Origin of the sequence: Mesobacillus jeotgali (assembly GCF_031759225.1) — a bacterium.
GTDB classification, from domain to species: domain Bacteria; phylum Bacillota; class Bacilli; order Bacillales; family Cytobacillaceae; genus Mesobacillus; species Mesobacillus jeotgali_B.
The window spans coordinates 3,756,116-3,871,458 of the sequence record NZ_CP134494.1 but is presented as its reverse complement, the minus strand read 5'-3'; the positions used below and the strand labels follow the sequence as shown (position 1 = coordinate 3,871,458).

115 protein-coding genes and 6 riboswitches (2 of these 121 running past the window's edge) are annotated in these 115,343 nt (G+C 43.8%); of the genes, 84 read left to right on the top strand and 31 right to left on the bottom strand.

Going from position 1 to position 115,343, the window contains the following annotated elements:
• A protein-coding gene (locus RH061_RS19480) for a LysR family transcriptional regulator (RefSeq protein ID WP_311072465.1) crosses the window boundary here: on the top strand, positions 1–758 show its 3' portion. Its footprint begins 145 nt before the window's first position; 758 of the gene's 903 nt are visible here — the last part of the coding sequence; its start codon lies off the left edge, out of view; the stop codon is at positions 756–758.
• Positions 759–826: 68 nt separating this feature from the next.
• Here the strand turns inward: RH061_RS19480 and RH061_RS19475 are convergent, their stop codons facing one another.
• From RH061_RS19475 to RH061_RS19450, 6 genes are all read right to left on the bottom strand, one after another.
• A complete protein-coding gene (locus RH061_RS19475; RefSeq protein ID WP_311072464.1) occupies positions 827–2,413 on the bottom strand; it encodes a YVTN family beta-propeller repeat protein in 1,587 nt (528 codons plus the stop codon).
• 28 nt (positions 2,414–2,441) lie between these two features.
• Positions 2,442–3,053 (bottom strand): 4Fe-4S binding protein, encoded by a 612-nt coding sequence (locus tag RH061_RS19470; RefSeq protein WP_311072463.1) that lies wholly within the window; start codon positions 3,051–3,053, stop codon positions 2,442–2,444.
• 14 nt (positions 3,054–3,067) lie between these two features.
• Positions 3,068–3,463 carry a c-type cytochrome gene (locus tag RH061_RS19465; RefSeq protein ID WP_311072462.1) on the bottom strand — a complete coding sequence of 132 codons (396 nt, stop codon included), beginning with the start codon at positions 3,461–3,463 and terminating at the stop codon, positions 3,068–3,070.
• Positions 3,464–3,548: 85 nt separating this feature from the next.
• Positions 3,549–4,091 (bottom strand): cbb3-type cytochrome c oxidase subunit II, encoded by a 543-nt coding sequence (locus tag RH061_RS19460; RefSeq protein ID WP_311072461.1) that lies wholly within the window; start codon positions 4,089–4,091, stop codon positions 3,549–3,551.
• Positions 4,092–4,106: 15 nt separating this feature from the next.
• Positions 4,107–5,480: a cbb3-type cytochrome c oxidase subunit I gene (locus RH061_RS19455; RefSeq protein WP_311072460.1), complete on the bottom strand. Its 1,374-nt coding sequence runs from the start codon at positions 5,478–5,480 to the stop codon at positions 4,107–4,109.
• A 221-nt stretch (positions 5,481–5,701) separates the two neighbouring features.
• Positions 5,702–5,824, bottom strand: a complete 123-nt coding sequence (locus RH061_RS19450; protein ID WP_311072459.1) for a hypothetical protein — start codon at positions 5,822–5,824, stop codon at positions 5,702–5,704.
• 145 nt (positions 5,825–5,969) lie between these two features.
• On the opposite strand from RH061_RS19450, the gene RH061_RS19445 reads away from it, so the two are divergent.
• The 8 genes from RH061_RS19445 to RH061_RS19410 all read left to right on the top strand — a co-directional run bounded on the left by RH061_RS19445 (position 5,970) and on the right by RH061_RS19410 (position 13,933).
• Positions 5,970–6,104, top strand: a complete 135-nt coding sequence (locus RH061_RS19445; RefSeq protein WP_023626701.1) for a hypothetical protein — start codon at positions 5,970–5,972, stop codon at positions 6,102–6,104.
• Between the two features lie 466 nt (positions 6,105–6,570).
• The gene (locus RH061_RS19440; RefSeq protein ID WP_167833954.1) at positions 6,571–7,050 is read left to right on the top strand and encodes a DsrE/DsrF/DrsH-like family protein; all 480 of its coding nucleotides are present in this window, start codon (positions 6,571–6,573) and stop codon (positions 7,048–7,050) included.
• 27 nt (positions 7,051–7,077) lie between these two features.
• Positions 7,078–7,656 carry a sulfurtransferase TusA family protein gene (locus RH061_RS19435; RefSeq protein WP_311072458.1) on the top strand — a complete coding sequence of 193 codons (579 nt, stop codon included), beginning with the start codon at positions 7,078–7,080 and terminating at the stop codon, positions 7,654–7,656.
• 43 nt (positions 7,657–7,699) lie between these two features.
• The gene (locus tag RH061_RS19430; protein ID WP_311076472.1) at positions 7,700–8,821 is read left to right on the top strand and encodes an MBL fold metallo-hydrolase; all 1,122 of its coding nucleotides are present in this window, start codon (positions 7,700–7,702) and stop codon (positions 8,819–8,821) included.
• Positions 8,822–8,886: 65 nt separating this feature from the next.
• Complete coding sequence (locus tag RH061_RS19425; protein WP_023626705.1) at positions 8,887–9,114, top strand: sulfurtransferase TusA family protein; 228 nt, start codon at positions 8,887–8,889, stop codon at positions 9,112–9,114.
• A gap of 107 nt (positions 9,115–9,221) precedes the next feature.
• A complete protein-coding gene (locus RH061_RS19420) occupies positions 9,222–9,998 on the top strand; it encodes a sulfite exporter TauE/SafE family protein (RefSeq protein WP_311072457.1) in 777 nt (258 codons plus the stop codon).
• Positions 9,999–10,820: 822 nt separating this feature from the next.
• Positions 10,821–12,647, top strand: coding sequence for a M6 family metalloprotease domain-containing protein (locus tag RH061_RS19415; protein ID WP_311072456.1), 1,827 nt, complete (start codon positions 10,821–10,823; stop codon positions 12,645–12,647).
• Positions 12,648–12,752: 105 nt separating this feature from the next.
• A protein-coding gene (locus tag RH061_RS19410) for an IS3 family transposase (RefSeq protein ID WP_311070725.1) occupies positions 12,753–13,933 on the top strand; the annotation gives its coding sequence in 2 pieces (ribosomal slippage) (positions 12,753–13,041 and positions 13,041–13,933; 1,182 coding nt in all).
• Between the two features lie 50 nt (positions 13,934–13,983).
• On the opposite strand, the gene RH061_RS19405 is transcribed toward RH061_RS19410, so the two are convergent.
• Positions 13,984–14,880 carry a diacylglycerol/lipid kinase family protein gene (locus RH061_RS19405; RefSeq protein WP_311072455.1) on the bottom strand — a complete coding sequence of 299 codons (897 nt, stop codon included), beginning with the start codon at positions 14,878–14,880 and terminating at the stop codon, positions 13,984–13,986.
• 305 nt (positions 14,881–15,185) lie between these two features.
• Positions 15,186–15,327, top strand: a riboswitch (cyclic di-AMP (ydaO/yuaA leader).
• Positions 15,328–15,498: 171 nt separating this feature from the next.
• On the opposite strand from RH061_RS19405, the gene RH061_RS19400 reads away from it, so the two are divergent.
• The 12 genes from RH061_RS19400 (at position 15,499) to RH061_RS19345 (ending at position 28,274) form a co-directional block, all read left to right on the top strand.
• Entirely contained in the window at positions 15,499–16,839 is a 1,341-nt protein-coding gene (locus RH061_RS19400) for a TrkH family potassium uptake protein (RefSeq protein WP_311072454.1), read from the top strand.
• 12 nt (positions 16,840–16,851) lie between these two features.
• Positions 16,852–17,508 carry a potassium channel family protein gene (locus RH061_RS19395; protein WP_311072453.1) on the top strand — a complete coding sequence of 219 codons (657 nt, stop codon included), beginning with the start codon at positions 16,852–16,854 and terminating at the stop codon, positions 17,506–17,508.
• 592 nt (positions 17,509–18,100) lie between these two features.
• Positions 18,101–19,360 (top strand): group II intron reverse transcriptase/maturase, encoded by a 1,260-nt coding sequence (ltrA, locus tag RH061_RS19390; RefSeq protein ID WP_311070432.1) that lies wholly within the window; start codon positions 18,101–18,103, stop codon positions 19,358–19,360.
• A 440-nt stretch (positions 19,361–19,800) separates the two neighbouring features.
• Positions 19,801–20,781: a BMP family lipoprotein gene (locus tag RH061_RS19385; RefSeq protein ID WP_311072452.1), complete on the top strand. Its 981-nt coding sequence runs from the start codon at positions 19,801–19,803 to the stop codon at positions 20,779–20,781.
• A gap of 24 nt (positions 20,782–20,805) precedes the next feature.
• Entirely contained in the window at positions 20,806–22,461 is a 1,656-nt protein-coding gene (locus RH061_RS19380; RefSeq protein ID WP_311072451.1) for a methyl-accepting chemotaxis protein, read from the top strand.
• A gap of 44 nt (positions 22,462–22,505) precedes the next feature.
• Positions 22,506–22,676, top strand: a complete 171-nt coding sequence (locus RH061_RS19375) for a hypothetical protein (protein ID WP_311072450.1) — start codon at positions 22,506–22,508, stop codon at positions 22,674–22,676.
• Positions 22,677–22,874: 198 nt separating this feature from the next.
• Positions 22,875–23,450, top strand: a complete 576-nt coding sequence (locus RH061_RS19370) for a chromate transporter (RefSeq protein WP_311072449.1) — start codon at positions 22,875–22,877, stop codon at positions 23,448–23,450.
• Positions 23,447–23,977, top strand: coding sequence for a chromate transporter (locus RH061_RS19365; protein WP_311072448.1), 531 nt, complete (start codon positions 23,447–23,449; stop codon positions 23,975–23,977). The genes RH061_RS19370 and RH061_RS19365 overlap by 4 nt, the downstream gene beginning before the upstream one ends.
• Before the next feature lie 139 nt (positions 23,978–24,116).
• Positions 24,117–24,221: riboswitch (SAM riboswitch) on the top strand.
• Positions 24,222–24,295: 74 nt separating this feature from the next.
• On the top strand, positions 24,296–25,309 hold the full coding sequence (locus RH061_RS19360) for a methionine ABC transporter ATP-binding protein (protein ID WP_311072447.1): 1,014 nt from the start codon (positions 24,296–24,298) through the stop codon (positions 25,307–25,309).
• A complete protein-coding gene (locus tag RH061_RS19355; RefSeq protein ID WP_167833992.1) occupies positions 25,299–25,964 on the top strand; it encodes a methionine ABC transporter permease in 666 nt (221 codons plus the stop codon). Before RH061_RS19360 ends, RH061_RS19355 begins: the two co-directional genes overlap by 11 nt.
• A gap of 21 nt (positions 25,965–25,985) precedes the next feature.
• A complete protein-coding gene (locus tag RH061_RS19350; RefSeq protein ID WP_311072446.1) occupies positions 25,986–26,816 on the top strand; it encodes a MetQ/NlpA family ABC transporter substrate-binding protein in 831 nt (276 codons plus the stop codon).
• A 198-nt stretch (positions 26,817–27,014) separates the two neighbouring features.
• Entirely contained in the window at positions 27,015–28,274 is a 1,260-nt protein-coding gene (locus RH061_RS19345) for a DUF445 domain-containing protein (protein WP_311072445.1), read from the top strand.
• 152 nt (positions 28,275–28,426) lie between these two features.
• On the opposite strand, the gene RH061_RS19340 is transcribed toward RH061_RS19345, so the two are convergent.
• Together RH061_RS19340 and RH061_RS19335 are read right to left on the bottom strand one after the other, a co-directional pair.
• Positions 28,427–28,930, bottom strand: coding sequence for a DoxX family membrane protein (locus tag RH061_RS19340; protein ID WP_311072444.1), 504 nt, complete (start codon positions 28,928–28,930; stop codon positions 28,427–28,429).
• A 212-nt stretch (positions 28,931–29,142) separates the two neighbouring features.
• Complete coding sequence (locus tag RH061_RS19335) at positions 29,143–29,658, bottom strand: DoxX family membrane protein (protein WP_311072443.1); 516 nt, start codon at positions 29,656–29,658, stop codon at positions 29,143–29,145.
• Between the two features lie 201 nt (positions 29,659–29,859).
• On the opposite strand from RH061_RS19335, the gene RH061_RS19330 reads away from it, so the two are divergent.
• The 5 genes from RH061_RS19330 to RH061_RS19310 all read left to right on the top strand — a co-directional run bounded on the left by RH061_RS19330 (position 29,860) and on the right by RH061_RS19310 (position 36,239).
• Complete coding sequence (locus RH061_RS19330; protein ID WP_311072442.1) at positions 29,860–31,047, top strand: MFS transporter; 1,188 nt, start codon at positions 29,860–29,862, stop codon at positions 31,045–31,047.
• Between the two features lie 194 nt (positions 31,048–31,241).
• The gene (locus RH061_RS19325) at positions 31,242–32,627 is read left to right on the top strand and encodes an MBL fold metallo-hydrolase (RefSeq protein ID WP_311072441.1); all 1,386 of its coding nucleotides are present in this window, start codon (positions 31,242–31,244) and stop codon (positions 32,625–32,627) included.
• 428 nt (positions 32,628–33,055) lie between these two features.
• Entirely contained in the window at positions 33,056–33,754 is a 699-nt protein-coding gene (locus RH061_RS19320; RefSeq protein WP_311072440.1) for a winged helix-turn-helix domain-containing protein, read from the top strand.
• The gene (locus tag RH061_RS19315) at positions 33,744–35,150 is read left to right on the top strand and encodes a sensor histidine kinase (protein ID WP_311076469.1); all 1,407 of its coding nucleotides are present in this window, start codon (positions 33,744–33,746) and stop codon (positions 35,148–35,150) included. The genes RH061_RS19320 and RH061_RS19315 overlap by 11 nt, the downstream gene beginning before the upstream one ends.
• A 105-nt stretch (positions 35,151–35,255) precedes the next feature.
• Positions 35,256–36,239 (top strand): Gfo/Idh/MocA family protein, encoded by a 984-nt coding sequence (locus tag RH061_RS19310; protein ID WP_311072439.1) that lies wholly within the window; start codon positions 35,256–35,258, stop codon positions 36,237–36,239.
• A 61-nt stretch (positions 36,240–36,300) separates the two neighbouring features.
• Here RH061_RS19310 and RH061_RS19305 read toward each other — a convergent pair whose 3' ends face one another.
• Complete coding sequence (locus tag RH061_RS19305) at positions 36,301–37,356, bottom strand: lactonase family protein (protein WP_311072438.1); 1,056 nt, start codon at positions 37,354–37,356, stop codon at positions 36,301–36,303.
• Between the two features lie 274 nt (positions 37,357–37,630).
• On the opposite strand from RH061_RS19305, the gene nadE reads away from it, so the two are divergent.
• The gene (gene nadE / locus RH061_RS19300; protein ID WP_311072437.1) at positions 37,631–38,452 is read left to right on the top strand and encodes an NAD(+) synthase; all 822 of its coding nucleotides are present in this window, start codon (positions 37,631–37,633) and stop codon (positions 38,450–38,452) included.
• Positions 38,453–38,504: 52 nt separating this feature from the next.
• Here nadE and RH061_RS19295 read toward each other — a convergent pair whose 3' ends face one another.
• A complete protein-coding gene (locus RH061_RS19295; RefSeq protein ID WP_311072436.1) occupies positions 38,505–38,849 on the bottom strand; it encodes a hypothetical protein in 345 nt (114 codons plus the stop codon).
• Positions 38,850–39,060: 211 nt separating this feature from the next.
• A riboswitch (cyclic di-GMP riboswitch) is annotated at positions 39,061–39,145 on the top strand.
• Positions 39,146–39,411: 266 nt separating this feature from the next.
• Here RH061_RS19295 and RH061_RS19290 point away from each other — a divergent pair.
• The gene (locus RH061_RS19290; RefSeq protein ID WP_311072435.1) at positions 39,412–39,636 is read left to right on the top strand and encodes a hypothetical protein; all 225 of its coding nucleotides are present in this window, start codon (positions 39,412–39,414) and stop codon (positions 39,634–39,636) included.
• Between the two features lie 152 nt (positions 39,637–39,788).
• A complete protein-coding gene (locus tag RH061_RS19285) occupies positions 39,789–40,124 on the top strand; it encodes a nucleoside triphosphate pyrophosphohydrolase (RefSeq protein ID WP_311072434.1) in 336 nt (111 codons plus the stop codon).
• 42 nt (positions 40,125–40,166) lie between these two features.
• Here RH061_RS19285 and RH061_RS19280 read toward each other — a convergent pair whose 3' ends face one another.
• The gene (locus RH061_RS19280) at positions 40,167–40,682 is read right to left on the bottom strand and encodes a DoxX family protein (protein WP_311072433.1); all 516 of its coding nucleotides are present in this window, start codon (positions 40,680–40,682) and stop codon (positions 40,167–40,169) included.
• Positions 40,683–40,936: 254 nt separating this feature from the next.
• Between RH061_RS19280 and RH061_RS19275 the strand changes: the two genes are divergently transcribed.
• The 6 genes from RH061_RS19275 (at position 40,937) to RH061_RS19250 (ending at position 48,182) form a co-directional block, all read left to right on the top strand.
• Entirely contained in the window at positions 40,937–41,386 is a 450-nt protein-coding gene (locus RH061_RS19275; RefSeq protein ID WP_311072432.1) for a DinB family protein, read from the top strand.
• A 93-nt stretch (positions 41,387–41,479) separates the two neighbouring features.
• Positions 41,480–41,698, top strand: a complete 219-nt coding sequence (locus RH061_RS19270; RefSeq protein ID WP_311072431.1) for a hypothetical protein — start codon at positions 41,480–41,482, stop codon at positions 41,696–41,698.
• Between the two features lie 614 nt (positions 41,699–42,312).
• Complete coding sequence (locus RH061_RS19265) at positions 42,313–42,708, top strand: HIT family protein (protein WP_311072430.1); 396 nt, start codon at positions 42,313–42,315, stop codon at positions 42,706–42,708.
• A gap of 232 nt (positions 42,709–42,940) precedes the next feature.
• Positions 42,941–44,635, top strand: coding sequence for a serine hydrolase domain-containing protein (locus RH061_RS19260; protein WP_311072429.1), 1,695 nt, complete (start codon positions 42,941–42,943; stop codon positions 44,633–44,635).
• Positions 44,636–44,687: 52 nt separating this feature from the next.
• Positions 44,688–46,811, top strand: coding sequence for a glycoside hydrolase family 3 protein (locus RH061_RS19255; RefSeq protein WP_396654823.1), 2,124 nt, complete (start codon positions 44,688–44,690; stop codon positions 46,809–46,811).
• 108 nt (positions 46,812–46,919) lie between these two features.
• Positions 46,920–48,182, top strand: coding sequence for an exo-beta-N-acetylmuramidase NamZ family protein (locus RH061_RS19250; protein ID WP_311072428.1), 1,263 nt, complete (start codon positions 46,920–46,922; stop codon positions 48,180–48,182).
• A 38-nt stretch (positions 48,183–48,220) separates the two neighbouring features.
• On the opposite strand, the gene RH061_RS19245 is transcribed toward RH061_RS19250, so the two are convergent.
• A complete protein-coding gene (locus tag RH061_RS19245) occupies positions 48,221–48,433 on the bottom strand; it encodes a methionine aminopeptidase (protein ID WP_311072427.1) in 213 nt (70 codons plus the stop codon).
• 208 nt (positions 48,434–48,641) lie between these two features.
• On the opposite strand from RH061_RS19245, the gene RH061_RS19240 reads away from it, so the two are divergent.
• Positions 48,642–49,082 carry a Dps family protein gene (locus tag RH061_RS19240; protein ID WP_311076464.1) on the top strand — a complete coding sequence of 147 codons (441 nt, stop codon included), beginning with the start codon at positions 48,642–48,644 and terminating at the stop codon, positions 49,080–49,082.
• Positions 49,083–49,211: 129 nt separating this feature from the next.
• Here the strand turns inward: RH061_RS19240 and RH061_RS19235 are convergent, their stop codons facing one another.
• The gene (locus tag RH061_RS19235; RefSeq protein ID WP_226643668.1) at positions 49,212–49,520 is read right to left on the bottom strand and encodes a winged helix-turn-helix transcriptional regulator; all 309 of its coding nucleotides are present in this window, start codon (positions 49,518–49,520) and stop codon (positions 49,212–49,214) included.
• A gap of 211 nt (positions 49,521–49,731) precedes the next feature.
• Between RH061_RS19235 and RH061_RS19230 the strand changes: the two genes are divergently transcribed.
• Both RH061_RS19230 and RH061_RS19225 read left to right on the top strand, forming a co-directional pair.
• Positions 49,732–50,592: a VOC family protein gene (locus tag RH061_RS19230; protein WP_311072426.1), complete on the top strand. Its 861-nt coding sequence runs from the start codon at positions 49,732–49,734 to the stop codon at positions 50,590–50,592.
• Between the two features lie 236 nt (positions 50,593–50,828).
• Positions 50,829–51,464, top strand: coding sequence for an FMN-dependent NADH-azoreductase (locus RH061_RS19225; protein ID WP_311072425.1), 636 nt, complete (start codon positions 50,829–50,831; stop codon positions 51,462–51,464).
• A 51-nt stretch (positions 51,465–51,515) separates the two neighbouring features.
• Here RH061_RS19225 and RH061_RS19220 read toward each other — a convergent pair whose 3' ends face one another.
• From RH061_RS19220 to katA, 3 genes are all read right to left on the bottom strand, one after another.
• Positions 51,516–52,631: a DUF4179 domain-containing protein gene (locus RH061_RS19220; protein WP_311072424.1), complete on the bottom strand. Its 1,116-nt coding sequence runs from the start codon at positions 52,629–52,631 to the stop codon at positions 51,516–51,518.
• A gap of 12 nt (positions 52,632–52,643) precedes the next feature.
• The gene (locus RH061_RS19215) at positions 52,644–53,153 is read right to left on the bottom strand and encodes an RNA polymerase sigma factor (protein WP_311072423.1); all 510 of its coding nucleotides are present in this window, start codon (positions 53,151–53,153) and stop codon (positions 52,644–52,646) included.
• Positions 53,154–53,653: 500 nt separating this feature from the next.
• Positions 53,654–55,114: a catalase KatA gene (gene katA / locus RH061_RS19210; RefSeq protein ID WP_311076462.1), complete on the bottom strand. Its 1,461-nt coding sequence runs from the start codon at positions 55,112–55,114 to the stop codon at positions 53,654–53,656.
• 423 nt (positions 55,115–55,537) lie between these two features.
• Between katA and RH061_RS19205 the strand changes: the two genes are divergently transcribed.
• Together RH061_RS19205 and RH061_RS19200 are read left to right on the top strand one after the other, a co-directional pair.
• Complete coding sequence (locus RH061_RS19205) at positions 55,538–56,125, top strand: cell wall hydrolase (protein ID WP_311076461.1); 588 nt, start codon at positions 55,538–55,540, stop codon at positions 56,123–56,125.
• Between the two features lie 198 nt (positions 56,126–56,323).
• Positions 56,324–57,262, top strand: coding sequence for a nuclease-related domain-containing protein (locus tag RH061_RS19200; protein ID WP_311072422.1), 939 nt, complete (start codon positions 56,324–56,326; stop codon positions 57,260–57,262).
• Between the two features lie 536 nt (positions 57,263–57,798).
• Here the strand turns inward: RH061_RS19200 and dacB are convergent.
• Positions 57,799–59,277: a D-alanyl-D-alanine carboxypeptidase/D-alanyl-D-alanine endopeptidase gene (gene dacB / locus RH061_RS19195; RefSeq protein ID WP_311072421.1), complete on the bottom strand. Its 1,479-nt coding sequence runs from the start codon at positions 59,275–59,277 to the stop codon at positions 57,799–57,801.
• A 114-nt stretch (positions 59,278–59,391) separates the two neighbouring features.
• Between dacB and RH061_RS19190 the strand changes: the two genes are divergently transcribed.
• The 10 genes from RH061_RS19190 to RH061_RS19145 all read left to right on the top strand — a co-directional run bounded on the left by RH061_RS19190 (position 59,392) and on the right by RH061_RS19145 (position 68,808).
• Positions 59,392–59,586: a hypothetical protein gene (locus tag RH061_RS19190; RefSeq protein WP_311072420.1), complete on the top strand. Its 195-nt coding sequence runs from the start codon at positions 59,392–59,394 to the stop codon at positions 59,584–59,586.
• 117 nt (positions 59,587–59,703) lie between these two features.
• Positions 59,704–60,045, top strand: a complete 342-nt coding sequence (locus RH061_RS19185) for a metal-sensitive transcriptional regulator (protein WP_311072419.1) — start codon at positions 59,704–59,706, stop codon at positions 60,043–60,045.
• A gap of 56 nt (positions 60,046–60,101) precedes the next feature.
• Positions 60,102–60,246: riboswitch (FMN riboswitch) on the top strand.
• A gap of 143 nt (positions 60,247–60,389) precedes the next feature.
• Positions 60,390–61,472 carry a bifunctional diaminohydroxyphosphoribosylaminopyrimidine deaminase/5-amino-6-(5-phosphoribosylamino)uracil reductase RibD gene (gene ribD, locus RH061_RS19180; protein ID WP_311072418.1) on the top strand — a complete coding sequence of 361 codons (1,083 nt, stop codon included), beginning with the start codon at positions 60,390–60,392 and terminating at the stop codon, positions 61,470–61,472.
• Positions 61,473–61,484: 12 nt separating this feature from the next.
• The gene (gene ribE, locus RH061_RS19175; RefSeq protein WP_311072417.1) at positions 61,485–62,141 is read left to right on the top strand and encodes a riboflavin synthase; all 657 of its coding nucleotides are present in this window, start codon (positions 61,485–61,487) and stop codon (positions 62,139–62,141) included.
• Between the two features lie 11 nt (positions 62,142–62,152).
• On the top strand, positions 62,153–63,346 hold the full coding sequence (locus tag RH061_RS19170; protein ID WP_311072416.1) for a bifunctional 3,4-dihydroxy-2-butanone-4-phosphate synthase/GTP cyclohydrolase II: 1,194 nt from the start codon (positions 62,153–62,155) through the stop codon (positions 63,344–63,346).
• A gap of 21 nt (positions 63,347–63,367) precedes the next feature.
• The gene (ribH, locus tag RH061_RS19165; RefSeq protein ID WP_311072415.1) at positions 63,368–63,838 is read left to right on the top strand and encodes a 6,7-dimethyl-8-ribityllumazine synthase; all 471 of its coding nucleotides are present in this window, start codon (positions 63,368–63,370) and stop codon (positions 63,836–63,838) included.
• 206 nt (positions 63,839–64,044) lie between these two features.
• Positions 64,045–65,247, top strand: a complete 1,203-nt coding sequence (locus tag RH061_RS19160; RefSeq protein ID WP_311072414.1) for a S1C family serine protease — start codon at positions 64,045–64,047, stop codon at positions 65,245–65,247.
• 24 nt (positions 65,248–65,271) lie between these two features.
• Positions 65,272–66,138: a peptidylprolyl isomerase gene (locus tag RH061_RS19155; protein ID WP_396654821.1), complete on the top strand. Its 867-nt coding sequence runs from the start codon at positions 65,272–65,274 to the stop codon at positions 66,136–66,138.
• A 359-nt stretch (positions 66,139–66,497) separates the two neighbouring features.
• Positions 66,498–67,307 (top strand): zinc transporter ZupT, encoded by an 810-nt coding sequence (zupT, locus tag RH061_RS19150; RefSeq protein WP_311072412.1) that lies wholly within the window; start codon positions 66,498–66,500, stop codon positions 67,305–67,307.
• Positions 67,308–67,566: 259 nt separating this feature from the next.
• The gene (locus tag RH061_RS19145) at positions 67,567–68,808 is read left to right on the top strand and encodes a S8 family peptidase (RefSeq protein ID WP_311072411.1); all 1,242 of its coding nucleotides are present in this window, start codon (positions 67,567–67,569) and stop codon (positions 68,806–68,808) included.
• Between the two features lie 504 nt (positions 68,809–69,312).
• Here the strand turns inward: RH061_RS19145 and RH061_RS19140 are convergent.
• Positions 69,313–70,440, bottom strand: a complete 1,128-nt coding sequence (locus RH061_RS19140; protein WP_311076459.1) for a CAP domain-containing protein — start codon at positions 70,438–70,440, stop codon at positions 69,313–69,315.
• A gap of 150 nt (positions 70,441–70,590) precedes the next feature.
• Between RH061_RS19140 and RH061_RS19135 the strand changes: the two genes are divergently transcribed.
• The 10 genes from RH061_RS19135 to RH061_RS19090 all read left to right on the top strand — a co-directional run bounded on the left by RH061_RS19135 (position 70,591) and on the right by RH061_RS19090 (position 81,258).
• Positions 70,591–71,586 carry a hypothetical protein gene (locus tag RH061_RS19135; protein ID WP_311072410.1) on the top strand — a complete coding sequence of 332 codons (996 nt, stop codon included), beginning with the start codon at positions 70,591–70,593 and terminating at the stop codon, positions 71,584–71,586.
• 127 nt (positions 71,587–71,713) lie between these two features.
• Positions 71,714–73,000, top strand: coding sequence for a kynureninase (kynU, locus tag RH061_RS19130; RefSeq protein WP_311076457.1), 1,287 nt, complete (start codon positions 71,714–71,716; stop codon positions 72,998–73,000).
• Positions 73,001–73,014: 14 nt separating this feature from the next.
• Positions 73,015–73,848, top strand: a complete 834-nt coding sequence (gene kynA / locus RH061_RS19125) for a tryptophan 2,3-dioxygenase (protein WP_311072409.1) — start codon at positions 73,015–73,017, stop codon at positions 73,846–73,848.
• Between the two features lie 19 nt (positions 73,849–73,867).
• The gene (gene kynB, locus RH061_RS19120) at positions 73,868–74,494 is read left to right on the top strand and encodes an arylformamidase (protein ID WP_311072408.1); all 627 of its coding nucleotides are present in this window, start codon (positions 73,868–73,870) and stop codon (positions 74,492–74,494) included.
• Between the two features lie 138 nt (positions 74,495–74,632).
• Entirely contained in the window at positions 74,633–75,262 is a 630-nt protein-coding gene (locus RH061_RS19115; protein ID WP_311072407.1) for a TetR/AcrR family transcriptional regulator, read from the top strand.
• Between the two features lie 40 nt (positions 75,263–75,302).
• Positions 75,303–76,187 (top strand): ABC transporter ATP-binding protein, encoded by an 885-nt coding sequence (locus RH061_RS19110; RefSeq protein WP_311072406.1) that lies wholly within the window; start codon positions 75,303–75,305, stop codon positions 76,185–76,187.
• A 3-nt stretch (positions 76,188–76,190) separates the two neighbouring features.
• On the top strand, positions 76,191–76,988 hold the full coding sequence (locus RH061_RS19105) for an ABC transporter permease subunit (protein ID WP_311072405.1): 798 nt from the start codon (positions 76,191–76,193) through the stop codon (positions 76,986–76,988).
• A 15-nt stretch (positions 76,989–77,003) separates the two neighbouring features.
• Positions 77,004–77,801 (top strand): DUF2705 family protein, encoded by a 798-nt coding sequence (locus RH061_RS19100; protein ID WP_311072404.1) that lies wholly within the window; start codon positions 77,004–77,006, stop codon positions 77,799–77,801.
• Positions 77,802–78,254: 453 nt separating this feature from the next.
• Entirely contained in the window at positions 78,255–79,661 is a 1,407-nt protein-coding gene (hemY, locus tag RH061_RS19095) for a protoporphyrinogen oxidase (RefSeq protein ID WP_311072403.1), read from the top strand.
• 133 nt (positions 79,662–79,794) lie between these two features.
• The gene (locus RH061_RS19090) at positions 79,795–81,258 is read left to right on the top strand and encodes a PAS domain-containing sensor histidine kinase (protein WP_311072402.1); all 1,464 of its coding nucleotides are present in this window, start codon (positions 79,795–79,797) and stop codon (positions 81,256–81,258) included.
• A 222-nt stretch (positions 81,259–81,480) separates the two neighbouring features.
• Here the strand turns inward: RH061_RS19090 and RH061_RS19085 are convergent, their stop codons facing one another.
• Together RH061_RS19085 and RH061_RS19080 are read right to left on the bottom strand one after the other, a co-directional pair.
• A complete protein-coding gene (locus tag RH061_RS19085; protein ID WP_311072401.1) occupies positions 81,481–81,864 on the bottom strand; it encodes an SET domain-containing protein in 384 nt (127 codons plus the stop codon).
• 229 nt (positions 81,865–82,093) lie between these two features.
• Positions 82,094–82,876: a hypothetical protein gene (locus RH061_RS19080; RefSeq protein ID WP_311072400.1), complete on the bottom strand. Its 783-nt coding sequence runs from the start codon at positions 82,874–82,876 to the stop codon at positions 82,094–82,096.
• Positions 82,877–83,194: 318 nt separating this feature from the next.
• On the opposite strand from RH061_RS19080, the gene RH061_RS19075 reads away from it, so the two are divergent.
• The 9 genes from RH061_RS19075 (at position 83,195) to cydS (ending at position 91,988) form a co-directional block, all read left to right on the top strand.
• Complete coding sequence (locus RH061_RS19075) at positions 83,195–84,205, top strand: serine/threonine-protein kinase (RefSeq protein ID WP_311072399.1); 1,011 nt, start codon at positions 83,195–83,197, stop codon at positions 84,203–84,205.
• 44 nt (positions 84,206–84,249) lie between these two features.
• Complete coding sequence (locus RH061_RS19070) at positions 84,250–85,359, top strand: glycosyltransferase family 4 protein (RefSeq protein WP_311072398.1); 1,110 nt, start codon at positions 84,250–84,252, stop codon at positions 85,357–85,359.
• Positions 85,352–86,119 carry a HipA family kinase gene (locus tag RH061_RS19065; protein ID WP_311072397.1) on the top strand — a complete coding sequence of 256 codons (768 nt, stop codon included), beginning with the start codon at positions 85,352–85,354 and terminating at the stop codon, positions 86,117–86,119. Before RH061_RS19070 ends, RH061_RS19065 begins: the two co-directional genes overlap by 8 nt.
• Positions 86,120–86,229: 110 nt before the next feature.
• On the top strand, positions 86,230–87,126 hold the full coding sequence (gene galU, locus RH061_RS19060) for a UTP--glucose-1-phosphate uridylyltransferase GalU (protein ID WP_311072396.1): 897 nt from the start codon (positions 86,230–86,232) through the stop codon (positions 87,124–87,126).
• Between the two features lie 2 nt (positions 87,127–87,128).
• Positions 87,129–88,451 carry a UDP-glucose dehydrogenase family protein gene (locus RH061_RS19055; protein ID WP_311072395.1) on the top strand — a complete coding sequence of 441 codons (1,323 nt, stop codon included), beginning with the start codon at positions 87,129–87,131 and terminating at the stop codon, positions 88,449–88,451.
• Positions 88,452–88,583: 132 nt separating this feature from the next.
• A complete protein-coding gene (locus tag RH061_RS19050) occupies positions 88,584–89,231 on the top strand; it encodes a phosphatase PAP2 family protein (protein ID WP_311072394.1) in 648 nt (215 codons plus the stop codon).
• 278 nt (positions 89,232–89,509) lie between these two features.
• The gene (locus tag RH061_RS19045) at positions 89,510–90,856 is read left to right on the top strand and encodes a cytochrome ubiquinol oxidase subunit I (protein WP_311072393.1); all 1,347 of its coding nucleotides are present in this window, start codon (positions 89,510–89,512) and stop codon (positions 90,854–90,856) included.
• Complete coding sequence (locus tag RH061_RS19040; RefSeq protein ID WP_311072392.1) at positions 90,853–91,878, top strand: cytochrome d ubiquinol oxidase subunit II; 1,026 nt, start codon at positions 90,853–90,855, stop codon at positions 91,876–91,878. The genes RH061_RS19045 and RH061_RS19040 overlap by 4 nt, the downstream gene beginning before the upstream one ends.
• Before the next feature lie 11 nt (positions 91,879–91,889).
• Entirely contained in the window at positions 91,890–91,988 is a 99-nt protein-coding gene (cydS, locus tag RH061_RS23105; RefSeq protein ID WP_396654820.1) for a cytochrome bd oxidase small subunit CydS family protein, read from the top strand.
• A gap of 57 nt (positions 91,989–92,045) precedes the next feature.
• Here cydS and RH061_RS19035 read toward each other — a convergent pair whose 3' ends face one another.
• Positions 92,046–92,369: a BC1872 family protein gene (locus tag RH061_RS19035; protein WP_311072391.1), complete on the bottom strand. Its 324-nt coding sequence runs from the start codon at positions 92,367–92,369 to the stop codon at positions 92,046–92,048.
• Between the two features lie 138 nt (positions 92,370–92,507).
• Between RH061_RS19035 and RH061_RS19030 the strand changes: the two genes are divergently transcribed.
• Positions 92,508–92,636, top strand: coding sequence for a hypothetical protein (locus RH061_RS19030; RefSeq protein WP_311072390.1), 129 nt, complete (start codon positions 92,508–92,510; stop codon positions 92,634–92,636).
• A gap of 170 nt (positions 92,637–92,806) precedes the next feature.
• Here RH061_RS19030 and RH061_RS19025 read toward each other — a convergent pair whose 3' ends face one another.
• Positions 92,807–93,799 carry an LLM class flavin-dependent oxidoreductase gene (locus tag RH061_RS19025; protein ID WP_311072389.1) on the bottom strand — a complete coding sequence of 331 codons (993 nt, stop codon included), beginning with the start codon at positions 93,797–93,799 and terminating at the stop codon, positions 92,807–92,809.
• A 363-nt stretch (positions 93,800–94,162) separates the two neighbouring features.
• Between RH061_RS19025 and RH061_RS19020 the strand changes: the two genes are divergently transcribed.
• Positions 94,163–94,405: a hypothetical protein gene (locus RH061_RS19020; RefSeq protein ID WP_311072388.1), complete on the top strand. Its 243-nt coding sequence runs from the start codon at positions 94,163–94,165 to the stop codon at positions 94,403–94,405.
• Between the two features lie 142 nt (positions 94,406–94,547).
• Here the strand turns inward: RH061_RS19020 and RH061_RS19015 are convergent, their stop codons facing one another.
• Positions 94,548–94,718: a hypothetical protein gene (locus tag RH061_RS19015; RefSeq protein ID WP_311072387.1), complete on the bottom strand. Its 171-nt coding sequence runs from the start codon at positions 94,716–94,718 to the stop codon at positions 94,548–94,550.
• A gap of 342 nt (positions 94,719–95,060) precedes the next feature.
• Here RH061_RS19015 and RH061_RS19010 point away from each other — a divergent pair, with 342 nt between their 5' ends.
• A complete protein-coding gene (locus RH061_RS19010; RefSeq protein ID WP_311072386.1) occupies positions 95,061–95,183 on the top strand; it encodes a hypothetical protein in 123 nt (40 codons plus the stop codon).
• A gap of 80 nt (positions 95,184–95,263) precedes the next feature.
• Here the strand turns inward: RH061_RS19010 and brnQ are convergent, their stop codons facing one another.
• Positions 95,264–96,628, bottom strand: a complete 1,365-nt coding sequence (gene brnQ, locus RH061_RS19005) for a branched-chain amino acid transport system II carrier protein (protein WP_311072385.1) — start codon at positions 96,626–96,628, stop codon at positions 95,264–95,266.
• Positions 96,629–96,990: 362 nt separating this feature from the next.
• Between brnQ and RH061_RS19000 the strand changes: the two genes are divergently transcribed.
• A complete protein-coding gene (locus RH061_RS19000; protein WP_311072384.1) occupies positions 96,991–97,113 on the top strand; it encodes a hypothetical protein in 123 nt (40 codons plus the stop codon).
• A gap of 108 nt (positions 97,114–97,221) precedes the next feature.
• Here RH061_RS19000 and RH061_RS18995 read toward each other — a convergent pair whose 3' ends face one another.
• The 5 genes from RH061_RS18995 to map form a co-directional block, all read right to left on the bottom strand.
• Entirely contained in the window at positions 97,222–98,433 is a 1,212-nt protein-coding gene (locus RH061_RS18995; protein ID WP_311072383.1) for a M20 family metallopeptidase, read from the bottom strand.
• Positions 98,434–98,527: 94 nt separating this feature from the next.
• On the bottom strand, positions 98,528–99,364 hold the full coding sequence (locus RH061_RS18990) for a MetQ/NlpA family ABC transporter substrate-binding protein (protein ID WP_311072382.1): 837 nt from the start codon (positions 99,362–99,364) through the stop codon (positions 98,528–98,530).
• A gap of 16 nt (positions 99,365–99,380) precedes the next feature.
• Entirely contained in the window at positions 99,381–100,031 is a 651-nt protein-coding gene (locus RH061_RS18985) for a methionine ABC transporter permease (RefSeq protein ID WP_144478840.1), read from the bottom strand.
• Positions 100,021–101,052 carry a methionine ABC transporter ATP-binding protein gene (locus RH061_RS18980; RefSeq protein ID WP_311072381.1) on the bottom strand — a complete coding sequence of 344 codons (1,032 nt, stop codon included), beginning with the start codon at positions 101,050–101,052 and terminating at the stop codon, positions 100,021–100,023. The genes RH061_RS18985 and RH061_RS18980 overlap by 11 nt, the downstream gene beginning before the upstream one ends.
• A 241-nt stretch (positions 101,053–101,293) precedes the next feature.
• Positions 101,294–101,397, bottom strand: a riboswitch (SAM riboswitch).
• Positions 101,398–101,488: 91 nt separating this feature from the next.
• A riboswitch (SAM riboswitch) is annotated at positions 101,489–101,592 on the bottom strand.
• Between the two features lie 184 nt (positions 101,593–101,776).
• Positions 101,777–102,520, bottom strand: coding sequence for a type I methionyl aminopeptidase (gene map, locus RH061_RS18975; RefSeq protein WP_311072380.1), 744 nt, complete (start codon positions 102,518–102,520; stop codon positions 101,777–101,779).
• A 440-nt stretch (positions 102,521–102,960) separates the two neighbouring features.
• Between map and RH061_RS18970 the strand changes: the two genes are divergently transcribed.
• Complete coding sequence (locus RH061_RS18970) at positions 102,961–103,908, top strand: ABC transporter ATP-binding protein (protein WP_311072379.1); 948 nt, start codon at positions 102,961–102,963, stop codon at positions 103,906–103,908.
• The gene (gene opuFB / locus RH061_RS18965; protein ID WP_311072378.1) at positions 103,905–105,422 is read left to right on the top strand and encodes an osmoprotectant update ABC transporter permease/substrate-binding subunit OpuFB; all 1,518 of its coding nucleotides are present in this window, start codon (positions 103,905–103,907) and stop codon (positions 105,420–105,422) included. The genes RH061_RS18970 and opuFB overlap by 4 nt, the downstream gene beginning before the upstream one ends.
• A gap of 102 nt (positions 105,423–105,524) precedes the next feature.
• On the opposite strand, the gene RH061_RS18960 is transcribed toward opuFB, so the two are convergent.
• Positions 105,525–105,689 (bottom strand): hypothetical protein, encoded by a 165-nt coding sequence (locus RH061_RS18960; protein ID WP_023626813.1) that lies wholly within the window; start codon positions 105,687–105,689, stop codon positions 105,525–105,527.
• Positions 105,690–106,073: 384 nt separating this feature from the next.
• Between RH061_RS18960 and RH061_RS18955 the strand changes: the two genes are divergently transcribed.
• The 9 genes from RH061_RS18955 to RH061_RS18915 all read left to right on the top strand — a co-directional run.
• Positions 106,074–106,241, top strand: a complete 168-nt coding sequence (locus RH061_RS18955; protein WP_311072377.1) for a hypothetical protein — start codon at positions 106,074–106,076, stop codon at positions 106,239–106,241.
• Between the two features lie 16 nt (positions 106,242–106,257).
• Positions 106,258–106,719, top strand: coding sequence for a cytochrome c oxidase subunit II (locus tag RH061_RS18950; protein WP_023626815.1), 462 nt, complete (start codon positions 106,258–106,260; stop codon positions 106,717–106,719).
• Positions 106,720–106,735: 16 nt separating this feature from the next.
• Entirely contained in the window at positions 106,736–108,421 is a 1,686-nt protein-coding gene (locus RH061_RS18945) for a cbb3-type cytochrome c oxidase subunit I (RefSeq protein ID WP_311072376.1), read from the top strand.
• Positions 108,422–108,745: 324 nt separating this feature from the next.
• The gene (locus RH061_RS18940) at positions 108,746–109,378 is read left to right on the top strand and encodes an SCO family protein (protein WP_311072375.1); all 633 of its coding nucleotides are present in this window, start codon (positions 108,746–108,748) and stop codon (positions 109,376–109,378) included.
• A 2-nt stretch (positions 109,379–109,380) separates the two neighbouring features.
• Positions 109,381–109,938, top strand: coding sequence for a hypothetical protein (locus RH061_RS18935; RefSeq protein ID WP_251615517.1), 558 nt, complete (start codon positions 109,381–109,383; stop codon positions 109,936–109,938).
• Between the two features lie 146 nt (positions 109,939–110,084).
• Positions 110,085–110,765 (top strand): Dph6-related ATP pyrophosphatase, encoded by a 681-nt coding sequence (locus tag RH061_RS18930; RefSeq protein WP_311072374.1) that lies wholly within the window; start codon positions 110,085–110,087, stop codon positions 110,763–110,765.
• A gap of 201 nt (positions 110,766–110,966) precedes the next feature.
• Complete coding sequence (locus RH061_RS18925; RefSeq protein ID WP_251615513.1) at positions 110,967–111,359, top strand: MarR family winged helix-turn-helix transcriptional regulator; 393 nt, start codon at positions 110,967–110,969, stop codon at positions 111,357–111,359.
• 53 nt (positions 111,360–111,412) lie between these two features.
• Positions 111,413–112,111 (top strand): polysaccharide deacetylase family protein, encoded by a 699-nt coding sequence (locus tag RH061_RS18920; RefSeq protein WP_311072373.1) that lies wholly within the window; start codon positions 111,413–111,415, stop codon positions 112,109–112,111.
• A 282-nt stretch (positions 112,112–112,393) separates the two neighbouring features.
• On the top strand, positions 112,394–115,343 hold the 5' portion of the coding sequence (locus tag RH061_RS18915) for a nitrate reductase subunit alpha (protein ID WP_311072372.1). Its footprint extends 734 nt past the window's final position; only the first 2,950 of its 3,684 coding nucleotides appear in the window; the start codon lies at positions 112,394–112,396; its stop codon lies off the right edge, out of view.

Genomic DNA, 115,343 nt, shown 5'->3' with positions numbered 1-115,343 from the left:
TTAGGGCCAATCGTAAAATCAAATTATCAGAGGCCGGCAAAACTTTGTATGAACATGGCCAGCAGCTGATCGCATTGAATGAGAAACTGGAAAACATCCTTGCTGAAGGAGACTCTAGTCAAACAATCAAGATTGGCTGCAGCAATACGATCGGTGAATGCCTGATTTCGAAAATGGTCCAGGATTTCATAAAATTGAATCCTGATATCACAAGTGACCAAATCCAGATTACCATCGGAACATCCGTTCATATCACAGATTTACTGTATGCTTCCGATATCGACCTTGCTCTTGTCGAGGGACAAGCCGGCCGATATGACTTCATTTCCCATGAGTTCTATGATGATTTGCTTGTTCTTGGTGTTTCTCCACAGCTTAGGGTAGACCCCGCAAACCAGAATCCTGCTAAGCTCGAAGAAATGACCTGGCTGATCAGGGAACCAGGCTGTGCGATGAGGCAGGCAACACTGGACTTATGGAAAGGTTGGAATATCCAGCCGAAATCTGTCCTTGTGTATAATAGCAATACGCTCATCAAAGAAGGTGTGAAAAACGGCCTTGGTGTCGCTGTCTTATCCAAGCTGGCTATCTGTCCTGAGGTTACATCAAGACAAATCATGGTCAGTTCATTCAAAGACAGAGATCGTTATCGTCCATTCTACCTGTTAAGAAAGGATAAACAGTTCAAATCCAATCTTCATGTGAGATTATGGGATTTTATAAGGAAATTAGATGAAAATCCTAATGCTTCCTGTTAAGGAGCATTAGGATTTTTTAATTTTTTCTCTCAGCGCCGGTGCTTAACGATGCCCTGAGCTTTTTGTTCTTATTCTTTATCCTTATTTTGTTCAGCTAGTTCTAGCTCAAGCTCTGTTTGGATCTTGAGGGCCTTATGTTTGTCAGTAGCAAGATAATCGATGATTTGCTGTCTTTGTTCATCTGTCATTTTCGCTCCATTGCCAGCCATACGGTCAACAACTGCTGTCCATTGTTCTGCGCCTTTACTTGAATTCTTCATGATACGGCCGATATCATGACACTGAAGGCAAGTACCGAGGAAAGCTTCCTCATTAATATCTTTTGCCTCTGGGAACACAAGAGTAGAGGCTTTCTTGATTCTGTTAGCTTCTTCCTCATTGCCTTTTTGGTAAGCTAAAATTTGGTCTTTAGGTACATTTGTTTTAATAGCGATACCATTTGGATTCAAACCTACTGGAATTGTCTGCCTGAAATCCTTTTTCTTCGTCAGATCAATCTTCGTAAGGGTTTTGTCACCCCAGTTCGAACCGAACATCATGCTGCCATCCGGGCTCCAGGAGAGCCAGTGGATATTCTGCACACCCCAGATTTTTCTTACGATCTTATAGTTGTCTTTAGGGTCAAGGACAGTCAAGAAACCTGCACCATTCTGGGAAGTATACCAGTACCCGTCTGGACCAAGGTAAGGGATGTTCGTTCCGGCACCAGTCTTAACGGTTTTGATGAACTTCAATTTTTCTGCATCGATGATGGAAATGGATCCGTCATTACGATTTCCTGTTACAAGATCATGGGTGTCACCCATGAAGTGTACGTTAACGGGTTTTGGAATATCTCCAATTTTCTTGAGAAGCTTTTCTGACTCCGCATCATAGATAGCAACTTCATCGTCTGCTGTGTTTGAAACAGCTACAAACTTGCCATCATTTGACATATCAAGTCCGGAACCAGTTCCTTTTCCGTAGTCAGTCTCCGTTCTTTCAAGGTATCTCATTTCACCTGATTCAATGTCAATGACAGTAATGAATGGTTCTGCCTGCAAGCTGACGAACAGCTTCTTGCCGTCAGGAGTGACATTCAAATCCCTTGGCTTTTTGCCAACATCTTTGAACACTTTCACAAGTTCGGCTTTTTCAGCATCAATCATTCCAACCGCTCCAACGCCATTAAGTGAGGTAAATGCATATTTGCCATCCCTTGAAAACGTCATATGCTGCGGTGCAGGAGGTTTATCAAATCCTGGGAAATCGATGTCATGTGATTCAAGAGTTTCCATATTGATAGCCAGCACGCTTGTTCCATAACGCTGTGTCGCAAAAGCCCATGTCTGGTCCTTGTTAAGGTGAACATGGTGAGGAGTACCAGAGCTTTGGATGTATTTTACCGGATTTCCGGTTTTGATATCAGCAATGGCAATACCGTTACTAACTTCGTTTGCTGACAGGATCCAGCCCTCACCATCCCAATCTTTATTGGTATCAGCGTTTCCGTTCGGCTGGTCTTTCCACCAGTTTGAAGAATAGTCCTCATGGATTGGTGGAAGTTCTTTCTCGTTCTTATTATCAAGTGATGTCTCTTTCACTGCTGCTTCAGAGCAGGCAGTAAGAGAAATGGAAAGTAGTGCGAATGCTGACAGTTTTAAGATTTTTTTCATTTATGTTCTCACCTCGTTTCGGTTTTCTTTAGAACCATCCAACAAGCAGGACTAGTACAAGAGCAGTTGTTGTACCCCATGTAATCCATACTCCTGGATGTGTAAGCCATTGAGTTTTGTCATCCACACGTGAAATGCCCTGGGCAAGTCCGTATGGGCAAACTTTACAGAATGAGTTCCTTGCCTTGTACGATAAAGCTGTATATAACACAGCAGTTGAGGTGACAAGGAAGAAGTATTTGTTCATTTTAAAGTTAACGAGCGATTCCCAGATTGTCATTGGGTCGTAGAAATAGCTCACTGTCGCGTAAGCCATGAAGAAGCTTACAACCAAAGCCAGCAAGAATGTTACGGCTTTGCCTTTCTCACCTAATTTTGCTTCAATCTTGTTCAAAAGCATGCTGAAGGTATTGTGCGGGCATGCATACTGGCAAAACGCCCTGTACACGATCATTGACAAGGCCAGGAAAGCCATCAGGAACAAGAATAAGAAAACGAAAAATAGATAGCCAGCTTCATAGGATAATTGGAAGCCGAACAAGAACAACTTTTCATTGTCAATATCCATCCGGAAACCGTTCCAGAATGGCAGTGTGAAAATAATGATGAAAAATGCCCATCTAGTTATAGTTTTACCCACGAGAATCCTCCTTTCTATCTGTAGTCCTTTAAGTATTCATAAACTTTGTCGATTTCTTTCTCTGTATAAAGGTGTCCGATCGCAGGCATGGTATTACGGCCTTTCTTGATGACATTCTTGATGTCCTCTTCCGGCATCCTGTCTGTAACTCCCTTTAGATCAGGTGCTGCACCTGTAGCATGGCAGCTTAGGCAAGTACCTTCAAAAATCAGCTCTCCTTTATTATCCTGTGGAGCAGCAGCCGGTTCGACTGCAAGCTTTCCAGGCATGAAGATCGCATATCCAATCGCCCAGATAGCCACAACATAAAATACAGCTACCAGGAGCTTCGGCACTTTATTGTGTTCAATTTTAATATCAGAGACGATATCCGCCTCTTTGCTATCATGTTGCTGATATTCTTTTTTCATTTTTTACACCTGCCTTTTGAATGCTGTGATAGAAAATCACTACCTTAAACCGCAGGGACTTAAGGTAGTGGCTATTAATATTGGCTTAGTTACGCTCGGTTAATTTTGCTTCTTCGAGTTCTTTCTTGTACTCTTCCAATCGTTCTTCTGTTGGCTTGAGGCTCATTAAGTAAGCGACAAGGTCATCAAGTTCCTGATTGGAAAGGTAATCGAAGGATGGCATGATTGTACCAGGGCTTGTTGATTGTGGATCAATCAAGTGCTGGCGCTGCCAGTCCTCGTTATATTTCAATCCAACCCACATTAAATCAGGGCCTGTGCGGTTTGAACCCAAAAGATGGGGTAAATCATATTTATAGTCGCCGCCCTTAGTTACTGGTCCAAGGTTCTGGTTCGTATCGGCAGGCAATGCTCTTACGAATTGTGTATGGCAAGTCTGGCAGCCGTTCTGGATATAAATTTCCCTTCCTCTTGCTTCAGCAGAATCCTCTGGGTAATTGCGGAGCTCGCCGCTCGCAGTCGCAGAGTTGATTTCCTGGTCGAAGAGGGGAAGGATGACCGTTCCGGCTACACCGAAAGTCCATAGAATCAAAGCAACGATTAATACAGCTGATGGTTTACGTTCCAACGTGTTCCCTCCTCATTAAGCAGTAGCAGCTTGCTGCTGTGCTTGCTGTTTTTTCTCAAGTTTTGCAAGTTTAATAGTTTTATACATATTCCATGCCAGGAAGAACTGGGCTACATACATCATTGTTCCGCCGATTGCACGCCCTTGTACGTAAGGCTCCATCATCAGAACAGTCTGCAGGAATGGTACGCCTTCGATCCATGCGAATCCCTGAACAACACCTGCGATCCATAATGAGAATGCGAATACCAGGAAACCGACTGTAGAGAACCAGAAGTGAGCTTCCATCGCTCTCTTGCTGAACATTTCACGTCCAACGATTTTAGGAAGGATGTAATAAATTGCAGCGAAAGATGTAAAAGAAAACGCACCGAATGGTCCCATATGTGCATGCCCAACAGTCCAGTGAGTGAACTTAATGACTGAACTTACTGATGGAAGGGCTTGCAATGGTCCCTGAAGACATGCGAACAGGTAAAAAATTGTTCCCGCAACCGTGAAACGAAGCGGTACGCTTGTTCTTGTCTGTGACCATGAACCTTTCATCGTTCCCCAGAAGTTGGCTAGTACGGCCCAAACCGGAATCAAAAGAACGATGGAAGGAATAACTCCGGCTTTTGAAATCCAGCCAGGGATTGGTCCATTCATCAAGTGGTGAGGACCATTCCAAACATAGAATGTAGCGATTGCCCAGAAACCAATCATCGATAACTGGTGACTGTATAGAGGACGGCCAGTCAATTTAGGAAGCAGGTAGTAAATCTGTCCAACACCGACTGTTGTCATCCACAGGCCGATTGCGTTATGTCCAAGGAACCAGCCCATCAAACCTTGCTGTACTCCACTTGGAATCCATTGTGCCGGGAAGTTTCCGACAATCCAGGTCAGTGGCAGCCATAGCAATGATCCTAGGAAATACCAAAGACTGACATATAGCATTTTTTCCTTGCGGCGTCCAACTGTCTTGAAAAGGTTATAAGCTACAAGTCCAATTGCGACAAGAAGCTGAACGTCAACCCATAGTGGGAATTCGCCATACTCGATGACCTCGGTCTGGCCAAACAGCAATGCGAAGAATCCTTCTAAAATGACAATGTTGTAAAAAACTAGAGCGAAATTTCCCAGCTTCTCACTATAAACCTTCGTTTTAGCAAGCTTTGGAATCATGTAGAACATCGATCCTACATAAGCCATTGATAACCAGGCGTAGATGACGAGCATGACGTGAGCCGAGCGAACATGCCCATAAGTTGTCCAGCGATTGTTCAACAATTCTGGCCAAATTTGTTTTGTTGCAGTAAGAAGTCCCATGCTCATGCCGATGATGATCCAAAAGACAGCAGCGATGAACCAATTCTTGGATGAACTCCATTTTTCGTCTGTAAACATTTTGACACTCCCTTGTTCATAAAATAAACACATAAATTTCACAATTTCTTCACAATCTGCTATGTTACATGATACATCCCAAGGAGAGATTAAGTTATTCAAGTTTTTTATAGTGTTATCCAATTGTTTTATACTAGCTCGCTAACTGGTAAAAATCCGCGTTTATTTACATTTATAGCAAAAAAAACAGAGCGAATGTTTTCGCTCTGTCAGGGGTATATTTAACTCTGCTCTTCTTTTTTATTATATTTTTTGCGTAAAGTATCAAGGACAAAGATAATAAGGATAGGCACTCCGATGTAATAAAGGAAATCGAAGTAGAAGCCCAGGGATTCATGATCCATTTTTATACCTCCCAAATTATTTTGACCACATTGTAATCGCAAAGTTTTCTTTTTACAACCCCTAAAAAATATACTCTGGACGGTTTCGAAAATTTCTGTTAGAGTAATTCGAAGTATAGGATTTCTAACAATAGGAGGTGTGAAAATGGCACCAGGAGCTTGGATTTTACTATTGGTTATGATTGCATTCACTGCTTCCGCGGGAATCATCTGGGCTTGGAGCAAGAAAAACGGGCTTTACGATGAAAGTGTAAAATATAGAATGCTTGATGAAGATTAATCAAGCCTGGATCTCAATCTTTACAATCTGCTAATTATAAAGATCAAATATTCCAGGCTTTTTTTATCTTTTTTATTCCACTATTAATTCTTCTATCTGACCTCTCATTTTGAACCAATATTATTCTGATATTCCTTCCAGTGTATTATTTTACTTCTATATTATGTTCTCATCTATTATATCTTTTTATTGTGCAATAACTTCCTTCAACTCAAATTCCAATCAACAATTTATCAATCCCGTCATATGATAACAACTTCCGTGTCATTTCACTATATTTCAAGGCTAAAAATTATGTCGACTAATAAAGTCATAAAAAATTCATAATTACGGTTGACAAAGTGATTGATCTTTTATATTATATACCCTGTAAGGTATTTAACAACGTAATCACGTTAGAAAAGATATTATATTTTTTTGCAGTCATAAATACCCGTTACCGTAATTATAGAGGGGGAGAAAGATAATGGGAGAACAGAAAAAAACCACGATCATTTTATTCAGTGGGGATTATGATAAAGTCATGGCTGCTTATATCATTGCAAATGGTGCTGCTGCCTATGATCATGAAGTGACAATTTTCCACACATTCTGGGGATTGAATGCATTAAGGAAAGATGAGCCAATCCAGGCTGACAAAGGATTCATTGAAAAGATGTTTGCCAAGATGATGCCAAGAGGCGCGAACAAATTGGGATTGTCAAAAATGAACTATGCAGGATTTGGCCCGAAAATGATCAAGGATGTCATGAAGAAGCACAATGCAATGCCGCTTCCAGACTTGATTGAAATGGCTAAAGAACAGGATGTAAAACTTGTTGCCTGCCAGATGACAGTAGACTTGTTTGGTCTTACTCAAGAAGAAATCATGGATGGCGTTGAGTTTGCCGGTGTAGCAGCTTACCTGGCTGATGCAGAAGACGGAAACGTCAACCTGTTCATCTAATAGATACTATTAATTGGAGGTCGACAAATGGAAACTGTTAAGACAAACGCTACAGTCGACGCAAAAGGGCTTGCATGCCCAATGCCGATTGTCAGAACGAAGAAAGCAATCAACAATTTAAATCCCGGAGAGGTTTTAGAGGTACTCGCAACGGATAAAGGTTCTAAGGCGGATATCCAGGCATGGTCTAAGAGCTCTGGCAACCAATACCTTGGAACAATTGAAGAAGGCGACGTCCTTAAGCACTACATCCGCAAAGGCGGTTCAGGTGAAGAACAAGAAGAAACAAAATATCCGAACGTTGTTTCAAACGACGATGTTGTCAAAAAGCTTGAAGCAAACGAGGATGTTGTTGTCCTTGATGTAAGGGAACCAGCTGAATATGCATTTGGCCATATTCCGAATGCCGTTTCTATCCCATTTGGTGACCTTGAAAACAGACTCGAAGAACTAGATAAGTCCAAAACAATCCTGGTTGTTTGCCGCACAGGCAACAGAAGCGACATGGCTTCCCAGACACTTGCAGGCAAAGGCTTCGACAAGGTTTGGAATGTCGTACCAGGTATGTCTGAATGGAATGGCCCTACTGAAACAAAGGTTCAGTAATTATTTTTTTGAAAAAATCATACCCAGGGAGGTAAAATAAATGATGAAAGCAATGACGTCTAAAGAAGTAACGAAAAAAGTATTCAATAAAGAACCATTATTCATCCTTGATGTCCGTAATGAGAGCGACTTTAATGACTGGAAAATCGAAGGAGAAAACTTCGAGTACTTGAACATCCCGTACTTCGACCTGCTTGATGGAGTAGAAGAGATTCTTGATAAAGTGCCAACTGACAAAGAAGTTCTTGTTGTATGTGCAAAAGAAGGTTCTTCAGTAATGGTCGCAGAAATGCTTGAAGAAGCAGGCCGTGAAGTTTCTTATCTTCAAGGCGGTATGAAAGCATGGAGTGAACATCTTGAGCCAGTTAAAGTTGGCGATCTTAAAGATGGCGGAGCAATGTACCAATTTGTCCGCATCGGTAAAGGCTGCCTTTCTTACGCTGTCGTTTCCAATGGGGAAGCTGCATTGATCGACGCTACAAGAATGACGGATGTTTACCTTGACTTCGCTAAAGAGCTTGGCGTTGAAATCAAGCATGTATTCGATACTCACCTGCACGCAGACCATATTTCTGGCGGCAGAAAAATTGCTGAAGCTACAGGAGCAACTTACTGGCTGCCTCCAAAAGACGCTGATGAAGTTACATTCAACTACCAGCCTCTTGAAGATGGCAACCTTGTGAAGATTGGTGAAACAAACATCGACATCAACGCGCTTTACACACCAGGACACACAATCGGTTCCACTTCATTTGTAGTAGATGAAAAATATCTTCTTTCCGGGGATATACTATTCATTGACTCAATTGGACGTCCGGACCTTGCTGGTAAAGCAGAAGACTGGGTAGCAGATCTAAGAAACTCTCTATACACTCGCTACAAGCAGCTTTCTGATGAGCTTGTCGTTCTGCCTGCACACTTCATGATCATCGAAGAGCTGAACGAAGATGGCAGTGTATCAGAAAAATTAGGTACTCTTTTTGCGAAGAACCACGGTTTGAATATCGAAGACGAAGCGGAATTCCGCAGACTTGTAACAGAGAACCTGCCTCCGCAGCCAAATGCATATCAGGAAATCCGTGAAACAAACATGGGTAAAATCAACCCAGACGATGAGAAGCAAAGAGAAATGGAAATTGGACCAAACCGCTGTGCGGTAAGATAAATTTGTCATGGGGGATTCGCTCCCCGAAGAATAAAACTTTTTAAACAACCAAGGAGGATTTTTACATGAACGTAGCAAAAGTATTAGACGCAAAAGGACTAGCTTGTCCAATGCCAATCGTAAAAACTAAGAAGGCAATCACTGACCTTCAATCTGGAGAAGTACTGGAAATCCACACAACTGATAAAGGCGCTGTTAAAGATCTAGCAGCTTGGGCACAATCCACTGGTAACGAACTTCTGAAGCATGAAGAAGAAAACGGTGTGTTCAAGTTCTGGATGAAGAAGGCGTAATTGAACGAAGGGGGAGCTCGTCTCCCTTTTCTTTTGCATTTTTTGTAATGGAATGGCGTTACAGCATTCCTAAGAAAGTCAGCTTTGTACAAAAAGGAGGAAGCCTGATGGATTTCACGTATCTTATTGTCATCTTTCTAATTGGTTTTATCGGGTCTTATATTTCCGGGATGGTTGGAATTGGCGGTTCAATCATTAAATACCCAATGCTATTATACATTCCGCCATTGTTCGGCATTGCCGCATTCAGTGCCCACGAAGTTTCCGGTATCAGTGCTGTCCAGGTTTTCTTCGCGACTATTGGCGGAGTCTGGGCCTACCGTAAAGGCGGATACCTAAATAAGACATTGATCATTTATATGGGTGCTGCAATCCTGGTCGGTTCCTTGATCGGAAGCTACGGATCCCGATTCATGTCAGAAGGCGGAATCAACCTTGTTTACGGTATTCTAGCTTTGATTGCAGCTGTTATGATGTTTGTCCCTAAGAAAAACGTCGATGATATCCCGCTAGACCAGGTAACATTCAATAAATGGCTGGCAGCATTCTTCGCATTTATCGTTGGGGTCGGAGCAGGTATCGTAGGTGCGGCAGGTGCATTCTTGCTAGTGCCTATCATGCTCGTCGTGTTGAAAATTCCTACTCGAATGACAATCGCAACATCCCTTGCGATCACATTCATTTCTTCAATTGGATCAACAGTCGGTAAGCTAGCCACAGGCCAGGTAGAATTTTGGCCAGCACTGATCATGGTCATCGCGAGTCTGATCGCATCACCACTTGGTGCAAATGCAGGTAAGAAAGTAAACACGAAGATCCTGCAATACATCCTTGCAGTGTTGATTTTAGGTACAGCCATCAAAATTTGGATGGATATCCTGTAATAGCAGATTGGAAAAAAGCTTCGCTTCGCGCGAGGCTTTTTCTGTTGGGAGGAACCTGTGTTATTGTGACAGGTTGCATGCGGAGAGGCTTAAAGCTGTTAAGAAAACGTTGTTATTATGACAGGTTTGATGGGATAGAAGGAAAAGCTGTCAGAAGATGCTCCAACTTTAGACAGGTTTGAAGGAAAAATAGGAAAAGTTGTCAGAAGATGCTCCAACTTTAGACAGGTTTGAAGGAAAAATAGGAAAAGTTGTCAGAAGATGCTCCAACTTTAGACAGGTTTGAAGGAAAAATAGGAAAAGTTGTCAGAAGATGCTTCAACTTTAGACAGGTTTGGAGGAAAAGGGAGGAAAGCTGTCAGAAGATGCTCCGACTTTAGACAGGTTTGGAGGAAAAGGGAGGAAAGCTGTCAGAAGATGCTCCAACTTTAGACAGGTTTGGAGGAAAAGGAGGAAAAGTTGTCAGAAGATGCTCCAACTTTAGACAGGTTTGGAGGAAAAGGGAGGAAAGCTGTCAGAAGATGCTCCAACTTCAGACAGGTTGGAGGGAAAAGGAGGAAAAGTTGTCAGAAGATGATCCAATATCGGATAGAAGCTTGAGAGGTAGCCAGAGTTTTGTGGGGTAAATAAATAAATATAGTCAGTATGAAAATATTATATGGTTTATTATGGTAATATAGTTAGTTTTTATAAAGATATATAAAAGTTAAGCCTTTCGACTCACGAAAAAAACTATCAATCGATACTTTCCCCCTATTTAGAATATACTGAATATTTTATATTATTTAGGAAATAGAAGTATTCTAATAGGGAGTGGATTATGTGTTAAAAGTTCTTTCTACATCAGCGCTTTCTCTTGCATTGGCAGGGAGCGCCGTGTTCGCAGGAGTCAGCCCAACTGATTCTGCTGTCAAACCACAAAGTAAATATGAACTAAGCCTTGCTCACCATGTTGGTGCAGCTCCAGAGCTAGTTGATAGAGCAAAGGAATTAGGGATTGATATTTCTAAGGCCGATCCTGCTGAAAAGGCGGCAAAGACAGGAGCTAAATTCCAGCAGCCTGGTGATAACCATGTAGCTTATAAGGAAGCAACTGGAGATGTCCCTGTACTTGTTCTTCTGGCAAAATATCCTGAGGGTGATGAGCCGATTGGTGATATGCCTGGACAAGTTCCGCCAGAGTATTATGAGGATCTTATTTTTGGAACTGAATATAATCCATATGAACTGGAGCAGTTTAAAAAATACGATGGTCCGGATGTTCCTAAAGATCGCACAATGCAAAATGCTTATAAAGAGTCAAGTTACGGAAAAATTAACTTGGTACGCAAAGAAAATACCGAATTTGTATGGGTAGAGATGCCTAAGGGTGCCTCATATTATCTTGACCAAGAAGGCAAGTATGCTGAAAATGGCACATATGTAAATGGTAACGTTAATGGTGACGCACATACTGGTGAATTCGTACGCGACCTTTTGAAAGCGGCTGATGAGCAGGTCAATTTCTCACAGTATGCTGTGGATGGAGAAGTTCCAAACGTATTCGTTGTCCATGAAGGAACTGGAGCAGAATACAGCCGCGACCCGGGTCAATTCTGGTCTCATAAATGGAATATCCTTAGCGCATTATACTATGGAAAATACTATGAAACTGGCACACCGACTCCTCAACATGAAGGTGTAGATGAAGACCAGTGGATTGAAGATACAATCAAGGAAGACATGACATATGACGGCGTAATCGTTAACAACTACAACATCCAGCCTGGTATCGGCGGTAACGTAGCTGGCTTCGATGCAGCGACAAACTCTTACAAAGAGGAAGCTAAAACAGGTCCATTCCCAGTACAGACTGGTGTCTATGCTCATGAATTTGGACATGCTCTAGGACTTCCTGATTTCTATGATACTGTTTACTCATCTGAAGGTGTAGGTAACTACTCCATGATGGCTGGTGGATCTTGGATGCGCTACCCTAATAAAGCTGAGTACGGCGGAAACTCTCCAACTCACTTCGATCCATTCTCTAAGATTTTCTTAGGCTGGGCAGAGCCAATCGAAGTAACACCTGAGAGCGGCGTTCAGGAAATCACTCTACCGGCAGCTAATGCGGCAGATGCTGACAACGGCATCGTTAAAATGGAAGTTCCAGGTTCAAACGGAACAGAATACTTCCTATTTGAAAATATGCAGCAAGAGGGCTTCAATAAAGGTATGGTTCGCCAGGGTGAAGACGCTCATGGACTAGTGGCATGGCATGTTGATGAAAATGTCATCAACCTTTATCAGACTGCTGGATTCCGTCCAAACAACGTTGAAAACTGGATGAACAAGCGCTTCCAGTTCAACCAGTCACAGACTGCAAGCAATGGTGAAGTGGTAACACACTATGGTCTATCTGTCCTTCAGGCAGACGGCCAGTATGATCTTGAAAAGAACCTAAACCGCGGTGACGCAGCTGACTTCTTCAAGACTGGCAGCAAGCTGACTCCGGTAAGCGGCAATGTCCACACAGGTTCTTACTACTTCTGGAAGGGCTATGGTGCAACACCGGCTGATTCCGGAATCCACGTAACGGATATCAAGGAAAACGAAGATGGCTCAATTACAGCTAAATTCTTCTACAACTTTAATTCTAGTTTGAAGTAAATAAAAAAAACTGAGCAGGATGATATTATCCCCTTTAAGTAGACATTCAAAAAAACCTCCATGGTACCATGGAGGTAAGAATGGATACTTGGAGGGGATTTTTCTATGGCTAAGAAAGGACAACAGTTTCAACGTTATACAAATGAATTCAAACAGAAAGCAGTATTAACATACGTTAATGGATCTAAAAGTTATAAGGTAGTGGCCGAAGAGTTAGGGATCCGCAATTGTACACAGCTTAAAGTATGGGTAAAGAAGTGGATGAACGGACAGTCATTTGATGAGCGGCGTGGAGTATCAAACCCTTTAAAAGGAAGGCCACGTACTAACTTTAAAACGGTGGAAGAAGAAAGAGATTATTTGAAGGCACAGGTAGAATACTTAAAAAAGCAGTATCCAAATCTGGTAAAGGAGGAGAAGACATCACCCGTCAGGCAAAATATGAAATCATTGAAGGGTTAAGGGGGAAATACCCTGTCACCTGGTTAATGGAAATCGCCAGAATCAAGCGTGCCTCTTACTATAAGTGGAAAGCAACTCTGCCACAACGCGAGGAAAGGTTCAAACAAGAACAGGATGTACGAGAACATATAATGGCCATTCATTTTATTCATCCAGAGTTCGGGCGTCCTCGAATAACAGATTGGTTAAAGGAAAGTGACTTTTTGATCAACCATAAAAAAGTGTACAGGTTGATGAAGGAGATGGGCATACAGTCGGTGATCCGGAAGAAAAGGAAACGCCATGGCCATACACCTTCAGTTATATGTCCAAATCGCCTAAAGAGAAATTTCAAAGCGGTGGGTCCAAATCAGAAAATGGCAACAGATATCACATATGTTTCTGACGGCAAAGAGTTTTATTACCTGTCGGTCATTCAAGATCTATTCAACAATGAAATCGTGGCATGGCAAATATCCAAACGAAATGATTTAGAACTCGTATTAAAAACTGTTGATGAATGGACAAATAAAAAGGACGTAGCTGGAGCCGTTCTCCATTCGGATCAAGGCTTCCAGTATACGTCCAAGACATACAACAATAGGTTAGAGACATTCGGCGTCAAGGGCAGCCACTCTCGCAAAGGAAACTGCCTTGATAACGCATGCGTAGAATCATTCTTCTCACATCTCAAATCCGAAAAGTTGTATATAGCACAGTGTAAATCAGAAGAGGAAATACGGCAAGCAATCGAAGAATTCATCTATCATTACAATTACAAACGGACTCAAAAGAAATTAAAGAAACGCGCGCCGATTGAGTATCGACACGCGTTAGCTGCGTAGCTTTTTTGTCTTGTCTACTTGACGGGGTCATGACCAGGATTCATTCCCGCTCAGTTTTTTTCATTATTAAAAGAAACAAAAACGTCCAAATGTCCTGGAAGTACTTTTGCTTTAAAAGGCAATGGCTCGCCTTCTTCACCATCGATGTTCACCACATGTGGTTTGTCGGAAGTTACATTTAGATAGGAAGTCCGCATATATTCTACTTCCTCACTTTCCTTTAATTCACCCTTCAATAGTGAAGGGATGAGCGAGGCGATTTTCGGGACGGACATCTTCTTGATGATGAAAGCATGAAATTTTCCATCGTTTACGTTTGCATGGGGAGCAAGGGCCTCGAAGCCGCCGACAGAATTCGTTAGAGCAGCTATCAAGAGGAAAGTACGTCCTTCCCATTTTCCACCTTCATGTTCGACGACCAAATCGATTGCCTCACCATTTAGGAATGATTTTGCCCCTTCCATAAAATAAGCAAGCGAACCAAGTCTCGTCTTCATTTCTGGGCTCACATTGTAGGAAGCTTCGGCAATCGCCCCTACAGCTATGACATTCGCGAAATAATGCTCATTGATTTTCCCTATATCCACAGGGCGGAGGTTGTGCTCATTCAAAATCGCAATAGCTTCATAAGGGTCAAGCGGGATATTGAGTGCCCTGGCAAAATCATTGACTGTACCAAGTGGAATGATGCCCAGAGCAGGCCGGTGTTTTTGTTCAGCCAGCCCATTTATGGCCTCGTTGATTGTCCCGTCCCCGCCCATTGCAATGACTGCATCGTATAAAGAAAGGCAGGCCTCGGTAGCGAAAGCCTCAGCGTCGCCCTCTTTCTCGGTTCTTCGGATATCGATATCGTCGTATCGATCACGTAATGTTTCCTCTATTTTTTCAGCGTAGTCCGCCGCTTTTTCCTTTCCTGAAGATGGATTCAAAATAATCATGGCTTTCATCGACGATAACCTCCCGTACGATTTATTTTTAAAATCGTATCAACTCTAATCATTGGCGCGTTTATTCAATCCTATTATTTACCTTAAAATGGTTTGGTATAAACTCCGTTATCAGTAGTAAAATCGTCCAATAATCAAACATGAAAAACAAAGAAAAACGGAGATTCAGTAAGAAATACGATTATTTGTCATCAATAATGGTTGAAATTGAATGAAAAGCGTCTTTTTTGGCTTCCTTTTCATGTTTACAATGGAATGGCGGAGGAGTATGATTACAGCAGTTTAAGATATTAAATGAGTTTCATATTTCTAAATCGCTGAATCTGAACAGAGCGGGGGAACCAACTTTGTGGAGCAATCCACTTGGGGTGAGGCCTGAATAACAGGCGGGGCTATTCTGAGCCCTAATCCGACAGCTAACTCCGTAAGCGTTGCAGAAGAGGAAGATGAAGCTTGTGTGACAAGTATGTACAAAGTCCACAAGGCTGCTATCTTTTAGCCTCTGGGGGCTTTTTTGTTTTGCTGTATTTTAGATATGTCGACTATTCTAAAATTTAAAGTCCCTGCAAAGAAATATTAGACGCATAATTCCTCATACTAAGGAAAGAAGGAAGGATCATGCGCAGCAAATTGTTTTACAGGATGGATCCACCGAAAGTACTTGTTTTTGGCTTTGGAGCCATTATTCTTTTAGGGACATTATTGCTTTCACTGCCGGCTTCGACAGTGGATGGAAAAGGACTTCCGATTTTAGATGCCTTGTTTACGGCAACATCGGCAACTTGTGTCACAGGTCTTGTTGTTGTTGATACAGGCGATACCTTTACACGTTTTGGCGAAATGGTCATCCTGTCGATGATCCAGGTTGGCGGACTGGGTTTCATGAGTTTTGCCACCTTGCTTGCATTTATTTTAGGGAAAAGAATATCGTTCAAAGAAAGGCTGATCATCCAGGAGTCATTGAATAACGAAACCGTAGAAGGGATCGTCAGGCTTGTCAAACGAATCTTCCTTTTTACAGCGGTAATCGAGATTACCGGGGGGATCATTCTAACTCTGCGATTTTCACAGGACATGGCTGCCGGAAAAGCCATTTATTTTGGATTTTTCCACGCTGTTTCGAACTTTAATAATGCCGGTTTTGATTTGATGGGTGGATTCAAAGGGCTTACTGCCTATGCTGAAGACCCAATCGTCAATATCACGATGATCACACTTATCAGTTTGGGCGGGATTGGGTTCATTGTCATGAATGAGTTATTTGACTATCGTAAGACAAGGAGACTTTCCCTGCATTCAAAAATCGTTTTAGCACTATCGGCTATTCTGGTGTTTGGAGGTGCTCTCCTGATTTTTATCCTGGAGTTCAACAATCCATCCACCTTGAAGCCAATGACGCTGACTGGTAAAATATTCGGAGCGTTTTACCAGGCTGTCACACCCAGGACAGCGGGATCCAATACATTGAATATCCCTGACTTGAAGCAGTCAACCTTGTTTTTGATCATTTTCCTGATGTTCATTGGCGCTTCGCCTGGATCTACAGGGGGAGGAATCAAGACCACCACCTTTGCAGTCCTGATTGGTGCTGTGAAATCACAAATTCGTGGCCGGGAGGATGTCACTTTTTTTGGAAGAAGGATGGATCATACCATCATCTCCAAATCATTGACAGTTACACTGATTTCCCTTTTCCTAATAGGATTGGTTACAATGGTGTTGACCATTACCGAACCTGGGAAAGAGTTTTTGATGATATTCTTTGAGACAGTCTCAGCTTTTTCGACTGTCGGGCTTTCCATGGGCTTGACCCCTGAGCTGAGCTTATACGGAAAAATATTAATCACGATTACGATGTTTGCGGGCCGGGTTGGTCCGTTAACACTGGCTTATGCAATTGCGAAAAAAAGAAAAGAGGATCATTATCGATATCCAGCTGGAAAAGTGATGATTGGGTAGGAGGATGTTATTATGGCAAAGCAGTACGCAGTAATAGGTATGGGACGTTTCGGGTCCAGTGTGGCGACCACATTATATCATGAAGGAAATGAAGTACTTGCGATCGATAAGAGTGAACAGCATATCGAGGACTATAAGGAGTTTGTGACCCATGCGGTCATCGGAGACTCAACCGATGAGCAAACATTGAAGGCAGTAGGAATCAGGAACTTTGATACTGTCATTGTGGCAATAGGGGATGACATCCAGGCTAGTATTCTAACCGTCCTAATTTTAAAAGAGATGGGAGTCGCCAATGTTGTTGCCAAAGCTCTTAACAAGCACCATGCGCAAGTATTGTTCAAGGTTGGCGCGGACAAAGTCATTTTCCCGGAACGAGATATGGGAGAAAGAGTCGCCCACCAGCTAATGGCATCGCCCAATGTATTGAACTTTATCGAGCTTTCGGATGACTATAGTATCGAGGAAATCAAACTTCCGTTGAGCATGGCCGGAAAGAACTTGATTGAGATCAATCTGCGTGCCAAATATAATATCACCGTTATCGGCGTAAAGACGGCCAACAAAGTCGACATCTCCCCAGATCCAGAGAAGACCTTAAGAGCAGAGGATATTCTGATTGTCCTTGGTGAAAATGGTGATTTGAACAGGTTTACGAAATTAAAATAATCCAATCGGAAGCGGGCTGATAAGACAGCCTGCTTTTTTCTGTGCGCCCGGCATGGGTGCAGTCTATAGGGTGTAAGTCCCGAGCCATGAAGGCAGTAGTAGTGGTTAGCTTAACGCAAGGGTGTCCGCGGTGACGCGGAATCTGAAGGAAGCGAGCGGCAAACCTCCGGTCTGAGGAACACGAACTTCATATAAGGCTAGGTACCATTGGATGAGTTTGCAGAACAAAACAAAGTCCTTACTGCCGAAGGTGGTACAGAGTAAATGAAGCAGATAGATGGAGGGAAAGACTGTACTCTTACCCGGGGAGGTCTGATTGGAAAGCCAAGTACACTTGGTAACCTATCTAGCAATAGATAGCTGAACAATCAGAAGTCAGCAGAGGTCATAGTACTTTACCGGCTCGAGACGGTAAGGGAAGGACTGAACAATTAGGAAGAACGAGAACTAGGCATACAATTCCTGTGTAGAAGCAGACAATCCGAAAGGACTTACTTGAAGGAGGAAGTGGTGAATCCACAGGGGACTTCATGAGGGTGGAGCAGGAATAACATAATTAGATTTCTACGTTCACGTCGAAAGGAAATATCACATGTTAATGAATCTGATTCTATCACGGGAAAACTTAATAGAAGCACTTAAACGTGTGGAGAAGAACAAAGGGAGTCACGGCATAGATGGAATGTCCGTAAAATCCCTACGAAGACATCTCTATGAGAACTGGGACACCCTTTGTGATTCTTTAAGGAAAGGTACCTATCAACCTAACCCAGTACGTCGAGTCGAAATCCCGAAACCGAACGGTGGAGTAAGGTTACTTGGAATACCTACCGTGATAGATCGTTTCATCCAACAGGCAATCGCCCAAGTTTTAACTCCGCTTTTTGACCCAACCTTCTCGGAACATAGTTATGGGTTTAGGCCAAGCCGAAGAGGCCATGACGCTGTACGTAAAGCAAGGGGATATATAAGTGAAGGTTACAGATGGGTGATTGACATGGACTTGGAGAAGTTCTTTGACAAAGTGAATCATGACAAGCTGATGGGGATATTGGCAAGCAGAATCCAAGACCGATTGGTCTTGAAGCTAATTCGAAAATATCTCCAAGCAGGAATCATGATAAATGGTGTAGTCTACGATGCAGAAGAAGGAACACCACAAGGAGGTCCCCTGAGCCCTCTTCTTTCGAATATACTTTTGGATAAGCTTGATAAAGAACTAGAAAGGAGAGGTCACAAGTTTGTCCGATACGCCGATGATTGTAATATTTACATGAAATCGAAGAAAGCTGGAGAACGAGTAATGAACTCCATTACATGCTTCATTGAGCAGAAATTAAAGCTCAAAGTAAACAGAGGGAAATCAGCGGTTGACCGCCCGTGGAAACGAAAATTCCTTGGCTTTAGCTTTACGGTTAATAAGAAACCGAAGGTTCGAATAGCCAACGAAAGTGTTAAAAGGCTAAAAGCTAAAATACGAAAGTTAACATCCCGTTCTAAACCAATCCCCATGGAAGTTAGAATTGAGAAATTGAATCAATTTCTAACGGGATGGTGTGGATATTTTGCATTAGCTGATACACCAAGTAAATTCAAAGAATTTGATGAGTGGATTAGAAGAAGACTCCGTATGATTGAATGGAAACAATGGAAGAACCCGAAGACAAGAGTAAGAAAACTCAAAAGTCTTGGCGTTCCAGACCAAAAGGCATACGAATGGGGAAATTCCAGAAAGAAATTTTGGAGAATTGCCTCAAGTCCAATCTTACACAAAACCCTCGATAACTCTTATTGGAGTCATCGAGGGCTCAAAAGTCTATATCAAAGATATGAATTTCTACGTCACACTTAATTGAACCGCCGTATACCGAACGGTACGTACGGTGGTGTGAGAGGTCGGGGGTTAGTCACCCCCTCCTACTCGATTTTTAACAGAATGTTTATTTTTCAGTGGTTGAAAAATGAACGGATCAATTCCGCTTAAATTTGAAACGGCCCGTATTTCCTTAAAAATAAGGGCTGTTTATCCGGTTATTAAATCCAAATCGTGTGAATTTGTCTTATTCTAAGCAATTAACCGGAATAACTCCCCCTATTTCTCCTTCAAAAGGGTCCTTTATATACAATAGCCGGAAAATCTCCGCTTATGAATTCTCATACTTCCGCGATAATCGACAGAACCTTCTTTTTAGAAAATTAACAAAAGATAGACTTTACTTAAGTCCATTAAAAAAAATGTGATGTGGTCGATGAAATACATATAAATCTTTAATAAGGGAGCATTACATCAAGATGAAACAGATTATGAATATACTTTTAATTTCATTTCTCCTCGTTGGCAGCCTGAGTGGATGCGCAAGCAAAGAGCTGGAAGCGAAGGAAAGGGTCAAAATTGGTATTATGTTGTCTGACGTCGGACTTGGAGACCAGTCTTTCAGTGATGCAGCTTTTGCCGGACTGGCAAAAGCAAGAGATGAACTCGATGTACTTTTTGATTATAGAGAGCTTCAGGCTGTAGGTACCTATGAAAAAGGTTTTACTGAGCTTGTTGAACAAGGAAACGACATTGTCATTGGGCTGGGTTTCATGGTTGTTGAGGACTTAGAGAAGGTGGCCAAAAAGTACCCGGACCAGCAATTTATTTTGGTTGATTCAGTATCTGAATTGGATAATATCACATCCATTACTTTTAGAGAAGAACAGGGCAGCTTCCTGGCGGGTGCAGTTGCAGGAATGGTGTCAAAATCTAATATCGTTGGGTTTGTTGGCGGAGCGGATGTTCCACTGATACATAAATTTAAATCTGGATTTGAGCAAGGAGTGAAAGCGGTGAATCCAGAAGCAGAGGTTCTGATTTCATACTCGAATGACTTTGGAAATGCAGAGCTTGGTGGAAAGATCGCTGCAGGAATGATTGAGGAAGGCGCTGATGTACTCTATGCGGCGGCAGGTTTTACCGGGGTAGGGGTATTGAAGGAAGCACAATCAAAGAAGAAGTTCGCTATAGGTGTTGATAGTGACCAGTACTTTTTTGCTGAAAAAGCAATCATTACCTCGATGCTGAAAAACGTCGATGTCGCACTGTATGAAACAGTGAAGGAGTTTCAGGCGGAAAAGAAGCTTGAAGCAAAGCAGATTGAACTAGGAATGAATGAAAAAGGTGTCGGACTTGCACCAATCAGGGTGGTAAAGCTGACTTCCGAACAGGAAAAAAGACTAGAAGACCTGAAAGCAAAATTATCCGCTAATGAGCTTTCAATACAGCTGGATTAATCAGCACAACTGGGGGAAGCCAACATGACAATAAAAAAGAAACTACTGCTTAACTTGCTGCTTGCGATAGGGTTATCGATTGTGATGATTTCCTTTATTATCTATAGGATGTTGATGGTCCAGGCATCCAATCAGGATCAAGTTCAGGTACTGCTGACAGTGCAGAGCCTGCAGTCTGAAACTGCTGCCTTGAAACAATCGCTTAGCAACTTTTCGTTCAGCCCTACCGAGGGGAACAGACAGGATGCGCTGACGAGAATGGAGAAGACCTCTCATTATTTCACACAAACAAAATCTTTGCTTCAGCAGGAAGATAACAAAATCGTCTTAGACAAAGCTCTTGAAAAATTCACTGCTCTAGAAAGGGAAGCCAATAAAGCACTGGATGAGAAAAACAGTGCAGAGGTAAAACGCCAGTCATTGCGCAGTGAAGGAGTTTTCAATGACCTTCACCTGCTGAATATCCAGGTTAACGAAAATTATGATTTTCTAAAAGAAGACTTGGAAAATCAAATTCAATTCATAATACTTGCCGCAATCATAGGCAGCATTTTGCTTGTAGTCGTTGCCGGTGGAATAGGAATCAGATTGACTAGTTCAATTACGAAGCCATTGAGGCTGATTGCTGTGAATGCGCAAGAAATCGCCAAAGGTAATTTGACGATCGAAAAAGTTCCTTACAAACACAAAGATGAGCTTGGGACATTGAATGAGTCTTTTGACATGATGGCAGCCCAACTGACTTCCTTGCTGCAAAAAGTGAACATGGCGAGCAAGGAAGTAGAAGAATTCGCAGGGGAAATCGAGCAGGAAAATATCGCGCTGACGGAAATCTCCAACCAAGTAGCTGTATCAACGGATGAGCTTTCTGCAGGGGCCCAGACTGTCTCGGAAGATTTACAGCAATCGGTTGAGCTGATTGATGAAATGGATAAGGAAATTATGCTGAACCTTGACCACACTCAGGAATCCTCCTCGTATAGCAAGGAAGCGGTTGAAGCAATCAGTGAAGGCAGAAAAGCAATCGAGGGGCAAAAGGTGTTAATTACCGAGAACAAAGAAGCTTCATCATCGATCCAGGCAGCAACTGATCAATTTGCAGGCTATGCGGCAAAAATCCAGGATATGGCCCAAACTGTTTCAGCCATCGCAGACCAGACCAACCTGTTGGCCTTGAATGCGGCGATTGAAGCGGCAAGGGCAGGTGAGGCAGGAAAAGGGTTTGCGGTCGTTGCCTCAGAGGTCAGGAAGCTGGCAGAAGAATCTAACAGAGCCACAACGCAAATATTTGATATGGTCAACCTCCTAAAGACGGGACTTGATGAAATCGGAGAGGCAGTAAACAAAGGCGGGGCAATTGCAGAAGAGCAGATGGAATCAATGAACCTCACAATGTCTGCTTTTGTAAATATTGAATCGAAGGTAAGCGGCATCTCAGAGAAAATCAACCATCTTGTCAAAGGTATGGAAGCTTCGAAGGAATTGGGAGCAAGGGTACTGCATAATGTTGAATCGATCAGTGCGGTCGTAGAAGAAACAGCGGCTGGAAGCGAAGAAATCTCCGCATCCACAACAGAACAATTATCCGCATTCGGCAACCTTTCGAAAAAGGTGACAGACCTGAGGAAGCTGACAAATGAATTGAATGAATCCGTTTCGGTTTTTAAGTTTAATAGATAATTAGTTGAGTATCATGGCCTTAGGGCTGTGGTACTTTTTTTATCATGCAGATGGATCTGCAAAATGGCTGCTTGATCGAAATACGCGCGGATGTGGTCGAAATACGCATGGATTTAGTCGAAATAATTCAAGAATTGGTTGAAATAATTGTGAATGCGGTCGAAATAATTCAAAAAGTGGTCGATATAATTGTGAAGGCGGTCGAAAAAATTTAAAACCCGTCAATATCCTGCATGGCGAGGAAAATATGATTCACTTATAAGGCGAAATTATGATGAAACAAGCCGGACACGGTGAAATATCGTGAATTTGACATGCAGTCTCGATTATATGAGTCTATAATAAAATACAAGAAATAAGATTTATAGATAGGGACTGCATTAGGCATCAATAACAGAAGAGAAGGTGAAGTTTTGAAACAGAGAGATTTATTCTTAGCGTTTTTTCGCGTCGGAATCCTTGGTTATGGCGGTGGCCCGTCTTCGATTCCGCTTGTACATAAGGAAGTGGTAGAGAAATATAAATGGATGGATTCTGATGAGTTCGGCGATATTCTTGCTTTGGGAAATGCGCTTCCGGGACCGATTGCCACAAAAATGGCTGGTTATATTGGCTATCGTGTAGGCGGATTCCTGGGAATGATCAATGCCCTGGCTGCAACTATGATTCCGGCGATTATCCTGATGATCCTACTCTTGACCGGCCTGAATTCATACAAGGATGAGCCATGGGTGAAAGGAATGGCAGAGGCTGTTGTTCCAGTTGTTGCCGTCATGCTGGCTGTCCTGACATGGGACTTCATCAAGAAGTCTGGTAAATCAAAACTTGGTTGGGGCTGGACAGCTGTGGCGCTCATTGGCAGCCTGATAATTCTTCAATTCCTGAATCTGCATCCGGCAATATTAATATTTGTCCTGCTGCTGAGTGCCTTGCTGAAAAAAGACCCTGCTCCAGCAGAAAGTAAACAATCAGGAGGGGAGCAGCAGTGATTTATTTCCATATATTTTTAGCGTTTTTCATTCCTGGGATACTGGGATATGGCGGCGGTCCTGCCTCCATTCCGCTGATTGAAAATGAAGTTGTCGACCGCTATGAATGGATGACAGTCAACGAATTCAGTGAAGTGCTGGCGATGGGCAACGCCCTGCCAGGCCCGATTGCAACCAAGATGGCCGGATATATCGGCTATGCAGAGGGAGGAATCCTTGGGGCAATCGTAGGGGTATTTGCCACGGTGGCACCATCCCTGATCTTAATGATCAGCTTGCTCGGATTGTTAATGAAGTATAAGGATTCCCCTCGTGTCAAAAGGCTGACGATCGTTGTCCGCCCCGTCATTGCTGTGCTATTAGGTGTCATGACCTATGATTTCTTTTTCTCGTCCTATGAAGGAGTCGGCCTTTCACAGACGATCCTGATTGGCGGAATCAGTTTTTTGCTAATGGAAAAATTTAAAGTTCATCCTGCCTATGTCATCGCAGGTTCACTAGTATACGGAGCCCTTGTTTTATCGTAAACAGGGGTTTTTCTTTTTAAAAAATTTCCTTACTCCACCAACGGTGTAAGCGATATCATAAGAAAATGCGAAAAAAACTTTGTTGACAAATAAGTCAGAGAGTTTTAATATTTCAATTATCGAAATTAATTTAATAAGAAACTTATCAAGAGAGACTGAGGGATTAGGCCCGATGACGTCCGGCAACCTCCATTATGGAAAGGTGCCACTTCCTACAGAATGTTTTCATTCTGAAAGATAAGTCGTATAGATGTTACGATGCCTCTTTCATATGAATGAAAGAGGCATTTTTATTTTTAAAAAATCGGGGGTGCAATCATGATTGAAGTGAAAAACCTGGTCAAGATTTATGAAACGAAAAAAGGCTCGGTAACTGGTGTTGACCATGTTTCATTAAAAATCGAAAAAGGTGAGATCTACGGAATTGTCGGATATAGCGGGGCAGGGAAAAGTTCTTTGATCCGATGCCTGAATCTCCTTGAAAAACCGACATCCGGTGAGATACATATTGACGGTGTAGAACTCACTTCTTTAGGAAAAAGTGAACTGCGGAAAGCACGCCTGAAAATCGGGATGATTTTTCAGCATTTCCATTTGGTAAGCGCTAAGACGGTGAGTGAAAACATCGCGTTCGCGTTAAAAGCTGCCGGGCTGCCAAAGGCGAAAATCAATGATCGAGTAACGGAGCTTCTTGATATGGTCGGACTTTCTGATAAAAGAGATGTCTATCCGGCACAATTGTCAGGCGGACAGAAGCAGCGGGTCGGCATTGCCAGGGCGCTGGCGAATAATCCATCTGTGCTCTTATGTGATGAAGCTACTTCGGCACTCGATCCAAGCACAACGAAATCAATTCTCTCCTTGCTTAAAAAGATTAATAGTGAACTAGGGATCACGATCGTCCTGATCACCCACGAGATGGAGGTCGTCAAGACGATTTGTGACAGGATGGCTGTCATGCAAGATGGGAAAATCATTGAAGAAGGAGATGTGTATGAAGTCTTCGCTAATCCGAAACAGTCGCTCACAAAAGACTTCGTCAACTCCATCCTTCAATTCGATTTGCCGGAAAGATTGCTGGGGGAACGTCAAGGGAAGCTGATCAAAATCTATTTCCAGGGTGAGATTGCCGAACAGGGAGTCATATCCGATGTTTTCCAGACGTATAAAGTTCGCGGCAATATCCTGCACGGGAAGATCGAGTATATTCAGGATATTCCATTGGGAATTTTCATTATGGAGGTTTCGGGAGACCAGCTGGAGATTGACCGGGCAATTGCCTACATAGCGGCAAGAACGAAAAATCTGGAGGTGATGGATGATGCTGCTTGATAGCCTGATTGAACTGCTGCCGGAATTGAACAAAGCATTTTTTGAAACGATTTATATGGTCGGCATCTCCATCCTTGTCGCCATTATCGTTGGATTGCCAACAGGAGTGCTGCTTTTTGTCACCGACAAAGGTCTGTTCCTGGAAAACCAGCTTTTTAAAAATATAGCCGGCTTCATCGTCAATATGATCCGCTCGGTACCGTTCATTATCCTGCTTATTGCCCTGCTTCCGCTTGCGAATCTGATCGCAGGCACGACAATCGGGCCGACAGCGGCATCTGTTTCATTATCAGTCGCGGCGATTCCGTTTTTTGCAAGAATCGTAGAACAAAGCTTCCGGGAAATTGATAAAGGAGTCATTGAAGCGGCAGTTGCGACAGGTGCGACTCCATGGATGATCATCAAAGATGTCCTGATTCCCGAAGCGAAGCCTGGCATCGTCCAGGGAGTGACCATCACGATCATCAGCCTTGTTGCCTATTCGGCAATGGCCGGGATTGTCGGCGGTGGCGGAGTCGGTGACCTGGCGATCCGCTTCGGCTATTACCGTTACGATAATACAATCATGATCACGACAGTCATCATTTTGATCTGCCTCGTCCAGCTGATCCAGTTTGGCGGAGACAGAATTGCAAGAGTAGTAGACAAAAGATAAATATTAGGGGGTTCTTTTACAATGAAAAAATTATTCTTCTCATTATTATTGTTATTATCAATCGGGCTGCTTGCTGCATGCGGCAGCGACTCAGCATCATCCAGCGGCGATGCGAAAGCAGACGCAAAACAAGTGACATTCGGTGCGACATCCGGTCCATACAGTGATATGGTCACGAAGGGCATAAAGCCTCTTCTTGAGAAAAAAGGTTATGAAGTGAAAGTAGTCGAGTTCAGCGATTACATCCAGCCGAACCTGGCATTATCAAAGGGCGATCTTGACGCGAACCTGTTCCAGCACAAAATCTATATGGAGAACTTTGCGAAAGAGCACAAACTTGAGTTGTCAGAAGTGATTGTCGTGCCAACTGCGCCAATGGGAATCTACTCTAAGAAATTCAATTCACTGGATGAAATCGCAGAGGGTGCTGCCATCGCGATTCCGAATGACCCAACAAATGCAGCGCGTGCCTTCTTGATTCTTGAAGATGCTGGATTAATCAAGCTTGATCCGAATGCTGACCCACTGACAGTTTCTGAAAAAGATGTAAAAGACAATGTGAAGAACTTGCAGTTCAAGCCAATTGAAGCAGCACAGCTTCCAAGAGCAGTCGAAAGCGTCGATCTATCAGCTGTACCAGGCAATTTCGCCCTGGCAGCAAAAATGGACCTGCTTGACGCACTTCAGCTTGAAAACATGCCAGATCAATACCGCAACCGCGTCGTCATCAATACAAAAGACCAAGATGCCCAATTTGCAAAGGACATCAAAGAAGTCGTAGAATCACCTGAGTTTGAAGAAATCATCGATGAAGAATTCAAAGGCTTCGGAAAGCCGGAGTGGATGGAGTAGGATAGATATAACATTGAAGTCCCGGGATCCCGGGACTTTTCCTTTTTTATAGCTTTCTCCCCTATAAATTGGTTAAAATATTAAGAGGCTCTTTTATAGGAAGTTCTTTTGGTTTTTTTTACATGACAAAAGGGAAACAGGCATCCAAAATGCTATTAGCCTTTTTCACATCAATCTAAAAGTAACAGAGGGAGATATATGGAAAAACGAGATAAGAGATCTAGACATCTAGCAGCTATTTCACTGGCGATTATGGGTGTGGGGTTCCTCGCTATGATTCCGTTCCAGGATTCATTGATCGGAAAATTGCTGATGGGCGGGTTTGAAGCAGGTCTTGTCGGCGGTCTTGCTGACTGGTTTGCCGTAACTGCGCTCTTCAGGCATCCGATGGGAATCCCGATTCCCCACACCGCGCTTTTGCCGAAAAACCGTGATAAAGTAACACGTGCATTAATCAATATGCTTGAAAATGACTGGCTAACGAAAGAAAGCATCATGGAAAAGTTCAAGCAGATTCATATTCTGGATAAAATTTTTGAAACGGTCGAAAAAGAGCTTCATTCAGAATCTGTGAAAAACAGCATCCAGGCTTTCAGTCTTGATGTCGTAAAGAAAATAGATGTTGAACGATTTGCGCCGACAATTGAACAGGAAATTAAGGGGTTCCTGCTATCAGCGGATGCTTCCGCGTTTTTGCAAAAAGCATCCAGCCATATACTTTCAAAAGAATATGACTCGGCCGCATTTGACTATGTCCTGCAAGAGACGGAAAAATGGGCGTCGCAGCCTGAAGCGAAAATGGTTCTTGGCAAGCTGGGAAAACAGGCAATTGATACGACCGAAGCTGACGGACTTTTAAAATTCGCGATTCAATCGTTCAGCAATATGATCACTGAGGAAAAGGTCGGCAATATTTTGCAATCATTCATTTTAAAAAGAATGAAAAACCTGCAGCAGGATGATAATCGCTACCGCCATATGATCCTTGATAAAATCCGCAAAGAACTGGGGAATCTCAATGATCGTGAAGCTCTGATGGCGGAAATCCAAACCTGGAAAAACAAGATGGTCGAAGAGATGGATTTAACTCGACAAATAAAAGATGTACTTTCCAAGGCGAAGGATCGTGGTATTGCGTTCATCGAAAAAGACAGCTTTGTGGATGACACGGTAACTCCAGTGGTGAAAAAATTCATCGAAGAAATCAAAGCTGACAATGAAAAGGTAACAGCAATCGAAAGCTGGATCCATGCAAAGATTGCCGGTCTAATTGAACGGAATCATTCCAAGATTGGAAAGCTGGTCAGAGAAAATCTGGATAAGCTTGATACCGAAACACTGATTGACATGATGGAAAACAATGTAGGAAAAGATCTGCAATGGATCAGGGTAAACGGTGCTGTCTGCGGCTTCCTGATTGGGATCGGTTTAACGATTTTTAAGCTTTTGGTCATGTAAAACACTAATATGAGGGACAGGGAAAAGGCTTGGTCAGTGACCAGGCCTTTTACTCATTGTTACTCTTCAGTTAAGCCCCAGTTATTTTCCGCTCAGGGTGGTTTTCCTGAAAAATGTTGAAAGCCTCCTGCAAAAGCTCAGGAGGCTTCAATTCATTTTATGCTAGCTTTCTGTCTGAAAATGGTTTTTCGGATATATGGGATCACCCAGTAGTCCAATCCATATTTTCCTGCGTTAAAGCCAGCGAAGAGGATGATGAATCCGAAGAATATGTCAGTTGGATTATGTGATACGGTTCCGGCGAGGAAGAAGCTGAAGTTCATTACAAGGCCGAAGAACATTGCAGCAGTTGTCAGGCATCCAAGGATCAGGCCGAGACCGACGAGGAACTCACCGACCGGCACGATAAAGTTGAAAAGCTCAATGTTCGGCAGCGCGAAGTTTTCCAGGAAAGAGACATACCAGCCATAAACCATACTTCCATCTGGACCTTTAACAGGATTCGCTACTGCGTTTTTCAGATACCCAGTTGCGTCAAATCCTTCCCCGGTCATTTTATGCCATCCAGCAACCATCCAGTTGTAACCGAGCCATAATCTTAAAACAGTCAGCAAGCCAGCAGCAAACTTGTTACCCCTTAACCAATCAGCAAACATATCAATCGCTTCCCTTCGAGGATGAAGTATTATTTGATTACACTACAATATATTAATCTTCCATTTTTAAATGCAGGCTGGAAGTCTTTGTTCACAAATTGGCAAAAACATATTGTCAGGATTTTGAACACATGGCGGAGATGGAACCTGGGGGAAGATAGGTCGAAATAAAAGAGCCAGGCAATTGCCTGGCTCTCGGGTTATGTTTTTAGTTAAACGGCTTTATGGGCAGTTTCAGTTTCTCTTTTGAATACAGACTTGCGGATGAATGGAACCACCCAGCGGTCTAAACCGTATTTGCCAGCGTTATAGCCAGCGAACAGGATGATGAAGCCGAAGAAGATGTCAGTCGGGTTGTGAGATACTGTTCCGGCAAGGAAGAAACTGAAGTTCATCACAAGACCGAAGAACATGGCTGCAGTTGTCAGAGTTCCCAGGAGCAAGCCAAGTCCGACCAGGAATTCGCCAAGCGGAACGATGAAGTTGAAAAGATCGACATTCGGTAGCGCGAAGCTTTCAAGGAAGTTCACATACCAGCCATAAACTGCGTGGCCGTCTGGGCCTTTAACCGGGTTCGCGATCGCGTTCTTCAGATATCCAGAAGCGTCAAACCCTTCACCAGTCAATTTTCCCCATCCTGCAGTCATCCAGTTATATCCGATCCATACCCTAATTACAGTCAACAGGCCAGCAGCAATATTGTTTTCTCTTAACCATTTAGCGAACATATAAATCGCTTCCCTTCAAAAATAAGTAATTATTGATTACACTTACAATATATCAGAATTCGAAATAAAAATGAGTTAATTGTGAAGTTGTTCACAAAAACGCAACAACAAATTGACGGAAAATTGAACACGGATCTTTTTAAAAGGATGATCTGGAGACAGTGCCTGAAAAAAGGATTGAATGAGAAAGGATGAAAGCCGATGGATCAAACAACAGGAACAGCTCAACAACCACAGGGCACTGAAAAAATCTGGAGCAAGGACTTTGTGTTTATATTCCTGGCGAATTTTTTCATCTTCCTGGGTTTCCAAATGACTTTGCCTACCATTCCGCTATTTGTCGAGCGCTTGGGCGGAAATGATCAGTTGATCGGATTTGTCGTAGGGATTTTTACGTTTTCTGCATTGCTTGTACGCCCTTTTGCAGGCCGGATGCTGGAAACGAAAGGAAGAGGCTTCATTTATCTGATAGGCCTGGCAATTTTCGTGGTTTCTGTAGGTTCATTTGGATTTGCAACAGGCATCGCCTTCTTATTTTTGATGAGGATTGTCCAGGGGGTCGGCTGGGGTTTTTCCACGACAGCATCTGGTACGATTGCAACCGATTTGATCCCGCCGCGGCGCAGAGGGGAAGGAATGGGATATTTCGGGCTTTCCGGGAATGTAGCGCTTGCGATGGGACCGACTCTCGGCCTTGCGCTGGCTGCGGCAATCACATTCAAGCAATTATTTATGATCAGTGCCTTCCTGGGTCTTGCCGCATTCCTGCTCGCGTCAAGGATCACCTATAAAAAGGCGGAGAAAATGGAAGAAACTGCAGCGAAACGAAGATGGGATGTATATGAAAAATCAGCTCTGCAGCCGTCCTTGCTATTGTTGTTCATTACAACCACATTTGGAGGAATCGCCTCATTCCTGCCGCTTTACTCTGCGCAGAAGGGAATTGAAGGGATAGAGTGGTATTTCTTTATTTTTGCGATGACCCTGATGCTGTCCCGGTCATTTGCAGGTAAACTCTATGATAAAAAAGGACATGGTGCCGTCTTCCTGCCCGGGACTGTTTTGATCATGATTGCCATGATTCTTTTAGCCTGGCTGCCGAACAGCCTCGTGATGTTCATTGCCGCCGGCCTGTACGGCTTCGGGTTTGGTTCGGTACAGCCGGCATTGCAGGCATGGGCCGTCCAGGATGCTCCGATGAACCGCAAAGGAATGGCGAATGCAACGTTCTTCTCTTTTTTCGATTTGGGCGTTGGTGTCGGGGCGATGACTTTTGGCCAGATCGGCCACTGGCTCGGCTACGGAAGCATCTACATCGCTTCCGCCATTTCCGTTTCTGTTTCGATCATTCTCTATATTTTTATGATGAAAAGGCCGGCGAGAACGTAGACCTGTTCCAATTTGGAGCAGGTTCTTTTTATTTGAAGAAGAATTTTTAACAAAGTAAAATACAGATATAGGTATATATTGGAATCAAGGCAGCGGCCGGCACTGGTATATTTTTTTGCTTTTAAAGTATATGGTGCGGGGTATAAGAGAGTATAGTCTTCATAAACCTATTAAAAAATTGAGGAGGAGTTCATATGTATTTTAAGTCATTTTTTGATGACCAGCTTGCACATATGTCTTACTTGATCGGCTGCCAGAGAACTGGGGAAGCGATTGTCATCGACCCGGCAAGGAATATCCAGCCTTATCTGGACACCGCTAAAAAGGAAGGCCTCAAAATCTCAGCTGCAACAGAAACCCATATTCATGCAGATTATCTGTCAGGAGCAAGGGAGCTTGCCCATCACTATGGTGCCAAGCTGTATGTATCCGATGAAGGGGATAAGGACTGGAAGTATCAATATGTCGACCAGTATGAGCATGAATTGGTGACAGAGGGCTCGACGTTCAATATCGGGAATGTCTATTTTGAAGTGATCCACACCCCTGGGCATACACCGGAAAGCATCTCATTCCTGCTGACGGATAAAGGCGGCGGCGCCAATGAACCGATGGGCATTTTCACGGGGGACTTCCTGTTCGTAGGCGATGTCGGCCGTCCTGATCTCCTGGAAAAGGCGGCAGGCATCAAGGACACTTCAGAAGCTGGAGCACACCAGATGTTCGAATCGCTCCGGAAAGTGGAAAAGCTGTCTGACTTCCTGCAAGTATGGCCAGCACACGGAGCAGGAAGCGCATGTGGGAAATCACTTGGCGCTGTGCCAATGTCCACTTTAGGCTATGAGAAAAAATTCAACTGGGCCTTCCAGATCAAAGAAGAGGACAAATTCGTTGAGGAGCTGCTTGCCGGACAGCCGGAGCCTCCGAAATACTTCGCCCAGATGAAAAAGCTCAATAAAGTAGGCCCTGAATTGCTCAGACGTGAAGAAACTCCAAAAGTGTCATTGTCTGAAGCAGGGGATGCGGTAGTAGTCGATACCCGTCCGGCAAATGAGTTCGCCAATGGACATGCTGAAGGAACCATCAACATCCCTTACAATAACTCCTTCACGAACTGGGCAGGCTGGTTGTTAAGCTATGACCAGGACATCGTGTTGATCGCCGATCCGGAAAAACTGCCAGACGTGAAAAAATCACTGCAATCAATCGGACTTGACCAGGTAACAGGGTATGTCGATCCGAAAGAGCTCGGAGGCAGTCTGGAAGAATACAAGAATGTCACCGCAAGTGAAGCAAAAGCAATGATGGAAGATGAAAACTATTTTGTCATCGACGTCCGCAATCAAAGCGAATGGGACAGCGGCCATATCCCCGGTGCCCATCATATGATGCTCGGAAACCTGACCGACAAGTTAGACGAAGTGCCAAAAGACAAGAAAATCATCGCCCATTGCCAGTCAGGTGCACGCTCCGCGATCGGCACAAGCCTGCTTTTGAAAAATGGCTTCAAGAATGTATTCAACCTAGAGGGCGGATACTCCGCATGGGAAAAAGAAGGACTCCCTGTTAAAAAGGATTAAAACCAGAGCCAGCTCAGTTGACGAGCTGGCTTTATTTATTGAGTATTGGCCGTTATGGGTCCTGAATTGTATTTAGGATAACGCATCACTATTTCCACCTCTATAAGGGTACCGTTCAAGCGGAAAGATACCCTTATGCAAGCCATTCCGTCTCTATAAGGGTACCGTTCAAGCCGAAAGATAGATTTTGCAAGCAGTTCTAAACAATAGAGTATATTGGTGTCCTAAATTGTTAGAAACAGAGAATGAGCAAATATGTATGCTGGGCAGGAATCTATGCATTAGGCTGCTGACACCTAGCTCCTATCAAATCATGAACAAACTATGACCAACATGTTAAATAATCTGTAACACCAGGCGAAACAGTTGATTCTGTTCCTGATGCGCTATAATTTATATATAACAGAGTCGGAATAGAGGGGATTGCCGTGAAAATACTAGTGATTGAGGATAATGAAAGTGTCTGTGAGATGATTGAGATGTTCTTTTTAAAAGAGGGCATTGAAGGCAGGTTTGTGAATGACGGCTTGAAGGGCTATGAGGCTTATAAAAGCGAGGATTGGGATTTGCTGATTGTTGATTGGATGCTTCCTGGCATGGATGGTGTCACGCTGTGCAGGAAAATCAGGCAGGAGGGCAGTGATGTGCCGATCATCATGCTGACGGCCAAGGATAGTGAATCGGATCAGGTTCTTGGGCTGGAAATGGGGGCGGATGATTATGTGACAAAGCCGTTCAGCCCGCTTGCTTTGATGGCGAGGATCAAGGCTGTGGCCCGGCGGTACCAGAAGCATAAGCCAGAAGAGAATACCGAGGTTGGGACAAGTTTCTTGAAAATCAACAAAGAAACACGTGAAGTGAGCCTATATGGAAAACCAGTCATTAACCTGACACCCAAGGAATTCGATTTGCTTCTATTTTTCGCCCAGCATCCGCGCCAGGTATTCACGAGGGAGCAGCTGCTCGAGCGTGTCTGGGGATACCAGTTTTACGGGGATGAACGAACGGTTGATGTCCATATCAAGCGCCTGAGGAAGAAAATTGGCACTGCTGAACAGCCGTTCTTCCATACGGTTTGGGGAGTCGGCTATAAATTCGATGAAAGTGCTGATGGGCATGAAGGTTAAGTATATCTACCAGCAATTCATCAGCCATATCAGCATCATCATCGTCGCCTTTCTGATCCTGAGCCTGGTATTCACACAGTATGTGGAAACGCTCGTTTATAAAAATAAGACGGAGGAGCTGATTTCCTACGGTGAAAATATCCTCCGCGACCTTGACCGGGGCAGTGAACGCCCTGACCAGGTAATCAACCAATATGCCCGGGTAATTTTCGGACGGGATATCCAATTCAGTGTCTTTGATGAGAATATCCAGCTCCTGAATCCAATTAGATGGAGAGGGCCGGCGATCGAGTTATCGGAAAAAGAGTGGAGCCAGCTTACAAACGGAAAGCCAATTGTGAAAAATTATGACCTCGAGCGGTATGACCGTGCTGTGACCCTGGTGGTTTTGCCATATGTCGATCGCGGGGATTTCATTGGCGGCATTCTCCTGACCTCGCCAATCAGCGGGACACGTGAAATGATTACGGAAATCAATAAGTATTTGTTTTATACGATGCTGATAGCGCTGGGAGTTTCATTCCTCCTAAGCTGGGTACTGTCGCGAATCCACGTCAACAGAATCAAAAAGCTTCAGGAGGCCACCTCCGCCGTATCGGCAGGGGACTATACGGTTAAGGTGCCCAAGTCAGATTTTGATGAAATCGGAGAATTGGCGAACGATTTCAACAGTATGGTGAGCAGGCTGAATGAATCGAAATCCGAAATCGAAAGCCTGGAAAACCGGCGCCGCCAGTTCATGTCAGATGTTTCCCATGAATTGAGGACGCCGCTTACCACCATCAGCGGGATCATCGAGGGCCTCAGGAATAATATGATTCCCGAGGCGGAGAAAGAGCGGGGCATCAACCTGGTCAGCCAGGAAACGAAGCGGCTGATTCGACTGGTCAATGAGAACCTTGATTATGATAAAATCCGCTCAAATCAGGTGCAGCTTTTAAAAGAAGACATTGAACTGATCGAGGTATTCGAAATAATCCAGGACCAGCTTGGGTTTCAGGCAGAGGAACGCAATAACAGAATCGAGATTGAGGCTGATGAGACGGCCATGGTCCACGCCGATTATGACCGTCTTCTCCAGATTTTGATCAATATTACGAAAAACAGTATCCAGTTCACTGAAAACGGGACAATCTGGCTTCGGGGCAGGATGGTTGGACCAAAGACGGTGATTGAGATCGAGGATACTGGCATTGGCATCGAACCGGCTGAAATCGAAAAAATCTGGCATCGATTTTATAAGGCGGATATCTCGAGAACGAGCAATCCGTTTGGGGAGTTCGGCCTCGGTCTATCTATCGTCAAACAGCTCGTACAGATGCATGATGGAAAAATTTCCGTGAAAAGCGAACACGGAAAAGGGACTAAGTTCATTATCGAAATCCCTTTTAGATAATGTTAAATTGCCGTAAATTTGTGATTGAACTCCCTTTTCGTTAAGATGGAAAAAGAAGCTGCGGGCATAGCCCCCGGCTTTTGCTATTTGAAAGGGTGAAACAACATGGTGCGTTTCGGAGTAGTAGGTACAAATTGGATTACAGAATCATTTATTAAAGGCGCAAGCCACCATCCGGATTTTCAGCTAGGTGCTGTTTACTCACGTGCAGAAGACCGTGCTGCAGAATTTGCCGGCAAATTCGGAGTGGATACCATTTTTACAGACATGGAAGAGATGGCGAAAAGTGATGTCATTGATGCCGTCTATATCGCCAGTCCCAATTCCCTGCATGCCAGCCAGGCGATTACATTCATGGAAAATGGCAAGCATGTACTTTGTGAAAAAGCGATTGCTTCTAACAGCCGTGAACTGGATGAGATGATCAGGACGGCAAAGGATCAAGAGGTTGTTTTGATGGAGGCGCTAAAATCAACCTTGATGCCAAACTTCAAGGCTGTCCAGGAGAATCTGGGTAAAATCGGGACGATCAGAAGGTACTTTGCAAGCTATTGCCAGTATTCGTCCCGCTATGACAAATATAAAGAAGGTACCGTGCTGAACGCCTTCAACCCGGAGTTTTCAGCAGGTTCGCTGATGGATATCGGCATCTATTGCATCTATCCGCTCGTCGTCCTGTTTGGAGAGCCAAAGTCGATTCAGGCAACCGGCTACTTACTCGAATCAGGAGTGGATGGGGAAGGCAGCCTGATCTTGAAATATGACGAAATGGATGCTGTCATCATGTTCTCGAAAATCACTGATTCGTCTCTACCCTCTGAAATACACGGTGAGAACGGGAATATCAGGATTGATAAAATCAGCACGCCGGAAAAAGTGGAAATCATCTATCGCGATGGGAAAAATGAAGACATTTCGAGAGAGCAACTGGAAGATAATATGTTTTATGAAGCAGAGGAGTTCATTTCAGTGATTCAGCAAGGGAAATTGGAATCGACGAACAACTCGCTTGAAAACTCGAGGATCACGATGAAGATTCTTGATGAGGCAAGGTCACAAATGGGTGTCAGATTCCCAAGCGACAGATAAAAGAAAGGGCAGGTGCGCTTAACGGCACCTGCCCTGTTGTTTTTACAGTGGGATAGAACCTTTAGTAATTCAAAAATTTCACACAGACCGGATCTGGAACCTTCACATTAGACTGCAGCAAAGTCAATTTGCCTGTTTCTCCGTCACGGGCATAAAGTGCGACATTGCTTGAATTTTGGTTGGTGGCGATCAGGAATTTCTCGCTCGGGTCGAGGACAAAATCCCTTGGCCAATTTCCTTCCGTTGAGGTATGCTCGACAAAATCAAGCTTGAAGCTTTCTGGATCCACCTTGAAAATTGCAATGCTGTCATGGCCGCGATTGGCTGCGTAGACGTATTTCCCATCAGAGGAAATATGGATGGCGCTTCCCTGGTTGTTTTCGCTAAAATCTGCAGGCAGGGTGGAGATTGCCTGTAGCTGTTCGAAGCTGCCGTCCTCTGAATTGTATTTTAAGACGAGGACCTCAGAGCTGAATTCTGTCATCAAATAGGCGATATTATTGATAGGGTGGAAAACAAGATGTCTTGGACCGCTGCCTGGTGCGATATGCATTACACTTTTCTCGATCAGCTGGCCATTGTCCAGGCTATAAGTAATCAACTGGTCGATGCCAAGGTCGATCACTGTTGCGTAGTTTCCGTCCGGAGTGAAACCGGCATAATGGGTATGCGCTTTTTCCTGGCGCTCATCGGGTCCTGAGCCTTCATGGACCGCGCTGGATAAGGTCTCTTCAATACTGCCGGTTTTTGAGTTCAGCAGATAAGAATCAGCAGATCCTTTATGGTAATTAGCGGATAAAAGCAGGTTGTTTTCCTTGTTCACGCTCACATGGCAGGGTGAAGCTCCCGGGGCAAGCTGCGAATTGATGTAAGAAAGCTTTCCGGATTCCAAGATACCGAATCCTGCCACACCCCCAGTGCCCCCTTCCTTTGCGACAGCATAAAGAAAGCGATTGTCGTCACTGATTGTCAGGTAAGTAGGGTTTTCAAGTGATGCTGCTGGTTCCACGTCGAGAATCCTGCCACTCACTGCATCAAGGGTAAAAGAGTAGATGCCCTCGCTGTCCCCTTTAGTATATGTACCGAAATAACCTTTGAATGTTTCATGAGTTGCCATTATGAATGCCTCCAATTTGATTAGCATTTTTAGTCTAAGTTATAGTCTAGCAAAAAAATCCCGGCGAACAAAATGTTACGAACAGCGAGTGAATGGGTAAAATAGTTCATGAGTACAACAGCTTTTAATATTGAATGTAAGATAACCTGACCAAAATCTGGACTTTAGACTTTTTAGAGGATATGCTCTTTAATAATGAGATTCTAGCAAAGACGTCTCTCAACCAAATGGTGAAAGAGCATGATGTCACTTCAAAGCGTTTAGGAGGTTTATTATGAGCTTACAAAAACAGATTATAGAAGCATTGAATGTGCAGCCGCAAATCGATGCCCAGCAGGAAATCAGGAAGAGAATACAATTTTTAAAAGAATATTTGCTTGCCTCGAGGGCTAAAGGATACGTCCTTGGAATCAGTGGCGGACAGGATTCTACGCTCGCCGGAAGGCTCGCACAGATGGCGGCGGAGGAATTGCGGTCAGAAGGCAAGGAGGCCAAATTCGTGGCTGTCAGACTTCCATATGCTGTGCAAAAAGACGAGGAAGATGCACAGAAAGCTTTGGACTTCATCAAGGCTGACCAAACCATCACCTTCAATATCCAGCCTGCTGTCGATACGTTCAATACACAGTTCGAGGAAGCGATTGGCGATCATATGACAGACTTTAATAAAGGGAACGCGAAGGCAAGGATGAGGATGATTACACAGTATGCCATCGCAGGACAAGATGGCTTGCTGGTGATCGGGACAGACCATGCTGCCGAGGCTGTGACTGGATTCTTCACAAAATACGGAGATGGCGGTGCAGATTTGCTGCCGCTAACGGGTCTAAACAAGCGCCAGGGCAGGGAGCTGCTGAAGGCATTGAACGCAGAACCGAGATTGTACCTGAAAGAACCTACTGCCGATCTTCTTGACAATAAGCCGCTTCAATCTGATGAAACCGAGCTGGGAGTAAGTTATGATGCAATCGATGACTATCTTGAAGGTAAGCAGATTGATGAAGCAGATGCTGCCAAAATTGAAGGCAGATACCTGGCTTCAGAGCATAAACGGCATACACCTGCATCCATGTTTGATTCATGGTGGAAGAAGTAAGCATAAAAAAAGCCTGGCTGAGATTTTGACCAATCCAGCCAGGCTTCTCTCATTATTCTGTTTGTGCCACTGCGAATTGAGGTGGTTCTTCTTTTTCCGTAACTTTGTCAATTTTATCGGTGAACATTTGGAAGACTCGCTTTTTCTCCTCCAGTTCCTTGATATATTCTTTCAGATCATTAAATTTCTCTTCAAATGGCTGATGATACAATTCACGTATTTTTCTGTTCAGGTCGGGATTTACTGTTGACTGGACAACTTGCTTGGTGATGTTGAATTTATATGTATACACTTTTAGCTCATTCTTTACTTCTTCATACTCCGCATCAATTTCTTTAAGAATTTCTTCGATTTCGGCTTTCCATTCATCTAGCGACTTCTTAACATGTTGTTCCATAAGGATCCTCCTGCCATTCGCCTGTAATAAAGCTTCTTCCCTTTATTCTAGCAATAGAATTTTACATAGAGATTGCTGGGATATTACAGAGTGAAAACAATCGGGCTCCTCAAGCAAAATTAGATATCGTTATAGGTAAAAAGACTCATCCTTGTTGAATGATGGCGAAACTTGTTGAATTAATGGTCCTAAAGTTTTATATTTTAAATAGAACTGAAAAAGGCAAACTTATCGAAAGATGAGGACGCAAAGCCACGAGTCTAAGGCAATACAGCTATGATCGTCGGGTTGCCAAAAAAGAACGGATGATAAAACCAATTACTGGCAAATGGTAATGAAAGACTATTTGGCCGATGAAATCCGCCGTCCTTTTGGGGGATTTTTTATTTTGACTGTTGCTACCAGCATAATAATGCAAAAAGGTGTCGATTTCACGTTTGCATCATGCGATAGAGGATAAATAATACTTAAGATACTTGACAGGACAAATGAAAATAATCCTTTTGGCAGGTTTGTTTTTTAGTGAAGGTTTTTCAAAAAAGAATGGAAGGTGGAGGAATCATTGACTGTTTTATTTGGGACGGTAGAGTATTTTGAACAGGAAATTGAGTTTCACTTAACAGAAATCGAGAAACGCGAGAAATTACGGGAAGAAATCCAGCAAATTCAAATGAAACTGGAAGAAGAGCTCCGGAACGATTTTATCTGTGACGAGAAGCTAAGGATGGAATGTTTGGAAAATCTATCAAACGCTTGCAATAAATTAACTGAAGATTATGTAGTTTGAAAACTAGTAAAATATGAAAGCCTGTGGTGCGGACCACAGGCTTTTCAATTTCCATTGAAACCCTGATGTCCCACTTCTTTATTTTAAATAGGTGTTTGAACCCGCAGATTTAAGGATATGTTTATCTATAGGACAGCAAAAGGGGAGTAGACATGGAGAAAAAGGAATATAACAAGCTTGTCAGAGACCTTTTTCCTGATTTGATGAAGGAGAAGGGAAAGAAGGTTGAATTTGAAATTCTAGATGGAAGTCAATATAGTGAAAAACTCATGGAGAAATTCAATGAGGAAGTGGAGAAATTCCGAAATACTGGAACGGACAGGCTTTTAAGTGAAATTGTCGATTTGCTTGAAGTGGTATATGCGATCGCTGAGCATAGAGGCATCACGGAATCTGAAGTGGAGTTCATGCGCCAGTTAAAGAAGAATCGCAGCGGCGGCTTCAGGAAAAAAATCCTGCTTAAAACAATTGAGGAAAGTTCCCAGTAAAAAAATGCCCTCGGCCTATTGGCGGAGGGCATTCCTTGTATGTTAAGCAGATTTATGTGCAGCTTCTGGTGTTTGTTTGAAAACAGTTTTGCGGATGAATGGGACTACCCAGCGGTCTAAGCCGTATTTACCAGCATTATATCCAGCAAACAATAGGATGAAGCCGAAGAAAATGTCGGTTGGATTGTGAGATACTGTTCCGGCAAGGAAGAAGCTGAAGTTCATCACGAGACCGAAGAACATGGCAGCGGTTGTCAGTGTTCCTAGAATCAAACCAAGACCTACAAGGAATTCTCCCAGTGGAACGATGAAGTTGAAAAGATCGACATTCGGGATCGCAAAGCTTTCTAAGAAGTTAACATACCATCCATAAACCGCGTGTCCGTCTGGACCCTTCACCGGGTTCGCAACTGCGTTTTTCAAATATCCACTTGCATCAAATCCCTCACCAGTCAACTTGCCCCATCCAGCAGTCATCCAGTTGTAACCAAGCCAAACCCTAATCACAGTCAACAGGCCTGCAGCAATATTGTTTTCTCTTAACCATTTAGCGAACATCTAAATCGCTTCCCTTCAAAATATATAATGATTACACTCTTAAGATATCAAAGCAATTTATGGAAATCTGTGAAAAAAGTGTGAAGACACATATCAGCCATAATGTTTTGAACAAATTTTGTCAAAGGATTTCCTTTAATGGGATTCAATACCTATATGGGTATTTTGAGGATTCCCTTTTCCCTTGCCGCATATGTTGGAAATATATAGAATAAATATATGTTGAAGTACAAGCTGGAAAGGGGAAGGTAATATTGAGCGAGCTTTTGTTTAAGCAATTTGAATTAACTAGAGGTTCTTTTTTGAAAAACATTGAGGGCATCACTGCGGAACAGGCAAGTGTTCAGCCAGAAGGATTCAATAATAACATTCACTGGAACATCGGACATGTGCTGACAGTTACAGAACAGTTCATGATGGGATTCCCGAAAAAATCTAATCATCTCCCTGCCAACTACATAGAGTTATTCGGAAATGGTACCCGGCCATCCGAGTGGACCGGGGATGTTCCCTCTGTTGATGTTTTGCGTGACCAATTGAAAGCGCAGCTGGGAAGGATCAAGGAAGTACCGGCATCCACGCTGAATGAGAAGCTAAAGAAGCCGTTCCTTGGGCTGGAGACTTTCGGAGAGCTTGCGAATATGGCCCTATTTCATGAGGCCTATCATCTTGGGCAAATCCACGCGATGAGAAAATTAGTTTAGTAATAGAATGGCAGGGTCCTATTTTGGGCCCTGTTTTTTGAAACCTGTCATCACCTTTTACGTATTAGTAAATAAGGAAGGCAGGTGTGGGATATGAGCAAGGATAAGGATTCAATGATTCTCAGAAGATGGCTCATCATATTCATTTCCTTTGCAGTAGCTGTAGCACTGTTCTTTTTCATAGATATCACGTGGGTCAGAAAGACACTTTCAGTCATCATGCTGTTGATCGGTTTTGTCGCCGCTGGGTTTGTATATCAGTTTTATGAAACCTGGCTTGATAAATTAGGTAAAAAAAGTGATGGGAAATAAAGACTCACTTCGTAAAGTTGAATCATTAAATGATATAGGAAAAAAGTTGCTGTTATAGATGGGTTGGGAAAGATTCAGCCAATCAACAATCTTTTCACTCTAACTTGGAAATTCCGTGAATGACTGTCAGGTTTCGGGCTGTAGAGCGCAAAGTTGTCAAGAAAACGAGTTTATTGTGACAGGTTTTAGCTTATAGGGCGTAAGGCTGTCAAGAAAGAGCGGTTATTATGACAGGTTTTAGCTTATAGGGCGTAAGGCTGTCAAGAAAGAGTGTTTATTATGACAGGTTTCAGGCTGTAGGGCGTAAAGCTGTCAAGAAAATGCGATTATTATGACAGGATTAATTTCCGCAGATTTAACACTGTATTTCACGAACTAGAAGATATCTGTATTTTTAAATTGGCTCTGTTAGATCCCATTGATGTTTTATAGTCCTGTTGATTGTAGTGGAAGGCGCGTAGACTCCTGCGGGCTTAGCTGGTCAGATGAGACCCCGCAGGAGCGAAGCTACGAGGAGGCTCATCGCCAGCCCCGCGGAAAGCGAAGCGCCTGGAACGAAAATCAACAGCCTAGTTTAACAGAGCCTTTGAATTAATAAATGGAGGCACTAAAATATGTACCAGGAGAATTGTCCATATTGCAATGTGAATGCAGACGAAGAGCAGCAAATCACACTTGAGAATGAAACATGTTATTTTATCCAGAAGGAGTCGGAACAGCAGGTCCTGCAGGGGAGCGGGCTGATCATCCCGAAGCAGCACAAGCAGAATGTCTTTGAGTTATCTGAGCAGGAGTGGAATGATTCGCGAGAGTTACTGCTGGGTGCGAAAAGGATTCTTGACGATAAGTATGCACCAGATGGATACAGTGTTGGATGGAATACGGGAAAAGCTGGCGGACAATCGATTTTCCATGCCCATTTGCATGTGATTCCGCGATTCAAGGATGAACCGCTTGCAGGCAAGGGAATCAGGTATTGGATTAAGCAAAAAGAGAATTTGAGGAAATAATCCACGAAAATTCACGTTGGGAAAATTTCTGTTAAATTATTTGAATATTTTTACAAAAATGATTCTAAAATCCCGGGATAGCAGTCCCGGGATTTTTCTGTTATACCGAGGTGTTGGGTCTATAGTGGTATAGACATCTATACTGTTGTTTAGATAGTCTAAGGTTACATCATGAAAGCCTTTTCAAAGTTTAATAGATTAAAGGGAGCAAAGGCTCGGAAAAGGAGGAAACATGAAAAACAAATCACTATCTATTGCATTGGCGGCAGTTCTTGGTACAGGAGTGTTGATTCCGGTGACATTTGCGGAAGGCAATCAGGTGCCAGGGGCATCGATCGAACAAAGGGAGGGCAAAGCAGGATTCGATAAGGTGCATCCGGTTTTTTCATGGGACAGGCCAGGTCCATTATCACCTGAGCTCCATAACGGATCGGTTCGGGGAGCGGGCATGGTACAACAGCCGCTGGACGAGATTGACGGGCATATGGAAAGAATGATTGCAGATGGCGTGATGCCGGGAGCAGTGGCACTCGTCGCCCGCCGCGGACATATCGTGAAGCAGGAAGCCTACGGACATGCCTACAGATATGAGGATGACCAATTTACTGAATCTAGTGAACCAATCATGATGGAGGAAGATACAATCTTTGACCTTGCCTCAATCAGTAAAATTTTCACGACAACTGCAGCGATGATTCTGTTCGACCAAGGCAGATTTGAACTCGATGACAAAGTTTCTAAGCATATTCCTGAATTCGCGGTGAATGGGAAGGAAGATGTCACAATCAGGCAGCTCCTAACCCACACATCTGGTTTCACTGCATGGGTGCCTTTATATACAAAAGGGAGCAGCCGTGAAGACAGGATGAATATCGTTTTAGAGCATCCACTGAAAAATGAGCCGGGAAGTACTTATACATACAGCGACCTCAACATGATCACTCTTGGTTTGCTGGTCGAAAGGCTCTCAGGACAGAGGCAGGATGAGTTTGTTAAAGAATATATTACGGAACCGCTCGGAATGGCGGATACGATGTACAATCCGCCGGCTTCACTGAAAAAGCGGATCGCCGCTACGGAATACCAGCCAGCTATTAATCGCGGATTGGTTTGGGGAGAAGTTCATGATGAAAACGCCTGGTCACTGGATGGTGTGGCCGGCCATGCTGGTGTGTTCTCGACTGCTGAGGACCTGGCAAAGCTTGCCCATATGTATTTGAATGATGGCCGATATGGCAGCGAAGTTATTTTAAAGCCGGAAACTGTCAAACTGATCGTTGAAAACCAAATCCCGCAATTCCCGGGTGACGACCATGGTTTAGGGTGGGAGCTTGCCCAGGGTTGGTTCATGGATGCGTTATCCGAGGGCACTTCACTTGGACACACGGGTTACACCGGGACTTCCATTGTCGTGAACAGGAATAATGGCACAATTGCAATCCTGCTCACCAACAGAGTCCATCCAAGCCGCAGCACGGTTTCCACGAATGTTGCACGTAGACAGCTGGCAAGGCAGGTTGCCGATTCAATCCCGGTAAACATTCCGGATGGATCTGCGTGGTTTTCAGGTTATGGAGATCAACTGCAACGGACAATGACAGCAGAAGTGAAAATGGATAAGCCTGCGAAACTTTCATTCGACACCTGGTATCGGATTGAAGCGGATGCTGATTATGGGTATCTGGAGGTTTCCGAAGATGGTGAAAGCTGGGAGCAAGCAGCTATTTTTACAGGAAGCAGTGTAGATTGGGATTCCGGGCAGGTTGAAATACCAGCAGGAACTAAGCATATCCGTTTCCGCTACCAAACGGACAGCTATACGAATGGCCGCGGCTGGTATATCGATAATATTAGTCTAGTAACCTCCGATGGAGAGAAAGTGGAGCCTGATTTTTCTGGAGAGGGCTGGCAGCAAAGGAAGTACTGATTTTAGTAAATTTTAATGAATTGGATAAAATATGCAAAATGGAGGAGATACGATGAGGAAACTCAGCAAGCTTATGCTCTATTCACTAGTGTTTGTGCTGGCTTTTTCACAGATGCTGCCAGGTCTTTCTTTGAAAAAGGCGAATGCCGAGGAAAAGAACACAGTGGAAGATCTGGTGATTTATGAAAACATCCCTGAAGCGGATGCAGCTGTCAGTGATGGAAGCATTCAATTAAGAGCACTTCATGTGTATTCAGAAGGACATTTCATGCTGGCATCTGAAAACCTTAAATGGGAGTCGGCGAATAAAAATGTCGCAACAGTGGACCAGGATGGAAATGTGGAGTTCACAGGAAAGAATGGACGGACGTTCATTACAGTGACGGACGGTACTTTTGAAGACCGGATCGCGCTTGATTATAAAGTGAAACCATCCTCTAAAGAAGAAGGGGAAAAAGGCAAGCCTGCATCCGAAGCCGCTGTCCTCAAGCAGGAAGGCGAGCGATATGACTTGATTGGCAATGCAATCAGCAAAATGAGCCTCGAGGAAAAAACAGGGCAAATGCTGATGCCGGATTTCAGGACCTGGAAGGGTGAAAATGTAACCGAAATGCTGCCGGAAATTGAGCAGCTCGTGAAAAAATACCATTTGGGCGGAGTCATCCTTTTCCGCGAAAATGTGGTGACCACAGAACAGACAGCAAGCTTGGTATCCGATTATCAAGCTGCGGCTGAGAAATTCGGCCTGCTGCTGACGATTGACCAGGAAGGCGGAATCGTTACAAGGCTCCAATCTGGGACGGATATGCCAGGTAATATGGCATTAGGCGCAACACGTTCACCGGAAATCGCCTACAACGTGGGGAATGCAATCGGCGAGGAATTGGCGTCTTTAGGAATCAATATGAACTTTGCGCCGGTTATGGATGTCAACAACAATCCAGATAACCCGGTAATTGGTGTCCGTTCATTTGGCGAAGACCCACAGCTTGTTGCTGACATGGGTGTTGCTTATACCAAACGGCTCCAGGCAGCAGGTGTGGCCGCAACTGCCAAACACTTCCCGGGACATGGGGACACGGCAGTAGATTCCCACCTTGGACTTCCTGAAGTTCCACATGATAAAGAACGCTTGAAGGAAGTCGAATTGTATCCGTTCCAAAAAGGAATGGAAGCAGGCGTGGATGCGATTATGACAGCACATGTCACTTTCCCTAAAATCGACGGAACAAAAGCAATTTCCCAGAAAACGGGGGAAGAAATCGCGATTCCGGCAACACTTTCGTACAAGGTCCTGACAGAGCTGATGCGAGAAGAAATGGGCTATGAAGGTGTCATCACAACAGATGCGATGAACATGAAGGCCATAGCTGATCATTTCGGTCCGGTAGATGCGGCGATCCGCGCTGTAAAAGCAGGCACGGATATCGTATTGATGCCGGTTGGTCTTGAAGAAGTTGCAGCGGGCTTGCGTGAAGCTGTAAAAGCTGGCGAGATTTCCGAAGAGCGCGTAGAGGAATCCGTAAGGCGCATTTTAACATTGAAGGTTAAAAGAGGCGTGATCAAGGAAGAAAATCCTGTTTCCGTTCAAGACAAGATTGCGAATGCATTGAAAGTGGTCGGTTCTGCTGAACATAAACAAATTGAGAAAGAAGCGGCAGAGAAATCAATTACTTTGGTTAAAAATAACGCAGACTTGCCATTGAACCTGGATCCAAGTGAGAAAATCGTCGTTGTCGGCAATACTTATATCAGCAGCCTGGGTGATGCAATTAAAAAGCGCCATGAAAATACAAATGTCATTTCCTCTTCAACTTACAAACTGACAGAGGATCAATTGGCTCAAATTAAAGGTGCAAGCACGGTGGTAGTCGGCACCTATACTTACAATGTTTCAGGCCGGACGCCATCCAGTGCACAAATGGCAATGGTCAACCAGATCATTGAGCTGGCCGATGCACCTGTTGTCGGTGTTGGCATCCGGAATCCATATGACATTATGGCTTTCCCGGAAATCGACGCGTACCTAACCCAATACGGTTTCCGTCCAGCAAGCTTCGAAGCAGCGGCCGGAGCACTTTTTGGTGAATTCGCGCCAACAGGAAAGCTGCCAATCACAATTCCCGATTACAGTGGCGGAGTTCTTTACGAATTCGGTCACGGATTAACCTACTAGAAATTATATGGTGGGCTTCGTGAAGGACGCCCGCCATAGATTTAGAAAAGTATATGTTCGAACTGATAATTAATAGTCTTAAAATCTAGTAAAACAGGAGTGATGATCTTGAAAAAATGGCTGGCAGCATTATTGACGACCGTCCTCATTCTCTCTTCATTGACCATTGCATTGGCAAATCATGATAGCGGGCAGGGCAAGAGCCAGGATCTGAAGAAATTCAAGGTTGGTGCAGAGGCATTGCTTGAAGACCACAAAGACTTGATCAAAGGAAAGCGTGTCGGACTGATCACGAATCCTACTGGAGTAGACCAAAACCTGACGAGTGTCGTCGATCTGCTTTTCAACGACCCTGATGTCGAGTTGACAGCACTTTATGGACCAGAGCATGGAGTTCGCGGAAGCGCTCAGGCTGGGGCATATGTCGAGTACTATATCGATGAAAAAACACAGCTTCCTGTATACAGCCTTTACGGGAAAACGAAAAAACCCACACCAGATATGCTCGAAAATGTGGACGTCCTGCTGTTTGATATCCAGGATGTAGGTACAAGATTCTATACGTATATTTACACGATGGCTTATGCAATGGAAGCGGCAAAGGAAAACGATATCCCATTCATCGTGCTTGACCGACCGAACCCGCTTGGCGGTGTTAAGGTTGAAGGACCTGTCCTTGAAACGGAATATAAATCCTTTGTAGGAAACTATGAAATCCCGCTTCGCCACGGCATGACAGTTGGAGAGCTGGCTATGCTCTTCAATGAAGAATTCAATATTGGCGCAGACTTGACAGTCGTAGAGATGGACCGATGGAAGCGCACGATGAATTATGATGAAACACCTCTTGAGTTTGTCATGCCATCACCAAACATGCCTACACTCGACACGGCCTTTGTCTATCCTGGAGCCGCACTGATTGAAGGAACCAATGTATCTGAAGGAAGAGGAACAACAAAACCGTTTGAGCTGATCGGTGCTCCGTTCATCAATTCGGATGAACTGGCTGCTGAATTGAATTCCTTGGATCTTCCGGGAGTGAAATTCCGGGCAGCTTCATTCACCCCGACATTCTCAAAGCATTCAGGCAAACTATCACATGGAATCCAGATTCATATTACCGACTATGAATCGTTTGAGCCGATTGTAACAGGGCTTCATATTGTAAAAACGATTCATGATATGTATCCTGAAGACTTCGAATTCCGCGCAGAAGACAGCAAAGGGATTTCCTTCTTCGACCTTCTGACAGGAAACGGGTGGATAAGGGAGGAAATCGAAGCGGGGACATCCGTCGAAGAAATCCAGTCCATGTGGGAAGATGATTTGAAAGAGTTCAAACAGGTGAGGGAAAAGTACCTTCTCTATTAAGTGGAAAAAAATGGCCTCTGCACAAGCAGTGGCCATTTTTATGTCGTACTATTGCTCCAATCTGTATATAATCCACTGCCGCTGCAGCCAGGACATTCGTATGGTGCCGCATAGTAAACAAATTCATTAGCGGAAAAAGCGTAATATCCTCTTCCATGGCAGTCGGGGCATTTATTCTGGTCCTTCATATTCGAAAGGTGATTTTCGTATCTTGAATTTCTCCATTGGTTGAGCGCATTAAATAAACCCATTCTTCAACACCTCCAGTTCTATGCATAGTTTGGAGAAATAATGACTTTATTATGTATAGTTTATGGAGAAATTTGGTTTTTGACCCGGCAAAATGCACATAACTTGTCTGAAAAGTTGACATTCCTGTGAACAATCCTGCTAATGAACCCACTGCTGGATAATCTTGGACTATAATGAATCCGTATTGACGAATAGGAGGGATTCATGATGAAAAACGAATTGACACAGGCAGTCAACAAGCAAATCGCAAACTGGACTGTACTTTACATCAAGCTCCATAACTACCACTGGTATGTGACAGGGCCGGAATTTTTCACCCTGCACGCTAAATTCGAAGAGCTGTACAACGAAGCTGCCTTACATATCGATGAGCTAGCAGAAAGATTGCTGGCAATGGGTGACAAACCAGTCGCAACCATGTCAGGGGCACTGGAATTAGCCTCGGTAAAAGAAGCAACGGGAAATGAAACTGCAACTGACATGGTCGCAAGCGTAGTTGCTGACTATTCAACACTGATCCAAGAACTGAAGAAGGGAATGGAGCTGGCGGAGGAAGTCAATGATGAAACAACAAGCGACCTGTTGCTGTCCATTCACTCTGGCCTGGAAAAGCATGTATGGATGCTGAATGCTTTCCTGGGAAGATAACAAGCTGAAGAAAGTAAGACGTATGTGTTAATACCATACGTCTTTTTTCTTTTTTACAGAATCTACTGAAATGAACTTGAAAAAATGTAAAAAGCACCCATCAACGGGTGCTTTAAATGAATCTATTATTTATGCCTCCAGCCAGTTCTGTGACCATTTTTCAATTTCCTTCATAAGAGGTTCCAGTGCCTTGCCTTTTTCGGTCAATGAATACTCAATTCGGACTGGAGTTTCAGGATGAACTTCACGTCTTACAATTCCTTCGCTTTCTAAATCTTTCAATCGCTCTGAAAGCACTCTTCCGCTTACTCCTACAGAGGATTCAATCGTACAAAAACGCTGCGGTCCGGACAGCAGCTGGTATATGATCATTCCAGTCCAACGCTGGCTTAGGATTGTCATGGCTTTTTCAAATCTGGGACAAATCGACTTATCCATATCAATCACTCCTTACTAATATTATAAACATATCATCTGAAAAATAAATTACTTTTTATAAAAAGTATACTTGACGTAATTTAATTACAGTTATATAGTTACTTACATAAAGTAACTAATATGAATAAGAAAAATGGCAGTATATATACACAGCATAATTTGGCCATCATGGCTTATAATATGATCTTTTACAAAAAAGGAGGAAATGAATATGAACTTTCATCAACCGCCCGTCACTTTTGTGGGGCAAGTAAATTTAAAAGTAGAAAATCTGGAACGCTCCCTTGCCTTTTATCAGGAAGTGATTGGTTTTAAGGTATATGAAAAAACGGCTACATCCGCTCAGTTAACTGCTGATGGAAAAACGGTGCTATTAAGCATCGAGCAGCCATCTGATATGATCCCGAAGAAGGGAAGGACGACTGGACTGTATCATTTCGCGCTTTTGCTGCCTGACAGGGCTGACCTGGCAAAGATCCTGAAGCATTTACTGCAAATCCGTTATCCATTGCAGGGGGCATCTGACCATCTTGTAAGTGAAGCTTTGTATTTAGCAGATCCAGATGGGAATGGAATTGAAATTTATACAGACAGACCAGCATCAAAATGGGAATGGAATCAGCAGCAGGTGGTGATGGTCACTGAGGCTTTGGATGCAGAAAGCCTTCTTGCAGAGGACACTGGCGGTACATGGAATGGTCTCCCTGCAGGAACAGTAATGGGACATATCCATTTGCACGTTGCGGAACTGACAAAAACAGAAGAATTTTACACAAAGGGACTTGGTTTTGAAGTGGTAAGCCGTTACGGACCACAGGCTCTCTTTATTTCTTCAGGAAAGTACCATCATCATATTGGGCTGAACACCTGGAATGGAGTAGGTGCTCCTAATCCGCCTGCCAATAGTGTTGGTCTTCAATCTTATACTCTGGTTTTGGCGGATGAAGTTAAATTGAAAGAAACAGTAGCCCGCCTTAACGATCTCGGCGCGCATATGGCAAAAGAAAAAGGAACATTCATTACTGAAGATCCTTCTGGAAACCGTATCATGCTGGTGACAGCTAAGTCCTGATGACAGTGTTAACGCCATTACTTGGCTTTTTCCAAGACTAAGCCTTGCACCTCGAGAATGTCAGTGCAAGGCTGGGTCAGGGTGCTTTTTAATGAAGACTTAGCAAAGATAAAGACGAGCATTTCTTTTGACCTTTGAAGAAAAACGGCTTAATATCTCGAAGTAAGCTATTTTAAATTCGAGATTTATATTTTACGAAATAGCGTTAAAATTTTTAGAATAGGTGGGAATACAACATGGCTAAAGTTTTATACATCACAGCACACCCGCTGACTGAAGAACAATCTTTCAGTCTTGCAGCAGGAAAAGCATTCATAGATACGTACAAAGAGCAGAACCAGAATGACGAAATCATTCATCTTGATCTATTTAAGGAAAACATTCCTTACATTGATGCCGACGTATTAGGCGGTTGGGGCAAACTGCAAAAAGGTACAGAGTTCACTGAGCTGACAGCAGACGAACAGTCAAAAGTAGGACGTCTTGCTGAACTGGTTGAACAGTTCACAGCAGCAGACAAATTTGTTTTCGTGACACCACTGTGGAATTTCTCATTCCCTCCAGTCATGAAGGCATATCTGGACGCAGTTGCTGTAGCAGGCAAAACATTCAGATATACACAAGAAGGACCTGTCGGCTTGATGACAGACAAAAAAGCCCTTCATATCCAGGCTCGAGGCGGTTACTACTCAGAAGGACCAGCAGCGAACATGGAAATGGGAAATCGCTACATCGAAACAATGATGAACTTCTTCGGTGTACCTTCGATGGAATGCCTTTACCTCGAAGGCCACAATGCGAACCCGGAAAAAGCACAGGAAATCAAAGAAAACGGAATCGCGCGTGCTAAGGATTTGGCACATACATTCTAATAAAAGCACAAACGAAGGCAGGCCGGGTTTTCACACCGGCCTGCTTTTATGTTATTTCAATGTAATGGAGAGGTCTTCGCCAACTTCAAGGACACAATTGTCACGTTCCTTGACCGGCGCGAAGGTCATGATATATTCGTCTTTGCCGCCTTCGACTTCGCCTTTGCTGAAGATTGGGTCAGCTTTTTCGCCAGCCGAGGAGAGGAAAACACCAGGCTTTGAGTAATCCACATAGTAGCCGCGCTCCTTATCTACCTTCCTGGCATTAAGGTACTGATGTTCCAATTTGCTCATCACTCGATACGTCATCCCATTCTCGGTAATCAATTTCGTGTCTGAACCTGTGACGACAACTCGCGTTTCCATTTCGGAAAATTCTACTTGTTTAATGACATAGGCTTCATTGTTAAAAGTGAACTCTTTATTTAGGATGACAATTTCACGATTAGAAACAGCAGATTCGTCCAGCTTGAATTCAAGCGGCCATATTGTTTCGATACTATCTGTTTTTGTTTCCGTATAGATGGTTAAATTTTCAATTTCCAAGCGAATATCCTGGCCCTCAAAGTTCTTAACAGACTCAAAGGACAAAGCTTCGGCAACTTTATTTTCTTTTTGGTCATAATACCTGCTGCCCCAGCCGACATTATCCAATTTCACCTTTTGGTCATTTGTTATCAGGTAAATCGAGCTTTTTCCCTCAAAGATATCAACATAATAATTCTCCAAATCTGTTTTCTCACTTTGATAAGTGAATAGGAGCTTGGTCTCCTTGTCATCCGTCATCACGCTTTGGAAGTGGACAGTGATACCATTTTCTTCGTCATGAAAACTCTGGTCCAATACCTGCCCCTGTCCAGCATGGACGGCCATCCGGACACCTTTATCATCTATGTGTTCACTCGAAAATAATTTATCATATATCTCTTGGATTGCCGCAAGTGCAGGAGTAAAAGTCAGTGCAGAGACAGCCATTATGCAGACAGCAGCAACAATGGCTAACCTTTTATATGCAATTCCTTTTTTAGGAGGAGTCTTGCTGACAGGCATGATGACAACCTTTTGTGCTTCTATATTATGCAGTTTGCTGTTTAGTTCATCCCAAACATCCTGCACTTGCTTTTCAATGGCTTGATCCAAATGATTTAGCATTTCCTTTTTATCCATCCCAATGCCTCCTTAGTCGATACTTTTTCTCAGCTTGTTTAAAGCCTTTTGATACTTCCACAGGACTGTTCCCAATGGCATTTCAATGATTTTGGCAATCTCCCTGTGCTTCAGACCTGATATGTCCTTTAAGACAACAATTTGTCTTTCTTCGCTGTCCAGCAATTCAAGGTATTTCATCAAAATCATTCTGTCGAGAGGATCTGTGCTCTTACAGTACTCCTGGTCGAAGTATTGTTCATCAAACCCAGTGATCTCACGCTTCTTCCTGCGATAGAGATCCAGAGACGCATTCCTCGAAACACTAAGCAGCCATGCCTTCACATTGGGAATATCCTGAAGTTTCTGGTGTTGATAAAGTTTAATGAAAGTTTCTTGTAATACATCTTCTGCAAGGGACGAATCTCTTAAGATAGATAACGCCATGGCAAAGACATTTTTTTTATGTAAATCGTATAACTGCTTGAATGCCAGATTACTATCCACTGGTTCGTTATGCTGATGCAAATTTGTTTGGTTCATCTTGCACCTCCTTCTATATAGTAAACGATTCGCCAGTATCATTTATTGGTGAAAATTAAATTTTTCCAGTAAAAAAAGAATGCCCGCTTAAAAGGCATTCTTTTCCTGGGTTAAATCTATAGAGCCAGCCTAATGGACACTTTTCGGAAAAATCATCGTGAAAATGACCAATAGAGCCCTTCTAACCGACACTTTCACAGGAAATCGTCCTGAGTTTGTCCGATAGAGCCCTTCTAACGGACACTTTCACAGGAAATCATCCCGAGTTTGTCCGATAGAGCCCTTCTAACGGACACTTTCACGGGAAATCGTCCTGAGTTTGACCGATAGATCCCTTCTAATGGACACTTTCAGGGGAAATCATCCCGAGTTTGTCCGATAGAGCCCTTCTAACGGACACTTTCATGGGAAATCGTCCTGGGTTTGTCCGATAAAATCAATCCAATCAGCTTATATGTAAAATAACGGATGCCCTTAGTGGCATCCGTTTGCATGTTCTATTAAACTTCCTGCGGAACCTGAAGGCCCAATCCTTGAGCAATGCGTGTGCCGTATTCAGGATCTGCTTTGTAGAAGTGGCCGATCTGGCGAAGCTTGATATCGTCGCGCTGAACTGGCTTCATGGCAGCGACAATGTTAGCGACAAGGCGCTCACGTTCTTCCTCGCTCATCAAGCGGTACAGGTCACCTGCTTGAGTGTAATGGTCGTTATGGTCATACCCAACATTTTCGGCAATGCCGCTGACAGGGAAGGATGCCTGCTTGTGCTCTTTCACTTCAGTAGGTCCTCCGAAACTATTAGGCTCGTAGTTTACTGATTTGCCGCCATTGCCGTCAAAGCGCATCTGGCCGTCACGCTGATAGGAGTTCACTTCCGATTTTGGCCTGTTGATTGGAAGGTGCTGATGATTTGCGCCCACACGGTAACGGTGGGCATCAGCATACGCAAACAGTCGGCCTTGAAGCATTTTGTCTGGTGATACATCAATACCAGGTACGAGCGTTCCAGGAGAGAAGGTTGCCTGTTCAACTTCTGCAAAATAATTTTCAGGGTTGCGGTTCAATACCATGCGGCCAACTTCAATCAATGGATAGTCTTTCTGTGACCAAACCTTCGTGACATCGAATGGATCGAATCGGTACGTGTTCGCATCCTCTAACGGCATGATCTGGACATAAAGCTTCCATGCAGGGAAGTCTCCCGCTTCAATTGCGTTGAAGAGATCTTCTGTATGATAATCAGGATTTTCGCCGGCAATTTTTGCAGCCACATCAGCTGTCAGGTTTTTCACGCCTTGCTCTGTCTTGAAATGGTACTTAATCCAGACTCCATCTCCTTCAGCATTTGTCCATTTGAATGTATGGCTGCCAAAACCGTGCATATGTCGGAGTGTGGCAGGGATACCTCGGTCAGACATCAGAATCGTTACCTGGTGCAGTGATTCTGGTGAAAGGGACCAGAAATCCCAAACAGCATTTGGATCCTTCAGGTGAGTCTGTGGGTTCCTTTTTTGTGTATGGATGAAGTCAGGGAACTTGATCGCGTCGCTGATGAAGAATACAGGAGTATTGTTCCCGACGATATCATAGTTTCCTTCCTCTGTATAAAACTTCACTGCGAAGCCGCGTGGGTCACGGACAGTATCCGCTGATCCAAGTTCTCCGGCAACGGTTGAGAAGCGGATGAACATCGGTGTCTTCTTGCCAACCTCTGATAAAAAAGCAGCCTTTGTATATTGTGTCAGATCATTTGTCACTTCAAAATAGCCGTGTGCTCCGGCACCTTTTGCATGCACAACACGCTCCGGCACACGCTCACGGTTAAAGTGCGCCAATTTTTCCAACAAGTGTACATCCTGCAGTAAAGTAGGACCTCTATGTCCTGCAGTCATGGAGTTCTGGTTGTCCCCAACCGGCGCTCCCCAGCTTGTGGTAAGTTGCTTATTTTGATTATTGCTCATCATGATCCCGCCTTTGTTTTAAATTTTGTTTATAGCTAAATGATAACACTTTTCAATTAAAAATCAATACTTAATTATAATTATTTTAAATAAGGAATCGATATAAATAAATTTCTCTCGTAAATCTCTATTAAATGCTTGTGAGTTTCGGAGTTTGATTTTTGCAAAATAAGCAAATCGCCAAGTTACAAACTTGTAACACGATGTAAAATTAGAGCCGTTTAATTACAGTGCTGGTTATTGAAGGAAAGTCTGCATGGATGGGATTAATTTCTAGGTTTAAAAAAGATCAAGCGTTTACAGTGGATTGATGACCTCTTTCTTAACTGGTACTTATTGGACCATGAATAACTATGTTACAAATGCTAGCCTTATTAGTAGAAAAAGAGACAGCACTACTGGGAGGTATGGAAAATGAGAAAGATGAAAAAAACATTGGCAGCGCTAACAGCTGCGGTATCCTTGTCACTATTTTCAATGGGAGCAGCTGCTGAAGCGGCAACTTACCAGGTAAAAACAGGAGACACAATGTGGGGAATCGCTAGCAAATATGGTGTGCCTGTGACAGAATTGAAAAAAACGAACAATCGAACTAGCAATCTACTATATCCAGGACAAAAGTTGACCATCCCGGCTGCAACTGTTTCAGCTGCAGATCAGGACTTGCTTGCAAGACTGGTCCACGCTGAGGCAAAAGGCGAGCCATATGCAGGGAAAGTAGCAGTAGCAACTGTTGTCTTGAATAGAGTAGCGAGCCCGGACTTCCCTAACACAGTAAAGGGAGTTGTCTATGAAAAGTCAAACGGCTACTACGCCTTCACTCCTGTAAAAAATGGCGCAATCAACAAGCCAGCTGACGCAGAAGCAAAGAAAGCCGTAAAAGAAGCACTAGCTTTCAGAGGACAGGGCAAAGGCTCATTATTCTTCTTTAACCCGAAGACTGCAGTGAGCAAGTGGGTATTCTCAAGAGAAGTAACTGTGACAATTGGAAATCATAGATTCGCGAAGTAACTGGGACAATTGAAATCATAGATTTGCTAAGTAACCATAGGTAACTACCGAAAAAAGCCGTGCAGATTCTCATTCTGCACGGCTTTTTCTCAATTGTATATTTTTTCTTATACGCATAGGGGTAAATAAAAAGCTTGTTAAGTATTCGAAAAACCCATACTATTTAATTGCAATACATAACGAATGGAGGAATGCTTTTTGATAGTAAAATCGCGTGTTGAATCCTTGGAGCTGCAGATCTTGAGAATGCTGAATGCTCGAATGACCCTGTCTTCGAAAGAATACAGTAACTATCAATACCTGGAAAAAGGCTATGAAGGAGAAGTGATTTTTGATCGCTGGATGGAGGAGGTAGAAAAAGGCTACCTGGTTGTGAATGATCTGCTCCTTGAATATGGAAATACAAAATTTCAAATCGATTCCCTCTTCATCTCCAAGATCATCCATTTGTTCGAAGTGAAGTACTTCGAAGGCGATTACTTTATTGAAGGTGATCGGTGGTATACCAACAATGGAGTAGAAATCAAGAATCCTCTGCAACAAATGGAAAGAGCAGAGTCTCTCCTGCGAAGGATGGTACGAGACCTTGGATTCAACATTAATATCGAATCAACTCTAGTCTTCGTGAACCCAAACTTTTACCTCTATCAAGCTCCACGTAATCTACCAATTGTTTTTCCTAACCAGATTCCAAGACTTCTTAAAAACCTGCAAAAACAAACTGCCCCAATAAAAAATACCCACAATAATCTAGCAGAACGGCTGCTTACCCTGCATTCCCAAGATTCACCGTATAAAAGGCTCCCAGAATATAGTTTCGAGAGTTTGAAGAAGGGAATGGCCTGTTCCCATTGTCATACTGTGAATACTATAGTTACCAGAAAAACATTAATATGCATTAGTTGCGGGAAACGGGAAAACATCCATGAGGCAGTATTGAGAAGTGTCAGAGAGCTCCAATTACTTTTTCCGGGAGAAGTGTTAACACTCAGTAAGATTCATGAATGGAGCAAATCGATTAAAACGAAAAAAGCCATCAGGAACATTCTCTTAGATGACTTTACATTGAGCGGCTGTGGTCGTGGTGCTCACTATACAATAAAAGAAAATAAAGAGGGTTACCTGATAATAGAGTAAAGCACGTAAAAAAGTGTCCTTAGGGATTCGAATCAAAAAGCCATTTCAAGGTTAAATGTACCCTTATGCATCGCGATACACCTACATAAGGGCACATTCCAAAGCAAAATGTACCCTAATGCATCACGATACACCTACATAAGGGCACATTCCAAAGCAAAATGTACCCTTATGCATCGCGATACACCTACATAAGGGTACATTCCAAAGCAAAATGTACCCTTATGCATCACGATACACCTACATAAGGGCACATTCCAAAGCAAAATGTACCCTAATGCATCACGATACACCTACATAAGGGCACATTCCAAAGCAAAATGTAGCCTTATGCATCGCGATACACCTATATAAGGTTACATTCCAAAGCAAAATGTACCTTTATGCTTCCTATTACACCTACATAAGGTTACATTCCAAAGCAAAATGTACCTTTATGCTTCCTATTACACCAACATAAGGGCACATTTCAGAGCTAAGTGTACCCTTACGCATCTCAATACACCTACATAAGGGCCCCGTAATTTTTACAAGGGTTACCTTGCAAGTAACCTAACAATGTCATCTTCCACTTTCCTGCCTTCTCGATCGTCCAGCAGGTTATTCAGCATAATGGTAAAAATAAGCGTTTCGCCGCGGCTTGTTTTGACGTAGCCGGCCAGGGTGCTTACGCCTGTTAGTGTGCCTGTTTTGGCGGCCACACGATCCTTCAGTTGCTCATCTCTCAGCCTGTTGCGCATTGTTCCGCCCACCATCCTGTCCTCTTCCCCGGCAACCGGAAGTGAGTGCTCGAATGCAGGGAACCATTCCTCTTTTTGGGCCTGATATAGCAGTTTACTAACTTCGTTCGCTGGTATGAGGTTTGCGTGAGAGATTCCGGAACCGTCCCGCAATACAAGTCCGCTCGTGTCAATGCCCATTTCCCCAAGGGCAACGTCCATCACCTCAAGCCCTTTTTCCCAGCTGCCTTCACCATGAACGACCTTTCCCATTTCCTTCACAAGCACTTCGGCATGGCCGTTATTGCTTAATTTCATGAAGGGGATCATCAGTTCCGCAAGTGGCATCGATTTATGAGAAATTAAACTGGCCATGGTGTCGGTTGCAGCCCCTGTTCTAATTTTCCCAACTGCTATTATCCCTTGTTCTTCTAGTGATTTTTTAAAAATACTTCCTGCATACAAGGAGGGCTCCCAGACGGCGACCCATTCCCTCAATTTGTTTGAATCAGCAGGAATGGACCCTGTTATCCCGATGGTGTTCGTCCCGTGTTCACGTTCGATTTGAATATCCTGTTTCCCTTGGGAATCCACAGTTACCGATTCATTGATGATTGTGACATAATCAGTATCAGGCTCAAGTGAAATCACCGCTCCTGTTCCTTTTTTGCCTGGTAAAATATTGACAATGACAGTGCCTGCATCAAAATCGCGATTTGGCGAAGAGGTTAGCGCGGAAACCTGGGCGCCATAATATTGATGCTCGTCATTCCAGGTTAGATCCTCTGAATGACGGACTTCATCATACCAGCTATCATCAGTCACGATATCGCCGGTAACCTTATGGATTCCTTTACTCTTTAGTCTCTTTGCCATCTCTTCAAAATCTTCCTTCAACAAGGTCGGATCACCCATCCCTTTTAAAAACAGGTCTCCTTCAAGCGTTCCGCCGTTAACTTTTCCATCTGCCAAAACTTCCGTCGTAAACCGGTATTCTTCTCCTAAAACTGAAAGAGCTGCTGCGGCCGTGAACAATTTCAGCACAGAGGCTGGCTGCATTCGGGTGTCAGCATTCTGCTCATACAGCAGCTTTCCGCCATCTGCAGACCTGATGCTGATCCCCGCCAAAGCTCCATCAAGTACTGGCTCATTATCTAACAGTTTCCTTATTTCTGCTGATAGCTCCCCAGCAGGCTCGATAGCTCTGGCTGGCGGTTCCTCTGTATGGAAAAATGGAATGATGGCTAAGATGATAACAAGCGGTAAAAGTGTAATTATTGTAGTTTTTTGTTTCAATTTTTTGTTCATTCCTTTCATTTCTCAACTGTATTCGACAGGAAATTTCCCAATTACCAATTAATAGAGTCTATGATAATGTTTTAATTAATATAAGGTTCAGGAGGGAAAAAAATGTACCGATACTTTTTGAATACCTTACTCATTCTAGCCATCGGAGCAGGATTTTACTTCTATGCCCAACTGATTTTTTCAAAGGTGACTGACCCTTTGTACGGAACACTGGCGCTTCTCGCAGGCAGCCTGTTTGCGGCAGGGATTTCGAGAGAGCTCCTATTGATTTCACAATCAAGGAGTGAAAATATTTAAAATGTCATTTCCTACACCCTGACCCGCGGGGTGTATTTTGTTTTTCCAAGAATATTATGTAAGGTACTATTAGGGGGTATGATAAAATAAGTTTATAAGATAAAAGGGGGTTTTTAGATGGACGTATTAGAGCCCGAAGTGAACCTGTCTGAATGTGGCGACAGCTGTTGCTCATCAGAAAGAAAGAGCCATCACTCTGAAAAAACGAAAAAGAATCTCGTGACAAGATTGAATCGGATAGAAGGACAGATTCGGGGCATTAAAGGCCTGATTGAGAGAGACACGTACTGCGATGATGTGATCACGCAAATTTCCGCGACGCAGGCAGCCTTGAACAGCGTGGCGAAACTTCTCCTCGAAGGCCATATGAAATCCTGCATTGTGGAAAGAATTCAGGAAGGCGACAATGAAGTAGTTGATGAACTATTGACTACGATTGAGAAGTTGATGAAAAAATAACAGGCCGTTTTGTTTTCTATTTAAAGACATGTTGCGTATAATGACACTAACTTAATATATTCCTTCGGGGTCGGGTGAAATTCCCAACCGGCGGTGATGAAGCGATGCTTCTTAGTCCGTGACCCGGTTAACATTTGTTAAACGGTGGATCTGGTGAAACTCCAGGGCCGACAGTTAAAGTCTGGATGGGAGAAGGAAAAAAACGAGGATTAAGAAAATGGGACCAGTATGCCCTTTTTTAACCCTCTAGTTTGGTATTGCCCTTTTTTAGGACCCCGAAGCAATTTTGTTTCGGGGTCCTTTTATTTTTGTGAATTATTGTAAAAAGGGAGGAGGAGATACAGGTGAACGATCAGGATTATATGTCCTTAGCCATCAATCTCGCCAGGGCGACGGAGGGCCAAACATCCCCCAACCCCCGAGTTGGCGCTGTTCTTGTAAAAGACGGACAGATCATTGGGATGGGTGCCCATTTGAAGGCGGGAGAGCACCATGCTGAGGTGCATGCGATATCAATGGCGGGAGATAAGGCGAGTGATGCCACCTTATACGTTACTCTTGAGCCATGCAGCCACTTCGGCAAGACGCCGCCGTGCGCGAATCTGGTCATTGAGTCAGGCATCAAGAAAGTGTTTGTCGCATCATTTGATCCGAATCCTCTTGTTGGCGGAACAGGGATCAAGAAGATGCGGGACGCTGGCATTGAGGTTGAAGTTGGCCTAATGGAGGAAGAAGCAAAAGCGCTGAATAAAGTGTTTTTCCATTACATAAGCACTGGCTTACCCTATGTTACGTTGAAATCTGCCACCAGCCTGGACGGAAAAATTGCAACGGTGACCGGGGAGAGTAAATGGATCACCGGGGAAGAAGCAAGAAAGGATGTCCATCATTTCCGCCATTCACATGATGCCATTCTTGTGGGTGTCAACACCGTCATTAAAGATAATCCCAGCCTGACGACAAGGCTTGAAGCTGGAGGGATAAACCCCATCCGCGTGATTTTGGATACCACCCTCAGAACACCTCTGGAATCGAGAATTGTCACTGACCAGGCTGCTGACACCATCATAGTGACTGGGGCAGACGTCGAGCCTGAAAGGGAAAGGCAATTTTCAGAACGTGGCATTGAAATCATCAAGCTGGAAACTGCGAAAATAGGAATTGTGGATATGCTGAATCAACTGGGAGACAGGGGCATCACTTCTGTCTACGTAGAAGGCGGGGCCGAGATACATGGCAGTTTCTTAAAAGAGAAGGCCTTTCAGCAAGTAGTCGCCTATATCGCTCCAAAGCTGCTCGGCGGAAAAGATGCTCCGACTTCCTACGGAGGCGAAGGCATTGCCCGGCTTGAGGAAACAGTTTCTTTAAAAATCATAGATGTAAAACAAATTGGCCAGGATATCCGAATCATTGCCGAGCCGGTTTAAAAGGAGGTTTGTATGTTTACGGGGATTATTGAAGAAATCGGGACAGTCGCCAGTATTCAGCATAGAGGCGAATCATTTGTCCTCACCGTTGACGCGAAAAAAGTGCTGACAGATGTCCATCTCGGAGACAGTATTGCTGTAAATGGGGTATGTTTGACCGTCACCTCTTTTACTGAAAACAGGTTTACCGTCGATGTCATGCCGGAAACGGTCAAAGCTTCCAGTTTAAAAAGTGTTAAAAGAGGTTCAAAGGTGAACCTGGAAAGAGCGATGGCAGCTGGCGGCCGGTTCGGGGGGCACTTTGTCGCCGGACATGTGGATGGAGTCGGCACCATCAAAGGGAAAAAGCAAATTGAGAACGCAGTTTACTATGAAATTCAAGTCGACCCTGAGTTGCTGAAATATGTCATCATGAAAGGCTCTGTCGCTGTTGACGGGACGAGTCTGACTGTTTTCGGAATATCCGAAGACAGCTTGACTCTATCGCTTATTCCGCTCACTTTAAAAGATACTGTCTTAGGATTCAAGGATACAGGAGATATCGTCAACATCGAATGTGACATGATCGGCAAATATGTGGGGCACTTTTTAAGCAACCAGTTTCGATCCGCTCCGAAACGAGGCAACAATATTACAGCCCAGTTCTTAGAGGATAACGGGTTTATGTGAGGGTGATGAAGATGTTTGATCCAATTGAAGAGGCTATATATGAACTCATGCAGGGCAATGTAGTCATTGTTTGTGACGATGAAGACCGTGAGAATGAAGGAGATTTCATCGCTTTGGCAGAAAAGGCGACACCGGATGTCATCAATTTTATGGCAACACATGGCCGGGGATTGATTTGCGTACCGATTGAACAGGAATTAGCCCAGAAGCTGGACTTAATGCCAATGGTTTCACGGAATACTGACCCTCATGGCACAGCTTTTACCGTGAGCATTGACCATAAGTATTCAACAACCGGGATTTCCACTTTTGAGCGCTCAGCAACTGTATTGAGCATGCTGGATCCAGAGTCAAAGGCAGCTGATTTTAAAAGGCCTGGCCACATCTTTCCCCTTGTTGCCAAGAAGGGCGGAGTATTAAGGAGAGCCGGCCATACAGAGGCGGCAGTCGATCTGGCTAAAATGAGCGGTGCCAAGCCTGCCGGGGTCATATGTGAAATCATGAATGAAGATGGCACAATGGCTCGAGTTCCGGAGCTCCGCAAGATTGCTGACCAGTTCGATTTGAAAATGATCACGATAAAAGACCTCATTCAATATCGCAATCGAAAAGACCGATTGATTAAGAGAGAAGTTGAGATCGATCTCCCTACTGAATTCGGTATTTTTAAAGCAGTAGGCTATTCAAATCTTGTAGATGATAAAGAACATATCGCTCTTGTAAAAGGAGAAATCGACCCCGAAGAGCCAGTTCTTGTCAGGGTACACTCTGAATGCCTGACAGGAGATGTGTTTGGTTCCTTCCGCTGTGATTGCGGACCGCAGCTTCATGCAGCATTGAGCCAGATCAATAAGGAAGGTCGCGGTGTCCTTCTGTATATGCGCCAGGAGGGCAGAGGCATCGGCCTGATGAACAAGCTTCGTGCGTATAAGCTTCAGGAAGAGGGTTATGACACCGTAGAAGCCAATGAAAAGCTCGGCTTCGGAGCCGACTTGCGTGAATACGGAATTGGCGCCCAAATTTTAAAAGACCTTGGCATCAAGCAATTAAAGTTGCTGACCAACAATCCAAGGAAAATCAAAGGCCTTAAGGGTTATGACCTGGAAGTTGTCGACCGGGTGCCAATTCAGATGCCAACAAGGGCAGAAAACGAGAATTATTTAAAAACAAAGCATAGTAAATTAGGACATTTACTTAAATTTTAATTCTAATTGGAGGAATAGGACATGAACAGAACTTTTGAAGGTAATTTAGTAGGAACGGGTCTTAAAGTCGGCATCGTCGTCGGGCGTTTCAATGAATTCATCACAAGCAAGCTTTTGGGCGGCGCACAGGATGCATTGAAAAGGCACGGTGTCGAGGAAGGCAATGTCGATGTTGCCTGGGTACCGGGGGCATTCGAAATCGCATTGGTCGCACAAAAAATGGCGAAAAGCAATAAGTACGACGCAGTCATCACATTGGGTACAGTCATCCGCGGATCCACACCGCACTTTGATTATGTCTCAAACGAGACAGCAAAAGGAGTATCGGCTGCAGCAATGAATTCAGGAGTTCCTGTTATCTTCGGAGTTCTAACAACAGATACCATTGAACAGGCAATCGAACGCGCCGGCACAAAAGCTGGCAACAAAGGCTGGGACGCGGCAGTGTCCGCGATTGAAATGGCGAATTTAATGAAGAGTATTGAAATGTAATGATTTTTTGAAGCTGCAGGCAAATTCGCCTGCAGCTTTTTTAATGTCTGGTTTATCCCCTCGATCCTTGAGGGCTGCCTCATTCACGTTCCGCTCTTTCCGCAAAATCTTCCCAATCTTTTAAAACCCTTGCCTCAGTTTGTTAATAATTTGTTCATAATTTCTGGTTATGATGAAGACAAGTTAGAAACGAGGAGGAAATAACGATGAACGAATTTGAGCAGAGTTCCCGCTATCAGCAGCAGGAGCATGTCAAAAAATCATATAGATTCAAAAGCATCCTATCTACGGTCATGGCTGGGGTGGTTGGTTCGGCGATTACATTGGCAGCGGTGAATTTTACAGAAGCGGACGCAGGAAATCAGCTTCAGCCTAAAACGGAATCAGCCGTGGAAAATAACTCAAATATTGTAACGACTCCAACTTCAACAAAAGGTTCTGGATCGATTGCTGACATTATTGAATCGTCTTCAAAATCGATTGTTGGCATCACCAATATCCAATCACAGAACAATCCTTTTTCCAAAAGTCAGGGTAATGTAGAAAGCGGATCTGGTTCAGGGGTAATTTTTAAAAAGGAAGGAAATAGCGCATTCATTGTGACCAACAACCATGTCATTGAAGGGGCATCAAAGGTTGAAGTCAGCTTATACAATGGAGAAAAGGTTGCAGCAGAAGTTGTCGGAGCCGACGCATTGACTGATTTAGCGGTTGTTAAAATCGATGCAGACAAAGCTGTTGATGTCATCGAGTTTGGCGATTCATCTGTCCTAAGGGCTGGCGACCAGGTGATGGCGATTGGAAACCCGCTTGGCCTTGATTTATCGAGGACGGTAACGCAAGGAATTGTCAGTGCGGTAGACCGCTCGATCTCAGTACCGACTTCTGCCGGAGAATGGGAAATGAACGTCATCCAGACGGATGCGGCAATCAACCCTGGGAATAGTGGCGGGGCGTTGATCAATACGGATGGAAAAGTGATTGGCATCAATAGCCTCAAAATCTCGCAAAATGGCGTCGAAGGCCTTGGGTTTGCAATTCCAAGCAACGAGGCTTTGCCAATCGTCGAACAGCTGATTGAAAAAGGAAAAGTGGAGCGTCCATACCTAGGTGTAAGCCTTGCGGATCTGGCACAAATTCCTGATATGTATCTAGAGAACCTTCCTGACAGTGTGGATTCAGGTACGATGGTCACTTATGTAGACCCGAATTCTGCAGCAGCCAAAGCGGGCCTCCAGGAACAGGATATCATCGTTAGCATCAATGATGAAAAAGTGGAACAGGCAAGTGACCTGAGAAGATATTTGTATACGGAGCTTCAAGCTGGAGACAGTGCACAGCTGAAAATATACCGTGACGGCAAGCAGCAAACCATAAAGGTTGATTTGTCTGCTTCGAGCGCTGAATAATGGAGGGAAATGATGAGTGCTTTTATGAAAAATAATAAACTGCCGATTGTTTTTGGAGTGATCGTTTTAGGCCTTCTCTTGATCTTTGCGACAGCTTTTACAAAAACAGAAACGGCAGCAAGCATCAATGGCGAAAAAATCACTAAGGATGAATTAAACACAAAATTAACTGAGATGTATGGCGCTGATATTTTGGATTCACTGATCACGAACAAAGTGATTGAAATGGAAGCGTCGAAGGAAAAAGTGAAGGTAACCGGCAATGAGATAGATGATGAGCTGACAAAGCTCCAGGAATCATATGGCGGTGAAGAAGCCTTTGCCGCTGCTCTTGAGCAAAACCAGGTGTCAATGGACAGAATCAGGGAGGACATCGAAGTCTATCTGCTTGCTGAAAAAATGATCGGTGCTTCAATAGACGTGAGCGAAGAAGAAATGAAGAATTATTTTGAGGAAAATAAAGAGTCTTTTGACCAAAAAGAACAGGTGAAGGCTAGCCATATTCTGGTGGAAGATGAGGCAACCGCCATGAAGGTCAAGGAAGAGCTCGATCAAGGAAAGGACTTTGCTGAATTGGCAAAAGAATTTTCGACGGATTCAAGTAATGCGGAAAACGGCGGGGACCTCGGTTACTTTAGCAAGGGAGAAATGGCTGAGGAGTTTGAAAAGACGGCATTCGCATTGGAAGCCGGAGCGATTAGTGAGCCGGTTAAAACAGAATTTGGCTACCATATCATCAAGCTCGTGGATAAAAAAGCCGCGAAGGCTGCAGAATTTGATGAGCATAAGGAAGAAATCAAAGAGTTGCTATTTGACCAGGAAGTTCAGGCAGAGTATACAAACTGGCTGGAGGAGAAAAAAGCAGAATATGAAATAAAAAGTTATCTATAGTTAGCTCCCGCCCCTGCAATGTTTGCAGGGGTTTTTTGCGCAAAGTGTCACTGCGATTGTTGGATAAAATAGATTAATTATTAAAATTCTTAAATTATTTAGTTGCAGGTCAAGTTTCCTTTGCGATAAAATGTTGACCAAAGGAAACTTTTTAATGCACACGCATATATTATTTTTACAAAGGGAGTCTTGCACCCCAAAAGTTGACCTAAGGAAACATTTTAGAATGAGTCCATTAATTAAGGCTTATACCTGACAGTGAAACTTTTTCGAGCTCTTGCATAAACTAAGAATTATTCTTTTCCTTCTTAAAACTTCTACGGGTCAGGTCAAATATTCATATTCAAAGGAGAATAAAAATGACAGAGGAGATTTTATTTGCTTTCGGTTTGACTTTATTCGCAGGTCTTGCCACCGGAATCGGAAGTATTCTTGCCTTCTTCACATCCAGGACCAATACAAAATTCCTTTCGATTGCGCTTGGATTTTCAGCCGGAGTCATGATTTATGTTTCGATGATTGAAATCTTTGTCAAAGCAAAGGACTCCCTCGTTTCTGCGATGGGCGTGCAGTTAGGAAACTGGGCAACTGTTGGTGGATTCTTCGCCGGAATCGTGTTGATTGCGCTGATCGATAAATTCATTCCTAAACAGGGAAACCCGCATGAACTGAAAAAGGTCGAGGATATGAATGCACCCGCGAATGCTGCCAACGATGCGACCCTGTTGAAAATGGGCACATTTACTGCGCTGGCAATCGGGATTCACAATTTCCCTGAAGGAATCGCCACTTTCACCTCTGCTATCCAGGATCCAGCATTGGGTGTGGCCATTGCCATCGCGATCGCCATTCACAATATTCCTGAGGGAATCGCTGTTTCCGTACCTGTTTACTTTGCAACTGGCGATCGAAAGAAAGCTTTTAAACTATCATTTCTGTCGGGCCTTTCTGAACCAATTGGCGCACTTGCAGCTTACCTATTCTTAATGCCATTCCTGAACGACATCATGTTTGGCGTCATTTTCGCAGCCGTCGCGGGCATCATGGTATTCATCTCACTGGATGAATTATTGCCGGCCGCAAAAAAATATGACGAATCGCATCTAGCTATATACGGATTGGTTGCCGGTATGGCAGTCATGGCTATCAGTTTGCTTTTATTTATTTAAAACAAGTGCTAAAAATACTATTATTTTCCAACGCGGAAGAGTGACCTGTAAAAAAATGGTCACTCTTTTTAGTGCTTTCGATATTGGGAAAATTCAAAAATAGTCAGAAACACATGTGACTTTTATGTAAACGTGCAATTTTACCTGATTCGAAAGACTTAAAAATGAACAGATTAGCTTATTGTCGTTATCAGAAAATTTTAAATATAATAGAAACTGTAAAACCGGCAACACCATAAAAATGCAGAGGAGTGGTTGGATGAAAAAAAGGAAAGCGCTAGGAGCAGCACTACTAAGCATGACAATGGGCTTATCGATGTTTACGGCTGGGGCATTTGGCCAGGCACCAGAGGCACAGGATACATACAGGGTTTTGGTTCAGGGTCCTGCAGCTGAAAAGGCTAAGGCAAAAGATCAGTTCGGCAAAAGATGGGATTTCGGAGCAAAAGGTTTTACAACAGAAGTCAATGCGAAGCAATACCAGGCACTATTGAAAAATAAGAATCTACAAGTGGAAACAGTATCCCAGGTACAATTGAATGCGAAGCCGGGTTCAGGTGCCCAGGCATCGCCAACAGATCAAACGCCATGGGGAATGGAAGCAATTTATAATGATAGCAATCTGCAGGCAACATCCGGCGGTAATGGTGTTAAGGTAGCGGTTCTGGACACAGGGGTTAACATCAACCATACCGATTTAGCAGGCAGCGCAGAACAATGTAAGGACTTTACAAACAGAAGATCGCCACTAGTTGACGGTTCATGTTCAGATAAAAATGGCCATGGAACTCACGTTGCCGGTACTGTATTGGCACACGGAGGGGCTGGAAATGGGATTTATGGAGTGGCACCTGAAGCGGAACTTTGGGCGTATAAGGTTTTGAATGACCAGGGATCAGGCTATTCGGATGATATTGCCGGAGCAATCAGGCATGCAGCAGACGAAGCGTCACGTACAGGCTCGAAGGTGGTCATTTCAATGTCGCTAGGATCGAGCAGCAAGAGCGCAATGATTGCTGATGCGGTTGATTATGCATACGGCAAAGGCGTCCTTGTTGTAGCCGCTGCAGGAAACAGCGGACCGAATGCCAATACAATTGGTTATCCGGGAGCCCTTCCGAATGCAGTAGCTGTTGCGGCTCTGGAAGATGTCCAGCAGAACGGTACATACCGTGTCGCTGACTTCTCATCCCGCGGTAACCCGCTGACTGACGGTGACTATGTGATCGGTGAGCTCGATGTGGAAGTATCCGCGCCAGGAAGAGCGATTGAATCCACATGGTTTGACGGTTCTTACAATACAATCAGCGGAACATCAATGGCGACTCCGCACGTATCAGGATTGGCAGCGAAGATTTGGGCTGAAAATCCAAACATGAGCCATACACAACTTCGTGCAGAGCTTCAGAACCGCGCGAAAGCGAACGATATCCTTGGCGGATCAGGTGCAGCATCAGGCGATGACTATGCATCAGGCTTCGGATTCCCGCGCGTAAAGTAAATATAGTGAGAAAAACCGCTTGATCGTTGAGATTGAGCGGTTTTTACTGTATTCTGGGTTGCTTCAACTGGAAAAAAACGCTCGGAATTTCCAGTTCGCCAATAAAATTTGATTTTCGCCAATAAGTAAGTGGAAATCGCCAATAAATTTATTTTTTCGCCAATAAAAATTGAAAATCGCCAATAAAATTGTGAACATCGCCAAAAAAATTATTCGAGGTTAAAAAAGCGTGGGAATTTGCTATGAAAAAAGGTCTACATCATGCCTGATTTAAAGTATCGTCACGATATTGTGGCGAAAATCCAGATTTTAAAACGAAAAATCTCCTTTTTTATATCCACTTTCCATTTATATAGCGAGTTTTCTTTTTATATAGCGATTTTTTTATTTTTATATAGCGATTTTTCTTTTTATATAGCGAGTTCCCCCCCTTTATATAGCGAATTGGAAATTATCAACGATTTTTTCCAGCACTAAAAAAGTAACCGAGCCAATGGACTCGGTTTAAAACTTCCTTTTTGAATAAAAATTCTCCGTGAAATATGGCTCATGCTTTGGCCCGAATGCAACACCTACGCCTAGCAGTTTGAAGTCTGCCTTCAGGATATTTTCGCGATGGCCGAGTGAGTTCATCAAGCCTTCGTGGGCAAAGATACTGCTGAATTGTCCGTAAGCGAGATTCTCCCCGGCAACGGAAAACGCAATATCGTCTTCAGCCATCCTGTCAAAAGGCGACTGCCCTTCTGGATTGGTGTGGCTGAAATACGAGTTTTCGGCCATATCGGCACTATGTTTTCGGGCAGTTCCCCTCACTTGATCATCCCAGGTGAGGATGCCCAACCCGTGAACTACCCTCGAAGCGTTAGTCAAATCGAACAGCTGATATTCAAAGCCTTCCTTTAAAGCCTCACTCGCTTCGGTATAGAAACCTGCTTTGCTCTGTTCCAACTTTTCGCTGACTATCTGGATTGCGGTGACAATATTATTTCTGTGTTTATCGTAAAAAACCGTCACATAACTCTCGTCTAAATTGTAGACGTCATAGTCCTGGTCCTTTTGGAACTGGTAATAGACAAGCCCTTTCCTGATCTCGCCAAGTGGTTCCCCAAGGTTCTGGCGGACAGTCTCTTTTGGCACCCCATATTTAATGCCGTTTTTGGCGGCAATCAAATCCTGGTTTGAATACATCGCATTCACTGCACCATCATTACCATATGAAATCATGATAAAGTTCTGGAAATTCTCATGATAGGCATGCCACTCTGTTCCGTATTCATTCACGGACACACGTTTCGCGGCCCCAAGCTGTTTTTCCACTTCACCCTTCTGATCGCCAATGGCAATATTGTGGAGTGTGAATGTTTTTTCAGCAGGTGTTTCGAGCTCAGGTTTATCGACTTCTGGCAGCAGGTTCTGTTCATCATTCGTCAATTCTTCCTTCTTCTCATTAAGCTGCCAAATCAGTTGGTTAATCCCGCTGTTTACGTCTTCCAGCGCTTTGCTAAGCTCGGGATTCTCCCTTAACTTATTAATTTCAGTATTTATATCTTTCTCACTCGTAAAAAATGGCCAGGCAAAATAAAGCATAGCTCCTAAAATCAAGAGCGAAAATAAACGTCCCAAGGATTTCACCATCCTTCCTTCCATATCACCAATATACCCATTAATTCAGCATTAAAAAAGCATATCAGCCTGGTGACAGGGCAAACTATCCAAGCTTGGGTCTTGTAAGCGCATTTTTGTATCATTTATATTTATCTAATATTGTTCGGAGGTTATTCTGTGAAAAAACTGTGGCGAAGCATCATAATGTTAGGGATCATTCTGACACCTTTTTATACATATGCTCATGTAAAATGGTTTACCGAAGTGGCACCCAAGAAGGAGAGTATTGAAAATATCTTGTCGCCACTTTTCATGGGACTGGCCTTGCTGGCGGCCATTGTGCTCGCTTCATTGACTTTGTTCATACCAAGGATGGCCCATTGGCCGCTGATCAAAAAATGGGACGATTTCCTTTCTGGTTTCAGGAGATATTCAAGGTATCTATTGAAATACGGAACCGCTGCAGCATTGATCATCCAGGTCACAAATGGAACCTTATTTGCACCGGAATTTCAGGTGGACAGTACTTTGATGATGGTTTTAGCGTGGGTGACAATTGGTTTGCTCCTCGTGCCACATCATATCGCAACAAAGTTAGGGGCATCGCTTTTACTTATTCTATTCTTCATGGTCACTGTTAAACACGGTGTATTTTACATGCTTGATTACGGGTTCTATGTGGCCATTATAGGTGTTCTCCTGGTTGGTGCCACCAAGCTTGAAAATGTCGGCTTCCCGTTTTTGTATCTAGGCACCGGACTATCACTATGCTGGGTCGCCGTGGAAAAATGGGTCTACCCAACGATGTCGCTTGATATCGTCGCTAACCATCAGGTACCTACTTTTGGGTTTGAACCAGGTGCCTTCATCGTAATGGCCGCTTTTGTTGAATTCGTTGTCGGCTACTTGCTGGTAGTCGGAATTTTGAATCGTGTATTAGGGGCAGTTGTCACGGTCATCTTTATCTTGACGACCATGTTATTCGGATACAAAGAAATCATCGGCCATTTCATGATCCATATTGTCCTGATCATCTTCATCATCGAAGGCGTATCCTTCTATAATCCGCCAATCAAGCTGCACAAAACAAAAGTGGATCAATTTGTCTTCATTTTCTTGAACTTCATTTTTGTCCTATCGACCTTCGTGCTGATTTATTATCGATTTGCATAAGCCCAAGAAACAGTCTTCTGATTGGAGGCTGTTTTTCTTTTCTTAGAATTATCAGACCATTTGTTGACGCTTGCTTCTGTTCTTTGTTACGATTTCTCTAGTTGCAAATGGGATGGGAGAGATGATGATGAAGTCTTATTCTTTTGAACCTGGTGCGGCTTTTGCTGCACAGCTTGACAGTGGTGATATTCTCGCGCGGTTTCGGGATGAGTTTTACCTGAAGCCGGATTCGATCTATCTTGATGGGAATTCGCTTGGTCTTCTGTCGAAACGGGCTGAGCAAACTTTGCTAGAATCATTGGCTGACTGGCGTGAGCTGGGCATCGATGGCTGGATGGATGGCAATCATCCGTGGTTCTATTTATCTGAAAAACTGGGAGAATTGACGGCCCCACTCGTTGGTGCTTCACCTGAAGAAGTAATTGTAAGCGGATCCACAACGGTCAATTTGCATCAGCTTGTGGCTACTTTTTACAAGCCGGAGGGGAATAGGACAAAAATCCTCGCAGATGAGTTGAATTTTCCTTCTGACATCTACGCACTGCAAAGCCAGCTGCAGATCCACGGCTATGACCCTGACACACATCTGATCAGGGTGAAAAGCAGGGATGGCAGATTCCTGGATGAGGATGATATCATCGAGGCAATGACAGATGAAGTTGCGCTCGTCGTACTGCCGACCGTTTTATACCGCAGCGGCCAGATCCTTGATATGGAGCGGTTGACAAGAGCTGCTCACGAACGTGGGATCCTGATCGGGTTCGATGGCTGCCATTCGATTGGCGCCATTCCGCATTCTTTTTCAGATTGGGGAGTGGACTTTGCTTACTGGTGCAATTATAAGCATTTGAACGGCGGGCCAGGAGCAGTCGCAGGACTTTACGTCAATTCGAAGCATTTCGGTGCGAAGCCTGGACTTGCCGGCTGGTTCGGTTCCAGAAAAGACAAACAGTTTGACATGGAGCATATCCTGACACCTGCTGAAAATGCGGGCGCCTACCAGATTGGGACGCCGCACGTACTGAGCCTTGCACCTTTACTCGGTTCACTGGAAATGTTCGCCGAGGCGGGAATTCAAAATATCCGAGAAAAATCATTGAGGATCAATCAATATCTAATGGACCTGGTTCAGCATGAGCTTGGCGATGCCGGCTTTATACTGGGAAGTCCAACAGAGGATTTCAAACGCGGCGGCCATGTGAGCCTGGAACATAAAGAAGCAGCGAGGATCTGCAAGGCCTTGAAGGAAAAAGGGATCATTCCGGATTTCCGGGCTCCGAACATTGTCCGCCTTGCACCTGTGGCGCTTTACACTTCATACACAGATGTGTGGGAGGCGGTCCAGGTATTAAAAGAAATCATGGCCAACAAATCATACGAGAAGTTCAGCAATGAACGCGGAGTTGTAGCATAAGGGGGAGCATGGCAATGAGAGAAGAACAGAAAGCGGCACACGAGATCCATACCGATTTTTCAAAAGAATTGTCCTATGGCAGCTACCTGCAATTGGATAAAATCCTGTCCAGCCAGCACCGCTTGTCTGATCACCATGATGAAATGCTGTTCATCATCATCCACCAGGCCAGCGAGCTGTGGATGAAACTGATTTTACATGAAGTGAATGCGGCGATTGACTGCATCCGTAAAAATGACCTCGAGCCGTCTTTTAAGATGCTGTCGAGGGTGTCAAGAATCCAGGAGCAGCTGATCCAGTCATGGAGCGTGCTGTCGACGCTGACGCCGGCGGAATATATGGAGTTCCGTAACAAGCTTGGCCATTCATCAGGATTCCAATCGTATCAGAATCGACTGATTGAATTCGCTTTAGGCCAAAAGCAGGGACATGTGCTATCCGTATATAAACACGATGCCGATCTCTTTAAAACGATGGAAGACGCCCTGCGCGAGCGCTCGATTTATGATGCTGCCATTCAGGCACTGTCCATGCGCGGGCTTCCAATCGATGATGCCGCACTAAACCGTGACTGGGCGGAGCCGTACGAACCAAATACCAGCGTCGAGGAAGCGTGGCTGACTGTGTACCGCAATGTCGACCAGTACTGGGACCTTTATGAGCTTGCAGAGAAGCTGGTCGATATCGGCAGCAAGCAGCAGCTCTGGCGCTTCAACCATATGAGCACCGTTGAACGGATCATTGGGCATAAAATGGGAACAGGCGGTTCTGCGGGAGTATCCTATTTGAAAAAGGTCGTCGACCACCGATTCTTCCCTGAGCTTTGGAGCTTGAGGACGAAGCTATAACAAGAAAGAAGGAAATTATATGGGAAACTGGATGGATATTTCACAGGTTTTGAATGATAAAATTCCTGTATGGCCTGGCGACACGCCGTTTGAATATAAAGTGAGCTGGGGCATGGAAGAAAGCGGTTCGGTGAATGTCGGGCAGGTGACGATGAGCACCCATACTGGCACACATATTGATGCGCCTTTTCATTTCGAAAACGATGGCAAAAAGGTCATTGACCTCGACTTCAATCTTTACATAGGGCCTGCACTGGTCATTCATGTCCCAAAGCCAGCGAGTATTGGAGTTAGGGATCTGGAAGGGATTGAATTGCAGGGAGTTAAGCGGCTGCTGATCCGTACTGACTCATGGACGGATAAAACCGTCTTTCCGGAAAACATTCCGCACATCGAACCGGAATTTGCTGCTTATCTTGCCGAACAGGGAGTTCAATTGCTCGGACTGGATTTGCCATCGGTCGATCCTCTTGACAGCAAGGAACTGCCAGCGCATCATGAATTGAACAACCAGGGCATTCATATTCTTGAAGGACTGGTACTTCATAAAATCGAACCGGGAGAATACGAGCTTGCTGCCCTGCCGCTGCCGCTGGAACAGGCTGACGGAAGTCCTGTCAGAGCCGTGATCCGGAAAATCAAATAATATAACACGAAAGAGGCTTCCGTTTGGCAGCCTCTTTGTTTTGTCGAAAATTTTTCCATGATTGTTGTTGACCAGGTTGGTCAATGAGGAATATAATGATATTGACCAGGTTGGTCAATAAACTTTAAGGAGGGCACGATGACTTCAAAATTTTCAAGTATCAATCCTGAAAAGCAGGAAAGAATCCTGAATGCTGCTCTCAAGGAGTTTGCCCTAAAAGGCTATGAAAATGCCTCTACGAATGAAATCGTTAAATCAGCAGGAATTTCAAAAGGACTGCTTTTTCATTATTTTAAAAACAAGAAAGAACTCTATCTATTCCTTTATAACCACTTTGCGGATGTCATGGTAAAAGAGTTCTTCAATGAATTGGACTTGAGCGAACGCGACATTTTCGAACGGATGAAAACGCTGATGATCCTGAAAAACAAGCTGATGGCGAAGCATCCGGAGGTATTTGATTTCATGGTGGCGGCCTCAATGGAAACTGCGGAAGAAGTAAAGGGAATATTGAATAACACAAATACGGAACTGATTCAGGCAAGCTACAGCCGATTATTCGAAAATATTGATATGACCATGTTCAGGGACGGAATCGACATCCAAAGAACAATCAACATCATCATGTGGACGCTCCAGGGCTTCAGCAACCAGGAGCTGGAAAAGGCCAAAAAACTGAACACAGGGCATCACGATTTCGATGAAGCATTCAAGGAAGCGGAAGTGTATATCGATATGATGAAGAAGGCTTTTTACAAGAGTTTATAAAAGAGAAGAGTTAAAAGAAAAGTATCTGGGAGGGTCTGGCATGAACGTGATTGAGATTAAAAATCTGACGAAAATGTACGGCAAGGCCAGGGGAATTGAGAATGTCAGCTTCAATGTAGAAGGAGGAGAGATTTTCGGCTTCATAGGGCCGAATGGGGCGGGGAAATCGACGACAATCAGGACGCTGCTGTCGCTGATTTATCCGACGAGCGGCAGTGCGACGATTTTCGGCAAAGACATCATCACCGCCGCGCCTGAAATCAAAAAGGATATCGGCTATCTGCCTTCGGAAGTGTTTTACTATGACAACATGAATGTCATGGATCTGCTCAAGTATTCGGCAAGCTTTTACAAAAAGGACTGCACAAAGCGGATCAAAGAGCTTGCAGACATCATGGAGCTGGACCTGACGAAGAAAATCGATGACCTTTCGCTTGGAAACAAAAAGAAAGTTGGCATTGTCCAGGGACTTCTGCATGAACCGAAACTGATCATCCTCGATGAACCGACAAGCGGTCTGGATCCGCTTATGCAGCAGAAGTTTTTCGATCTTCTGGAAAAAGAAAACAAGAAAGGCGCGACAATCCTGTTTTCTTCCCATATTCTCAGCGAGGTGCAAAGGCTGTGTGACAGGGTGGCGATCATCAAGGACGGCCGGATTGTCACCGTCGAGAAAATCAGCACGCTGAAAGAGAATACGTACAAGAAATTCAAGATCGAATCCAATTCAAAAATCGATAAGAGCCTTTTTAATATCGAAGGCGTCAACCAAATAGAGCAGGATGGCAACACAATCAGCTTTTTATTCAGAGGGAATCTCAACTTGATCATGAAAAAAATCGCGGGAATTGACGTTTCGAACCTCTGGGTGGAGGAGCCTGACCTTGAAGAGATCTTCATGCATTATTATGAAAAGGAGGAATAGATCATGAATATGTTCCTTCATGAACTGAAGGCGTACCGGAAATCGACGATGATATGGACCTTGTCATTGGTGGCGCTGGTAGTGTTGTTTTTATCGATGTTTCCTTCCTTTTCAAAGGATGCCGAAGAGTTCAAAAAACTGCTTGAAGGCTTCCCGGTAGAGTTGCGTAAGGCGATTGGGCTTTCGGTGGACAGTATAGCGACATTGATTGGGTTCTTCTCTTATGCATTCCTGTACCTGAAGCTTGCGGGCGCAATCCAGGCGATGAACCTTGGCACCTCGATTTTATCCAAAGAAACACGAGAGAAGACCGCCGACTTCCTGCTGACTAAGCCGGTGACGAGAGCGCAAGTTGTTACTTCGAAGCTGATGGCTGCGCTGGTTTCCCTGGTGATCACCAATATCGTTTTTATCACAGCGACATTTATGATGGCCTCCATCGTGGCTGAGGACGATTTTAACAAAGAAGCCTTATTCCTGATTGGAGCTTCCCTGTTCTTCCTTCAGCTTATATTCATGGCGCTTGGAATCGTGACCTCCGTGATTTTTCCTAGGATTAAATCGGTGATATCGGTATCACTCGGTACTGTGTTCGGATTTTTCATGCTCGGCATGATCAGTTCGTCAACGGAAGATCAAGCATTGCGTTATTTGACGCCATTCAATTACTTTGACTCGTCATACATCACGGAGCATGCAAGCTACGAAGCTTCTTTCCTTGTGACTGGGGCACTGGTTATCATGGCAGCGGTGGTTGCCAGTTACTATTTGTACGCAAAAAAGGATGTCCATTCTGTTTAGGGAGGAGGGAAAATCGTGAACCTTTTTAAAAGAGAAATCAAAGCAAACAGAAAATCGCTGATCATCTGGTGCATTGGGGTGGTCTTCATGGTCGCTTCGGGGATGGCAAAGTTCTCAAGCCTCGAGGGAACCGGTCAATCGATGAATGCGCTGATGGCCGATATGCCGAAATCACTTCAGGCCATCATGGGCACCGGTTCGCTCGATTTGTCGACACCAATCGGTTATTTCGGAGTCCTGTTTTTGTACCTGGCAGTCATGGCAGCCATTCATGCGGCGATGCTAGGTTCGAACATCCTCGCCAAGGAAGAGAGAGACAAAACGGTAGAGTTCCTGCTAGTCAAACCGCTTTCAAGAACAAAGATGATTACATCTAAATTAATGGCCGCCCTGGTGAATATCCTGATTTTTAATCTCGTCACCTTCGCTTCCTCCGTCGGCATGGTCCAGAAATATGCAGAAGGTGAGGACGTCATGGGGGACATCATGCTGCTGATGGTCGGGATGTTCATCATTCAGTTGATTTTCCTCGTCATCGGAACAGCGATCGCCGCTGTTTTGACGAACGCCAAAAAAGCGACATCCCTGGCCACAGGCATCCTGCTCCTCCTTTTCATCCTATCAGTCGCAGTCGATCTGAATGATAAGCTGGAAGGGTTGAAGTTTCTGACTCCATTCAAGTATTATGATGCGAAGCTGATTTTAGAAGAAGGCGGATTCGATCCACTGTATCTTGTGTTGTCATTCTTACTGCTGGCCGGGCTCACAATCGTGACCTATGTCTTTTATCGTAAAAGAGATATGAATTTGTGATTCTAGGGTTAAATGTACCCTTATGTGAGGCATCTTGCTTCGATAAGGGTACATTTAAGAGCGAAACGTACCCTTTTGCGAGGTGATCGTCTGCTATAAGGGCACATTTAGGAGTTAAACATACCCTTATGCGAGGGTTCCGTTAGCTATAAGGGTACATTTAAGAGCAAAACATACCCTTATGCGGGGGAAACGTCTGCGATAAAGGTACATTTCGTGTATTCCAGCAAAGGAACTATCCTTAATTGACCTGAAATCGCACCTCCTTTTGCCAACTGTAAATCATCCGATACTTTCTCTAACTTCTTCGTTCACATTTTAGTAAAAAAACAGCCAGTTTCCTATACATTTTGGGTGTTATACTTAAAATATGTTAAAAACTTCACATACCTACTTAATTCAAAAATAGGATAATCAAAATACATTACATTACTACAAGAATAGGTGAGCGGAATGGAAGAAAAGAAGGTTATTGTTGTTGGCGGCGGAATCACGGGCCTGGCGACAGCATTTTACCTGCAAAAGGAAGCCAGGGATAAGCAATTGCCGATTAAAGTGAAATTGATTGAGGCAAGTGACCGTCTCGGAGGTGTCATCAGTACTGAGAAGCGTGACGGATTCGTTATTGAGAGAGGGCCGGACTCGATCATAGCGAGAAAGAAAAGTGCTACTAGATTGATAGAAGAAGTGGGCCTTAAGGATAAAATCATTTCCAACACAGCCGGCAAATCCTATATTTACGCTAGAGGCAAGCTTCATACAATGCCTGAAGGATCTTTCATGGGCATTCCCACGAAGGTAACCCCATTTGCATTATCAGGATTATTTTCACCGCTGGGAAAATTGCGGGCAGCGGGGGACTTTATTTTACCAAAAGGAACTCCGAAAGCAGACCAGTCACTTGGGGCCTTTTTCCGTCATCGACTGGGTGATGAGGTGGTCGACAATCTGATTGATCCGTTATTGTCAGGAATATATGCGGGCGACATTGATGAACTGAGCCTGATGGCCTTGTTCCCGAACTTCTACGATATCGAACAGAAGCATCGCAGCCTCGTAATAGGACTGAATAAATCAATGCCAAAGCCGCCGAAAACAGCAAAAAAACCGGGATCCAAAAAAGGTATGTTCATCTCATTGTCAACAGGCCTTGAGGAGTTGATTCACCGGCTTGAGGCCCGCCTGGAAGAGGGAACGGTCATGAAGGAGACTGCTGTAAAAAGGGTATTGAAAACGGGCAATACCTACCAAGTACAGCTTGAAACTGGAGATGTTGAAGCTGCGGACAGTGTTGTCATCACGACTGATCATTTCCATGCACAGCAGATGCTTTCACAATACGCATTTATGGAAGACTTCAAAAAGATGCCGTCCAATTCTGTGGCAAATGTTGCGTTGGCATTCCCGAAATCGGCGATTGAGAAGGATATCGACGGAACAGGCTTCCTCGTTTCAAGGAACAGCGATTTCAGGATCACAGCATGTACTTGGACGCACAAGAAGTGGCCGGGTACATCACCGGAAGATATGGCGCTGCTCCGTTGCTATGTCGGAAAGCCGGATGATCAGGAAGCGGTGGATTTGTCGGATGAGGAAATCGTCGAAATCGTTCTAAGAGATTTAAATAAGACGATGAACATCACGGCAAAACCGATTTTCCATGTAATCACCAGATGGAGAAAAGCAATGCCACAATACACGGTCGGGCATCTTGAAAGGATTGCCCGGGTGAAAAAACAGCTGGGTCATGAGCTCCCGGGAGTCTACCTTGCCGGCGGTTCTTTTGAAGGAGTCGGTATCCCTGGCTGTATCGACCAGGCAGAGGCTGCAGTGGAAAAAGTCATCAGCCATCTTTCATAAAATTTCGGCCGCTATCTATTAAAAGATGGCGGTTTTTTACTTTTAATAGAAAGATAGCTAAATATTTCTTTAGAAAAGTCTAAACCTTCTGTAAAATAGGGATATAAGGATAAAAAAGTTTGGAGAGATCTCTATGCGTAATAGTTTCCCGATAATCGGTACAGATGATGGAACAATCTATGATCCTAATGAACTGCTGAGTTTATTTTTGGATTGCACAGCTGATGGATTTGCTATTGTCGATATGGAGAATCGATTTTTAAGGATCAACCATAAGTACACTGAAATTTTTGGCTATACAGAAGAAGACTTGATTGGGAGAACTTTCTATGAGTTTTCAAATCCTGACTTTGTACCGGGAATCATCGCAGAAGTCAAGAATGGTAAAGCTTTTACCAATATGATAACGCAACGTTACCACAAAGACGGGTCAATGCTCGATATAGCGGTCTCTTACTCTCCTTTCAGGAATAAGAGCGGGAAAATCATCGCCATCATTGCCATTTATCGTGACATCACTAAAATAGTGAGCATGGAGCGCGAATTAAATAGAACAAGGGAATTGTATGAACTGATCACCGAGAATACGACGGACCTGATCAAGGTGATTGATAAGAATAAAGTGATCGTGTATGCATCGCCTTCACATGAAAAAGTAATCAATCTGAAGCCCGAGCAAATCGTCGGTAAAAACCTGAGTGAATTTTTGTCACCTGAGGAAGAGTCTATTCTGGATAAAAAATTGAAGGAAATCCTCGAAACAGGGGAGCCGCAGATTTTACGGAAGAAATTCACGACTTGTGACCAGAATACGGTGTACACAGAGTATAATTTTTCACCGATCTACAATGAGAAAAAAGAGATAGAGTCCTTTGTCAGTGTCGGCCGGAACATTACGGACAGGGTCAAACAGGACGCCACCATCCGGAATCTGGACAGGCTTTCGGTCACCGGTCAGCTCGCAGCAGGAGTGGCACATGAAATTCGCAACCCGTTGACTTCATTGAAGGGCTTTTCGAAACTATTGCAGTCATGTCTTGATAAAGAGAAGCAAGCAGATTACCTGGCCATCATCATGAATGAACTCGACAGGATCGATACGATTGTCAATGAGTTCATGTCACTGGCGAAGCCTCAGGCGGTTAAGTTTGTAAAAGAAGACCTGAAGTCAATCCTGGACAGCACGATAAGTATCATCCATCCGCAGGCCTTGCTGCATAATGTCCAGATCATCATAAATTATCCGGAACAGCTTGTTACGCTGTCGTGCAATGGGCATCAGCTGAAACAAGTATTTTTAAACTTCCTGAAAAATGCGATTGAATCCATGCCAGAAGGTGGAAAAATCATTATTGACCTTCAGCTGAATGGACAGGGGAAGGTGCTTGTGAGCATTTCGGATGAGGGAACAGGCATCGAATCAGACCGCCTAAGATATCTCGGAACGCCTTTTTATACAACAAAAGATAAAGGAATCGGACTTGGATTGACTGTCAGCAATAAAATCATCCAGGAGCATAACGGTACGATGAGGATCATTAGTGAAGAGGGGCAAGGGACGACAGTCGTCGTGGAACTGGATTGCCTGGAGACATAGGCAAATGAAAAAGCGGCTTCCTGAAATGGAAGCCGCTTTCTAGTTGTATAGGAAATTATAAAAGTATTTTTGTGTGGATAACTCTATATGGGTATCTTAATCCAGCTCCAGCGCCTAGCCCCTCGAGACGCTTCGGTCCTGCCAATGAAGTCAAAGGACGACTTCACTGTCAGGCCCTCCAGCGCATGTCGGGGCTGAACGAGGCGCTTGCGCTTTTTGTTCTTATTCCTCTTCTTTGTTGAACCATAATGGATCGTTATTATCTTCTTCCCCATTATAATTAATGAAGATTTCTTCCCCAGCACTGATATCACGATAGGCATAGAAATCAAATGTGTGATTGTCGAAATTGATTTCATACGTTGCGTTAGGCTCGTATGAGTGGTTGAATAACATTCCGTATCCCAGGAGGATAGCAGAGTGATTAATGCCATATTCGAAGGCATAATCCGCTAGCGCCGTTTTCTCGATATGAACATGCTGATCGTTCGGATAGGATAGCACGGGAGCCTCATGGATCAATTCGCCTTTTGCAATATCACGAGTAGCGAATACCCCTCTATTGAATTCTCCATCGCTAATTTCAGAAGTTTTAACTTGAATCATTTTTTCACCTGCTCGCTCTATTACATTGTTGTTCTTCATTCTTTAGCATGACGGTTTTTTTAAAGAAATGCAAACTTATTATGAATTTCCAGGCATTCCCGTAAAAAACGCACGTTTATGGCAACGCCCCATTTGAGTTCATTCCTCGTTTTTTTGCTGAAATATGTTGAAGAAGCAATAGGGTTTTGCCCTAAAAAAACGGACTGGCTTAAATGCGGCCAGTCCATCTTTATTTTTTAGTGATTTTTGACGGGTTATTGATTTTATAAGCAACTGAAACATCGAGGAGCAGAGCCTCATCTTCAACGTCCTTGCCTTTTGGCAGGCTTTTCTTGACGATTTTGCCGTCGAATTCAAGCTGCTGTCCAGGCTCGAGTTCATGCTTTTTCAGTGTTTTGCTGTGTGAGCCCCAAGCAAGGCCAACCTCGATTGGTTCTTCTTGCTCGATCCTGACATTCTCGAACACGACTACTTCGTCATTATCCTCATTGAAATGGTTCCAGCTTAGCGCAAACTGCTTCACAGTCGCTGTAAAATGGACCTTTTCCTCTGGCAGTACTAATTTAGGAGCTTTTTTTACTTTTTCCTTTTTTGCAGGAGTTTTAGCTTTAGCTTCCATTGCCGCAGGAGCTGCTGGTTCAGGTTTCTTCTCTTTCTTTACCTCCACAGCTGCACTTTCATCACCGGAAGCTTGAGCAATAATTTCCTTCCCGAAGCCGGAAGATTGCATTTCCTTCAGGTACGCCGGGTGGATACAAGTTAGATTGCCATCCGGAAATTCAATCACAAGAGTATTGAATTCAGCTGTTTCACCGAAGATTTCATATCCTTTTATCGTAACCAGGCAATGCTGGTATCTGTCTTTATACCAAAACTCTTTCTTCGTGCTCAAACCCCATCCTTTCACCTTCGCGAGATAATGAGCATCATCCTCGAATTCTTCGTACATCCCCTTAGGCGGGATATATTGAGTTAAATGTGACTGTCTAGAGTCTGCAGCCGAGTTTGCCATCTGACCACTTCCTTTCAAGTCTATTTTACCTTTACAGACCAAAGAAAAAAAGCGCCAGCCATTTGTGAACGGAAGACATTGAAGCAGAGCCGCCCCGGATATATCCGTCATTCTGGCTATGACGGACAGAAAAGAAGGAAACTCAGCAATTCCTGTCCATCATCCATTAAAGGAAGAACAATTACCCTCGCCGACCTCCGCATTCATCTCTACTTGCACACACATTTTGCTTTTACTAGATTCATGCCCGTACGTTTTTGGCCAACCTTGAATTTATTAATTAAGAAGTGGAACTAGTGGAGAGCAAGGAGGAGTAGTGTGGATACGAAGTTTTTGAAGAAATGCATGAAGCAAATCAAGGTGACGAATCTGGAGAATGAGGATGTTGAGGTCGTGAATGGTTCCCCGCTGGAGATGATTGGAAAGGGCCGGCAGGGGGCGGTTTTTAAATTGACGGATGATATTTGTGTGAAGGTGTTTGGCAATGAAGAGGACTGTGAGCGGGAATATTATGCTCTTTCTCTCGGCCAGCAATCGGATTTTTTTCCGCGCTTGTATGCGAAGGGAGATTTGTACATCGCGATGGAGATCATCAAAGGGGTTGATGTGAGGGAGTATTTGCAGTCCCAGCCATTGAGTGAGGAACTGTCTCTGAAATTGATCCATATGCTGATCACCTTCAAGGAGATTGGCTATGATCGGATTGATCATCATAAAAGGCAGATATATCTTCAGCCTGATGGCAGTCTGAAGGTGATTGACGTTGCCAGGGCTGTTTGGCGTGATAGGGTATATCCTTATCCAAGGAAGCTGATGACTTCGCTCGGTAAAAAGAACAAGAAAATCTTTTTAGAGCATGTTCAATCCCTGAAACCTGAGCTTTACGAGGAATGGAAGTATTATATCGAGATGGAGGACATCTCCCGCGAAATCTATCACCTCTTGCTTGATGAGGAACCGGATAAGGAAAAGTTACGCGAATTAAGTGACCGTCTGTTAACGACTTCTGATAAAAAGGTCCATTTTCGTCAGCTTGAAAACATGATGCACAAGGTTTTCAAGGAGGAATGGGTGAAAACAATGCTTGCACGTGGAGAAGACCCTGAAGCGGTCATGGATAAAATCGATGAATACTGGGAGGGAAAAGAAATGGGATTGGAACCTACAAAGGCCAGAAAGCTTAAAGGCAAGAACAAGAAGCAGGGACAAATCGATTTATCATCATTTTTTAATAAAAATGCTGAAAAAACGAACAGTCTTGCTGCAGACTCATCGTGGGATAAAATCTTGAAGAGCCTTGATAAGAAGAAAAAGAAACGGAAAAAGTAAGTAAGTCGAGGAGGATGCCCAATCTATAGAGAGGAGATTCCAAAATGAAAGTACTAGTAATCTGGCGTCTGCTGACTGTTGGCGGAGTGAACGCTGGGTGGAGGAATCGTTCCATCTATTTTAAAAAGCATGGAATCGATACTGAATTTTTGTATACGACTGACCATGGCGGCCTTCATATCATGGAGGATATTGCTCCAGTCTACCTGACGAAGGACGAAAACAAAATAGTAGGGATTATCCAAGCGAATAATTATGATGCGATTATCGTTGTCGATACAAAGGATGCCTATAAATGGATCCGAAAAGCGAATTATACCGGCCCTGTGATCATAGAGGCCCGTACCCCGGAAATTATCAAGCTTCAGCCTCACTTAAAAAACTTCAGGGGAATTGAACCTGAAACCATCATTGTCCCTTCCGATTATCAAAAGCGAGTCGTTTCCATATTAACTGAAATTGAACCAGTCCAGGTCATTTATAACGGCGTGGATACATCTTTCTTCCGCCCTTTGAGGGAAAGGGAAATTGATCATCATCAAGCCCCGGTGCTGCCGGAAGACAAGAAAATCATCGGTTGGATCGGCCGAGTGGATAAACGGAAAAACTGGCCGATGCTCCTGGAAATTGCCAAAAGAATCAAAACTGAACGCAATGATATCGAAATATGGTTGATTGGCGGTGCGCAAAGTGTCCAGCGGGAACAGTTCGCAGCGAAATGGCAGGAGGAAGACCTGACAGATATCGTAAAATGGCATCCCGTCATTCCTTATCAGCAAATGCCGCATGTCTATGCGAAAATCCGCAAGTCCGGAGGCTGCACCCTGGCAACGACCAAGTCTGAATCCTTCGGGAATACCTTTATTGAATCGATGGCATGCGGTGTCCCTGTTGTGGCATCGAACATGAAGCCGGTCACTGAATTGGTCCTCCAGGAGAAGACTGGCATGCTCTACTATGGACAAAATGTCGAGGATGCCGTCAATAAGCTGTACTCCATCATAGACTCCCCTGATAGGCAGCAGCAGATGTCCAAGACAGCGATCCAGCATGCCCAGCAGCATTTTGCCATCGAAGTCGTAGCAGACCAGTATATCGATTTATTGTACGAAATCATTTATGGCAGCAGAGAGGAGGGGATCAGCCATGATTAAACCTGTTGCGTACCGGAGGAAACTAGAAGGGAAATCGAATGCCCATCTCATCGCATTCGATGATGGCAGAGAATATGTCGTGAAATTTTTCCAGGCTGGTTTTGAAAAAACTTTGCCGAATGAATGGGTGGCCTATTGCCTCGCTAGGTACCTTGGACTGCCAGTTCCATTTTCCAGGCTGGTTGAAATCCCAGAGGATTTTGCCGCAATGATTCCTGATTGCGATCAATTCACTGCTACACAATTTCAATTTGCCTCTCTGTATGTGCCGAACTGCCTTGACGGCCACCAGGTGACAGATGTTTCCGGTATTGTGAATGCAGAGACGCTGGCAGGAATCATCCTCCTTGATTATTGGCTGGGCAACAGGGACCGCACTCGTAAAAATATTCTTTTACAGGAAGCATCCATGGATATCTATCATTTATGGATCATCGACCATGCCGAAATTTTTGGGTCATATAATTGGGAGATTGAAAGCATTGGAAATTTGCCGACAGGATTGAGGAAAAGCTCAGCTCAACGATTAATGGCAGCCTTTGTTGAAAAAGAAGAAGCATTCAATGAACAGCTCGAGCTCATCCAGACGATCCCGATTTTTTTAATAGAGGAAATTGTTTCAACGATCCCTGACGATTGGATGGTTACGAAGGAAGAAAAAAAGGCGATAGTGACCGAATTGTTGAGGCGGCGCAAGAAGGTCCTTCCGAAGCTGCTGCCCCGATATATAAAAAAAGTTTACCGGCCTCTTCACGAATAGACAGGAATCTAGCTAATTATAGTCTATTTTTGAATTGGTAGGCCTTTAACGTGCCAGGAGCACGGCCTTTTGAATATACAAGACTATGGAATTCGAAAGGGAGGCAGCATATGAAAATCCGAAAAGCTATTATCCCGGCAGCCGGGCTTGGGACACGATTTTTACCGGCAACTAAAGCGCAGCCAAAGGAAATGCTCCCAATCGTTGATAAGCCGACAATCCAATATATCGTAGAGGAAGCAGTCGCCTCGGGGATAGAGGAAATCATTATCATCATCGGCAGGGGAAAGAGATCGATAGAAGATCATTTCGATAAATCATATGAGCTGGAAGATGCGCTGCTAAGAAAGAATAAGCTTGCTATTTTAGAAGAGGTCCAAAAGATATCCAGCCTGGCAAAGATTTATTATGTCCGGCAAAAGGAGGCGCTCGGACTTGGGCACGCCATCCTTTGCGCCAGAAGCTTCATCGGCAATGAACCATTCGCTGTTTTGCTCGGGGATGACATTGTAAAGTCAGAAATTCCATGCTTAAAGCAAATCATCAACGAGTTTGAATACTGCAATAGCTCTGTCATAGCTGTTCAAAGCGTACCTGATACCGATGTCAGCAAGTATGGAGTCGTAAAGCCAAAGGGAGCGAACCTGGAGCCGAACCTTTTCTATATCGATTCATTGGTGGAAAAGCCGAAAAAAAATGAAGCACCTTCCAATTATGCGATTATGGGACGCTATGTATTGAGGCCGGAAATTTTTGATGTCTTGGCACAGCTTCCCTCGGGACATGGTGGGGAAATACAGCTGACCGATGCGATTAATGAGCTTAACAGACGGCAGGCCGTATTGGCATACAACTTCGAGGGAAAGCGATATGATATCGGGGATAAAATCGGTTTCATCAAGGCAACGGTGGATTTCGCACTGCAAAGGGAGGATACCCGGGAAGATGTCATCGAGTATTTGAGAGATGTCCTGGGGATGACGGACCTGAAGAGAGAGTGTGACTGACAATGAAGGTCGCTGTACTTGGAACTGGTTATGTAGGATTATCCACCGGAGTGTGCCTCGCTGAAATCGGCCACGAAGTCGTTTGCATTGACGTTGATGAAAGGAAAATAGACCTCCTGAAAGAAGGGAAGTCCCCGATTTATGAACCACGGCTTGAAGAACTCCTTATTAAAAACTCCACCGAAGGAAGACTGGCCTTCACTACTTTTCATCAGCAAGGATTAAGGGAAGCGGACATCATCATCATTGCTGTCGGGACACCCCAGAGTGATGATGGGCGGGCGGATTTGAGCTATCTTGAGCAAGCTGCAAAGGATCTTGCTGAACATATCGTCCGGGATTGTGTGGTCGTGGTTAAAAGCACTGTGCCAGTTGGCACGAATGAATATGTGAAACAACTGTTGTTAGGGCAGCTGAAAAGTAATGTTGAGATCAAGATGGTCTCCAATCCGGAGTTCCTGCGCCAGGGATCAGCCATCGAAGATACATTGAAAGCTGACAGGATTATCATTGGCTCTGACGATGTGAGTGCCTCTGAAAAAATTCAGGAGATGTATCGACCGCTGAACGTTCCGTTTTTGCTGACCGATGTGAGAAGCGCGGAAATAATCAAATACGCCTCCAATGCATTTTTGGCGACGAAAATCAGTTTTATCAATGCAATTGCCAATCTATGCGAAGCTGCCGGAGCTGACGTCGAGGATGTAGCGAAGGGAATGGGCTTTGATAAGCGGGTTGGATCGGCCTTTTTGAATGCCGGAATAGGATATGGCGGATCCTGTTTCCCGAAGGATGTGAAAGCACTGCTGCACACATCCAGGGAGCTTGGGGTTCCTTTTTCATTATTAGAAGAGACGATCTCCATCAACGAACATCAGCAAGAGTTGCTTGTTGATAAGGCTTTAAAACGATTCGGTACATTAAATGGAAAGAAAATCGCCATGCTCGGCCTTTCCTTCAAACCGAATACGGATGATATGAGGGAAGCGCCGTCGATCAAAATTGCACGCTCTTTGACTGCCTCAGGGGCTGAAGTTGCAGCCTTTGACCCAGTTGCAGCCAGCAATGCAAGGAAGGTCATCGGTGACATCATCACTTACGTGGACTCGGCAGTTGAAGCTGCGAAAGATGCTGATGCATTGTTTGTCGTCACAGAATGGGAAGAGTTCAAACAGCATGATGTTGCAGCCCTATTGGATGTCATGAAGCAGCCAATCATCTTTGACGGCAGGAACTGTTTAGATGAAGCTGCCCTCAAGGCATGCAAGACAATTGAATATTATCCAGTCGGAAGGCCGGCGGTTATTTTAAAAGGGAATGATTAAGTTCATTCCTTTTTTAGTTTGGTTTGTGTATATTACTAACTTGCTAATGATGTAATCATGAAAACTCTTTTTAAAATAGCGGATCTGGGAATAGTAAGGGTGATTTAGAACGCACGGGAGGGAACCTGATTCATGAAGTTCAATCTGCAGCTTTTCATCGCCTTTTTTGGTTCGTTATTTGGTTTTATCGTTTTGTCTTATCTGGTACAGGCTGAACATCTTGTTGTGTTCGACCGGTTTGTCATTGATCTGGTACAGGGACTGGAAGCAGAGGGGCTGACTGCGGCGATGAAATTCTTTACCTATATTGGCTCCTTAAAGTTCATCGTCATCCTGACCATTCCCATTTTCCTATTCCTTTTTTATTTGCTAAGACACAGGCTGGAAATCCTTGTTTTCCTGTCTGTAGTTTATATGACGCCGATTCTGAACAGGTTGCTGAAATTGTATTTTCATCGCGCCCGGCCAGATTTTCACCGGCTGATTGAAATAGGAGGATACAGCTTTCCGAGCGGCCATGCGATGAATGCTTTTTCTTTTTACAGTATCCTTGCTTTCCTGCTCTGGCGCCATGTCGCAACCCGCACGGGGAGAATCATCGTCATCATGTTCAGCGGTTTGATGATTTTTGCGATTGGAATAAGCAGGGTTTATTTAGGTGTACATTACCCGAGTGATATCATCGGCGGATTTCTAGCCAGCGGTCTGTGGGTCGCAGCAGTGATCTGGTTTTTCCAAAGATATAAAGAAAGGCTGGATATACCGAAAAGGGGACACTGATAATATACTGTTTTACCGTTTTAACAGGCCCGATAAAGGGAATGAAATCAAAGACACCGAAATGGAATACATAACATATTTCTCTCACATTTATACTGTATAAAAGATTTAGTCAGAGGCTTATGGAAAAATGTGATTTAGTGAACAAACTCTCGAGGTGACTTTATGTATAAAAAACAAGAAAAAATGCTTATGTGGCTTGCATTTATAGTGGCTGCCATAATGGGTCTGTCTTTTATCGGAAGAATTTTTGCGGGATAGAAAAGGGGTATTGAAAAATGGGGAATGAAGAATCAGTTTTTTTCAGCCGTGTCTTGACGGAGCTTACATTATCCTTCCATATTATTTATGCCACTATTGGAGTGGGAATACCGCTGATGATCATGATTGCTCAGTGGCTCGGAATCAAGAAACAGGATGAGCATTATATCCTGCTGGCAAGGAGATGGACGCGCGGTTTTGTCATCACTGTTGCCGTAGGAGTTGTGACCGGGACGGCCATCGGCCTGCAGCTGTCATTGTTGTGGCCTAATTTTATGGAATTGGCAGGCAATGTTATCGCGCTTCCGTTGTTCATGGAAACATTCGCGTTTTTCTTTGAAGCGATTTTCCTGGGAATTTATCTCTATACTTGGGACCGGTTTGAAAATCAGAAGAAACATTTGCTGCTATTGATCCCGGTTGCGATTGGGGCATCATTTTCAGCTGTGTTCATCACGATTGTCAATGCATTCATGAATGCGCCGCAAGGATTTGACCTTGTGGATGGACAGCTGGTCAATATCAATCCGATTCTGGCGATGTTCAATCCGGCGATGCCGACAAAGGTTGCCCATGTGCTGGCGACAGCTTATATGACTTCGGCTTTTGTACTCGCTTCGATTGGCGCATTCAGGCTTTTAAAAGGATCCAATCATATCTACCATAAAAAAGCGTTATTTTTAACGATGAAAATCGGCCTGATCTTTTCGATTGCAGCTGCGGTCATTGGAGATTTCTCAGGTAAATATCTTGCAGAATATCAGCCGGAAAAGCTGGCGGCAGCGGAATGGCACTTCGAGACACATGAGGGGGCGCCGTTGATGTTGTATGGTGTTCTTGATGACGGCGAAGTAAAATATGCGCTTGAGATTCCTTATGCACTTAGTATTTTGGCACACAGCAATCCGAATGCTGAGGTCATTGGCCTTAATGAATTCCCTGAAGATGAAATCCCGCCATTGTATATCCATTATTTATTTGATGGAATGGTGACGATCGGGATGTGGATGATGGCCCTGTCGCTTGCCTATGTTGTAGGTGTGTGGATGAAATGGAGTTTTATCCGGACCAGATGGTATCGCTGGCTGATCGTTTTCGGCGGTCCGTTATCCATGGTGGCGATCGAACTGGGCTGGTGGTTTGCTGAAGTCGGAAGGCAGCCATGGATACTGCGGGGAATCATGAAGGTAGAGGATGCGGCAACGACCAGCGGACAGGTCGATTTGATGCTTCTCCTGTTTGCAGGTTTATATTTGATACTTGCCATTGGCAGCACCGTTGTATTAACAAGGATGTTCAGAAAAAATACAGTTGAACAGGAACTGGCAGACAGGGAACTGGAGAAGGAGGGTGAGTTTCGATGACACTTGAAATAATCGGGATATCGGTTCTTTGGATCTTTCTCTTCGGATATGTCATCGTCGCCTCCATCGATTTCGGAGCAGGTTTTTTCAATGCATACAGCTTGTTCAGGGGAAAGCAGCATATCCTGACAGGAATCATTCAGCGATACTTATCACCTGTCTGGGAAGTCACAAATGTATTCCTTGTATTTTTCTTCGTGGGAATTGTCGGCTTCTTTCCTAAAACAGCTTATTACTACGGCACCATCCTGCTCGTTCCGGCCAGCATCGGAGTGGTTTTGCTCGCAATCCGCGGAGCTTATTATGCTTTCACCACTTACGGTGGACTAAAGCACAAGAGGTACACGTACTTATACGGACTCACTGGCCTGTTCATCCCTGCCTCACTATCAATCGTGCTCACGATTTCAGAAGGAGGATTTGTGGAAGAGACCCCATCAGGAATTGAATTGGACTACTGGGCTCTTTTCACCAGTCCTTTGACATGGAGCATAGTTGTCCTGAGTCTTGCCGCCGTTCTTTATATATCCGCCGTTTTTTTGACCTGGTATGCGAACAAGGCACAGGACGAACCGGCAACAGAATTGCTGAGAAGATATGCTTTAATCTGGTCTGTGCCGGCGATCGTGACGGCAACAGGCATCATCGTGGAACTTCAGGGCCATAATCCTGAGCATTACAGCAGCCTGGTTGATTTATGGTGGATGTTTGCCATTTCCTTCATCCTGTTTTTAGGAACCGTGTACCTGATCGGAAAACGCAAGGCATACGGCGTGGCGTTTGGACTATTGACCGGCCAATTCTTTATCGCCTTTTTTGCCTATGGCATTTCGCATTATCCGTATCTGCTCTATCCGTTTCTCAGCATATACGACAGCTTTACAAATGAAGCGATGGCCATTGCACTAATCATTGCCTTCATTGCTGGGCTCGGGCTGCTGCTTCCATCACTGTACCTGCTGTTAAGGTTGTTTTTATTCAATAAAGACTATGTCCAGGGGAAAAGGAACGACCATGCATAGGAGGTTGGAAAATGGCTGAATTCACAATGTTTTACGCACCTTTCATTGTCATTATTGCATCGATTGCCGCGTCATTCTGGCTGGCAGGGAAGGACGAAAAAGTGGAATGAATTTAAAAGAGCTGTCATCCTTTGTTGTCAGGATGACAGCTCTTTTTTTTGTGGGGTTTACGAAAGCTTGCGCCACAAGGAAGTACTGGATACTACTGAGTCATTTTCAATGATCGCATAGGCGGCATTCGTAATGGCTTCAGGAAGATTTTCACCAGCCCCTTTGAATTGGTTGAAAGATGCCTCGGAAACACCATTGGATGAAAAGCTGTAGCCCAGTTTCTCCAATCTCTCGACAATCAGCATCGCATGAACAAGGTTCTGTTCCGGCTGGAATTCAGAGTCATAGATGAAAACACCCTTTTCATAATCGAACCAGCGGTCCCATCTGTTCAGCTTCCATCCTAAAATTCTCCGTGCAATTGCATCCGTTTTGGTCATTGCTTTCTCCCTCTCTTTTTGAAATATTTTTATATAACAGATTAATTAAAATTATTATATTACATAACAGATGTAAGGCGCAATGAAAATAAATTTTTATTTAAAAACTTGAGCATCTTAAAACTGGGGGTGAAAAACATGAATGAAAAAGAAATCAGCCAGCCAAATGTGAGGCTCGGCGGTAAGATCGCCAAAGAAAAAGGCCGCACAAACGGTGAGTTAGGAAATGACCAGGACATCAATTCTGGGAAAAACCGAAAAAAATAAGGAAGTGGGATAGCCATGACAAATCGTAACGATAACCGCGAACGTAAAAACAAATACCCTAACAATAAAGAGCGGAACATCTCCAAAGATGTGAATATTCGAAGCGAGATGACTAAAAAAGATTTAAAGGAATAATGGAAAGGGGGCTACTCCCCCTTTCAGAAAGGTCATTAAAGAAAAGAATCAGCCAACAAAGTGTATGTCTTCACCTTCTCCTCGAAGCTATATAGATTATTGATAACCATGAATTCATCTGTTTTATAAACTTCGCTCAGCCTCAAAAGTTCATCCCTTACTTTTTCCGGCGTTCCAATGATCATCCGTTTACGATTTTCCTGGATTCTGGAGCGGTCGCTAGAAGTAAGCGGAGCATTCTTTGCCTCTTCCACCGAGGGAATTCTCGTGTCCATTCCTTTTTCAACTCGCAAAAGCCATAGATCCTGGCTTAAGGCCAATTCGTCAGCCTTTTCCTCTGTTTCTGCGCAAACGACGAAAACACAAACATTTGCTTTGGGCTCATGAAGTAATGCTGAAGGCTGGAATTCCCGATAGTATTGTTCCAGGGCCCTTTTGCCATTAACGGGCGTAATAAAATGGCCATATGTAAAGGCTGTTCCAAGTTCTGCTGCGAGTCGTGCACCTCTGTGCGTAATCCCTAATAGCCACAGTTCAGGATAACCAGTTACTTCTGGGTATGCTTTAACCTGATGATATGGATGGTCTGGGATTAACTCATTTCTTAAAAATGCCTGCAAATCTTTAACCTGTCTCGGAAATTCGTTTAAGCTTTTCCTCATCCCATCAGTCAATGCAAGCCTTGTTGTCGCTGACCCGCCCGGAGATCGTCCGAGCCCTGCATCAATCCGGTTTGGAAACAAGGTCTCCAGCATCTTGAAATTTTCCGCGACCTTATAAGGGCTGTATTGTGGAAGAAGAACACCACCCGAACCCACCCTGATTTTTCTCGTCATGGAAGCAATATGGGAAATCAGTACTTCTGGTGAAGAACCAGCGATGCCATTGGTATTATGATGTTCAGCCACCCAGAACCTGGTATATCCCAGGTTTTCCGTGATTTGTGCCAACTTAACTGTATTCCTTAACGCCTGGCCAGCAGAATCCCCCTTGCTGATGACAGATTGGTCAAGTACACTCAATTTCATTTTAACACCCCGCTAAATCGTTGCTTCATCTGCTATGGCAACAAATTGTGAAAAGAATTGGCCGTCAGTTTTAATAGCGACCATCTAAAAAGTCCTTGTTAACGGACAAAAGTTTCAAAAAAGACGGTTGGTTTGTCCGATAGAATCTTCTAATGGATACAGAGTTTTTTAAAGTATTCCCTTATCATGTGCAGACAAACAAACACCCAGCAAGGATAGCCACCCAAGAGAATCACCAGTTTTAGCACAGCGCCAAAGTCTACAACAGCCCATATATTACCTTTTATATTCTCTTTGAATAATTTTATCTACACTCAGATGGGCTATAAGTAAGGAAAGACAAGAATAGGAAGGAGTAGCAACATGAAGACAAAAAACATACTGCTTTCGGTCACTTTTGGGACTGGCCTATTGCTTGCCGGCTGCGGAGCCACAGAAGAGCCGCCGCCTGAAGAAGATCCGGTGATGGAACAGGATGAACAAGCTCCTCCGGCACCAGATGGAACCCACGAATTGCCTGATGAACCTGAAGAAGGCACAACTGAAAATGATGAAGAGTTAACTGAAGATGAACAAGAAACAATCGAAGAATCGGTTGAAGAATAATGCATGATGAAAACCTTAGAACCGTCTCGGTCCTAAGGTTTTTTCATTAAATGTCCACTTTAAATTAAAGGAGCGAAAAAGTTTAAAGAAATGCTGTTCCTTCCGGTTTGAAGGAACAGCATTTTTTCGGACATCATGGGGTTTACTCCCCATCACTGTCTGATTTATCATCATCCAGTTTGAAATCCTCATCTTCCACATCATTTTCAGTATCCTCGACCGGCGGTTCATTTTCCTGGTCCGTCTCCGCAGAACAGCCACCAATGAAAATAGCAAGCGCCAAGGGGATTCCATAAAAGAGTTTCCTTTTCATGATAAGGCTCCTTTCATCAAACTGCTTGCTGCAAGCAGACTTAGTATTATCTAAAACATACCCTGTCATAATCCAGATAAACGCAACAAGATTTTTAGTGAAAAATAAAAGCATAGCTGCCTAAAAAGAACAAAAACTAAAACCAAAGTTTTTTTCGATGGAGACGCGCAAAGCAACGTTCATAGGGCAAAAGCGCTATCCATAGGCTCGATGGAGGCACGTAAATAGGCAACCAACTGAAAGAGCGGTGTCTGTATTGAGCAGTCTTTACAACACACTAAGACCAAATGGTGAGAACCCGCAAAATAGAAATTAGCCTGAAAATACAAAGGAGGTGATCATATGGCTAAAAAGAAACCTAAGCATGATAAAGCCCTTCCGAAAGCGGATGTGGAGTTTGCGGAAGAGAGAGGGAATGGATTTGAGAAGGTAGCGTTGAAAGCTCAAAGGAAACTAAATAAATGATGCGCTTCTGAATTTTAAAGATGAATCAGCAACTTGATAATCCTAATGGAAAACCACAAAGAAAAGAACTGCAGAGAAATCTACAGTTCTTTTTGGTATTTTTTTACGGGGAAATGAGCTTTAGGCAACATATAACCGATGACTGCACCGATGAAAGCAGGCAGGATCCAGCCAAGGCCAATATTGTATAGAGGCAGATAATCCTTGTATATAGACGTTACAGAGTTGAATAAAGAAATATCTATATTCGGCAGATTAGCGGCCAACGCGCTATAGCCATCAAAAACACTCACAAATAATGTCATCGCTATAGAAGCTGCAAATACGCTTTGCTTATATCCGAAAAGTGGTGATACCAGTGTTAATAAGATAAGGATGATAGCTAATGGGTAAAGGAACATTAAAACAGGTACAGCAAATTGGATGATATTGTTCAAACCAAAGTTTGCGATTATGAAAGACACGATGCAAAGAAGAAGCACAAACTTTTGATAAGAAACCCTCGGTAATAAATCATGGAAAAACTCGCTGCATGCTGTGATCAACCCAATGCTTGTTTTTAAACATGCCAGAACAATGATTATTGCGAGCAAGATTGCACCGAAGGATCCAAAGTAGTGTTGTGCTACTGCTGAGAAAATCTGTCCGCCATTCTCGAATGTTCCGATGGCCAATATGCTTGATGCTCCCATATATGTTATGAGTCCGTAAATTAGCATCATCAAGGTCATTGCGAAAATACCTGATTTCCATGTAGCTCTGGCAATATCCTTAGTGCTGGTAATTCCCTTACCTTTAATGGCATTGATGATAACGATCCCGAAGGCCAGCGAAGCAAGGGCATCCATTGTATTATACCCCTCTTTAAACCCAGTGATAAAAGCCAAATTTGCATAAGCACCGTTCGGTTCCCCGAAGCTTCCCATTGGCTTAATTACAGAAATCCCAATCAATATAAATAAAAAAACGAGAAATGCAGGTGTCAAGTATTTTCCAATGTAATCTATCACCTTCGCAGGATGCAGTGAGAAAAAGTAAACGATGGCGAAGAAAACAAAACTGAAAATCCCCAGCCATAAACCGGTTTGTCCTGGAGTGATGTAGGGCTCAAAGCCAACAACGAATGGAACAGTAGCAGTTCGCGGAATTGCGAAAAAGGGTCCAATCGTTAAATAAAGAACTGTCGCGAAGGCGATGCCAAAAACAGGATGAACTCTGCTGGCTAAATCACGCAGACCAGTGCTTCCGGAAAGCCCTATTGCCAGTATGCCTAGAAAAGGAAGGCCGATGGCTGTTACCAGGAAGCCAATTAACGCTGGCCAGAAGTTCGTGCCTGCCAGCTGGCCTAATTGGATAGGAAAAATCAAATTCCCCGCACCAAAGTACATTCCAAAAAGCATGGTTCCAATCAGGGCATAGGTGGAAAACGGAATTTTTTGCTGCATGTAAATTGTCTCCTTTTCTTGATGATGTAGTGAATGCTGATTTACGCTTTCTTCAGTTGGTAAGGAGGTATTTCTTTAAGAAGGGAAGGAAATTGATAGACATACATTCCTTGTTCAATCCATCACAATAGAGTGAAAACCTATCTTTTCATTGAACCTAAAGAAGAATAATACAAACTACTATATATATTTACACTTCACAAGTCAATGGAATTTTTAGTATTTTTAGAATAAAGGTGCGGTTCGCCTTGTAGTACTTCTTAGGGAGTTTTGTTTACAGGAAGTATTCTATTGCTGTTAAAAAAAAGCTGCTTTGATCCGATAGAAAATAAGGAATGATATTGAGTTCAGGAGAGAATCTGATGACGATTGAACAAGCAGAAGCAATTTTGAAAAATCCGGATTTAGGACGATATTTGACAAGAGAAGAAAAGGAAGCGATTGATTTCTTAATCAGCGTGGCCAGAACAGAAGAGCAGAAGTAGTTTGCTTCTGTCCTTTGATTGGATGAGAAAGTTATCGTTCAGCCTGGTAAACTTTGAACATAATAAGACCCTTGCGATTGGCAAGGGTCTTCTTTCATTAGTGGGCATTTATTTTTCCGCTGATTTCCTTAGCTCGAATTCAGCTTTGATATCTGTTAGTAAATCTTGGTCTGTGATCAATTCAAAAGCTGTCAAGGCAAGTGCTTTTGCTCCTTTTAGCAAGGCTTCATCTCCCTGTGGAGAAGCCGCTGCTTCCCGGAAAGGGACAGTGTGGGCAACCAGATTATCTGGACCGATTTTAATATAAGGGTGAATGGTTGGCACGACCTGGCTGATATTTCCGGCATCGGTTGAGCCAATTCCGTCTCTTTCATCAGTAGCAACGGTTTCTCCAAGGTCTTCGATAACATTTTTGAATACTTCATTATATCGATCATTTAATAGAAGATTGTCGACTTCGTTTTGGAAGGCGATTACATTCAGCTTTGCACCAGTTGCAAGGGCCGCTCCTTCTGCGACAGCTTTTACGCGACGTGTTACCTCATTTAATCCGCTCCGTGTTGCGGCACGAATGAAGAACCTTGCTTTTGCGTATTCAGGAATGATGTTCGGCGCATCACCTCCATGGGTAATGATTCCATGGATTCTTACGTCATCTGTCAACTGCTGTCTTAATGCATTGATACCATTGAAAAGCTGGATGACTGCATCCAATGCATTAATTCCTTCATGAGGCGATGCGGCTGCATGGGCTGGTTTGCCGATAAATTCAAAGTCGAGCGGATCAACAGCAAGAGAAGACGTTGTCAATCTTGTTTGTCCGGAAGGGTGCAGCATCAATGCCGCATGAATTCCCTCAACAAGGCCATGCTTTACAAAGCTTCCTTTAGCGCTTCCGTTTGGGCCGCCCTCTTCTGCAGGAGTACCAAAAACGACTGCTTCCCCGCCAGTTTCATCCAGTACTTTGCTTAGCGCTATCGCAGCGGCAACACTTGTCGTGCCAATGATGTTATGGCCGCAAGCATGGCCTAAACCCGGAAGGGCATCATATTCTGCCAAAAAGGCGATCGATGGTCCATCTTTTTCAGACTTTTTCCGTGCAACAAAGGAGGTTTCATGTCCCGCTACCGCTCTTTCAACTTCAAAGCCTTCATCCTCTAAAATCTTGATAAGCCGGGTAGATGCGAAAAATTCTTCATTGCCGATTTCCGGTCTTTCATGGATTTCATGGCTGGTCGATAAGTAAAGCTCCTTATTAAGCTCGACGTTTCCTGTAATAATTTCCTTTAACTCCTTAAGTGCTTTAACTGGTGTTGACATTATGAATCCTCCTCAAATTTTTTTAAGTGAGAGGAAGGGTACAGAGCGTTTCTGATATCCCTTCCGCTTTATAAATTGCCATCAACCTAGTAACCTACCAGCCAATCTCACTAAGGGGCACAAAGGTAGGAAGCGTATTTCCTTTGTATTCCTTCTCGATGAACTCCTTTGTGTCATCTTCCTGGTAAAGTTCAGCTAATCTTTTCAAAGTTTCATTGTCTTTATCTTCTTCGCGGACAGCGATGATGTTGATATATGGAGTGGCAGTTGCGCTCTCAAGGAAGATCGCATCTTTCTTTGGCGTAAGTCCTGCATCGACTGCGATTCCGTTGTTGATGATGGATGCTGCTACATCGGGCATTACCCTTGGAGTCTGGCCGGCAACAAGCGTAACAAGTTCAAGATTCTTCGGGTTCTCCACGATTTTATCGAGGGAACCAATGCCATCGAAGCCATCCTCAAGCTTGATCAACCCGGCTTCCTGGAGTAAAAGAAGTCCTCGGCCCATATTCGTAGCTTCATTTGCAAGGGCAATCTTCCCGCCCTCAGGGATGTCTTTCACGTCTTTGTATTTGTCTGAATAAATACCCATTGGTGCAATTTGAGTGGTTGCGATTGGTACAAGGTCAAGATTATGTTCCTTGATAAAAGCGTCAAAATAGGAAACGGTCTGGAATGAGTTTGCATCCAATTCACCTTCTGCAAGGGCCAGGTTCGGCTGGACATAATCAGAGAAAGTGACGATTTCGACTTCAATTCCTTCTTTTTCTGCCTTTTTGGCGACAAAATCCCATACTCTGTGATCGGTTCCGCTAACTCCAAGTTTCACTTTGACTGTTTCTCCGCCTTTCGCGGATGATGAAGAGCTGGAGCATGCCGTGCTGAATACTGTGAGACTAAGAACGAATAATGCTAATAAAAGTTTTTTCATTTTGATTTCCTCCTGGTTATCTTCTTCTGATTTTTTTAGCTGAGATGTTTCCAAGGGATTGAAGTCCCTGAACCATTACAATCAAGATGCCAACTGTGATGAACATTGTCTGGGTATCAAAACGCTGGTAGCCGTATGTAATTGCCAGGTCGCCCAGGCCGCCGCCGCCGATTGCCCCCGCCATTGCTGATGCACCGATCAATCCCACGGTCGCAATCGTAAAAGCAAGGATCAGCGAGCTCATCGCTTCAGGAAGGATGAACTTGAAAACAATCTGCCATGGCGTGGCACCCATTGATTCGGCTGCCTCGATCACTCCGGGATCAACTTCCAGCAGGGAGTTCTCTACCAATCTTGCAATATACGGACCTGCATAGAAGACTAGTGGAACGACAGCTGCGGCTGTACCAATTGACGTGCCAACAATCAGCCGGGTCAGCGGTATGATTGCGACCAGCAGGATGATGAATGGCACAGAGCGGAAGACGTTGATGACACTGTTGAGTACATTGAAGACAGGTGCGTTTTCAAGCAAATGGCCTTTCCTGGTGACCACAAGCGCGATTCCCAGCGGAACTCCGAGGACTGCCGAAAACAAAAGTGAGAACGCAACCATTTGCAGTGTTTCAATTAAAGCCTGAATAATTTGCTCTGAGTTAACTAGCATGTGCTGTCACTTCCTTTATGCTTACTTTTTGTTGATCAATAAAATTAAGAGCTCTCAAAATTTCTTTATCACTGCCCTGGAACTCGACAATCAGGTTTCCGAATGGTATACCCTGAAGCTCTGTGATATTGCCGAAAAGAACATTGAGGTTGATATCGAATTTCTTTGAAAGCTGTGAAAGAAGCGGCTGACCGGCTGTCTCACCGACAAAGTTAATCCGGAATACCTTATGCAGTCCTGAATGTCCTTCGATAATCCTGTAAACAGAATCAGGAATACTGTCATTCATGATGGTGCTGACGAAATTCCTGGCTGTTTCTGTTTTAGGAGCTGAAAAAACATTGAAGACAGTGTCTTCCTCGATGATTCTTCCATCCTCGATGACAGCGACTCTGTCGCAAATCTCCCTGATGACGGACATTTCATGCGTAATGATTAAAATCGTAATGTTGTACTCCTTGTTGATTTTTTTCAAAAGCTGCAGGATCGAACTGGTTGTCTGCGGGTCAAGCGCAGAAGTCGCTTCGTCACAGAGCAGGATTTTCGGCTGGGTTGCCAGTGCCCGGGCAATCCCGATACGCTGCTTCTGGCCGCCCGAAAGCTGGTCTGGATAATTGTCTGCTTTATCAGCCAGGCCGACAAAGTCGAGCAGCTGAAGGACACGCTCTTTTATTTTGGCTTTGGGAAGTTTTGCGAGTATGAGCGGCATCGCGACATTATCGAAAACGGTTTTCGAGTTTAAAAGATTGAAATGCTGGAATACCATGCCAATATTCTTTTTTACCTCCCTGACTTCTTTTACTGAAAGGGAAGTCATGTCGCAGCCATCCACAATCACCCTGCCTGATGTGGGCCGTTCCAGTAAATTCACACAGCGGATCAGCGAGCTTTTTCCTGCACCGCTAAAACCAATGACTCCAAATATCTCTCCTTCCTTGATTTCCAGGTCGATTCCATTAAGCGCCGCTACCTTATTTCCGCGGCTTTCATAAACTTTTTCCACTTTCTCAAACGTAATCAACTGATTTCCTCCTTTGTAGATTGAAAAGCGCAAGCGCCTTGGTCAGCCCCGACAAGCGCTGGAGGGCGCCCGGTGAAGTCGTTCTTTGACTTCATTGGGCGGACCGAAGCGACTCGAGAGGCTAGGCGCTGTAGCTAGACACTAATTTAATACAAAAGTTAATAGTTTCTTAAAAAAGAAAAAAAACCTCTTCCCGGAAACAGGAAGAGGGCATGCCGCAACGATTGCTGGACAATATCTCTTCTTATCTCCCAAGCTCATGCTTGCTGGATTTGGCACAGTCCTCAATGTGAGTCCGCTGCCGAGGCTTCATAGGGCCAGTCCCTCCGCCTCTCTTGATAAGAAAGTATCGATATGGAATTGTAGATGGGGATCGTTGTAAAAACAAAAAAGTCCCCTTCAGAAAGAAGAGGACATTAAATAAAAAGTCGGCCTCTTCTTATCTGTCAAGCTCATGCTTGCTGGATTTGGCACAGTCCTCCAAAGGAGTCCGCTGCCGAGGTGTCATAGGGCCAGTCCCTCAACCTCTCTTGATAAGAAGTAACGAATATTGAGTTGTAAATCTTGTTTATTACTTTACTGCGCCATAGAAAAAGTGTCAATCATTTTGTTGGATTTTTTTTAGTAATACGAAAAATAGGAATATAGTATTAAATAGCAAGTATCAGGCAAAAAGAATAGAAACCCTTGCAGCAGCAAGGGTTTCAAGCGAGAAAAGTAAGCTTTATCTGGTAATGACAATCGGCCCATTCTTTGTAAGGATGATGGTATGCTCGCATTGAGCGACAAAGCTGTTTTCTGTTACATATGTCCATTCATCGTTCTCATTTTGGAAAACTTCTTCCTCGCGAGTTGAGATGAATGGTTCAAAAGCGATGACCATTCCTTCTTTTAGAAGCTCGTCATCCCATGGTTCATTGTAATTGTAAATATGGTCGGGTGCTTCATGAATTGTCCGGCCTATTCCGTGTCCGGTCAGGTTTTTGATGACTGTCAGGCCGTTCTTTCTCGCAGTCGCGATAACGGCCTTGCCGAGTCCGCTTTTCTTCGAGCCAGGTTTCGCTTTTTTCAATCCTGCTTCAAAGGCCTCGACAGCCGTTTCGCAGATTTTGGTTAAAATCGGGTCGCCTTCGCCAACGACAAATGAGATGCCAGTATCAGCGAAGTATCCATTCTTAGAGCCGGAAACGTCGATATTCACAATATCGCCTTCTTTGATGACACGGCTCCCTGGAATTCCATGGGCGACCTCTTCATTCACACTGATGCATGTATACCCCGGAAAATTGTACTCACCCTTCGGAGCGGAAATCGCCCCATGCTGTTCAAACATCCTGCCCGCGATTTCATCGAGCTCCTTCGTGGTGATTCCAGGCACAGTCTTTTGGACCAATTCCTCGCGAATCAAGCCGACAATCCTGCCGATTTCTTTTAATCCGTTGAAGTCTTCTTCTGTTTTTGCAATCATAATATATTCCTTTCCGATGGCATAAATTTAAGATTCCACTTGATTTTATTAGAGTATCCCTTTTTGGTATGGAAATCCACACATAAGGCTTTAATGAATGATAGGAAGCAAGCTTTAACTTGGAATTCTACAATGGATTAATATATCGTAGAACTACACTGTTCTAAGGAGAATTGTTTTTCTCCCTACAATATACCGTATTAATAGGAGTAAGTTAATGTACACGGGGTAAAGTGAATTGGTATATTTTTCTTTATAAGATATATTTAGCAAAATCGTTTGTGTTTATATGGATTACTTTAGTGATTATTTATAGTAGATTTACCTAGGTTGTCTACTAGCATGTTGAAATAAAAAGAAGCAGTAAGCTAACAATATCAGTATGATTGAATATCCTAAAGCCAATTATTTAGGGCTTAGGAATTTATAGGGGTGAAAAAGTGATCAGCTTTGAAAATGTATCGAAGAAATATGATGATGGAACATACGCGGTCAATAATTTTAGTTTACATATCAAGGAAGGGGAATTGCTTGTCCTCATAGGTCCAAGCGGCTCCGGCAAAACGACAACTTTAAAAATGATCAATCGCTTGATTCCTCTTACTGATGGCTACATCAAAATCAAGGATAAGATGATCAGTGACTATGATATTCACGAGTTGCGCTGGGATATTGGATACGTTCTTCAGCAAATTGCCTTGTTTCCGCATATGACGATTGAAGAAAACATTGCGGTTGTTCCGGAAATGAAGAAATGGGATCAGACAGAAATCAATCAACGCATCGATGAATTGCTGCATATGGTAGGGCTTGAACCAGAAACGTACCGTAAAAGGCTGCCCAATGAACTATCCGGTGGCCAGCAGCAAAGAATTGGTGTGGCCCGGGCGCTTGCTGCCAATCCGCCGATCATTTTGATGGATGAGCCATTCAGCGCCTTGGATCCACTAAGCAGGGAAAAGCTCCAGGATGATCTCATCGAATTGCAGAAAAACATCAAGAAAACCATTGTATTTGTCACTCATGATATGAGCGAAGCATTGAAGCTTGGAGACCGGATATGCCTGATGAGAAATGGGGGAATAGTCCAGACAGGAACCCCTGAAGAGCTGATCCAGCAGCCTGCGAATGATTTTGTCCGTGAATTTGTTGGGATTGACCAATCTCAGGAAAAGATCATGGATATCCGTGAAGTTGTTGAACCTGCAAATCCGGGGGAGATGGAGCACCTTCCTGTCATTTCCTCCCAGGTGTCGATCAATGAAATCCTTGCGTTATTGAGTGAGCAAGAACAACTAGCAGTTGTTGATCGTGATGAAAAAATCGGTACCATTGACCGACAGGGGATTATCCGGATTTTATCCGGTCGAATGGAGGCGCTGAAATGAACGGCTGGACTTCCACTTTTGTAGAAAGAAAAGATGCGCTTTTAAGTGCCCTGCTCGAACATATCCAGATTTCTTTTATTGCGCTATTCTTCGCAGTGTTAATCGCCATTCCGCTTGGGATTTTCCTGACAAGAAGGAAGCGGATATCAGAAGGGATTATTGGGATTACAGCTGTTCTGCAGACAATCCCTTCACTTGCATTGCTTGGTTTGTTGATTCCGCTATTCGGAATTGGCAAAGTCCCTGCAATCATTGCCCTAGTGGCGTATGCACTGCTGCCGATCTTAAGGAATACATATACAGGAATAAATGAAGTGAATCCATCGTTAATTGAAGCCGCTCGTGCCATGGGAATGAACAGCAATCGCCGTTTAATGAAGGTTGAACTCCCTTTGGCGATGCCCGTCATCATGGCTGGAATCCGTACAGCGATGGTCTTGATCGTCGGAACTGCGACAATTGCCGCACTAATTGGAGCAGGAGGTTTAGGTGACCTGATTCTTCTCGGCATCGACAGAAATAATACGGCATTAATCGTCCTTGGCGCAATTCCTGCGGCCTTGCTTGCCATTCTGTTCGACCTTCTGCTTAGAAGGTTCGAAACGGTTTCCTTTAAAAAATCGCTCATTACGATAGGCACTATTTCTTTAGCTGTGCTTGTCATGATGGCCATTCCTTTCCTTGGCGGGAAAAATGACGATGAGATTGTCATTGCAGGGAAGCTGGGCTCCGAGCCTGAGATCCTAATCAATATGTACAAGCTCCTGATCGAAGAAGAAACAGATCATTCCGTCCGGCTGAAACCTGGATTGGGAAAGACTTCATTTGTTTTTACAGCATTGGAAAACGGAGATATTGACATTTATCCTGAATTCACAGGCACGGCCATTTCGGAATTTTTAAAAGAAACAGCCCGCAGCACAAACAGGGAAGAAGTATACCAGCAGGCAAAAGAAGGAATGAAAAAAGAGTTCAACATGGACATGCTTCAGCCGATGGACTATAACAATACGTATGCTTTAGCTGTTCCTAAAGATTTTGCTGAAGAAAACAACTTAAAGACCATCTCAGATCTAAAATCGATTGAATCCTCGCTGAAAGCTGGGTTCACCCTTGAATTCTCAGATCGCGAAGATGGATATAAAGGAATCAAAAAACTCTATGGACTCAACCTGCCCAGCCTGATCACTATGGAGCCAAAACTCAGGTACCGAGCAATCAAAAACAAAGAAATTAACCTTGTTGATGCCTACTCAACCGACAGTGAGCTCCAGCGATATAAGCTTGTCGTGCTTGAAGATGATAAAAACCTGTTTCCTCCATATCAGGGAGCTCCTCTTATGAGAGCTGAAACATCAGAGGAATATCCTGAAATCGTCGACGCCCTCAACAAGTTAGCCGGTAAAATCACCGATGATGAAATGAGGAAAATGAATTACCAGGTGAATGTCGAAGGGAAGTCGGCTGAGAAGACCGCACGGGAGTTTTTAAGAGAAGCTGGATTATTGAAATAAAATAAATTTAGGAACATCAGTTAGGAAAAGTATCGAAAAAAGACAAGAGGCAGAAAAACCAATTGGTTTTTCTGCCTCTTTGTCAGTAAGAATTATTGCGGATTAGTTATTTATACTCGATAGAAAGCGAGTTTTCGCCTGTTCAAAAATGGCATTGATTTCGCCATGGATGGATTCTCTTTCATTTTTATTATCTACATCTATAACCTTCATTTTTAATTCTTTCACTAAATTATGTTCTTCTGAAGTTAAAATATCCTTAAACATATGAAATCCTCCTGTTGTATTACTTAGCTGTTGGGAAATGAAAATCCCATGATGAAAAAAATCGAAGTTTGCTTTCTTGATAGATGATTTTTTACCCACTTTTGAAAACTGATAAACTCATTTTGAACTACATATGGGGTTTGAAAACTCCATTGCGTATTAAGAGGAGTAATAAGGCTAGGTTTTATACATAAAATACAAATTAATTTTAAAACCCTCGCGGCAAGAAGCGAGGGTTTTTGTTGTTTTGCCAGAGTTTTTAAACATTTTTTAAAAAAAGATGAAATTCTAGTACTCCCAGGGGTTTTATATGTGATTTGACTCACTACATTGATAATCATTCGCAATTAAGATGAAGGTAAGAAATCAAAGGAGGGGATTTGGTTGAAAGCAACAGACAGAAAGGCCCAGGGAGCAGTTCAGGGTGAAACCGTCAAGGATACCAGTCACTACAAAACAAAGATAGGAACCTGGATATCGGTCGGAGTAGTGGGAGCAGTGATTCTTGCGACGTACTTTATTCTATTTGGACTCTACATGGCAAGAGTTTAGAAGGGGGAGAGAAGAAATGCACTTGGATGAAAAGATCTGGCTGTTTTTAAGTTTTGGAATGATCATGGGGTTCATGATTTTTACTGGGTACCAGGCAGTGGCATTGGGAATGGGGCCCCCAAGCCATAAAGAAACGATCGATCCGCAAAAGGTCGATGAAACAGCCCCATTTGACGAGCCGGGAATCAAACAAATTGGCGAAAATGAGTATGAAGTTGTCATGACGCTTCAGGTATTTAGTTTTACACCGATGGAAATCGAAGTCCCTGCTGGATCAACTGTCCACTTCACGTTAACGTCAAAAGATGTTGTTCATGGTTTCCAGGTGGCTAATACGAATTTGAACGCAATGGTTATGCCGGGACATATCCAAAAAATATCACAGAAGTTTGATGAACCAGGTGAATATTTGGTGTTATGCAATGAATATTGCGGTGCCGGGCATCAGGCCATGAGCACAAAAATCATCGTTAAATAAAAAGGGGGGAAAGAATGTGCAATCTGCATTAAAATCAACTTCATTTAATCAAAAAACAAACAAAATATTAGGGATCAATCAAGAGGATGCAAGGATTTCGAAATCATACTTATCTATCGCATTTATCGCTTTGCTGCTTGGCGGTTTCCTGGGCTTGCTGCAAGGTCTCAATCGTGCCGGTGTCCTGCAATTGCCGCCGTGGCTTAACTATTACCAGGTACTCACGGCCCATGGCATCCTGTTAGTCGTGGTATTATCCGCATTCTTCACGATTGGGTATTTTTATGCCGGACTTTCTCACACACTTGGAGGATTGCTGCCTAAGGTGAGGAAAATGGCATGGATCGGTTTTTGGATGAAGATTTTCGGCTTTGTGTTAGTCGTCATACCGATTTTAAAGAATGAAGCCTCTGTCATGTACACCTTCTACCCGCCAATGGCTGCATCACCAATGTTTTACTTTGGCTTGGTATTCATCGTATTGGGAATCTGGATGCTTGCATTGGGAGCGTTTACTCAAGTTGCGAACTGGAGAAGGAATCACAAGGGGCAACATCTCCCGATCCTCGCCTTCTTTGCAACCGGTGTTTTCGTCCTGTTAGTCGGCGCAACTGCTTTTGTTGCAGTAGAAGTCCTTTTCATGATCATCCCATGGACACTTGGCTGGACAGACGGCATAAACGTATTGCTTGCGCGTACACTTTTCTGGGCATTTGGCCATACTGCCGTTAACATCTGGTATTTGACCGCTGTCTCAGCATGGTATGTAATCGTACCAAAAATAATCGGCGGACACCGTTGGAATGACCTTTTAACACGTATGGTTGTCATTCCGTTAGTAATCATGAACATTACCGGCGGATTCCACCATCAGATCATTGATCCTGGTATTTCGGAGTCCATCAAATATATGCACGTATTCATGAGCCTTGCTATTGGGTTCCCTTCATTAATGACCGCATACGCAATGTTCAGGGTATTTGAACGTACAGCAAGAGCGAAAGGCGGAAAAGGTTTAGTTGGCTGGTATAAAAAGATGCCATGGGGCGATGTACGATTCCTGTCGCCGTTTATCGCCATGGTAGCATTCATTCCGGCTGGAGCCGGCGGAATTGCTCAAAGCACGAACCAATTGGACCAGGTTGTACACAATACGATGTGGGTGGTAGGCCACTTCCACTTAACGCTTGGTATGTCTGTCATCATGACCTTCTTCGGCATCAGTTACTGGCTCGTTCCATATCTATCAAAACGGGTGCTGTCTCCTGCCATGAATAGATTGGGAGTGATTCAAACCGTCATATGGACTATAGGTATGGTGATCATGTCGATCTCTATGCATGCTGTAGGTCTCTTCGGTTCTCCACGAAGAACTTCATTTACAACCTACGGGGATTTTGCTGAAACACTTGGATGGAATCCGTATATGGCAGCTGTTGGCATAGGAGCAAGCTTATTGCTGATTGCTGTCATCCTTCAAGTTTATGCGGTGTTCAACCTCATGTTCTTCGCACCAAAGGGAGTAACAGAATTCCCAATTGCCGAAGAGGAAGCAGGAGCAGCAAAAACTCCATACTGGACAGAGCGCTGGGGAATCTGGGTTGTGCTCATGCTGTTGGTCGTTTCAATGGCTTACGTCTTGCCAATCGCAGACATGATTATGAATGCACCTCCTGGGTCGCCGCCATTTAAGACTTGGTAAAAAAAGAAAGCGCAAGCGCCTTGGTCAGCCCCGACAAGCGTTGGAGGTCCTGACATTGAAGTCGTTCTTTGACTTCACTGTCAGGACCGAAACGACTCGAGCTGCTCAAAGCTAACGCTTATCGCAAGATAGTCGAGGAAGCTCTTTCAGCGATGAAAACTGGCTAGGCGCTGGAGCTGGACACTAATTTCAATGCAAAAACCTTTTTACTTTCTTTTAGTGTAAAAAAAGAGATAGCTTCTGAAATCAGGGCTATCTCTTTCAAATCAGCACGATATGTGAAAACTGAGATTTTCATCACTGGAAAAATGGGATGTGATCAATTTGATCAAAAATCGGCAAACGATGATTTCATGTCTAGTTGTATTGGTGTTTGGACTGCTTTTATTTTATACAGGAACAGACGGATTCACTGCTTATACAGCAGAGAAGGCAAGAGTGACAAAGCTGGTTGAGGAACAGCCTCAGTTTCCACAAGTAACCTTTGAAGATAGTGAGGGTCGGACTTATACTATATCTGAATTTGAAGGTAAGTATGTATTTATCACTTTTATTTATACAGGCTGCACTACGATATGCATTAAATTAGAAGAGAATATGTCGCAAGTGTACGATCTGCTTCCGAGTGAATATATAGGCAAGGATATTGTCTTTTTAAGCATAAGCTTTGACCCGGGCAAAGATGATCCTGCTACGCTAAACAAGTATAAGGATTTATTCGGAAGTGATGGGGAGACATGGAGAATGGCAAGGATACCGGACCAGAAACAGTTGGATACCTTGCTGGAGAAGTTTGGAGTCATTGTGATTCCAGATGGAAATGGGAACTTCGCTCATAATTCAGCTTTTTATTTAGTGGATCGGCAAGGCGCATTAGTGGATGTAATGGATTTTACAAAGGTAAATGAGGCGGCAGATAGGTTGGAACAGACTCTAGAAGCAGACAGGGGGAAATAACGATGAATCAGTTTCTGATCGGGCTTGTTCTTTTAATCGGTTTAATGCTTCCTCCTGTTGCAAACTTGATGGAATCCGTCATGATCATTCACATGCATATGCAGATGCCAATGCTGGTGATTTCCGGCTTTTTCATGGGACAGTTATTCCAGCAGCGCTTTCCTCATTTCTTTTCAAAGTACAATCAAGAGGGCATCCCAGGAATCCTTCTGTTTATCATCATAATGGGTTATTGGATGCTGCCGCGTACAATGGATGAAGCCTTGACTGTAAATAGTGTGGAATTATTCAAGTTTACCAGTTTGCCATTCCTCGCAGGAGTGCCTCTAAGAGATTCCTGGAAAAAACTCAGCAAGAATCGGAAGAATTATACGATTGCATTTTTTACAGTCATGTTCTTGGGCATGGGCTGGTTATATATTCAAGCAAACGATCAGCTTTGCAACAATTACTTAGTAGTTGACCAGATGATCCTTGGATGGGGATTCATCACAATGGCCATCTGTTTGGTCATTTACTTAATCTATACGGCTGTTGTAGATCCCTCGTTATATGAGTAGGAATTCAACCATTGTGTCCATTTTGCCAACATGTCACAGTAAGGTGCTTAATCAGGTATAATAAGTTGAAGGAATTTTATTAGATGCGGCAATTATTGCATATTCAATCAGCGGGAAAAGGCGATTCAGGGCATAGGAGGACCAAAATGAAAATAGCAATCTCATTCAGTGGCGGGAAGGACTCTACGCTAGCATTATACAAAATTCAAAACAACCCTGATTTCGAGGTTGATTCATTGCTCGTGACGCTGACATCAGGATTCGATCGGGTATCAATCCATGGGGTTCGCTACGAGCTGTTGAAGCTCCAATCTGAGTCGTTGGGCATTCCATTAAGAGAGGTGTGGCTTCCGCAGGATTGTCCGAATGAAAAGTATCAAGAAATAATGGGAAAAGCTATTGCTGAAATGAGAGAAGACGAAGTGACCCATATCGCTTTTGGCGATATACATCTTCAGGATGTTCGGGAATATCGGGAGAAATTATTCTCGGCATCGGGATTGACCCCTGTTTTTCCACTCTGGGGTATACCGGTAGAGGAAGTAAGCTGTGATTTTGTTGATTCTGGATTCAAAACGGTTTTAACATGTGTTGATTTAGAAAGGCTGGCTCCATCCTATGCAGGCAAAGTATATGACAGGAAGTTTATCAGTGAGTATCCGAAAGACCATGATATTTGCGGAGAAAATGGAGAATTCCATTCATTTGTATTCGATGGTCCTAACTTTGCATTCCCCATCAACTTTAGGTTAGGTGAGGAAAAAGTGACAAAGGATTATTTTACTCAAAAAGATCGATTCCTGTTTATAGATTTAATCCCGAATTAAAGCTTATAAACTTTAATATTCAAATAAATGATCAATAAACTGCCGGCTAGAAAAATAATGACACCTGAAATAGAGTTTGGAGAAAGGTAATGTAAAAAATCCATAAAAAGCACCCCTTATTTTTAGGTGGAAATATCGTATTACGATATTTTGTATTTTAATTATATCGTGTTAAGATATATTTATCAATAAGAAAGTAAGGTGGAATTTTTGCTTAGTAAAGACGTATATGAGTACCTTGCTGAGTTTCGGTACCAATTGAGGAAGTTCCAGAAGTTCAGTGAAACAGCAGCTGAAAATATGGGCATTACCGCCCAGCAGCACCAATTGATGCTGGCCATAAAAGGGTACCCGGAAAGGGATTATGCTACACCGAGCGAGCTAGCAGAACGATTGCAAATCACTCATCATTCATGCGTTGGCCTTATTGACCGCAGCGAAAAGTCAGGATTGGTCTCGCGCAGGAAAAACCCAGAAGACGGCCGAAGTGTCTTTGTCGATGTAACTCATAAAGGAATGGATATCCTCGAGGGCCTGTCCGAGATTCATCTTGAAGAAATAAAGCGGATCGGTTTGTTTAAGGAGAAGCTTTGATAAAGCAGTGAAATACACAACTGAATAAAATTAGTTTATTTAAGAGGTAACTTATGAAAAAAAGAATCATCTATTTGGGAATTATAACTATAATCATAATCCTTCTTTTGCTTGGGACCTATAGATTAATGAATTCCAGGACTTTTCAATTGTTTGGCGGACTGACAGCCCAAGTAAATACCGACGAAAAAGTAGTCGCTTTAACCTTTGATGATGGCCCCACACAACAAGTGGAAGACATTTTGCCAATCCTAGAGAAGTACGATGCTAAGGCAACATTCTTCCTGATTGGCAATGAAATCGAAAAAAATCCAGAAGCAGCCCAGATGATCGCCCAGGCAGGTCATCAAATTGGGAATCACACATACTCCCACAACAGGATGGTGTTGAAATCCCCTTCCTTTATCAAAGAGGAAATCGAGAAAACCAATACGCTGATAGTAAACGCCGGCTTTACCGGTGAAATAGACTTCCGGCCGCCCAATGGGAAAAAACTGCTCGCACTCCCTTATTACCTGGATCAGCAAAATATCGATACAATCACCTGGAATCTCGAGCCTGATTCCTACTATAGTTCATCTGCTGATAAATTAAATTACATAAAAGATCATGTAAAACCTGGTTCCATTATCTTAATGCATCCGATGTACGATCAAACTGGGGAAGAACTTGAGACAATAGAAGGAATTGTGAAAGCATTATCCCGGGAAGGGTATAAATTTATAACGGTAAATGAACTGCAGGAAATGTAGGTTAGAACGATACTAAATCATCGCCACATTAAGCTTAGAGACTTATAAATCTCTAAGATTTTTATTTTGTCTCAATCTAAGCCGTAATCAAAAATCAATTTTTGAATAAAGATTATAAATCTGACTTATTCTGAGAGTATTGGTTGTATTTTCGCAATAATGTTTAATTTCTAATAACTGGGGTATTCGGCAAAAGAGGGGTCTTCCAAAAATACCTGAAAAAGGATATTTTTACATGATTTAGAGAAAGATAGTGACAGTATAAAGGAAGGGATGAGTAAATTGAGTAAAAAGCTACCGCCATTCTTAAGGAAACTGAGCTACTTCGGAAAATCAGAAGACATGACCGACCATGCGACAATCGCACCTGATGACCGAGCTACTGAAAAAGTGTATCGACGGCGCTGGCAGCACGATAAGGTAGTCAGGACGACTCATGGTGTGAACTGTACGGGTTCCTGCAGCTGGAAGGTCCATGTAAAGGATGGAATCATCACCTGGGAAACCCAGCAGACAGATTACCCAACGACAGGACCTGATATGCCAGAGTATGAACCGCGAGGCTGTCCCAGAGGTGCTACCTTTTCATGGTATACATACAGCCCAGTCAGGATCAGGTATCCGTATGTTAGAAGTGCATTAATCGAATTATGGAGAGAAGCATTCAAGGAACATAAGGATCCGGTCAATGCTTGGAAAAGTATTGTCAATGATCCTGAAAAAGCAGAAAGGTACAAGTCTGCCCGCGGTAAAGGCGGATTTGTCCGCTCCAGCTGGGATGAACTTAACACATTGATCTCTGCTTCTTTGATTCATACGATTCAAGAGTATGGTCCAGATCGGATTTTTGGTTTCTCCCCAATTCCGGCCATGTCAATGGTTAGCTATGCTGGGGGTGCCAGATTCTTGAATTTAATTGGTGCCCCTTTATTAAGCTTCTACGACTGGTATGCAGATTTACCGCCAGCATCACCGCAAATCTGGGGAGAGCAGACAGATGTTCCTGAAAGCTCTGATTGGTACAACTCCTCTTATTTGATCGTCTGGGGTTCAAATCTCCCGCAGACTAGGACACCTGATTCCCATTTTTACGTAGAGGCACGGTACAGAGGGGCAAAGGTTGTCGCAGTAAGTCCGGATTATGCAGAATTCGTGAAGTTTGCTGATAAATGGCTGCCTGTCCAGGCTGGTATGGACGGGGCTATCGCAATGGCGATGACTCATGTCATTCTAAAAGAATTCTATGTTGATCAGCAAGTTGATTATTTTAATGACTATGTAAAAAAATACACGGATTTACCGTATCTGCTACTTCTGAAAAAGAATGGTGATTTTTATCAAGGGGATAAGTTCCTGAGGGCTTCTGATATAGGCAGACAGACGGAAAATGGCGAATGGAAGACCGTCGTCCTTGATCAGTCATCAAATGACTTTTCTGTTCCTAATGGGAGCATTGGTCATCGCTGGGAAGATAACCAGAGCTGGAATCTCCATATGAAAGATACGGATAACCAGCTCGATGGGATTGATCCTGTCTTGACCCTCAAAGGGAGGGAAGATGAAGTTGTGATGGCAGGCTTCCCATTTTTCGGTCCAGAAAAGAAGGAAATACTAAAAAGAGGAATCCCGGTTAAGAAAATAACCAAAGACGGTGAAGAGATGTATGTGACGACCGTCTTCGATATGCTTCTTGCGAATTGCGGTGTGAATCGTGGATTAGCAGGGGACTATCCTGCCGATTATGACGATTTACAACCATATACTCCAGCCTGGCAGGAATCCATTTCAGGAGTCAGCAGGCAGGACTGTGCTCAAATAGCGAGGGAGTTCGCACAAAATGCCATCGATTCAAAAGGAAGATCGATGATTATCATGGGCTCAGGTATCAACCACTGGTATCATTCTGACATGATTTACCGCGCAATTCTGAATCTTGTATTGTTGACAGGCTGCCAGGGAGTGAACGGCGGTGGCTGGGCTCACTATGTCGGGCAGGAAAAGGTGCGCCCTCTTGAAGGATGGCAGACAGTCGCCATGGCAAGAGACTGGGGCGGACCTCCAAGGCTGCAAAACGGAACATCGTTTTTCTATTTTGCTTCCGAGCAGTGGAGGTACGATAACCAAACATCGGATGAACTCATTTCACCATTGGTTGATAAGCCTACTTACCAACATCCAGGTGATTATAATGTGTTGTCGGCAAGACTAGGATGGCTGCCTTCCTACCCTCAGTTCAATGACAATTCGATTAAAATTGCCGAGAAGACTGGTCAAAGTGATAAAGAGGCAATTATCAAAGATGTCGTTAAGCAGCTGAAAGAGGGCAAGCTGAAATTTGCCATAGAAAATCCCGAAGATCCAAAGAACTTTCCAAAGGTTCTATTTGTATGGCGCGCAAATCTGATTGGCAGCTCAGCTAAGGGACATGAATATTTTCTTAAGCACCTGCTTGGCACACACCATGGCAATTTAAGTGAACAGAATGAAGAGGATCTAACAAAAGAGATTAGCTGGGTGCAGGATGTTCCGGAAGGCAAGCTTGATTTAATGATAGATTATGATTTCAGGATGTGTGGAACAGGATTGTACTCTGATATCATCCTTCCATCGGCGACCTGGTATGAAAAGTACGATGTATCGAGCACTGATATGCACCCGTTCATCCATCCGTTCAACCCTGCCATCACGCCGCCATGGGAGGCGAAATCCGATTGGGATGCGTTCAAAAATCTCGCCAAGACGTTCTCTGAAATGGCAGAAAGATATTTTAGTGAACCTGTGACAGACCTGGTAGCTACTCCTCTGTTGCATGATTCGAGAGATGAAATCTCTCAGGCGTATGGAAAAATACCTGACTGGAAAAATGGCGATGTCGAGCCACAGCCGGGCGTGAATCTTCCTCGCCTCCACTTGGTCGAGCGTGATTTGACGAAGGTATATGACAAGTTCATCGCTCTTGGTTCGAATGTAAAGGAATCAATAGGATCAAAGGGGATTGGCTGGGAAGCGGCCAAGGAATACGAAAAGCTGAAAGCAATCAATGGTACTGCTTCACAAACAAAGGAATACAAGGACTTGCCGAGCTTGTTTACAGACAGGAATGCTGCGGAGACGATTCTTACGTTATCTAGTACCACTAATGGTTCCCTGGCAATGAAGGCATGGGATGCTCTGGAAAAGAAAACGGGCCTTGAATTGAAAGATCTTGCAGAAGAACGTGCTGAAGAGCATA

Excerpts from the sequence above, each read along its gene's own strand:
- RH061_RS19475 (WP_311072464.1), bottom strand. The coding sequence starts at position 2,413 with ATGAAAAAAATCTTAAAACTGTCAGCATTCGCACTACTTTCCATTTCT.
- RH061_RS19465 (WP_311072462.1), bottom strand. The coding sequence starts at position 3,463 with ATGAAAAAAGAATATCAGCAACATGATAGCAAAGAGGCGGATATCGTC.
- RH061_RS19455 (WP_311072460.1), bottom strand. The coding sequence starts at position 5,480 with ATGTTTACAGACGAAAAATGGAGTTCATCCAAGAATTGGTTCATCGCT.
- RH061_RS19450 (WP_311072459.1), bottom strand. The coding sequence starts at position 5,824 with ATGGATCATGAATCCCTGGGCTTCTACTTCGATTTCCTTTATTACATC.
- RH061_RS19445 (WP_023626701.1), top strand. The coding sequence starts at position 5,970 with ATGGCACCAGGAGCTTGGATTTTACTATTGGTTATGATTGCATTCACT.
- RH061_RS19440 (WP_167833954.1), top strand. The coding sequence starts at position 6,571 with ATGGGAGAACAGAAAAAAACCACGATCATTTTATTCAGTGGGGATTAT.
- RH061_RS19435 (WP_311072458.1), top strand. The coding sequence starts at position 7,078 with ATGGAAACTGTTAAGACAAACGCTACAGTCGACGCAAAAGGGCTTGCA.
- RH061_RS19430 (WP_311076472.1), top strand. The coding sequence starts at position 7,700 with ATGAAAGCAATGACGTCTAAAGAAGTAACGAAAAAAGTATTCAATAAA.
- RH061_RS19425 (WP_023626705.1), top strand. The coding sequence starts at position 8,887 with ATGAACGTAGCAAAAGTATTAGACGCAAAAGGACTAGCTTGTCCAATG.
- RH061_RS19420 (WP_311072457.1), top strand. The coding sequence starts at position 9,222 with ATGGATTTCACGTATCTTATTGTCATCTTTCTAATTGGTTTTATCGGG.
- RH061_RS19405 (WP_311072455.1), bottom strand. The coding sequence starts at position 14,880 with ATGAAAGCCATGATTATTTTGAATCCATCTTCAGGAAAGGAAAAAGCG.
- RH061_RS19400 (WP_311072454.1), top strand. The coding sequence starts at position 15,499 with ATGCGCAGCAAATTGTTTTACAGGATGGATCCACCGAAAGTACTTGTT.
- RH061_RS19395 (WP_311072453.1), top strand. The coding sequence starts at position 16,852 with ATGGCAAAGCAGTACGCAGTAATAGGTATGGGACGTTTCGGGTCCAGT.
- ltrA (WP_311070432.1), top strand. The coding sequence starts at position 18,101 with ATGTTAATGAATCTGATTCTATCACGGGAAAACTTAATAGAAGCACTT.
- RH061_RS19385 (WP_311072452.1), top strand. The coding sequence starts at position 19,801 with ATGAAACAGATTATGAATATACTTTTAATTTCATTTCTCCTCGTTGGC.
- RH061_RS19380 (WP_311072451.1), top strand. The coding sequence starts at position 20,806 with ATGACAATAAAAAAGAAACTACTGCTTAACTTGCTGCTTGCGATAGGG.
- RH061_RS19375 (WP_311072450.1), top strand. The coding sequence starts at position 22,506 with ATGCAGATGGATCTGCAAAATGGCTGCTTGATCGAAATACGCGCGGAT.
- RH061_RS19360 (WP_311072447.1), top strand. The coding sequence starts at position 24,296 with ATGATTGAAGTGAAAAACCTGGTCAAGATTTATGAAACGAAAAAAGGC.
- RH061_RS19355 (WP_167833992.1), top strand. The coding sequence starts at position 25,299 with ATGCTGCTTGATAGCCTGATTGAACTGCTGCCGGAATTGAACAAAGCA.
- RH061_RS19350 (WP_311072446.1), top strand. The coding sequence starts at position 25,986 with ATGAAAAAATTATTCTTCTCATTATTATTGTTATTATCAATCGGGCTG.
- RH061_RS19345 (WP_311072445.1), top strand. The coding sequence starts at position 27,015 with ATGGAAAAACGAGATAAGAGATCTAGACATCTAGCAGCTATTTCACTG.
- RH061_RS19340 (WP_311072444.1), bottom strand. The coding sequence starts at position 28,930 with ATGTTTGCTGATTGGTTAAGGGGTAACAAGTTTGCTGCTGGCTTGCTG.
- RH061_RS19335 (WP_311072443.1), bottom strand. The coding sequence starts at position 29,658 with ATGTTCGCTAAATGGTTAAGAGAAAACAATATTGCTGCTGGCCTGTTG.
- RH061_RS19330 (WP_311072442.1), top strand. The coding sequence starts at position 29,860 with ATGGATCAAACAACAGGAACAGCTCAACAACCACAGGGCACTGAAAAA.
- RH061_RS19325 (WP_311072441.1), top strand. The coding sequence starts at position 31,242 with ATGTATTTTAAGTCATTTTTTGATGACCAGCTTGCACATATGTCTTAC.
- RH061_RS19315 (WP_311076469.1), top strand. The coding sequence starts at position 33,744 with ATGAAGGTTAAGTATATCTACCAGCAATTCATCAGCCATATCAGCATC.
- RH061_RS19310 (WP_311072439.1), top strand. The coding sequence starts at position 35,256 with ATGGTGCGTTTCGGAGTAGTAGGTACAAATTGGATTACAGAATCATTT.
- RH061_RS19305 (WP_311072438.1), bottom strand. The coding sequence starts at position 37,356 with ATGGCAACTCATGAAACATTCAAAGGTTATTTCGGTACATATACTAAA.
- nadE (WP_311072437.1), top strand. The coding sequence starts at position 37,631 with ATGAGCTTACAAAAACAGATTATAGAAGCATTGAATGTGCAGCCGCAA.
- RH061_RS19295 (WP_311072436.1), bottom strand. The coding sequence starts at position 38,849 with ATGGAACAACATGTTAAGAAGTCGCTAGATGAATGGAAAGCCGAAATC.
- RH061_RS19285 (WP_311072434.1), top strand. The coding sequence starts at position 39,789 with ATGGAGAAAAAGGAATATAACAAGCTTGTCAGAGACCTTTTTCCTGAT.
- RH061_RS19280 (WP_311072433.1), bottom strand. The coding sequence starts at position 40,682 with ATGTTCGCTAAATGGTTAAGAGAAAACAATATTGCTGCAGGCCTGTTG.
- RH061_RS19270 (WP_311072431.1), top strand. The coding sequence starts at position 41,480 with ATGAGCAAGGATAAGGATTCAATGATTCTCAGAAGATGGCTCATCATA.
- RH061_RS19265 (WP_311072430.1), top strand. The coding sequence starts at position 42,313 with ATGTACCAGGAGAATTGTCCATATTGCAATGTGAATGCAGACGAAGAG.
- RH061_RS19260 (WP_311072429.1), top strand. The coding sequence starts at position 42,941 with ATGAAAAACAAATCACTATCTATTGCATTGGCGGCAGTTCTTGGTACA.
- RH061_RS19255 (WP_396654823.1), top strand. The coding sequence starts at position 44,688 with ATGAGGAAACTCAGCAAGCTTATGCTCTATTCACTAGTGTTTGTGCTG.
- RH061_RS19245 (WP_311072427.1), bottom strand. The coding sequence starts at position 48,433 with ATGGGTTTATTTAATGCGCTCAACCAATGGAGAAATTCAAGATACGAA.
- RH061_RS19240 (WP_311076464.1), top strand. The coding sequence starts at position 48,642 with ATGAAAAACGAATTGACACAGGCAGTCAACAAGCAAATCGCAAACTGG.
- RH061_RS19235 (WP_226643668.1), bottom strand. The coding sequence starts at position 49,520 with ATGGATAAGTCGATTTGTCCCAGATTTGAAAAAGCCATGACAATCCTA.
- RH061_RS19230 (WP_311072426.1), top strand. The coding sequence starts at position 49,732 with ATGAACTTTCATCAACCGCCCGTCACTTTTGTGGGGCAAGTAAATTTA.
- RH061_RS19225 (WP_311072425.1), top strand. The coding sequence starts at position 50,829 with ATGGCTAAAGTTTTATACATCACAGCACACCCGCTGACTGAAGAACAA.
- RH061_RS19220 (WP_311072424.1), bottom strand. The coding sequence starts at position 52,631 with ATGGATAAAAAGGAAATGCTAAATCATTTGGATCAAGCCATTGAAAAG.
- RH061_RS19215 (WP_311072423.1), bottom strand. The coding sequence starts at position 53,153 with ATGAACCAAACAAATTTGCATCAGCATAACGAACCAGTGGATAGTAAT.
- katA (WP_311076462.1), bottom strand. The coding sequence starts at position 55,114 with ATGAGCAATAATCAAAATAAGCAACTTACCACAAGCTGGGGAGCGCCG.
- RH061_RS19205 (WP_311076461.1), top strand. The coding sequence starts at position 55,538 with ATGAAAAAAACATTGGCAGCGCTAACAGCTGCGGTATCCTTGTCACTA.
- RH061_RS19190 (WP_311072420.1), top strand. The coding sequence starts at position 59,392 with ATGTACCGATACTTTTTGAATACCTTACTCATTCTAGCCATCGGAGCA.
- RH061_RS19185 (WP_311072419.1), top strand. The coding sequence starts at position 59,704 with ATGGACGTATTAGAGCCCGAAGTGAACCTGTCTGAATGTGGCGACAGC.
- ribE (WP_311072417.1), top strand. The coding sequence starts at position 61,485 with ATGTTTACGGGGATTATTGAAGAAATCGGGACAGTCGCCAGTATTCAG.
- RH061_RS19170 (WP_311072416.1), top strand. The coding sequence starts at position 62,153 with ATGTTTGATCCAATTGAAGAGGCTATATATGAACTCATGCAGGGCAAT.
- ribH (WP_311072415.1), top strand. The coding sequence starts at position 63,368 with ATGAACAGAACTTTTGAAGGTAATTTAGTAGGAACGGGTCTTAAAGTC.
- RH061_RS19160 (WP_311072414.1), top strand. The coding sequence starts at position 64,045 with ATGAACGAATTTGAGCAGAGTTCCCGCTATCAGCAGCAGGAGCATGTC.
- RH061_RS19155 (WP_396654821.1), top strand. The coding sequence starts at position 65,272 with ATGAAAAATAATAAACTGCCGATTGTTTTTGGAGTGATCGTTTTAGGC.
- zupT (WP_311072412.1), top strand. The coding sequence starts at position 66,498 with ATGACAGAGGAGATTTTATTTGCTTTCGGTTTGACTTTATTCGCAGGT.
- RH061_RS19145 (WP_311072411.1), top strand. The coding sequence starts at position 67,567 with ATGAAAAAAAGGAAAGCGCTAGGAGCAGCACTACTAAGCATGACAATG.
- kynU (WP_311076457.1), top strand. The coding sequence starts at position 71,714 with ATGAAGTCTTATTCTTTTGAACCTGGTGCGGCTTTTGCTGCACAGCTT.
- kynA (WP_311072409.1), top strand. The coding sequence starts at position 73,015 with ATGAGAGAAGAACAGAAAGCGGCACACGAGATCCATACCGATTTTTCA.
- kynB (WP_311072408.1), top strand. The coding sequence starts at position 73,868 with ATGGGAAACTGGATGGATATTTCACAGGTTTTGAATGATAAAATTCCT.
- RH061_RS19115 (WP_311072407.1), top strand. The coding sequence starts at position 74,633 with ATGACTTCAAAATTTTCAAGTATCAATCCTGAAAAGCAGGAAAGAATC.
- RH061_RS19110 (WP_311072406.1), top strand. The coding sequence starts at position 75,303 with ATGAACGTGATTGAGATTAAAAATCTGACGAAAATGTACGGCAAGGCC.
- RH061_RS19105 (WP_311072405.1), top strand. The coding sequence starts at position 76,191 with ATGAATATGTTCCTTCATGAACTGAAGGCGTACCGGAAATCGACGATG.
- hemY (WP_311072403.1), top strand. The coding sequence starts at position 78,255 with ATGGAAGAAAAGAAGGTTATTGTTGTTGGCGGCGGAATCACGGGCCTG.
- RH061_RS19090 (WP_311072402.1), top strand. The coding sequence starts at position 79,795 with ATGCGTAATAGTTTCCCGATAATCGGTACAGATGATGGAACAATCTAT.
- RH061_RS19085 (WP_311072401.1), bottom strand. The coding sequence starts at position 81,864 with ATGATTCAAGTTAAAACTTCTGAAATTAGCGATGGAGAATTCAATAGA.
- RH061_RS19080 (WP_311072400.1), bottom strand. The coding sequence starts at position 82,876 with ATGGCAAACTCGGCTGCAGACTCTAGACAGTCACATTTAACTCAATAT.
- RH061_RS19070 (WP_311072398.1), top strand. The coding sequence starts at position 84,250 with ATGAAAGTACTAGTAATCTGGCGTCTGCTGACTGTTGGCGGAGTGAAC.
- RH061_RS19065 (WP_311072397.1), top strand. The coding sequence starts at position 85,352 with ATGATTAAACCTGTTGCGTACCGGAGGAAACTAGAAGGGAAATCGAAT.
- galU (WP_311072396.1), top strand. The coding sequence starts at position 86,230 with ATGAAAATCCGAAAAGCTATTATCCCGGCAGCCGGGCTTGGGACACGA.
- RH061_RS19055 (WP_311072395.1), top strand. The coding sequence starts at position 87,129 with ATGAAGGTCGCTGTACTTGGAACTGGTTATGTAGGATTATCCACCGGA.
- RH061_RS19050 (WP_311072394.1), top strand. The coding sequence starts at position 88,584 with ATGAAGTTCAATCTGCAGCTTTTCATCGCCTTTTTTGGTTCGTTATTT.
- RH061_RS19045 (WP_311072393.1), top strand. The coding sequence starts at position 89,510 with ATGGGGAATGAAGAATCAGTTTTTTTCAGCCGTGTCTTGACGGAGCTT.
- RH061_RS19040 (WP_311072392.1), top strand. The coding sequence starts at position 90,853 with ATGACACTTGAAATAATCGGGATATCGGTTCTTTGGATCTTTCTCTTC.
- cydS (WP_396654820.1), top strand. The coding sequence starts at position 91,890 with ATGGCTGAATTCACAATGTTTTACGCACCTTTCATTGTCATTATTGCA.
- RH061_RS19035 (WP_311072391.1), bottom strand. The coding sequence starts at position 92,369 with ATGACCAAAACGGATGCAATTGCACGGAGAATTTTAGGATGGAAGCTG.
- RH061_RS19030 (WP_311072390.1), top strand. The coding sequence starts at position 92,508 with ATGAATGAAAAAGAAATCAGCCAGCCAAATGTGAGGCTCGGCGGTAAG.
- RH061_RS19025 (WP_311072389.1), bottom strand. The coding sequence starts at position 93,799 with ATGAAATTGAGTGTACTTGACCAATCTGTCATCAGCAAGGGGGATTCT.
- RH061_RS19020 (WP_311072388.1), top strand. The coding sequence starts at position 94,163 with ATGAAGACAAAAAACATACTGCTTTCGGTCACTTTTGGGACTGGCCTA.
- RH061_RS19015 (WP_311072387.1), bottom strand. The coding sequence starts at position 94,718 with ATGAAAAGGAAACTCTTTTATGGAATCCCCTTGGCGCTTGCTATTTTC.
- RH061_RS19010 (WP_311072386.1), top strand. The coding sequence starts at position 95,061 with ATGGCTAAAAAGAAACCTAAGCATGATAAAGCCCTTCCGAAAGCGGAT.
- brnQ (WP_311072385.1), bottom strand. The coding sequence starts at position 96,628 with ATGCAGCAAAAAATTCCGTTTTCCACCTATGCCCTGATTGGAACCATG.
- RH061_RS19000 (WP_311072384.1), top strand. The coding sequence starts at position 96,991 with ATGACGATTGAACAAGCAGAAGCAATTTTGAAAAATCCGGATTTAGGA.
- RH061_RS18995 (WP_311072383.1), bottom strand. The coding sequence starts at position 98,433 with ATGTCAACACCAGTTAAAGCACTTAAGGAGTTAAAGGAAATTATTACA.
- RH061_RS18990 (WP_311072382.1), bottom strand. The coding sequence starts at position 99,364 with ATGAAAAAACTTTTATTAGCATTATTCGTTCTTAGTCTCACAGTATTC.
- RH061_RS18985 (WP_144478840.1), bottom strand. The coding sequence starts at position 100,031 with ATGCTAGTTAACTCAGAGCAAATTATTCAGGCTTTAATTGAAACACTG.
- map (WP_311072380.1), bottom strand. The coding sequence starts at position 102,520 with ATGATTGCAAAAACAGAAGAAGACTTCAACGGATTAAAAGAAATCGGC.
- opuFB (WP_311072378.1), top strand. The coding sequence starts at position 103,905 with ATGAACGGCTGGACTTCCACTTTTGTAGAAAGAAAAGATGCGCTTTTA.
- RH061_RS18960 (WP_023626813.1), bottom strand. The coding sequence starts at position 105,689 with ATGTTTAAGGATATTTTAACTTCAGAAGAACATAATTTAGTGAAAGAA.
- RH061_RS18950 (WP_023626815.1), top strand. The coding sequence starts at position 106,258 with ATGCACTTGGATGAAAAGATCTGGCTGTTTTTAAGTTTTGGAATGATC.
- RH061_RS18935 (WP_251615517.1), top strand. The coding sequence starts at position 109,381 with ATGAATCAGTTTCTGATCGGGCTTGTTCTTTTAATCGGTTTAATGCTT.
- RH061_RS18930 (WP_311072374.1), top strand. The coding sequence starts at position 110,085 with ATGAAAATAGCAATCTCATTCAGTGGCGGGAAGGACTCTACGCTAGCA.
- RH061_RS18920 (WP_311072373.1), top strand. The coding sequence starts at position 111,413 with ATGAAAAAAAGAATCATCTATTTGGGAATTATAACTATAATCATAATC.